This is a genomic window from Caballeronia sp. LZ001 (assembly GCF_031450875.1).
Classification (GTDB): domain Bacteria; phylum Pseudomonadota; class Gammaproteobacteria; order Burkholderiales; family Burkholderiaceae; genus Caballeronia.
Genome location: NZ_JARTVX010000002.1, coordinates 1 through 109,907, shown reverse-complemented (window position 1 = coordinate 109,907; position 109,907 = coordinate 1). Strand labels below are relative to the sequence as shown.

Below are 109,907 nucleotides of genomic sequence, written 5' to 3'. Positions count from 1 at the left end.
TTCTTCGTTCCGGAACAGAGCGAGAAATTCGAGCGCTATGTCGCCGAGGCGACGGCAGATCTCACGGATGGACCCCAAGGGGAAGTGGCACTCAGCTATTCCGGCGGCGCGTGGGAAGGACAGGTCGGACCGATCTCGGCACGGCCGCTGGCGGAACTGTCGGCGCCGCGATATACCGCGCTCGAAAGCGCGAAGGAACGGGGCGCCCAGATCTCCGCCAGCGACCTGATGGAAAAGGGCGATGCGATGTACTGGCCCGCGACAGTGACCGTGCTTCACGAAGGTCGCGCGGCGGGGCTCGCTGCGCTCGATAACCGGGAGTTCGCCGACGAGGCGAGTTTCATCGCGGCACTGCGCGAATGCACCGCGTCAAGACCGCCGCGAGCATTGCGTGTCGCGTCGCCGTTGCTTCGCGAGATCGCTCTCGCGTTTCGCGAGTGGGGCCGCGGCGGTGCCGCGCTTCACTGAGCAGGTGATCGCCACGCGAGGTGGTGGCATCAGTCCAGATCCTGTGTCCCATTAGGCAAAACTATTCACCAACTTCTCTCACCACAACAATGAAGAAAATCCTCCTTGCGGCTTCTGTCGCTCTGCTGCTCTCCGCCACTGCCCATGCCGAGTGCTCGATCACGTACTACACGGGCCCTTCGACGTGGGAAGCGCTTGAGAAGAACGGCGGGGTCGAATTCAGCAACTACAAGTCTGTCTGTGAAAAGCTGCGTCGCGCGAACGCTCGCGTCAATATCACTGGGGCAGCTACCGTCCTCAACAACATGTCGATCGGATGGGCGCAAGTTAGCGTTCTCGACATGAATACGTCCGTCGGAACGACGGAATATGCGTCGTACAGCACTACCGCCAATCCGTTCGCAAGCATTGACAAGGCAAACGAGCTGATGCTCTCGTCGGTTAACGCGGCGATGAATAGTTGGCGCGAGCTCGACAACGCTCTGGCGAAGCTCGAGGCTGAGCGCAATCGTGCGCGATTGACCTTCGCTCGGCAATAACACGCTTCCGTCATTGTCATCGCACATAGCCTGCGGCACGTGCTTCAGTGATACCGATAGGGGCGTCCCCGTCGTTCATGAAGGAGAAAAAGGAATTGAAGGCAAGCGGCGTGATATTGCTCGCGGTGATGGTGCTCGGCAGCCTGACGTTCGTCGTTCACACTGAGGCACTGTCCTTCAACGTCCAGATCGCATGGGCCTCCGTGATGATTGCGGGAGGCCTGATCGCCGGGGCTCTCATGTACTTTCAGGCCGATTAATCAGAGCGGAAAAACCGATGAAAAACATCTCAATCGCGGCATGTACTTTTGTGCTGCTTATCATGACGTGCTGGTTGATGACGTTCCGTTTCGGTCTGCGCTTTGGCACGCAGGATGCGAATCTGAGTTACGTCGCATTTCTGCTGATTGGCGGCTCTGTGGTGGCTTCGTGCGCAAGCGTCCTTTCTCGCCTCTTTCATGTCCGCCGAAGCGTTCGCGACTAGGCCAACGTTATGACCGAAAAACGTCTCTCATCGATCGCCGTCCCCAGCGCCAGCATTCACGCGGCGCTGTTGACGTTTCTGCTGTCCTATCCATCGGTTGCGCTGATGCGATTCCTTCAGCACTTCGACCCCCAACGCGCGAGTGTTGCTGACGCCGGTCCATGGTGGGCGACGTGGCTTCTGCTGCCCGTCGCACTCGGCCTCGGCGGAGCTATCTGGGCGGCACTCGCGTGCCTCGCGTATAACGCGATTGCGAAAGTGCTCGGCGGCGTTCGTTACCGTGCATAGGGAGCGGTTGTCATGTTGAGCCGCCAGCACTACAAGCGTCTGCGGTTTTACTGGCAGGGACGCGCGAGCGGCGGCGCGGGGATGACGGACGGAATCGACCTCGATCTGGCCGCACTAGGGTTCGTAGAACGGTTCGAGCGTCTCGGCTCTGGCGTCTGTTTCCGGATCACGCAGGCGGGGGAGCAGGAGCTGGCCGCCGAGAAGGCACGAGAGGTCGAGCGACGCCGCCCGCATCATGCGCTCGCCGATCGCGTCGCCCAGTGGCTTCAGGATCAAGGCCGTGTCACCTGGACGAATATCGAGCTCCTCGTTGATCGCGACGCCGGCGGCAGACAGGCGATTCGTCCGGACGTGTTCTCGATGGCGGCGACCTACGACGCGAAGCGGATCAACCCGTGCGTGCATGAAGTGAAGGTAAGTCGCGCGGACTTTTTTGCAGATGTCGCGGTGGCGGAAAAGCGGGCGGGATATGCAAAGATCGCAGAGGTCGTGTATTACGCCGCTCCGGCGGGAATGATCGCCGCAGCAGAAGTGCCGGACGGGTTCGGTTTGCTCATCGAGACCGAGACCGGCACGTTTGAGATCGCAAAACGGCCGAAGAAGCGCCCGGTCGCCCTCACCACTCATCACTTCATGAATCTCATCCTCAAGCCGGGCGTCTTTACACCGGCTTGGTAGAGGCAAGACTATCCTCACGTGGATATTTGAGGAATGGATACGACAACACGAAAAGAGGTGGTTCGTAAGCCCGCAAGGCGCATGGTGGCCGAAGTCACCGGCGCATTTGTGTTGTTGATCATGCTGTTGCTCGGAGCGCACTGGATCGCACAATCGGTGCTACCGGCAGTCGGACAATAACTGATCGGAAAACAGGAGTTTCCAATTTATGAAGATTTCAGAATGCATCACCGAAACATTGGCCAGCCTCGAAGCAATGAGCCGTGTCGGCTCAAAGGCGATTGATCTATGTTCAGGCGTGCTGTATGAACCGCACTCGGAGTTTCCGGACGGGGAATGCTTGGCGGCAGAATTGCCCGGCGGCAAAATTGTTGCGGTGGAGACGCACAAGTTGCTTGACCATTTGCTGCTACGGCACGCCAATGCCCAAGCGACTCGCGAAGGTGGTAGCGCTCGGAGCGTGTACACGGATATTCGCGACCATTTCGTACGAAAGACTGGCTTCGAATTCTGATCGGAAAACAAGAAACGACAAATGGAAGCAATCTTGCGCCGCACGCAGAAGGTCCGCGATTATGGTTTCTGGATTCTTGGGCTTGGGGCACTGATCTTGCGCCTTACCGGATACAGCACGTCCGCGACGGTGCTTTTTGTCGGCGCTATTGCGCCTGCACTTCCTGATGGCTTCCGGTTCGGAAGTCGCAAGCGTCTTGGATAACGGATACCGAATGAAATTTGATGCAGATGTAGAGCGCGGCATCGAACTGCTCGCGCTCTGTCAGAAACTGCAAAGCGAGAAGGACGGCGTGGAGCGTCCCGATCCGTTTGCGATCGAAAAGTCGAAGGCGCTCGACCAGTTCGCGATGGACGTGAACACAGCGATCACGAACATGGCGGCTTTGCGCAAACTGCTTCCACAGATGCTCAGTCTGGCAGAACTCGGGCGGAAGCTGGCGAACGAAGGCAAAATCACGGTGGACCACGGTGAGGACTATTCGTCGGCCGCGCTGCGTTTTGTCCGGGGCGAGCATGGCTTAGCCTGATCAGGCGGGCCTCGACAACAGTCTTCTCGAAGAAGGAAAACATGAAGCGCCTTTCGATGGTTCTTATCGTTCCTGTGTTGCTAAGCGCGTGTGGTGAGCATGCGCAGCCGGGTTCGTCGCTGGCAGCGCGATATGCGGCTGCTGAGTTTGTGGGAAAGGCCTACAACGTCGATCCGGTACGCGTCAAAGACGAACCGGTCATTGTGGGTGAAACGGCAAACGTAACCACAGAGTTCGACGGCGGCACGTGCAAGCTCGTACTGGTGAAGCAAGTGGACGCGGACCAGTACGGTTGGCTCGCAAAGAAAATCGCGTGTAACAAGACCGCGTAGCGAGCGTAGGCGGGTCGGATATTTGCCCTTGGCGTTGCTGACAACACCTCGTTCCATTTCATTTGTCACCTCGGCAATTCTTATAGTATTATGCGTACGTGTTTAACCACGTGACGGTGCTGAAGCTTTCGTCGGCAAATCGCACGAAGTAGAGGTAACGATTTATGGGACAAGCGAAGCAACGAGGGACGCGCGAGCAGCGGGTCGCGGCGGCAATTCCCAAGGTCGCACGACCGAGCGCTGACCAACGCCGCGCGCAGCAGGTGAAGGCGGTCGCAGGTGCCGTTGATGTTGTGATGCGTCCGCTGCTACGCGCACTTAACCGCTGAGGCAGCACCGTTAAATCGCCTTCGGTCTTGTGAGGCGTTATTGCTACGTGTTTAGTATCGAATTGTGTTTGAGAAAGTTCTCCAAATGTGCCGCCGTTAGTATGGATCGACAGGTGTTACGAGTTGGACGTTTCGACAAGAACGAAGGAAATCGCGGGCATGAATACCATCGAGATTGACGGTCGGCAGTTGCTGATAGACGTGGTCTACCACGACTCTGGCGAAGAACCCGAGTCCGCATGCGTGAACCGGATGGTCAGTACGCGCGTGGGGGATGTGACCTATCAGCGCCCCGGCGACGACTGGCGTGCTGCCGTCGATTGGGCCGTGCGGCAGATTACGCGGAACGCCTCTGTATTTCAGGTCGATTCGGTGCCGCCGTTCGTGAAATGGCAAGGACGTAGCAGCAGTGGAGTCGTCGAAACACAACCGGCGTCCGCGAAGCGCCAGATCATCACCGTCGTTGTCTCGTCGTACGCGGAAGCGTTCGAGATTGACTGGTCCATGATCGTCAGCCCGTTGACGAAGGCTCGCGCGATGGGATTCGACATCAGCAAGCTGACGGCGCCCCCGGGCAGCAGCGTAACAGTGATCGACCCTGCGCCGCTGGCCGACGCGACCCGAAAAGCAATCGGCGGCGTCGCAAGCTCTGCTGGTGTGCCGGGTGCGCGTCTCGACCACACGGAGGATTGAATGCGCGTTGTCCTTCTTTCCGCGGGGTGGTATCTCAACGCCACAGTCAGCATGAATGGCACTTTCTATGTGGCGGACTCGCTCGCACCCCGTCAGGAATTTGATCCGGGCTGTCACTTCTATGGCCCTGCGGCATGGGGTGGAAAGGTTGGCCCAAGCTACGGCCGCGAGCTAATCGCCCTCCGGCCACTGCACTGGGACGAGTGGTTCTCGAGCGCAGAAGACGCACTCTATAGCGGCGCCGCGTATGCCGAACCGCTACGCGTGTGGCCGGCACGAATCACCGTTACGTCAGCGGGGCGGGACAAGGGTCTGGGTCCGCTCGACGGGCTGACGATTCAGAGCGAGAGCGAACTGGTGTCGCAGGTGAATTTCTTCGCGGCACGACACGCTACCCAACAGCCCCAACTCTACACGGCAGCCGGCCGGCTCCAGAGTGTGGCGGCGCGGTTTCCCGGGCAGCTCGGAGTCGAAACCGCGCTGGCGCACTAAGCATGGCACATTTCCGCCGTCACTAACGGTGGCACATTTCACGCACACTCAACCAGGAGAAACAACTATGGGTTCCATCCGCGTCGTGGCCGCTGGCCTGACCATCGCGTCGCTGCTTATGGCGATCGCATTCAAGCAGATCTTTCGCGCACTGCACCAGTCCGACATCTTCTCGTTCGCACAAACACTGAAGCTGCTGAGCCCCAACATGGCAGATCTGCTGGGTGTCAAGTACATCATCGCGGCGATCGTCGTGCTCGCATTCGTGGGCATGGGCCTTTGGATCGCGAGCGTAATCGACGGCCTGCTGTATGCCATTCACGGATCGATCGCGTACGGCGTTGGTTACGTGAAGGGAAAGATCACGAAGCGCGACTCGGTGGTGGCGCACTAACGACGGCACATTTCGGCCGGCAGTTGTGTGCGACGAACGGAGATCCCGTCTCAAATCACAGCGATGTTTGGAGTTTGCGACCTGGGGCGGGTGATTGCCGCACATCGGATCAGGGTGCGGTAAAGCGGGCGTCACTAAACGTGGCACATTTCGCGGCTGGATCGCCGCTTTACTAACCATGGCACATTTCGCAATTTTGACAAGTCGGGAAGCAAAATCGATGCGCCAGACCGTACATAAAGATGAGGAGCCGTTCGACGGTTTCGCGATAGCGCTCAATGCGAGCGTTGCATGGGCGATGTACCGGATTGAGCTGATCGCGGGGCATAGCCGTGGCGCCGCGGCGGACGAATGGGCGGAGAAGGCTCTGAACTACGCGGAAGAACACGGCCAACGCGGCTATCCGGACACGCCGATTTCCTGTCAGATCCGCAGCGTGCCGGAGCTCGCCGCAGTCTGGCGCATCGGCCGCGCGAAGGGACAGGCTCTCTACAGGCGGCACCCTGCGTGAAATGGAGACCGCAACGCATGCGCAACTGGCATGGCAATCGATCAGAAGAGAGGTAACACATGAATATTAAAGCGCGGCTGCGTGGCTGGCTCTCCGAGCGCGAAACCTTGCCAAACGGAGTGAGGTCGCGATATACGCGCGGCCAGACGATCGTGGGACAGATGCTTTGCCTCGTGGCGTTAGCGCTGCTGATGAGCGTGGCAGCACTGGTCTTCGTCGTTCTCCCGAGTCTTCTCGGTAATTCTGGGCACACCTCGATTGGCGGGGTTGCCGCGCACGGTGTCAAGCTGGCGATTCTCAGCCTACTTTGATCGCCCGAGGCTACTCAGGCCTCCCTCCGCCGAGATGACAGGAAGCGGTTGTTCGTGTGATGCACAGCTCGGGGAATGGGCATGAAGATAAATATTTGGAACCGGATGATAGGACTGCTCCTGCTTGCATTCAGTGCAGGGGTCTGGGCATGGATGCTGGGATGGCTCGCGAGACCGTTCCCTCCCCGCAGTCTCGATGACGCCCCAATGTTGGCTGCGTGGTTGGCGCCAGGCTTGATGGCCTTCCCGACATTGGTCTCAATCATCGCTTGCCTGGTTGGGCTGCTATATGTCGCGGGTGTCCTCCCGGGCCGGACTGACCAGCAATAGGCATCAGCGCAGTCGCGGATGATGAAAACGGAAGAGAAAAAAGGATCAATGCATGAGCACGACTGAGGGCTGGCCGCACGAGCGGAACGCACATCGATTTTCCAAACGCCATTTCTTGTGGCTGTTTCCCCTCGCACTGCTGGCGACGGACTACTACGCGGACTGCTGGAAACGCGACGTAACGAACATCGAAGCGCCGGTCAAACTGCCACCGCGCGCACAGGGTGAAGTCCTCGTCACCTGGCCGGTGCTTGTGGGGCAGTTTGATCGGAGCAAGCCGGAGTGCACCCCTCTGCGTGAGCGTGCTGAGACGGTAGCTTCGTCGTGGCAGGGTTTGGTGCCTCTGCCAGTGAACATCTGGGACGACCAGCTTCTGAAATTCAAGCTCAAAGCGCGGCAGGCCGGGTGTCTCGTGCTCGACAAGGGCGAAACTTATTGATGGCGGCGCTTGCTGGCGGCGACTACCGGTCCGCCTGCAGGGCCACTTCTGACACAGACAAAAGGAAGAACAGTGAACCCTTCTCAGATCCAGATATTCGGGCTGGCACAACGGTTTGCCCTCAATCTCCGCATCAACGCGCCCGTGGTGCTCTTCAAGGAGCGGCACCACGGCCTCAAATACCAGTCGATCACTAACCGCATCATCGTCGGCGGGGACTTCTACTCCCGCTCGCAGGAGGCTCGCGAAGTCGCCGTTGCACAAGCCATCGGTCTCGCTGCACAGCGAGAGGACTTCTTTCGATTTATGCGGCCGTTCTGGGCGGGATCGCTATGGAGCGTCGCATTGATCGTCGCGGGCTTCGTCGCTGGCAAATTCTTCGATTCGTGGACCGTCCAACTTACGATGCAGGTAGTTGGCGTTGGGATGTTCGTCGTGGCGCAGCGACGCCTGAAGAAGGGCTATCCGAAGTTTCAGGTCAAGCGCGCTACTTACGCCGACAAGGTGGCAGCACAGATCTGCGGGCCGACTGCCGTGCTATCCGCCATCGAGAGCACACAGGCCAAACCCATGTCCGATCTCGACGCGACACGCATTGAAAAACTACGGGATTTTGCAACCGTAGCTTGACCACCCGGCTCTTGCCTGACCCACTCCGAACAATGTGGTTTGTCGTTAGTAGAAACTGCATGTATTATTGCGACGTGTAGAGAATCATGATTCGATTGTGCGAAAAGGGGAAGAGCATGTTCTTCGACCTGAGCGACCGGGAGATCACGATCTTGGGGTGTCTCTCGATTTTGCTGACGTGTGTCGGCGGTCTGGGGCTGTGTGGCGTCGTGATCGGGCACGGCGTTCAGGTTGCGGGATTAGACACGTCCGGTGTCGTCTCGGAAAAGGCCGGTGCGGTGGGGGCGTTCATGGGTCTCGCACTCGCACTAGCGATCGGCGCATGCGCATTCATGGAAGGCCGGAAATCCGAGCGGCGTGACGCCTCAGACGCGGCCTGATCGGTCGTGAATCTATCGGGTTGAATTTGACAAGTTCAAAGGAAAATACGCAATGAACCTGAACGCGGCCCAGGCACTCGTCGATCGATTTGCGGACGAGCAGGGCATTCGGTCACCCGTCGTGGCGCTCAGCAAGCGAGCAGATAGCTGCTTCTATGACTTCATCGGCAACCGGATCAGAGTCGGAAAAGACACGCTGAACCTCGATCAGAGCGTCGTCGAGGTCCTGCTGGCATATGAAACGGCTTTGACGGCGGATCGGCGAGGCCTGGTCAGGATCTTCTTGCCGTACGTCTGGATGCTTTCTCTCGTTTTTATCCTGCTGGTTGTCGGGATCGTGGCATGGATCGGGTCCAGTTTCCCGCTGTCCGTCACGTGTTTCGTGATGGGTGCGCTGACGGGTGTCTATGCCACCAGGAAAATGGACACGTCCATCGACGCGGAAGTGTTCGTCCTTGAAAAGCAGGCCGACGCGGTTGCGGCCAAGTTGTGCGGAGCACAGCATGCGTTGGCAGCCCTCGAGGAGTACTGCGCGAACCGGCCGCACATCAGGAACCACACGAAGCGGATCAGCTACCTGCGCCAACTGGCGGCCGGCGCGTGAGACGATGAACGAGTGCCCGAACGATCGCGTTGCGACTGACGCGCCGCGCAGACCACTCAGCCCGGCGCCGGAGGCCTTGGTGCTCGCGCAGGAAATACTCGGCTCGCGATTCGAGGCCGATCACAAGCACATCAACGCATTCCTCGCAGCGTTGCGCGCGAACGGACTGCCGATTGAGCTCGCCTGCTTTGGGCCCCGGGCGGTGGATGCGAAGCCTGTCGTGCTCGAGGTGGCAGATCGAAATCTCCGCGCAGCGGCGGAGCCTCGGATCAGACGGCGCATCGAGTCCATCAATCGAAAGATAGGCGGTTCTGTGGCGGCTACCGTCAACCAGTTCGATTCGGCCCGTCTCGGAGGCTCTGGCGCCGCCGGTCGACAGCGAGACCGGGCACGAGCCTCTGAAGTGCGCAACATCCTCAGGTCTCAGGCGGATCGACTACAGGCCGAGCTCGACAGGCGAGCCAACGAGGCTGCCCAGACGCTTCATCATACCGACGGTGCAAATCTGCGTGAGGAACCACGCCATGAGTGACAACGGAATCGACACGACTCGTGATGCGGGCGTTACTGGCGGCGCGTCCCGGTTTCGCGACCAGCTTGAACGTGTGCTGGCGGACCTTGACGAAATGACTTCAGCGTCGCTCTCTTGCGCGTTGGTCGCGCTTGCACGTCAGGCGGATCACGAGGCAGCGGCCGAGGCGTTTTCGCAATGCGATGGCCGTCATGCATCAGGCGTTGAAGCGGATGCGTCGGCGGCGGCGCTCGCCGTACCCAGCAAGGAAGCCCTGGCGAAGTCCTTCATCGCGGGGATGCTCAAACTCGGTCACACGATCGAAGAAGACAAGGTGCAGATCTTCCGCTCGCGCAAAGACAGCGGCAATGCACTTCATCAACTGATTGAAGCGGTGACGAGCTCGATCGCGGACAGCGTCGCGGCCTCGTCGCACGAGGCGCCAGCCGCTCCCCCTCCGGTGGGCTGGCGCTGGCGCTCGGCGCGTAGCGAGCACTGGACCTACGTAGACGGGCAGCCCAGTGCAGAACGAGTCGCGTGGCTTCGACGCTTCGGTCACTCGTTCGAGCACCTGTTCACGGCCGCGCCTCGTTTGACCGTCGATATCCCGGACAGCGAAGCGCTTCTGGAGATGGCGCGTGCGACGGGCTTGCGTCAACTGATGATGGGCGTGCGCGCGACAGAAGCGCGGGATGTGCTGTCCGCCTTCGTGCAGCGCGTTTCCACCTTCGAAAGCATCTCGCTCGCTGCCTAGATCATGGCCTATCAAATTGAGTGCCGATCGTGCGGCGAGAACGGCAGCTTCCCGCAGAAGCGGGGGATGCGGCTCGCAAGCTATACCTGCCGCTGCGGCGGCGAGCTTCGCCGCATCGGATGGCAGGAGATGTATCGGCGGCGTGCACAGTCGGCCGCCGCGAGGCGACAGGAAGCAACCGAAGGGAGTCGTCCATGAGCGGGTTTATCGCGCCTCGACCGGTCAAGCCGAGCGCAATCTTACGGTGGTGCAGGCAGGCGGCTGGACTCATGGGCCGAGGCTTTGCCGCGTGGCTCACGCTCATGGTGGTCTTCTGCCTCGCTATATACGTCCTGCGGGCGTCCGCGTTTTTGAGCCAGGTCGTTTCAGGCATTGCCTTCCTGTCAGGTATCGGGGTCGCTGCGCTTGTGGATGACTCCAAGCCCAAGTCTATTTCCGATGTCTTCGATGTCGCGCGAGTCCAGTTGCCAATCACCTTCCGGTACGCGGTGTGCATTGCTGCCGCTGCGGCCGTCGGCGGCGTGCTGCTTGTCGTGTTCGCGGGGCATCCGGATCTGTGGATACGGCAGTTCTACAGCCCGAGAATTCTTAGCGTGACGCTGGATGCCGATGGGTTGATCGCCCTCAATCAAATATTCGCTACTGCGGTGATCGGGCTGTGGGTATTCCACCTTGGCTGCCTGTTGCCGTTGGTCGCGTCGCCATTCCAATACCACCTGTATTCGGCATTCGGGATGCGTTGGATGGCAGCGTACTACCGCGGTAACGGTGGCATGCCTGCGTTCAATGTCATGACGATGCTGATCTACAACACGGGCACGATGCTCCTGATTCTCGTGGTGTGGGTGTTAGCCCCTGTTGTTGCGCCAGTTCTGTTCGCGTTTCTCTCTGCACTCTCCTATGTGGCATTCCGGGACATCTATCTCGGGATAAGCGAGAACCGGAAGATCGCGGGAGCGGTTTGGCGTAACAGCGTCGGAATCAAACCGGCTGGCTAGTGACGAAACGAGGACCAAGATGAAGATCAAGACCGGCGCGGACGGCAATGTCGCTTTGTCCGCGCCACAGCAATGCTGGATTCCGGGGCGCAGCGGTAACCCGGCAACCTTGCAGACGGCCGTTTTTGCGGGCCACGTTGTCATGGCTATCACGGACGACGACGGTGGATTTGACCTGCACTACCTGGGCTTCGAGACAGGCGGTTTCGCAACGATGGATGCCGCCAAAAAAGCCGCTCCAGAGTTCGTGCGCGGCGTGCTTGCCCACATGTCGAAACTGATCGTGGACTAAGCAACGAAGGCATGCGATCCCTCAGCGCGATGGACCGCCACGCGTCTGCACGTAAGGAAGGCGCAACGGCGCCGCAGCAAGTCATAAGAGCAGCACCGTACAGGAAGATGGCCATGGCCAAGGACGATTTCATACGAATCAAGTACTCACGCGAGGTCGACGGTCGCAAGAAGCGCACGTCGGTGTCCGTCGACCCAGACCTGTTCCAGATTTTCGCGAAGATCCGGGGCAGTGTGCCGGCGGCGCGGACGGTGCTGCGTCAATGGGCGGCCGAGATCGACGGCGATCGTCAGTGGAGCGAAGGACTCGGGAGCGACGGGGGGATCGGATCGTCCCGTCTCGTTCAGCGTCGCATGTTCGCGGAGATCAATGAGTTCGTGGACAAAGGCATGATCGTTGTTCGGCAGGAAGAAGTAGAGCGGCATCCGAACGCGCCCCGCCCGGATGTCAGGGCTTCAAAAAAGCGCACGCGCGATAAGCGCACTTTCGCGATGGCGTAGGGGCCAGTCCTTCGGGAATAAGACATGTCACATTTTTAGGAAGGTTCAAAATGAAGCCAGATTTCTTTCTGCTAGTAGGCCTGGGAAAGGTGGCGGTAGCGATTGCTGCGCTCACTGTTGCTTATATCGTGGTTTTCGTGTGCGCGAAGCCACTCGTTGGCAAGCGCGAGGCGCACCTAGCCGGACGACTCAGCGGTGGTCTTGCGGCTCTCTCGACGATGTGCCTTTTGTTCGTGGTCTTCCCATGACGGGAATTTGAGAAGCAATCACGCTTCGTCCCGGAGCGAACCTATGATTCAGATATCCGTCCCCTCGCCCGAGGATCGGCTCACCGTCGCGATGTACCTCGCGGCTCGTGACTGGCTTCTGGCCAACGATCCCGACGCGGCCCGAATACTGACGTGGTCTCGTCGCGAAGTAGCTCCTCCCCGGACACCTGAAGACATGGCAAGGGAGATCGTCTGGATCATTCTGTGTGCCGGACGCTCTGCGCAGGCCGCTCGCACGATCGAGGCGAAGGTGTGGAGAGCGATGGAATCTGGTGAACCAGTGGTGTCGGCGTTTGGGTACCGCGCAAAGGCTGCTGCGATCGAACGAGCGTGGTTCGATCGCGACAGGGACTTCGTCGCGCTCCAAGGCGTAGTCGCGACCGGTGATCCGGAGGCGCTTATCGCGTGGTGCAAGACGCTACCGTTTGTAGGGGATGACACGAAGTATCAGTTAGCGAAGAATTTTGGCGCCGACGTGTGCAAGCCCGATATCTGGCTGTGTCGACTCGCTGGCATTCCAGATAAACCGCGGTATCCGATCAAGATGCGATTTCCGGCGTGCATGGATCTATGTCGCATGCTTGCTCGGGCAACGAATGACAGAGCCGCAGCGGTCGACAGTCTGCTTTGGCTGGCCTGCAACAAGGGTGTGCTTGTCACAGATGCGCAAGCGAGCCCGATCACTCTAAACAACAACCCGCCTCGGATGAGGTCTATCTACGAAAGCTCAGCGGACGGAACCAAAGACGCGACGAGTAGGCAGTCGCAACTGGCGCTAGATCTCTGATTGCCGAACGACACCGCAGATGAAAGCTACTCGACAATTAAAAAGCCGGAGGATCAACGCCTGCGTCGCTTCTGTTTCCGTCGCGATGTTACTTGGCGTTGCAATCGCTTTGCCGAGCGATTGTGACATCGGTCGCAGCTATCTCTGTAGCCACAGAGCGGCTGTGGTCCTTATTCTCCTGGTCTGCGTTTTTGTATCCTGCTCCCTACTGATTGTCCGACGACAGAGCGAGATCCAAAGGCCGAACTGCGATTGGAAGACGGCGGTGTATAACCCGAAAGAATTCAGAAGGCGCCCGAACGATCGCTAGAGTTGCACAAGAGGAGAGCGGGGACGCGAGCACCGGCGTCGCGGAGCAGATATCGAGACGGGCGCTCAAGATTGATGCGATCGTGGTACTTCAGACTTGGCTTTCGTCGAGCCAGCTCGCGGCGACCTTTGCTGCTGCTGTGCGCGCAGCGGCGGACACGTCGCCGTTTACGATTTTCTCAACGAGTGGTTCGTTACCCATGCCTCCGTCGGCGACAATCTGATCGTCGGTCGGACGCGAAAACGAGATCCCAGTCGCGATCAATAGTCGAAGGCAGTCGTCGCTGTTGCCAACCACATCGACAGTTTCAGGTCCCACACCTTGGGGCAGACAGCCCGCTTCGTCTGCAAATGCGGCGAGAACGGCCCGACGATTCAGTTCTTTTTTATCCATATCCGTTTGATTTGAGCGTTGTCTCAACGATGAAAAACCGAGGGCGGCCGGGCTGGCCAGCCGACTCTCTTTTAACGGCAGGGCCGAATCGAAACTTGAGGGAGGACGCGTTCCGGCTACTCCTGCGGCGCACTCGGGGTCGTGGCGGGGCAAATGAAGGAACTGTTTAAGCAGCCCTCCACAGCCAAATTCCCGCCATCGTCTTGATTTGCTGCCTGCGCAAGCTATAACGATGACTGCGAAGCCCTCAACCCCAGCAACGTGTCTAAGAATACCTGGAGGCAACATGGAGCTTTCTCTCATCGACAGCGCGGTAGAAGGAATCAAGTTTTTCTCACCGCCGCCAGTGGGCTTCGACGCACTGGCCGCCACCGACGACCAACTCCGGAAGTATGGTTTCCCGAGGCGGCCGAACCCTTCTGTTGCCACCAAACGCACGATCGCACGGTGGCAACGTGCAGTTTGCGCCACGCGGGTGGTGCCGGACCTTGTGCTGACCGAATATGTCCACGGTCCCATCCAGAAAAGGCCGCAGCGCGCTGGGCTGCCGCCTACGTCAAACAACTGGTCGGGCTACGTCGCACACGACACGACTAATGCGTTTCAGGACGCTCGCATTACGACGGATTTCGAAATTCCGAAGCCTCTGAATTTGATAAACCCCGGGCCAAATCACCTGTCCATCTGGGTCGGGTTCGACGGCGACGGATCACCCGATGTCCTGCAAGCGGGAGTTCACGTCATCACCAGCGGGAAATTGCAAGGCCAATCCACGCAGTCCTACCTCTGGATCGAGTGGTTTCCTCAGTACGAAGTGCGAGTTGGGGGGCTACCAGCGAATCCGGGCGACTGGGTTGAAATTCAGATAGAGCACTATCCAGCTGTAGGAGGTTTTCCGCCCAGGGGAGGAGCAAGTCTCGCGAACATCTCCACGGGTCAGTCAGTTGGCCTCGCTATCACCCCTCCGGCGGGAACGGCGTTGGTGGGGAACTGCGCAGAATGGATCGTGGAACGACCGGGGGTGAACAACGTGCTCAGTAGTCTTCCGGATTTCGTCACAACGATTATGATGACCTGTGACGCGACAGGACCCGGGATATATTCTCCGGGCAAGGTGCCGGCTACCGCAACGATCGTCGATTATGCGATGACGGATGCCGGCGGCACAATCATCATGCAAGCCAACCTTGCTCCACCCCATCTGAAAGCGAACGCTCCCACCGAGTACGGATACACCAACGTCACCTTTCTCGGTGGCACCACAACGGGCAATCCATAAGGAAAAAGAGCGCTTCCCCCTGTTCGCGCCGTTCGAAAATGGCGAGGGAGCGCTCCGCACCGCAAAAAGTCACAACCATTTGCCACTCGATCTCGAATGACGCGCAGACATGATACATACCCGTTATGTATGTGGATCGTACCATCGATTCATCGAATGCTCGCTTCGGGTACTGTGCGAAACTGATGCGCAGGCTCCCTTTTGTTGGAGAGACGATGATGAATCAAAGGGAAGCTTTTGAAAATTGGCACAAGGGAATGTACGGACCGGTGCGATCGCGTCGCGACGGCAATTACCTCGAGCCTGAACAAGGCCGCTGGTTGGCTTGGAGTACTTCCCGCAGTGTGCTTGTGGAAGAAGTGGAGCGCGTAGTGACGCCAGCGATGACTGAGGCAATCAGCAGGTTCGAATTGCTCGGGAGGCAAAGGGACCGCGTGGACATAGATCTGGGGGCCGGCGCAAAGGGTCTTCGTGTTGCGCTCGCCTTCGTCTATGATGCGACCCGACCATCTGAGGACGTTTGATGCCATTCAAGGACTACAACGTAGCCGCGGAAGAAAGCGTGCGCGATGCGTTCAATTCCCCGACGACAGAACTGCGATTTTTTGAGAAGGTTGTCGATCTGTTCCCGAGGACGATCCTCGCCGGTGAGGCGGACGGGCCGGTGGAAGCGCTTATGCTGTGCCTGAATTCGTTCCAACTCTTGCTTGCTGGTGGACGGATTGCATTGACGGGACATGCGAGCGCTATGTTCCCCGTCGTGCGCACAGCCCTCGAATCTGCCTGCTATGCGTTCATGATTCTCGAGAAGCCCGAGCTCGCGGTTGTGTGGAGAGCGCGCCACGAATCCAGATCCAAGATGGACAAGTGCCGCAATACCTTCGCAAACGCCATTAAGGTTGTTTCTCGCGAATGCTCCTGGACTCCGGAGGGAAAGCAGCGGTTGGTCGACACCTATCAAGGCATGATCGACTATGGCGGCCATCCGAATCCCCACTCGATTTTCCATGCAGTAACGATTGATGACGGTGGCGACCATTGGCTTGCCAACCTGAATTCGGTGTACGAGCCTGATTCGGGCATGGCGAGGTGGGTGACGCTCGCGTGCGCGGAAGCGGCGCTATGTGTTGCTGCTGTGCTGGCGGAATGTCATCGAAAGAATGACACAGCGACTTGGAGCGTAATACATGAGCGGATGGACGAGCTGTCAGCACTGAAGACGGCGATGCAAGCCGAAGCTGGTCAGGACAATAACCAACATGATGCAATGAACTAACCTCTACAGCAGCTCAATGAACTATAGCGAAGAACACGAAAGACTGCTCCGAAGTATGGGCCGCCATCCGGACCAAATCGATGCTGGCGCCGCGCTGTGGGCAAACGCGAAAAAGTTGATCCGAAAGCCGCTTTCCAAGTGGCCGCAATTTGAGCCGGTGTGGGACTGCAACGAGGCGAACTTTTACTTCGCGCTCGACGGAGAGTCGCCAGAAGCATTTGCTAGCGACTACCCCCAAGGCGTTCGCTGCTGCGACGTGGACCTGTCCGAACTGGACGCACGTTTATGCGCGGGCAGTCGCCGCTCGGCAGGGGAAGTTTGGGGGTTCGCTGATTCGAAGGTGGCAGAAGCGATTTGTTTCTGGGCGGAAGGTGGCAAGATGACCCCACCGATGATCCTCCTCGTCACCGTCGGAGGAGAGGCTCAGTTGCACGTAAAGGGTGGCAACAACCGATTGGCTATCGTTCGCGCCAAGGGGATCGCGCGAGTCAAGGTTCTGATCCTTCGCGATGAACTCACAGCGGTGAAAGGCATGCTGCCGTCATTGATCGAGTGCACGACCCAGATGGTACAAGATGCCGGAGCGAAAACGTAATGGCGGCATTCGAATCGCCGTCCCTAGTGCGGCTACACGGCGTCGAGCGTTCCGATCGCGTTTCGACCTACGCGGAGGTTGCGGCCTTGGTCAACCGCTGTAGAGAGGCATTGACCGCGGCTAACGTGCACATAAAGCCCAACAGCGCGTTGGGAGCGCTCTTCTCTAAAGCGGATAAGTTGAATCGTTTCTGGATCGCCCAAACAGATCAGGAGGACATTCGTACTTTGATCGAAGCTGATGAGGCCGCTCGGATTGCCGAATCTGTGCTGTCAGCGGTGAACGATCCGGCGGCATCTCAGGCAATCCGGCGCATCACCAAGAGCGATATGCACCTGTCGACCCGGCAGCCATCGCAAGGGAAAGACGCTCTCTGGGAACTGTCGTTGAGGAGGTTCCTGCAATTGCGGAACGTGCCGACACGCTTCAAAGATCCGCCCGACCTTGAGATTATGTTTTCGAAATTCGGTGATTATGGTATCGCGTGCAAGAAGGTCTATTCCCAAGAGTCCGTCGGGAAGCAACTGGCTAAGGGGTTGAAGCAGATCGAGCCATACCGCGGCTCTGGGATGGTGGCCTTCAACCTCGACGACTTGACGCCGGGGGAAAGCATTTTGGCTGCGGCCACGAAAAGCGAAGCTTCCGCGCGCCTCGCGTCTATAAATGTGGCGTTCATTGAAAAACACCGATTGCGTTTTCAGACGGCAATCAAACAGGGCAAGTGTGACGGAATCTGGGTTTCGTCGACCGTCCATGCCGACATTGCAGGCGTGTCCCCGCGTTTTAATCGCATAACGGAGAACACATTATGGACAATCAACGAGGCTCGGTTGGGAACGCATATGCGCATTGCGGAGATTCGTCAGCTAATCGACGGAGGTGGGCGCGCTGATGCGTTGACAGGCTGAATGCTGGTCGGAAAACGATCACGGAGGGATTGCGTCGCTACCGAGAATCTGCATCAACGATCTTGCATTGCGCTGCCCCTGGTCCTCGAAATTATTGTTGAATACCACTTGAGCCCGTTCGACCTTGCGCGCGATCAAGATGATCTGTGATGCGAGTTCACCCAATTCCTGATCGGTGTAGTCGTAATTGAACCGAGCGGACGCAGACGTAGCACCCTTGATGTTCCACGTCTCGTGATTCCGGCCGTGTAAGCGCACCAGCGCCAGTTTGCTGTTGGTGACCTCCCAGACGGCCGGGATGGAATTGGACGTTGTGTTGGGCTCGTCGACGATCACATTCACCAGGCGCCGCGCACGCTCGAATGCCAGCGTGGCCTCACATGACTTTTCAGAGAACCACGACGCGTGACGGAACTCGGTGGCGACAACATAGTCCGCCATCACGTCCGCACAGTGCTCTACGTGAGCGCGGCCGTCGGCGTTATTGACCACCCACGGAGCAAATTGAAAGTGCACCGCGCCCAACTTGCCGGCGGCGCGAAGAGGTTCGATGGCGTCGGTGAATCGCTTCCAAAGTTCTCGAAGGATCTCGCCCGGCGTGTCTTTGTAGTAGAGGTTCTTTTTGTCGCTTGGAGGAAGTGCCGCCTGGATGTCTTTTGGCAGTTTGCTGCGATCCGTCTGGTGGCCGGTAAAGAGACGAAACGCCTTCAAATTGAACGTGAAGTGAGGCGGCGTGCGCTCGGCCCATAAGGCTGAGTTGGAAGCGCTCGGCATCGCGTAGTAGCTTGAATCGACCTCGACCATGGGGAACTGTGTTGCGTAGTGGCGGAGCCGTGCTTCCGCGCTCGTGCACCCCGGGGGATAGAACCGTTTGCATGCGATCAGCGTTGGATCAGTCCAGGAGGCGGTCCCGACTTCGATCTTCATCAGTTTTCCCCTATCACGATTGCTTCAATGGATACACATAACGGGCCGGTGTCTCGCGGCCGCGGTCGTTATGAAGTCCCTCACTTCGATCCAGTCTTGGTTGTCCATGAAGGGCAATGGGCCGGAGACTAGACGGCAATACTGGCGAAATAGTTCAACATCCACAGGTGCTTCGTTGTCTAGCGCTGTCATTGCCGTCGGATCGATTCGAGTCTGATGCCAGCCGTCTTCGTCGAAGTCTCGCCGAATTTCCGCCCATCGGCTCGCGAGACGGATAACAAGTGATGCGCATCGGCCGTTGTTCAACGATATCGTTCGATCAGTGTCCACAAACAGTTTGCAGATGGTGGTCATTGAGATCTCAGTGAAAGTTGCGACTCGTTGTGGCCAAACTACCGAGCAGGTGCGTCAGGTCCACCAGCCGGTTGGCGACTAGATGCTTCACATCTCCCTCTTTCTGCCACACCCCATATACGCCGAGCAGCGCCGCGCCTAACGCTTCCTTTCTGAACTTCTCAACCAGAGACGGCCAGACTATCACGTTGATCTGACCGGTCTCGTCTTCCAGTGTGACGAAGAGGACGCCGTTGGCTGTACCTGGGCGCTGCCGGACGGTCACGATGCCGCACGCCTTGGCAAGACGCCCGTCAGGATATGCCGATAGAGTGGAGGCAGGATAGATCCTCTGCTTGTTCAATCGCTCGCGCAGCAGTGCGAGCGGATGGCGATTGAGCGTGAGCCCAGTTGAACGGTAGTCGCTGACGATCTCCTGCGCCTCCGACGGTGCGGACAGTTCCGGGAGTTCCTCTTCACGATCCGTTGCACGCAACAGGTCTTTATCTGGAACGGCTGCGACTGCCTGCCATAGTGCCTCGCGGCGGTTTCCTGCCAAGCCGGCAAGGGCGTTCGAATCGGCGAGAACCTGCAAGTCATGACGATCGAGCCGGGCACGGTTTGCCAGATCATGCACGTTCGCAAACTGACGCACCGATCGTGCAGCTTCAATGCGTGCTGCTGATTCTTCCCGCATCCCTCGAACAAGCGACATGCCGAGTCGCACAGGTGCCATCGAGCCTTCGCCCTCCAACGCTGAGTCCCAGTTGCTGATCGTCACATCGATGGGCAATACCCGGACCTTGTGCCGTTTGGCATCCTGCACAAGCTGAGAGGGTGAATAAAATCCCATCGGCTGGCTGTTTAGCATCGCGCACAAGAATGCCGCGGGCTCGTGGCATTTAAGCCAGCAACTCGCATAAACAAGCAGAGCGAAGCTGGCGGAATGGCTTTCGGGAAATCCGTACTCCCCAAAGCCTTGGATCTGGGCGAATATCGATTCGGCAAAATCGCGATCGTAGCCGCGCTGGAGCATCCCTTGTACGATGCGGTCATAGTACTGTTCCAGACCGCCCTTGCGCCGCCACGCGGCCATCGCTCGCCGTAATTGATCTGCTTCGCCGGCTGAGAAGCCGGCGGCAAGCATCGCGACCTGCATTACCTGCTCTTGAAAGATGGGAACGCCGAGCGTCCGGGCAAGTGCCGTTTCCATCTCAGGACTGGGAAACGACACGGGCTCAAGTCCCTGGCGTCGACGCAGATACGGATGGACCATCCCACCTTGAACCGGGCCTGGTCGCACAATCGCGACCTCAATGACCAGGTCGTAAAACGTTCTCGGTTTAAGTCGTGGGAGCATGCTCATCTGTGCCCGCGACTCGATCTGGAATACCCCTACGGTGTCGGCGCGACAGATCATGTCGTAGGTCTCAGAGTCTTCGGGTGGGATGTCCTGTAGCTCAAACGGTTCGCCACGCTGCTGACCGACGAGGTCAAGAGTGCGACGGATTGCGGACAGCATTCCGAGCGCAAGCACATCAATTTTCAGAAGCCCAAGCGCCTCGAGGTCGTCCTTGTCCCATTGGATTACGCTGCGATCGACCATCGCCGCATTTTCGATAGGCACCAGTCGTGATAACTTGCCCCGCGCGATAACGAAGCCGCCTGTGTGTTGCGACAGATGTCGAGGAAAATTTAGAAGCTGTGAGGCGAGAGCGGCCCATTGCTGAATAACGGGTGCGTCGGCGTCGAGGCCAGATTCAGTGAATCTTTTCAAAAGGTCTGCGCTTGAGTCGAACCACTGATGCGCTTTCGCCACCTTGTCAACGATAACAGGATCGACACCCAAGGCCTTGCCAGAGTCGCGCAGTGCGCTCTTAGGCCTATAGGTTGTCACAGCGGCAGCAAGTGCTGCGCGTACACGTGTGTATTTTCGATAGATGTACTGAATGACCTCCTCTCTGCGCTGGTGCTCGAAGTCAACGTCGATATCGGGCGGCTCACCGCGTTCCTTAGAGATAAATCGTTCGAACAGCATTGAGCTGCGGGCGGGATCGACTTCCGTGACGCCGAGGCAAAAGCAAACCGCTGAATTGGCGGCCGACCCGCGGCCTTGACATAGGATGCCCTGACTGCGTGCATACCTGACAAGGTCGTACACAGTAAGAAAATAAGGCTCATATTTCAGATCGGCGATCAGCGCGAGCTCGTGTTCGATCTGCTGCTGCACCTTGTGCGGTATGCCTTCAGGGAAACGCCTGTGAGCGCCTATGTAAGTCTCTTGCCGCAAGTATGCGGTGGGTGTGGTGCCCGGCGGTACAAGTTCATCGGGATACTCGTAACGCAGTTCGTCGAGTGAAAATGCGCAGCGGTTGGCAACGTTGAGCGTCTCAGAGAGCGCCTTCTCTGGGTATAGGTTGGATAGGCGCAATCGTGCTCGCAGATGCTGTTCCGCGTTTTGCGCAAGCTGAAAACCGCATTCCGCGATAGAGCGGTTCAGGCGCACTGCCGTGAGTGTGTCTTGCAGCGGCTTGCGGGACCGCACATGCATCGTTACGGCGCCCGTGGCGACTGTCGGCACGCCGTGCTTTTCTGCGACGTATTCGACTGTCCCGCGATGAATGTCGTCCATTGCGCGTGCATGAAGAGTAAGCGCTACCCAGCAGCGATCCGGAAACGTGTCCGCGATCCATCCGACTTGCGAGTCAAGTCGCTGCTCCTTCGCCGGATATTCGGGCGACAGGACTGCAAGGCAGTCAGGAAGACCTTTGAGGTGATGGTAAGGCGCGTCTGGATGCGAGAGATCATGCGGCGTTAGGACGTAGGTTCCTTTGGATGTGCGAGTCCTGGCAAGCGTGATCAGCTCCGAGAGATTGCCGTATCCCTCGCGGTTTTGGGCCAGCAACGTCAACGCGAGCGCAGGCGAACCATCGGCATTGGTCAACTGGAAATACGCGCCGACAATGAGGCGGATGTTGGCCTTTTTAGCAGCGACGTGCGCACGCACGATGCCGGCGAGCGAGCATTCATCTGTTATCGCGATCGCCAGGTAGCCAAGTCGCTCCGCGCGCTCAATCAGCTCCTCAGCGTGCGATGCACCACGCAGGAATGTGAAATTGGAGAAGCATTGCAGCTCGGCATACCCGGGCAGCATTGACGAGTAGATGTCCATCGCATCACCCGAAAAGGCCGTGCAGGAACCACCGAGGATCTTCTTCTTCGCGGCTGCCCACGCGCTCCCGGTATATCCAGTAGCACGTTTGATCGTCAGCCTCGGCAACAAAGTAGTCGCGGGTTACCAGTTCGCCATCCCACCATCCACCTTCAACGCGTTCGCCTGGGGATACCGTGCGCAACGGGCTACCGTAAAACGGGCGATGCTGTCGCGTCATTAACTGGATGGGCTTTTCAAGCAACCACGCGGGTCGAGGCTGCTCGCCCGGGAGATCGCAACCCTTGGCATCGCTCGTTACAGGTACCCAGTTCGCGATTACCTCTGGTCGATGGTCGGCGATGGGCGCTGGACGAAGAACGTTCTCCGGACCAAGTCGAGCAACTAGCAGCTCCATCAGGCGGGCGTGGTCTTCCTTGTTGCCGCCGGGGTCAGGAAAGAGGGAATCCGATGGCGGCTCCGCGAGCGCAACATCATCGACCTCGAGCCGGACAGCGATAACGGCGGCATCAAGCGCAGTGCGGCCAAGGCGCTCTTTCAGGAGTCGCGTCAAATGCTCTTCGTGCCACGTGGGCTCGGCCAAAGCTACGGTAATTTGCGTCGGCGGGACGGCTGAGCGACCACGTTCGTGTTCCAGCAAAACGGAAAAACGTTTCAGGGCGAGTTGTTTGCTCGCGAGCCATCCTGTGAGTTGCACAATGAGTCGTCGCGCGCTGAAGAGAACAGCTTCAGCGTGTTCGACACGATCCGGCAATTCAATGCGCGCGTTGAATGTCGGCGGGGTTTCAACCCAGTGGAAAAGCTCTGGTGCTTCGCCGACCATTCTGTCGAGCCGGTCCAGCAGGGCGGTTCCGCATCGCTTTTTCAAGCCTGCCCGGGGAAGGCGGCGCAGATCGGCGACGGTCTCACAACCAAGACCAGTGAACCAATCAGAGTAGCGTCGCGTGTCTGGTATCAACAAGGCTGGCAAAGCCGGTAGTTGCCGCATCAGCGAGCGTACAGAGAGTCGTTGCCCGCCGCGGAACCTGGCCATCAGCCATGCAGCCTCGCCGGTCGGCGCGACTCCGATTTGGACAGTGAAGCCGAATGCGGCTAGGGATGCGCGCATCGCACGCCTGATCGCGCGTATGCCTCCGAACAAGCGCAGACTCGCCGAGATGTCGACGAGTATGGTTTCTTCTTCCGCGATGGTCACCAGCGGGCTGAACTGCATGAGAGCCGTAGCTACGTCCACGAGAGTCTGCTGTTCGCGGATCTCGTCGCGATCGCAGATGCGGGCGTTGGGTACAAGCGTGAGAACGCCGCCTTTGCGCATGCCCGTGCGAACTCCCGCGTCGATCGCGCGCTTGTCGCATTCCACCACCCGCTCGCGATCCAAAACGACGAGACCGTGGTCCGAATCAAGAGACCACTTCGGCTGGAAGACTTCGAGACTGAGGTGCGGCAGATACGCGCCGATCCAGACTTGCATGGCGATTCAAAAGGATGGGCGAGTGTGAAAGTTGGACGATCAACGGCTCGTCGCGCGCTGGGCCACGGCGTTTGACGAAGTCGAGCGCCACGCTGTCGCGCCGCGGTCTCACCGCGAGCCGAAGAGGGGCGGGCGATGTGTCGCTGGCAGTGGCCAACGGCCGAACCATGAAGAAGAGCGTCTCGCTGGTCTGTGCAGCAAGATGGAGGCGTCTCAGGGAATCCTGGCGCACGTGCGATTGCCAGAAAATCAACGCGCCGAAGGTGCCAGCACGCAAGATCTGCTCCGCGGCCCAGAGGGCATCGGCAGTCTTCTGTGCGCGGATCACGTTGAACGTCGAGTGCGGCAGTTCCCAGTAGGCGGCAGCCTCGGGATGGAACGTGTGCGGGGGCAGTAGCAATGCAATCGGCCGGTGCGCACATTGGCGCAATGCCGGCAGCAGAAGACGGAGTTCGCCCACGCCGGGCTGCTGCACCAGCAGATCGGTCAGGGCGCCCCTTGGCCAACCGCCTCCCGGCAGCTCGGCGGCAAGCTCTGGAAACCCGCACGGCATGACATTCGCCCGGCCAGCCGCTAGTTGCGAGCCGAGCCAGAGCGAAGGATGGATTGTCTCCGGTGCCGGAAGTCCCACGGAAGGTCGCCTATCGAGTACTGTATGAATGTACAGTATATGTCACTCTTGTCTCGCTTGCACAACTCGTAAAAATGGGGTGCGATCAAGTCAGGGCGGCTGTAGTCGTATGATGGCTCTTTGTTCTCGTTGGAAGAAGATGACGGCAGACGACAATTTCGGGACGCGGGGATTTCTGTCGGCGGAGGTCGAACATCATCGCAAGGAAGTCCGACAGCAATTCCCGTCGCAATTCGCGGAGTGCGATGGCTGGTCGGATGAAGCGGTCAGGCAACTCCACGAAGCAACCTTCTCCGATGGTTCGCCGGCAAAGCTGTTTGCGGCAGCTTATTGGATGAAATGCGTCCGGGCTTGCCAGGGAGCAATCATCCTCGCGGAGCGTGGACTCATCCCCGATTCCATGACCCAAACTCGAACTGCCGCGGAAGCGCTTTTTCACGCTGTCGCCCTTGTCGTTGAGCCGAGCGTCGTAGAAAAGTTGATCGCGGAGGATATGCGGCAAAAGCGGAAGCAGGTGCAGGGCATGACGAGAGAGCAGACGGTCAATAGCACGCTATCGGAAGGCGACAGAACGGCATTGCTCGCCCTGCTTGATGCCGAGCACAAGAAGGGCGAGTTTTCCGCGTTCGATGCCGCCCACATAGCAGGGCTCGATTATCTATATCAGACGATGTATCGCGGACTGTCGCTAGCGGCTGCGCACAGCACGCTAACGGCGCTTGATCATGAATTTGTCCGAAGACCTAGTGGCGAGGTCGATCTCGACTTCGGACCGTCTACGGACAATCTGGAATTCGCGCTGGGCATGGTATCGGCATGCCTGAAGATCGGGATAGAGAAGATGTCGGCGGCTATGTCCGACACGGGGGAGGGTCATGGCGTGTAAATGCCGTGCCGAATCAGGTATTCCTTAATGTCTGTGTGCGCCTGTCTCAGAAGGATCGAATCCAGAGGGTAAGTATTAGCGAGCACTCGGCCACGACTGCCAACACTGTCAAAAAACGAGGGGAGATCGGCAGCATGTGCAAAATGCGCGGCCATGGCAAAGCTATGAATCGTGTACTGGTCGCCCATCGCCTCGATCGTTATGGAGGCAGACTCTCCACTGCTCAGAAATAGTTCAACCGAGGTGAACATTTTGCCGACGTGCTGGAGTTCGATCCTCAGGACGGTCTCGAGAAACTGGTGTACGTTCATGTGCTGGCGAATTGGGGACTTGCAGGCTTGGGCAAGGATTATCGCGCGTTATCGAAAGCGTTGGGTCTAAGGAAGTTCGTGCGTTCGCTTATCGAAAGGGAGCGATGCAAGTGCCAGTTGGGATGAAGAATGTTTCGACCAGACGAAGGCGGCCATCAATGCAGAAGATGCCGGATGCGATTGCCCCGCAACTCGCAACGCTTGCCAAAGCCCCCCCGACTGTTGGCGAATGGTCTTACGAGATTAAGTTCGACGGCTACAGGCTGATGTGCAGGCTTGAGCGCGGACAAGCCCGGCTCATTACGCGTGGAGGCCACGATTGGGCCAGCAAGATGCCTGCGTTGGCTCGCGAGATCGAGACGCTACCGAGCGAGACAGTATGGCTCGATGGAGAAGTCGTGGTCTTGAACGACAGCGGATTGCCAGACTTCAACGCGCTTCAAAACGCCTTCGATCGCCGGAGCACATCGGATTTGACCTACTTCGCTTTCGATCTGCTCTTTATAAACGGACAGGATATGCGCGAGTCGCCGCTTCGTGAAAGGCGAGAGGCCCTCATCTCCCTGCTGGCAGATTTTCCAAGCGAAAGGATTCGTACCAGTGAATCTTTCACTGACGATCCACATTCATTGCTGGCGTCCGCATGCCGGATGCGTCTTGAAGGCATCATGGGCAAGCGCCTGGATGCTCCATATCGTTCTGGTCGCTCCACTGATTGGATCAAACTGAAATGCTTCCTGAGGCAAGAGTTCGTCGTTGGTGGCTTCACCAGACCCTCCGGTGCGCGATCAGGAATTCGGTCACTTATGATTGGCGTCCACGAGCGTGATGGGTCGCTTCGATACGCGGGTACGGTCAAGGCGGAATTGCGGACCGCACAACGGGCAGAGCTTGAACAGCGGGTCGTGGCATTCGCTACTACGGAGCCGCCGTTCTACAACCCACCGTCGCACAAGCGAGGCACGGAATTCGTGTGGCTGACGCCCGAGATTGTGGTTGAGGCGTCGTTTCTCGAATGGACACCTGGTGGAGAAGCGAGGCACGCCACATTCAAAGGCCTCCGTTACGACAAGGCGGCCTCGTCCATCACTCAAGAGGCGGCGGTTGACGTTGGCACTGTGAGCGGCCAGACGGGCGAGGGGGCGCCGCTAGGACGAGCACAAACTGGTAGCGCTCCGGTTGTTGTTGGCGTCAAGATTTCCAATCCCGATCGGGTAATCGACAAACAATCGGGAATCCGAAAGATTGAACTGGTACGCTACTACGACGAGATTTCCGAGTTTGCGCTTCCGTACCTCATGGATCGGCCGGTTTCTCTCGTGCGCGCACCCGAGGGGATACAGGGGGAGTTGTTCTTCCAAAAGCACGAGGAGCGATCCGCGATACCAGGCATCACGCGGTTGCCTTCAGACTTCTTTCCGGGACATCAACCCTTGTTGGTAATTGACACCAGAGAAGCGCTCGTTGCCGTCGCGCAGATGAACGCGGTGGAATTGCACAGTTGGAACGCGAGTCAGCCCGACTTGGAACACCCCGATAGATTCGTGCTGGACCTAGATCCAGACCCCTCGCTTCCCTGGCAAATGATGACGGATGCGGCGACCCTCGCGAAGGTTTTGCTTGACGAGATTGGGCTGAAAAGCTTCATCAAGACTAGCGGAGGGAAGGGCTATCACATCGTCGTGCCGGTCACCCGCAGGCAAGACTGGGAAGACATCAAAACCTTCTCTCAATCGATTGCGCGTTACATGGCGCGGCTCATGCCGGAGCGATTCTCGGCGGTGCTCGGTCCGAAAAATCGCGTCGGGAAAATATTCATTGACTACCTCCGGAACAGCAAAGGCGCGAGCACTGCCGCAATATATTCTGCTCGTGCAAGGCCTGGTATGGGCGTCTCGATGCCAATCGCCTGGGAGGAGTTAAACGACGTGGCATCAGCCGATCAATGGACAATTGCGAATGCGGTGCAACGTATGCGGTCGTTGGGCGCTGATCCTTGGGCCGGATATCACAGAACGCGGCAGGGCCTGACGGCTGCAATGCGCCGCGCTGTCGACATGAAGTAAGTCGGCGGTGGAGCAGCGATTCATTATTAGCTTTTTTTGGTCGACCTGTGCTTGCTCAATTCGGTACTAACTGCTCTACGCGCTGCCGCCCGCTCTCGGGCGAATCGCGAGTGCCTGTTCCAGTGGAAGACAGTGCCGCGCTGCGTGTTGACAACCGGCTCCTGTACGGTCTTCGTCTGAAGAAATTCGACTGCGGACTGGACATTGTCAATGGTGGCGACTTGTTCTGCCAAGTCAGCACGGACGTTGCCGCAGACAACTAGTATCCCCTTGCCACAAAAATGGCGCCGTAAGCTTTCTAATCCCAATTTGAGTGTGAAAGCGAACGTCGCATAGGCCTCAGGTGGCTCGAGTAGGTCTTCTTCCGCAGTCACCATGTCGACGGTAGACTCGTCGTCAGCCATATCAGTCCACAGGTTAGTCATCTCAAGGCATTCTGTGTCGAGTAGAGCGGGGGCGCGATCAAAACCGTTGCTCACCTTCGTAACAGAACGCTCAAGCGGATCTATCAGATAGGAAACAAACATTGCCGCCTCTCGAGTACACGTTAGGTCGTGCTTCATCGATTGTAGGTTCGCAAGTCGTGTTCCGCATGCACCGGATGCTCGCCACGCGCCGGTGCGTCACTTCTGCAAATTGCGATAACGGTTGAAGTGCCGGATTGCTTTTGTTGCCTCACCCAGTTCTTCGTGTATCCGAGCGGCGTTAAAATGCGCGTCGGCGAAGTTCGGCGAGCGGCGGATGCATTCCTGATACGAATCCAATGCGTCCCGAAGTTGCCCAGAGTCCTCGAGCGCCACCCCGATATTGAAGTGCAGTGTTGCGTCGTCGGGCTGATATCTTAATGCGGCCTTATACACCGTGATGGCGTCATTGAATCGCTCCGTTTCTACGAGAATGCACCCAAGATTCAAAGACGCGTTGATGTAGTCGGGCGCCAGAAGTAGTGCTTCCCTGTACATCGTTTCTGCGGCTTCAGGATTTTCTCCCTCGAGATCCCGCGCCTCATAGAAGAGATCCTCAGCCGACGATCGCGTCTTTTCCAAGCGCGGACGTTCCAGTGACGCGACGTTCCCGCATGCTGGCTTTGGTTCGAAATCCAGCAGCAACTGGCCAGACTCTGCGTCCCATTGCCGACTGGTGTCGTCGCGCACGGCGACGCGATCGCCGACGGCAGCGATCCGGACGCTAGTCAGCGAGCCGTCTCGAGACCAGCTTTTTTGGAGGTGATCAAGTGCGCGGACGATTTTCATCGGCGAGACGCCTGCGACGCGCAAAGCATGCGCGGTCCGCAGAATCACGACATCTCGGAAGCTAAACCGGCGTTCGCGGCGTTCGCCAGCGCTCGGCGTTACGAAACCGGCAGCAATGAGCCGTTCGACGACGCTTCGCGAGACGCTAAGCATTCGTTGGACTTCCCGCAGGCTGTAGCCGGCGTCGCGCATGCTCACTTCTTCGTGCCAGTCTTCCGGGCCGGTGCTGGCTGCTCATCGGCTGGCGCCCGGCGCACTGCACGACGTTGAGTTGCAGCAGGCGGTTCGCCGGCAACTTGTCCCGTCTTCGCAGTTTTCCCTACGGCGGCGCGTGGCGCGGTTCGTCCGTCGGCTGGGGGCTTTTTCTTCAGGCTGGCACGTAGGGCCTCGACCAGATCGATGACCTGTGCGCTCGCCTGTTCGACTGAAGGGGCAGCGGTGATTTTGTTGCCTGCTATCTTTTTATCGATCTCGGCGAGAATCCGCTCTTTTTCCTCGTCCTTGTACGCAGAAGCATCGTAACTGTCGACCCGGTACTGATCGATTAGCTGCTCGGCAAGCTGGAGCTCAGCCTGTTGCACGTCGCCCAGTCGGATGCCGATTTCTGCCTGCGATCGCACTTCGTCAGCATAGAGCAGAGTTTGCAGGATGATGCCGTCTTGCCCGGCCCGGATCTGGACCATGTGCTGTTTTCCTTTCCATACCCACTTCGCAATCGCACATGTATCGCTATCCTTCATTGCCTGATAGAGCAACTGATAGGGCTTGTCTCCGCGTTTGTCGGGGCCAAGGAAGTAGGCTTTGTCGAGGTAGATCGGGTCTACAGCACCAGTCGGCACGAACGACACGATGTCGATGGTATGGCTAGCACTGACCTCAAGTGCTTCCAGTTCGGACTTGTCAAAGAGGACATATCGCTCCTTCTCGAATTCATACCCTTTGACCATGTCGGCTCGCTCGACCACCTTCGCGTCATGCGGGCAGACGTACTGTTGCTTCAGTCTTGTGCCACATTCTTTATGCATGAGATTGAACCCGATGCCGGACTTCGACTCGGTGGCTGTGAAGACTTTGATCGGCACTGAAACAAGTCCGAAGGAAAGTGTCATAGAAGCGATCGATCGGGCAGCCATGTTGCTACTCCTCAGAAGTCCGCTTGGGAACTGTACTCCAACGTCTCGACGCATGCGCCAGCTTCGGCGATTAAGCAGGAAAGATGCCCGTCCGACCGCGCAGGAAATGGGGCACGTTGCGAAGGTGAGGAGGATTTATGAAGACGAATTCCATATTCGAGGACGAAGGGCGTGATGGCCAGCTCGCTAGGGCGCTAAATGCAGCACTGCACGCCCTAGCCGTTCACGATCGAATGCGGGCCATTAGCGAAGGCGAGGAGATTCATCTGGACTTCCGCGGAGAGATCGAAGTGATTCGGGCCGCCCTTGAGCTTTTAGGCGTGACCCGAGAAGAGGTGTTGCCGTTCCCCGGCCCGCCTCCCGAGCCCGACTGATCCACACTTTGATAATATTGGCCCGGGATAGCACCGTTAAGCCTCCGGCTATCTAGACAACTGTTTACCTTAGAAATTGTAAGGCGCTCCTTGCACCGCCTCACGAATTATGTGTTGAAGAAATAAAGTCTGACCTCTGGGTGCGTGCGAATGACAAAGCCTGACGACCTGACGCCTTCACAACAGTGGGCGCTACGCGATTGCGCGAATTACCCTCCGGGCAAATATGTCTGGAAGCGCGTGACAATGCGCAAACTCAGCGCGCTCGGTCTGACTCTCGAGCTGGACGGCGGCGCCTATGCTCTAACCATGGCAGGCGAACAGCTCGTCGAGGAGTTGCGCGGGGCACGACGGCAACGATAGGGCACCGGGAAGCGGACCATGAGATTGAAGACTCAAAGGCTGCGGCTGATGGCCGAGATGGAAGAAGCGGTGCGACGAGGCGAGGTGCTGGTGCGGCCGACATGCGGACCTGTCTACGATGTCACTCTGACGAAGAGCGGCGCCGTCCAATGGAGTGTCGAAGGCAAGCGATGCAGCCGTGAGGATGCGTACCGCTTCCTTGTTCGTTGCGATCACGAATGGATGGGCATGCCAATGACAGGGGCTTCGCCCGGGCCAACGGCCGATGCTAGTGGCGACCGGGCAGGAGAGGGAAATTGATGTGATGACCCCAGCTGGGGTGTGTGGCCGACTGCGACGGGTCCATAAAAGGTGGTTACATCGCCGTGACTTTCTTCACCTTGGCGTGGTGGAAAGGAACCGGCACCAGCGCGTTGTAGATCCACGGTTGCCCGGGAGCGAGTTGAAACGCTTCGGCTAGCGTATTCCCGACAAGCCGATCATTTTCATCCAGCAGATCAAACTGGATGACAGCAACCGGTATCACCTTATCCGAAGTGTTCACCGCGGTGCCAGTGAGCGAACCATACGGCGACTGGCTCGGAACAGCATGCAGATCATCGGAGAGTGCGATTGGATTGTCAGCAGCGAAAGCGGACGCGGACAAGAGAGCGGTCAATGCTGCAACGGTGGCAAAAAGGCGACGCATGGTAGACCCCATAAGTTATTCGTCAGACGATTCTAGCAACGAAACAGAAAAGCCCTTCACAATCGAGTGAAGGGCCTTGATCCGACCGCAGGACGTGTTACGAGCACGAAAGAACTGCGACACCGTTCACGGTCCCCGTGGTCGGCGCCTGAATGCCGTACGAGAGCATCAGATACGGTTTGGCCGGGTCAGCGCCAACGAAGTAGTTCACGATCGTCGATTTGCTGAGGCGGCTCATCACGCCAGCATTCGTGAACACGCCCGTCGTTCCAAACGTGACATGCGAGTCGGAGCCGATCGAGTAAGTGAGCGTCAGATCCATCGTCTGGCCAGTCGGGCTACCCGAAGCGTCCTGGGTGATTTTTGCTGTCGCCGCTTCGAGCGTGCCGATGTCAGTGTTGCCATTGGCAGAAGTGGGCCTGGTGGCAGCGACCAGCGAGCAGTTGAGCGTAGCGTTCGCAGCCATCGTGACCTGGAGTGGACTGCCGACTGCATAGGTACGACCCTGCTTGGCGTTGTACGTCCCGCCCAGCGTGTCGCTGCCATTGGTCCAGCGGCCGATGGCGAACTGGCCGTTGCCCGCCACGTCTGCGATCGTTGCCGACGAGCTCAGCGTCGCAACGGTGGTTCCGTTGCTGATCTCGCTGTAAGCGCCCGGCTTCTCTTCCTTCAGGCCGCTCGCAGCGATTGCTGCGCCCATGAAGTAGCTGCCGCTGGCGATCGAACCGTCCGAGGTCCAGCTCGGCGCCGACAGGATGACGCGAACCTTGCCATCGACCGCGGTGACCGACTGCGCGGAGCCTTGAACCGTGATACCTGCGGGCGGTGTGGCCGCAGGCGTGGAAGCTGCCGCGGCCGTTGCCGCGTTGCTGGAGCCACCACCGCCACAGGCGGACAGGGCAACGGAACCCAACACCAACACGGCTGCAAAAATTGCGTGCTTACGATACGAATTGACCTTCATCTACCCCTCGCTGGTTGTTCGTTTATTTCAGTTTGATACGGCGATCGAATCGTAACACGTGGTAATACATGGGAAGTATCTTAATTGTGTTTTCGCAACGCGCAAAGCGCTTAGATTTGACAAATGCAAACTGATAGATTGTGCATACGTGTTATATTGCGTAGCGCGGCGGTGTGTTTCCGGAGGGGTGCATATGCGTATTGGGAATAACGGAGTTACCGTCCCGACTGACAGTGCGGTGACGAGTTCTCTGGACGTGCTTCTCGAGTCAGTGTTCTGGCCGAAATCTCTATCGATCGGCGCCGCGTATTCGCGAGTCCACGACGATTGCGATGGCCAGCGAGGTGCGGAGCACGAGTTGACGGTCGTCATCGGCCGGGACGGCGATCTGCATGTTCTACAATGTGGCGAGATTTCGCTGCGTTTTAGGGAGCCTTTCGGAGGCGGCGCGAGTCCACGCGTGCGTAATGCACTGCTTGTGCTTGCGGAGGCGATACGCCGGGATAATGCCGCCGACGCCTCGCACACACGGTCCGGATAGCTCAACAGGGTGCGCGCATCCTTTGACCCTCTCTTTTTTCACTCGCACATGCAAAACAAGTCCTTCTTCTCCTCATGGACCTACATCGTCCTGGCGCTCGTCGTGTATTACGGCGTCTTTCGGATCGTCTTTTCGTTTCAAAGTATCGACCCGGCGACGGTAGTGCTTCAGGGCGAGCTATGCGCCGTGGCTCAAGAGAAACCGGATGCGCAAGGTTATTGCACCGCGACTGGCCGCCTGACATCTTCTCTGACCGGTGATCGCTTTTTCTCCCCGAGAGACCAACTGGGCGTACAAATCCCGTTGGGCAAGGAACTGGGCTTCTCCTATCAGCGGGGCGCTGAGCATTTTCCCGGAGGCAGTTTGGGGATGTTGATCGCTCTGATCCTGCCTTGGGTGCTGCTCTTCGCGCCGACAGGGGTGGCTTTAGTGAGGCAGGCGAGCAGTCTGATCGACCGCTACCATCGGCTATTTGGCAAGCGCTGACCGAATCACCTCCACCTCGTCACAGATTCATTGAGTCGATGAGGTGGTTGAATTAACGTCGTCAGAGCGGATAAAATTATAGGTACGTGTTAAGTATCGAAATGGATCATGTAAAATCCTTCCCCGTGAGACATGATGAGAGAAACGATTGCAACCGATGATGTTCTGGACAGCCTTCGTGCCGAACTGATGATGCTTCGCGAGGCACTTGGCGTTGCAGCAGAGCCCGCTTCCACGCTGAAGGAACGCACGCTCGTGGCAGCGAGGGATGCGCGCGAAACTTTGGGGCGACTCGTGCTAGGCGATCTCCGTGCTACGGTCGCCGCAGCATATCGGGTGCAGGGTGACACGGTGGCGCCGGCTGGCTTTGTGAGCGTTCAGGATGGGCTCCCACCCTATGACCAGGCGCTTCGGGTTCTCGCTTTCACACAAGGCGTCGACTTCGCAGGGGAACAGTTCTTCGACATCAAAGCGGACGATCTCTACCCGTCAGAAGATCCGGACAGTGTCGCAGCAGCCCGAACGGAAGTGGCGCAGCACGTCACACATTGGCGGCTCCACAGCTATCCGGCTTCGACCGTAGCCGATGGTGTCTGCGAAGCCCCTATCGTCATGGCTACCCGTCTTGCTCTCGAGCGAGCAGCTGAGCTTTGCGACTCCAAAGCGGCGGAATTTCGTGCTCGCGACTTCCATGGCGACTACCTGGGCGCGATCGCGTGCCGCAATGCTCTCCAGAGGGTGATCGCGGAGATGCCGCACGTCCCCGAGGTCCCTCAGGCCGAAGCAGATCCATCGGTTCTCACCGACGAGGAGAGGATGGATGTCCTCCAGTCGATCATCAAGTACCAGCCGGGATTTACGGCAGACGTTACCGTGCACGAGCAGTTCGAGACGGCGCTGATCGATTGCAAGGGCGACCTGCGGCGTGCCGCTGATCGTATCGCAGGCATGGAGGGCCAAAACCATGGCTGAGAAGTACACAGTGCGCCTGCAACGACGGAACAGTCAGGCCAAAGCTACGTTCGAACACCTGGTTCAGCGAGACGATGCGAGCGCGATTGTCTACGCGAAACACTGGCTGGCGGACCCGCATGGGTGGGACACGGTCGAGGTGTTCAATGAGACCTCTGGCCGGATGATTGCGACTCTCACCGATGTCGGCGCCGCAGCAGAGGGCGCCTCGAGCGTGACCAGAATCGGCGAGTGGAGCGTCAGTCGGTATGGTGGCGGCTGGTGTATTGCTGAGCCGGACGGACGGGTGCACATAGCTCACGACAGCCCATCAAGCGATGAGACCGAACGCACGTTGGCGCGGCTGTGTACGCTCATCGCTGGCGACGCCGCAACGTCTGATGCCGACCCGTACAGCGATATGAGGCTGTGCCTGATCATCAAGGAGGCACGCCGGGCGGGCAGTTACAAGGAAGCGTTCGCCCGGGTGAGGCGCGACATCATTCCCAAACTGGTGGATCGGCCCGTCGATGCGGAGAAAGGGGAGCATTGAGCGTGCTTTATAGTCGATTCTCTCGCCGAGAGAACGGACGCGACGACCGCAACGCGGACTTTCGCGCGTCCACTGATGCGGACCGCATGTTTGCCACGGCCGAGGAGCTGCTCTCCCGGCTCGCTTTCGCGGCCGGAGTGCTGATCGCGTTGAGCGTGGTCGTTGTGGCCGCGCGTCATTGGCTGGCGCTTGACCCAGCGATGCGCGCCCGCGAACTGGTCGAGTTGGCGCCGGTCGTTGCTGTTGTGATGCTGCTCGCATTTGGGGCCTATCGTGTGTTGCGCAAATCCGACAATCCATCCTGAAAGCGGACGGAATTGCGCGTCGGCTTGCACCAGCCGTCGAAATGGATATGCTGGCGGGAAAGTCGTTGTTAATCACCTAGTTAGGGGGGAAGTTATGTTGATCTTCACGCGTCGTCGCCAGATCCCGTGGGAAGTAGCAGTGCTTGAGGCGATCTTTATCGTTGGCGCCGTCAGCGTCCTGTTTGCCTCAGGACTCGCGGTGACACGTTTCTGGCAAGCTGACCTCTGGTCAGGTGCCTGGGTTCTCAATGCGGTCATGATTGTGTTCGCCCCGATCATGGCGGCCTGGATCTACTTCGGCGGTGTCGACCGCGACCGTTTTGTGCCTTCGCTGATTCTTGGCTCATGGGCCGTCGGTGTCTCGCTTGCGATCGTCGTTCACTATGCCGCGATGGCTTTCTATGCATGGCAAGACGCACATCCTTACCTGTTTTCTTGAGCACTGACCGGGCCGCGCCGATGCAAGTCGCATCTTTTCTAATTGAAATACAGATAAAGTACGCGCACGTGTTATACTGAACTCCTCTCAGGTTCTGGCGCGGCCCTCGGAATACCGCCAGGACATTTATGCCGACACATTCTCGTGTGTCGGCTTTTTTTTGCCTTTTTTCCTGCTCCCTGTATCGCATTACTACGGGCATAGAGAACAACGGCGTCGTGCCGTTACCATCCACAACCTTCGCGGGCACTTCCGAGCCCGCAAGGGCCCGAGTCCGCGAGGCTTCGATCAAGGAGCAGAAAATGCAGCATACGCAACAGCAAATCGTTCTCCCGTTGTTAAACGCAATGGACGACAACGGTGGTCGATCGCGTACGGCTGACTTGTACGATGCCGTCGCAACCAAGTGCGGAATCTCCGAGGAGGCCCGGGAAGCAACCGTCCGTGTAGGTCGCCAGAATGTGAACGTCTACAAACGCTCAGTTCGGTGGGCACAGCAGCGCGCCCGACTTCAAAACCTGATTACGCCCATTGGAACCGGGGAATGGGAACTCACTGGGAAAGGGAAGGATGCACTTCGTCGAGCGGCGCCCGGCATTGTGATCACCATCTTTTGCACTGACATGGGCACTGCGCTTTTTGGGAATTCGGAGGAAGCGATAGGGTATCTGGACGATGGCTCCATCCAGTCGATCATCTGTTCCCCTCCATACCCACTTCTTCGTGAGAAGCAATACGGCAACAAGCACGTCAACGAGTATCTGGATTGGTTGCTTCGTATAGCGGAGCAGTGGCCGAAAAAGCTGACTGCGGATGGGTCGGTGGTGATCAACCTGGGTGACGTATGGACCGCAGGTGAGCCGTACATGTCGCTGTATCAGGAGCGTCTTCTGATCCGCCTCGAAGACGAGCTTGGCTGGAAGCTTTGCCAGCGGTACGCCTGGCACAATCCGGCAAAGATGCCAGCACCAGCGGAATGGGTCACGATTCGACGCGTGCGCGTAAAGCCATCGCTAGAACAGATCTACTGGCTTGCGCCCAACGGGGAACCGTACGCGGACAACCGGAACGTGCTGGTGCCATACAGCGAGGCCATGCGATCGCGAATTGCGGCCGGTGGGGAAACGGGTGGTACACGTCCGAGTGGTCATCATTTGGCCGCAGGAGCATTTGATGTCGACAATGGCGGTGCGATACCTACCTCGCTCCTGGTCGCGTCGAACACTTCCTCAAATAGTGACTACATCCGCAAGTGTCGTGAGCAGGGGCTCCCGGTTCACCCGGCGCGGTTCCCAGCCGATCTGCCGAGGCATTTTGTGGCACTCACTACGAGGGAGGGAGATACGGTTCTTGATCCCTTTGGTGGCTCACTGGAAACGGGCGCCGTTGCAGAAGAGATGGGACGACACTGGATCGGCATTGATTGCACTCTGGAGTACCTCTATGGCGGCGCCAATCGCTTCCCGAACGCGCGTATGACCCGAAGCAGCATCGACAGCTATCGGCCGGCAGGGGACTTGTTCTCCGCCTGAACGCTGTCTTTAACTACGGACGGACGCAGCGATGCATCTCGTCGACAGGCCCACGTTTCTTCTCGAAACGTTGGGCCTTTTTTTCGGCACGCTGTCTCGGATACACTCGCATCTTCATCTACTTTGGCTTTCTCAATCATGCGTCGTGTTGCTGTTCGTCGCTCGCCCATCCACGGCAAGGGCGTTTTTGCCTTGCGCCAGATAACCGCGGGCGAGCGGATTCTGGAATACAAGGGGATCGTTACAACGTGGAAATCAGCGATTCGCCGGCACGAACGTGAGGGCGTGGAAGGGCATACATTCCTGTTCGGTCTGTCGGACGGGCGCGTGATCGATGGCGGACAGGAGGGCAACAGTGCACGTTGGGTCAATCACGCATGCGCAGCTAACTGCGAGGCGATCGAGGAGTCGGGGCGCGTCTACTTTCATGCGACGAAGGATTTGGAGCCGGGAATGGAGTTGCTGATTGACTATGCGCTCGAACTCGACGTGCCGGTGACTGACGAGATCGCGCGAGGCTATATCTGCCGCTGTGGCTCTCTGAGTTGCCGAGGCACGATGCTTGGCATTTAGTTTGTGAAGTTTTTTTGCGGGCCACGATCCCCGTGGCTAGCGTGTGTTCGGGCGCCTGTGTGGCGCCCTTTTTTTACGCTCCCCATTGCTCGCTCTACGATCCAATACGTATTCCTACATGTTATGCTTCGAACGGTAATGTGAGCCGTTATCACGGCGTGAATTTGGCAACGCTATTGTGAGGTCACGCATGCCGCGCAGAAAGAGAGTGGTCAGCCCTGGCAAGAACAAGCTTGCGCACTACAAGGACAGAGTGGTTCGGGTGCTCGGTGAAGCGCGTCACGAACGTTCGATGATTGAATGGGTGGACGAAGAGGGGCGTACGCACAAAAGCGCGGTGAAGTGGGCAAACCTTCGTCCGCTATCCGGCCAACTCTTTTGAGCAATCAAGAAGTGTCACAGAACAAGAAGAGGTGCTTTGAGATGAGTGAGAAGTCGTTCGACTTGACGCGGTTTGGCGAGCAGATCGTCGCAGCGTCGAATCTGCCTGCGACGCGAAATGGGATGACGGTCAGTCTCGAAGGTATGTTGCGCAATGCTGCGATCGCTCTTCGAGCAATGGCCGAAGCTCCCGACGGTGCCACAGAAGAACAACTCGAAGAGCACGAAGAGCGGTGCTTCAACATTCAACCTCAAGCCCACGCCTTCGCGCTTGAAGAGTTGCTCGGCCACCTAGGACAGTTGAGAGCGGCCGTCGAGTCTGGCGATACGAAGGCTGTCCGGGATTTCCTGGACATATATGCTTCTGCGTAGTCTTTAATGGTTGCGAAACTGCTGGTGGTAGTCTCGTAGCGCCTTGGAAATGAATGGGTCGGCTTCCGTGGGGTCGATACCCTGCATGATTCCATTGGCTGTGATGGTGAGGTTTTGCAGCAAAGTCTCAGCGTCCTCTTCTTCCAGATCAAGTTCGAACATCCTGTCCGCAGCCCGCTTTATCGCCTCGACGAGAACCGCTTCGACCGCCTCGTTATCGATTTTGACCATCAGCGATCCCGCTTCTTTGCGCTGGATCTGTGGCTTCGGAATAAGACAACAGACCCAGGTCAACGTCAGCGTGGGATGCAATAGCGCTATCCACCACGGCACCTTTGTAGTCAGATCGCGGATGAACGCCCGCACCTCGTCGATCTGGTAGAGCTCGCGAGGGTCGGCATCGTAACCGCCGATTCCCACGAGCAGCTTGCCGGCGTTGGCCGACAGGTGGGTTCCACCTTCACCAATCATTGTGAACTTTGCTGCCAATCGGTCGGCGGCGCCCGAGAGAACGATCTCGTTCGGCACGTCACAGACGAGCAGCCGCCCCTGAATGGGGTCTTGGATCAGCATCAACTGGATTGCGTCATCGATCATCGAGTGTTCCTCATTCCGGCGTCCCGCCGGCGTCAATCTCGTCGAATTTCTGGCGCAGCAGCGCCTCCTGTTCAGCAAACCGTTCGGCGCTTTTCTTCTTCAGCTTCTCGAGGTTCTGGATCTTCCACTTGATCGCGGGGAGCTCGTTCAAATGTCCATACGGCATCAGTTCCCAGTTCGGCTCCAATCTGACAAGTGACAGAAGGAACTCGCGATGTTTAGCGGTCAGTGCAGCGGGTAGCTCGCGATGAAGCTGATCCTGTGTTGCCTCCAGCGTCTTCACGTCAACCGCTTCGATGGTCAGGCCGACAAATTCCTTTTCGTGCGCGTCCGCCATCGGGTGCTTCGGAGCGAACAGGACTTCGTGAATAGGTCTGTTATGGCCTGCGAGGTAGCAGACGAACGCATCGAGAATATCGCTGCGCAGTCCAAGCGACGGCGCGGAATACATATGGAGCACGTCGTACAGATCGCGCGGGTGCTGCCGGTCGAGTGCTGCAACCAGCTTGCTGCCGTAAAGCTCTGCTTCGTGCAGGGTTGGCACGGTAATGCTGGTGTTGAACATCTCTTCTGCCGCCTTCACAAGCGGACGGCTTACGGGTTCGAGCAAGGTGCCCCTGAACACGTAGTTCACCTCGACCTTGACAGACGTTTGTCCGGAGATGACGGTCAGTTTCACCTCGTCGCCTTTTGCCTTGCCGGAGGCGGTTGCTGCGGAGACAGCGTGCCCCTCCGCTTCGATCTGCGCACGGGCGCGGTCCAGTTCGTTGCTGATCGCAGCGATTGCATCGTCGCGGGCCAGTTGTCGGTCAACCATAACCACGTCGATATCGACCGAGAGTCGAGGCATGGCCTGCACGAAAAGATTCAACGCCGTCCCGCCCTTCATGGCAAACAGGGGCGTATCGAAGATGATGGGTGCGATGCCCAGCATCAGCCGGACGGTATCAAGGTAAATGTCGTTCATTGCGGTTTCAGTGTCAGTCGTTTTCCATCTTTGGTTTTATGCGTCCACCGCTTCCCGTGACCGAGACGATCGACGTGCTTCTGAAGATCCTGCGCCCACGAAAATCCTGCCTCGGCACCGAGGTCTCGGACAAGCCTGACGACTTTGACCCTTGTGCAGTGGCTCAAGAACTTGTCGAGCACTTGCGGCCGGATATTTCGCAGGCCGACCATGAGGTTTCTGGCCTCTTCCAGGGTTTGACCTTTCCCGACATCGCTGGCGAGCTCAAGTAGTGCTCGCTCCGGGATCGACACCAGCACGGCCGGGTCGCCCGATGGCAGTGGTTTCAGACCTTCGCCGTAGAGAAAGTCGTCGTCGTACAAGGTGGTGGTCTGGTATGAGTAGAGCAGGTGTTCGCCTACCCAATCGGGGAAGGCATAAGGCTTCTGTCCCCACAGAACAACGCGCTCCCGGAACGCAATGTTATGGCGCACGCCTTGCCACGAGAGAGCGGTCTTCCCTGCGACGTGCATTCCTGGCACCCGCCGGCTTAGGAACGCGATGGTGCCGTCTCGGCTGGGGACATCACCTGTCATGAGATATGCACCCCTTGAGAGGTGCTGAAGCCAGCCCGATTTGACGAGGTCGTGCGCGAGCGCCGCGCTGATGCCCATGTCCCGTAGCATTTCGGAATCCAGTGGGCGCCCGCGTTGGGTCTCTTGCAACAGTCGCTGGATGCTCGTTCGGTTGCTCATTTTCGACGCATAGTTTATTCGTAGAAATTTCCTGTCAAACTTGATTATCTACCAATATTTTATGCGTGTGCAAGCACTGGATTTGGTACGACCCTACTATTGATTTAGGGCTAATGCATAGTTTGCTTGCAATAAATCAAGTATAGGACCTATTTGTATCGATGAGAATACGCATTTTGGCCTTTGGTATCGGGGCGGCATGCTCGTTTCATCGGCGCTCGGCGGCGGGGGGGATGCCGACACTATGAAACGCCAGCATGGGCTTGCTAAAAAACGACTTGCATGTCTAAACAATCTATACGTATTATGTGTACGTGTTATGTATCGTTACCGAGATGGGGACACGCAAACGCGGACGTGTCGATCACAAGGAGGCCCTGTCCGCCGGAAGACTCGGGGTTTCACACACAACGCAAACGGGGAAAGCAATGATGAAGGTGAAGACCATCGGCAAGCTGACACTGGCAACGGGCGCAGCCATGCTGGTTTCCAGCGCACCGGCGCACGCGCAGTTCATGGGTGTGTTTCAGGCAGCAATGTCGGTCGTCAATCAGGCGACGGGCAAGCTGGGCAGCAAGATCATGGGCGCCGACAAGCCTAGTGACCTGGAAGCCGAACGCGCGAAGTTTTTCAACGCGGTCGAAACGCAGACCACCGGGATGGACAAGGCATCGAAGGCTGCATTTCAGGCGCAGTTGAATAACCAGTGGGGGTCGATGGAAAACGCGCTTCTGATGCGCAACGCGCAACTCCAGCACGAGAAATCGGCGCCGCTCATTGATCTGAAGAAGGTTGCCCAGGACGCGATGGGTGGCATGGCTGTCCAGATGAACATCAGCTCGATCACCGGCGGCGCGGGCGGCATCGGCGATCTCATGCAAGGCGCGGCAATGAACGGAATCGTCTCGGGCGTAAATGGCCAGCCGCAGGGCGCAAACCAATATGCGCGTCCCGTCTATCACAACGGCACGATGGCTGATGCTGTCACGGGCGGCCTGACGAATGGCGCGGGAACGGCCGTTTCGGGTGCTGTGTCGGGCGCGGTGAAGTCCGCTGTCGACAACGTCGGTGGCGTTTTCGGCAACAGCACTTCGGGCGACTACGAGATCACCGAGGGCAACGACCCGGCAGTTTTCTTCGGCAAGGCGCCGGCCGAGCTCAGCGCGAAGGATCTCTATCGCGAAAACGGCAATCTGGGGTGGAAGCGCCTCGACGGATCGGTGGCAGGCGCGGAAGCATATGCACCCATCGCGGGCGATGAGGTCGCAAAGGCTGCCGTTTTCAACTTCGATCCTGCGACCGGGCAGCTCAAAGCGGCGTTCCGTGTTCTGAAGGCGACACAGGTCGACTTCAAAAAGGTGGTCGACGCGGTTTCGAAGAAATATCAGGCTCAGCCCCGATTCGCAAGCCAGGGCTCGGTCCTGCGCGCGGTGTGGGAGAACGGCATGTTCGTCGCCGCTGACTCGACGAAGGTTTCAGCAGGCTGGTCGAGTCTCGTGAACTCTACCTACCAGAAGGCGACGCCAGCCGTAGCCATGAACTGATCGCGACGCGAAGTCCGGCACGAGTCGATCGAGATTGGCCGGACTACACCGGGCTTATCTCAAAAATCGCCGCAAGATGAATGGCGAAAGACACCCACACATTGGAGGCACGGTGAGCATCGAGCGCCCTATAAACGACGTTTTAACCGAATTGAATGCCGTACGCCCGACGGTGGACCAGTACCTTCAGGCGCATGGCATGCCTGCGCACTATGCTGACATGCTCGCTTTCGCCTCGACGATCCATCGGGAAGCGGCGCCGGCAGTCAAGTCGGACACAAGGCTCAATGCAGATACTGTGACGCGCCTGAAGCTGCTTTGCCGGCTGCTCGAACTGGAGACGGCATTTCCTGAAGATGTCTACAGCGATCCCGAAGCGCTATTCGCAATTTTCGGCCGTATGCGTTCGAAGATCGAAGCCTTACCCCTCGCATCCCACGCAGCGCTCGTCACTTCGGGCTCAGCCAGCCGTATGGTGAGTGTTTTCGGTGCCTTGGTGCCCGAGTGCAACGGTTCGCACGACGCTGGTGAGATTGCAGCAGGCGCGACTGAATGTACTGGCTGCACCGGGGAATCCGAGACCGCGCAGGAAGCGGCGGAGGGCATCAGAGGGCAGGGCCTCGCTCGATCTGGCCGACGTGCTGTACCCAACGAAGTACGAGCCGCTGTCGAGCGAATGTGCAAGCCGCTGGATGAATCAGTACTGAGTGGAGCGACAGCGAAAGCCGATGGCTATTGTATGGCGCTGATCCGCGAATACGTCCTTGGCGGAGACTGTGGCGCCTCAGAAGAAATGACCCAGCCTGCGGCCGACGGTGCGGGCGCTCGCGACTTCGTAGCGAAGCACGCAGGCACGCTGGTGCGCCTTCTGGGCATCGAAGAATGGCACGACATCCAAGAGCGAGATCTGAAGGTCGAGGTTGCGCTTAATCGCATGTTCCGCGGCGCACCGATCGAAAGCGATCCCAAGTACGTGATCCGTATGGCCGCAATCAGCTCGGCGGCCTGCGGCTACTGGACAACGTCCGATTCGATCAGGCCGGAGCACGATTCGCTCACGCTTCAGGACGTGGCGTCGCTTTACAGGAAATACACACGCCAGTTGGGTATAGGTAAGGATCTACGAAGCGAAATCGAGTCGCTGAAGCAAGCTGCGCCACGACATGCGCCGGGCCAGCATCTTACCGACGAGCAACGTCAAGCCGTCCAGGTAGCGATCCGGATGATGACGGACGTTGGCTCTGCCGCCAAAACTGTTGCTGACCTGAACTCACTTCTGAGCGAATCAGAGAGTGGAAAATGACCAAATACTCGATCCCTATCCTCCTGACTACGTTTGGCATGGCTTTTACGGCAGGCGCAGCCGCACAATCGAACTGCGCTATACAAGACCCCATTTCGGGAAAATGCCTTGCGACGGGCGGAGCGGTGGCAGGTGCCGTCCAGAATCATCCGGCGGCGCGGGTCACGAGCAGCGGTCGGAACGTCGGCGACTTGCCAATAACCGGTCCGTATGGGCAGGTGAGTGCTCCATCGGGCCAGCCCGGATCACTTGGTGGCGTCTCCGAGAGAAGTGCGTACTACGAATGCGCGGTGTATGACAACGAACGGCAGCGCTGTACGGTAAAGGCCTCGTCTGCCGAAGAGCGTGAGCGGGCTCTCCAGGCTGGCATAGAAGCAGGGCTTAACGGAGCGCGAGTTATGCACGAGGTACAAGTGCGTGCTGGCCTAATTCAACCGAGTGCAGCGGCTACAATGCCCTCCGACCTCGCGGACGGACTGCCATCTGCGCGTCCGTCGCCGGTCGCCATACAGGGGAGCGCAGAGATGTCATGCATTCCAGCATCTGTGAAGCGCAAAGCCAAAACCCTTGGTCGTTCGCTAACGGCGGGGGAAATCAAGAATATCGTCGAGTCTTGTCAAAAATGAAAAAAATACTCCTTCTGGCTACCATGCAAGCGTTCATGCTGTTCTGCCCGGTCGCTCACGGGGAAGAAAGCATATTTTGTCCGAAAGACCTGCCTGACGGCCTGCGAAAGCAGAGTTGCGATTGGTACGACAAGCGCAAAGCCGAGAAAGAGTTGGGCGAAAAGATTCTGGAGCGCTCCAACGCGGAGTTCAAGTCGGATCTCGCAAAGACGGGCGCCAAGATATTTGTCGGCGCAGTCACTGCCGCCGCTGCTTCTCAGGTGATACAGGCCAGCACGGGAGGCGATTTAAACATGAGCGAAGACTGTGTTAGTCCGGCGATGATGGTTGTCGACGATCTCATGGGCAAGAGGCCTGAGACGGACAATCTGATCAACGTAGCATTCACAGGTATTGTTGCGTTCCTGGCGGCGCGGCAGGCGGAAGCCTTCGCGGCCTGTAATGGGTACACGGGCCTTTACAACGCCAAGCTAAGACTCAACACCGACACGCCCGAAGAGCTTAAGGAGCTTCGAATGGAGATGATCGGCGCGTGCTTTAAAACCGAGAAAGACCTTCGGAAGGTCCAGCGTTTCACGGATTTTGCAACCACACTGGTTGCCAAGAACATTGCTGCGTGCGCTTCGAACTGAATTTGCGACGCCGCGGCCGGCTACTAGTCGAAGTATAGAAAGAACGGCACGACAACAGGCCACTTACCCTTGGTAGGTGGCCTTTTTTTTGTGCGCCGAGCATGCGCAACAGCTTGGGGGTGCAAGTCCCCTGTCCAGCCTGATGGGGCGAAGGACTAGTGAAACGCAAGGGCGTCGTCGTGAGGCGGGGTCTGAAGGAAGCGTGTAGCAAAGCCATGACCTGACGAACAGAAACCAGATATGAGGCCTACCCGGGCGGACGAGCGAGCAAATGATCGCGAAGTCCACAACCATCAAAGCACGGGGTGGTAGATCTGGCAGGTGTGTGGTGAAGGCGGTTGAGCTTACCTCGGGAGGCCTGTGCGGTGTCCTGGAATCAGGACTGGACGCTCCGCAAGGGGCGTTGATCGCCGTGCAGGAGTCAGCAGCGGGCATAGTAGGGCGGCGACGCCCGAAGGCCCAAACGGAAAGGAGCGGCGAGTAAGCCGGAGAACTCGACATGGGAGCGCAGCAGAAAACGCAACGCGTCCTCGACAGCGGAGGCAAGGGTGAAGCCCTGAAGGCTGCTGATCGAGGGGCTGAACCTATGTCGGCGAACCCCGAGTCTGAAAGCCCGTCGGCTAGTGACCGACTGATGGAAGAAGTCTGTGAAAGGGAGAACCTGAAGCAGGCGTTGAAGCGTGTGAAAGCGAACAAGGGTGCACCGGGCGTGGACGGCATGACGGTTCAGGCGTTGCCGGCGTACCTGCGCGAGCACTGGCCGTCGATCCGGGTCGCGCTGCTGAGCGGCACGTACAGGCCGCAACCTGTCAGACGGGTCGAGATACCCAAGCCGGACGGAGGTGGCATGCGCAAACTCGGCATTCCCTCTGCGCTTGATCGATTCGTCCAGCAGGCGGTGTTGCAGGTGCTGCAAAAGCGGTGGGACCCGACGTTCTCGGATTCCAGCTATGGCTTCCGTCCGGGACGCTCGGCGCATCAGGCCGTGGCAAAGGCGCAAAGCTACATCCAGTCGGGGTATCGATGGGTTGTAGATCTGGACCTCGAGAAATTCTTCGATCGCGTGAGCCACGATATCCTGATGAGCCGGGTAGCAAAGCGTGTCGGCGACAGGCGAGTCCTGAAGCTGATCCGTTCCTTCCTGGCGGCGGGTGTGCTGGAAAACGGGCTGGTTGGCGCAACGGACGAAGGTACGCCCCAAGGCGGTCCCCTGTCGCCGTTGTTATCCAATCTGTTGCTCGACGATCTCGACCGCGAGCTTGAGCGACGCGGACTGCGATTCGTGCGGTACGCCGACGACAGTAACGTCTACGTACGCAGTGCACGCGCGGGCCAGCGGGTGATGGCGGGCCTGAAGGCCTTCCTTACCGGCAAGCTGAAGCTGAAGGTCAATGAGGCGAAGAGCGCGGTCGCACGGCCACATACGCGCAAGTTCCTTGGATTCACGTTCGCTATGCAGGCACACGCTAAACGGCGTATAGCGCCTAAGGCGTTGGCCCGCTTTAAGGAACGCATCCGGGAACTGACCAAACGCTCGTGTGGGATCAGTGTCGACCAGATGATCGGCTCGCTGAAACGATATCTGACGGGCTGGCGCGGCTACTTTGGCTTCTGTGAAACGCCTCGCGTACTGCACCAACTGGATGAATGGATTCGCCGTCGCCTTCGCTGCTTTCTCTGGAAGCAGTGGAAACGCGGTCGCACCCGATTCCGGGAACTGACGGCGCGTGGGGTGAGCCGCAACCTTGCTGCCTCGACAGCCGGGTCGTCACACAGTGCATGGCGTTTGAGTTGCAGCCCGGCACTGAGCAAGGCGTTGTCTAATCGTTACTTCCGTTCGCTGGGTCTTCCGTCGGTGGGTCCCTCGCCGATCAACTGATCCGAACCGCCGTGTACGGACCCGTACGCACGGTGGTGTGGGAGGGGTCGGGCCGTGAGGCCTGCCCCTATCCCGATCACGAATCTCGCAACGTAGGCGTTACAAAATATGCAAACTGCTTGTATGCCTAAGAATCTATCAGTATTATCGCTACACGGTATGTATTAGGGCGATACAAAATGTTTGCGTTTGGCCTGACCCGTGCCGCGTGCCTCTACCAAACCCGGAGCTATCTGACCGATAAGCCGGTTTATTTGGGTCGCCTGCATGCGGCAGGGCCGATTTTCCGACCAAGGGTGCATCTGGGAAATGGCGGGGCAGCGTGACGCGCCCCAACATTTCTGAGGCATTCAGCATGGCAAACCCGGCTCTGGCAACTACCGCGACCGATTCCCAACAAAGCAAGTCCGATCTCTCCGCGACAGCACCGAAGGGTGAGACTGTAGTTAATTTCGTCAAGTCGGAATCGCACCTTTCCGTAGTTTCCGCCAAAGCCGAGTCGAGTTGCTTCCGTGCGCCGGCAAGGATGTGCACGCAGGCTGGGCCAGAGGGTATCCGCTTTGATTTCAATGACGGTTGTCGCGTTTCTGTGCCGTCCGGAGAGTGGCGTGTGGTGGTTCGCGATTCCGAAGCAAACGTAACGCTGTTTGAAATGCCCATCTCGACTCCAGATGGGCAAACCGGTGGAGCAAGTAGCACCAAGAAGTACTTCGTGCCGTTTCAAGTTGAGGTTTGGAAGGAAAACAAAAAGGTTTTTGAGCACCATATGGATCTCAAAGGCAAGGAAGTGCTGATCGAGCTGCCCGTCGGCACGCTTGGAGACACGATGGGGTGGTTTCCTTACGCTGCGAAGTTTGAAAAGCAGCACGGCTGCAAGCTCACCGTCTCGATGGCGAAGCCGCTTATTCACCTCTTCGAGAAGATGTACCCGACGATCCGCTTGTGCACGCCGGAAGAGGTGAACGTCGACAGCTACTACGCAACCTATCGTATCGGTCTCTTCTTCAGCGACTCCGATAACAGGCACCAGCCCTCCGATTTCCGCCTCGTTGGCCTACATCGCACCGCGGGCTACATCCTTGGTGTCGATCCAACGGAGGAGCGCCCATTGCTGCACATCCCTGATGAGACGCGTCCGATTTCAGAGAAGTATGTCGTCATTGCTACGCAAGCGTCGACGCAATGCAAGTATTGGAACAGCGTGACAGGTTGGCGCGATGTGATTCAGTTTTTGAAGTCGGAAGGCTACCGGGTCATTTGCATCGATCAGAAGCCGGCGCATGGTTCGGGCGTTATATGGAACCACATTCCGCATGGTTGCGAAGACCAGACCGGCGATCGGCCACTTTCGGAGCGCGCACGCTGGATCAGGCACGCTGAATTTTTCATCGGGCTATCGAGTGGTCTGTCCTGGCTGGCGTGGGCGACGGGTGTTCCTGTCGTAATGATCAGTGGTTTCACACATCCCACGAATGAATTCTTCACGCCCTATAGGGTGATCAATTACCACACGTGCAACTCATGCTGGAACGACCCAAAGGAACTGTTCGATCACAGCGATTTCATGTGGTGTCCGCGCAAGGCAGGTACACCGCAGCAGTTCGAGTGCACCCGGCTGATCACGCCGGAGCAGGTGAAGAGAGTCATCAGGACCATTCCTTCCTTCGCTGACCGGGCGAAGGAAGTCGAAATCTCGCAGTAACGCATGTGGCCGCGCGGCGCGACCAAAAAACGGCTTCGGCAGCTTTCTTGTTGCGCCTCAAGAGCGATCAGGTTGATACGCGTGGCCATTTGGCTTTAGCAGTGCATACGGAGCGGGCTGGCACACGCCCCGTCCCAAATCCATCTCTCCCTCTTGGAGTATCTCAATGAAGCGTTTGACCTATCGACGCAAGTATTGCGTTCATCGGTTCGGCCTGCGCAAAGCGAGCGTGCCTCGGCTGGTCAGGCTGCTGATGTCGGCGGTCCTGTTAAAGACGGCCATCGCCGTCGACCCAGCTATGGCAGCAACTACCACGCTCACAAATGGGGCCATCTCGAATGTGGTCATCATGCCAGGAGATCAATATAACGTCTCAGGCACCGGAGAGTTGGACAACGTAACCGTCCAAAGCGGCACGGTTGTCAACGGCGGTATCGCAAACAGCGGCGGTAACTTGCTGGTTGGCAATGGTGGGAAAGTGAGCGGGGGTGTAGTCAGCAAAGGGGGCGGGCTCGCCATGTCGGACCCGACTGTCGGATTTTCTGGCGCCAGGGTAACAGATCTCGTTGTCCATGCTGGTGCGCGGCTGAACATCGGCGGCGCCAAAAGCTCTACGAGCGGCAATATCCTGTCGGGCATCTACGTTGCCTCAGACGGTACGTCTCACTCTTTCTCGATGGGCAGTGGTCACGTCAGTGGTCTCGTTATCGAGAACGGCGGCACTCTCACGATGAATGGCTGGGACAATGCTGTCGCAGAAAACCTGATCATTGGTGGCGGAATTCTGCACACGAGTAGCGGTCTCATCGGTGGCGGCGGAACGGAATATGTGAACGGCGCAAACCTTGGGAGCCAAGGTGCGAACGTTGACCTCAACGCGACAATTCTCGAGAAGGGTGTGCAGGTCCTCGCCTATGGCGGGTCGGCCATTAGCGCTAACGTGAGCTCGGGTGGCAGTCAGGTGGTTAGCTACGGTGGCGTTGCCCTCAGCTCAACCGTGAATAATGGCGGGAGCCAGACGATTTCGTCGGGTGGCGTTGCCAGTGGTACTTTGATCAATAGCGGCGGCTCGCAATTGGTCATGGGTGGCGGCAAGACCTTTGGTGCGCAGCTCGCATCCGGCGGTACGCAGCGCGTGTGGGCGGGCGGAAGTGCAATCAACACCATTGTATACGCGGGAGGTATTCAGATCCTCTCGGCTGGCGCGATCGTCAGCGGCAACTCTTCTTCGACCGCAACGGGTCCCGGCGCTGGGGGTACCGTGATCAGCAGCGGTGGTGTGCAGATTGTGTCCTCTGGCGCGTCAACGACAGGAACCATAGTCAATGGTGGTGGTACCGAGCTTGTGTCGGGCGGATCTGCAACGAGCACAACGATCAAAAGCGGTGGTGTTGAAACTGTCGCCGGAGGTGGCGTTGCCGCGGGCGCGATCATTAGCGATGGTGGCTTGCAGGCCGTGTCGTCGGGGGGCATAGCTATCGGCACAGTGGTCTCCAGCGGAGGCACAGAAAACGTCTTATCAGGCGGCGTTGCAAGTGCAACGACGGTGAGCGGCGGCGGGACGCAGAATGTCTCGTCAGGGGGCAAGTCGGTTAATGCAGTAGTTAGCAGCGGGGGTACTCAGACAATTCTCGATGGTGGTCAAGCCAGCGGAACGAGCGTTGCGGGCGGCGGTGCCCAGAACGTTGGTTCGGGTGGTACAGCAATTTCGACAGTTGTGTCGACGGGCGGTACCCAGAATATCGCGTCGGGAGGTACCGCTACTTCTTCGGTGGTGCAGGGTGGCGGCACGCAGAATGTTGCCTCCGGTGGCACGGCAAGTTCGACGGTGGTGTCCAGCGGCGGCACGCAAAACGTCTCCTCCGGTGCTTTGGTGTCCGACTCACAGATCCTCTCTGGCGGCACGCAGAATGTTCTATCCGGAGGTGAAACTACTGGTGCTACTGTCTCGGCCGGCGGTCAACAGACGGTTACATCCGGCGTAGCTATCGGTACTTCGGTGGGCTCGGGCGGATCGCAAGTTGTGAACAGTAGTGGAGTCGCCGAAGAAACGACAATTGGCTCGGGCGGTAGTCAAACGGTCGGCCCTGGCGGTCTAGCGACTAGTGCTTCCGTGCAATCTGGAGGCTCGCAAATCGTTTCAGGCGGTGTCGTCTCGGGAACGGTTGTGAGCAGCGGCGGTCAGCTAGGAGTGATCGCCTCGGGCAGTTCTGTTGATACTATCGTCCTCGGCGGCGGCAAGGAGACCATCTCGGGGGGCGGGCAAGCGATCAGCTCGACAGTGTCTGCGGGCGGCGTTCAGTGGATCGGTAGTGCAGGCTTGGCCACGGGCACGGTGCTCAATGGTGGAACGGAGGTCGTGGGTCCCCAGGGCGCCACGACCGGTACTCATGTCAACGGCGGTGGCAATCAAACCGTGTCCGGGGGGACCGCTTATCAAACCACCGTGAATGCAGGCGGAGCCCAGGACGTTTCCGCTGGCGGAACGACCATCGGCACCGTTGTCGAAGCAGGCGGCGTGCAGAACGTATCAAATGGCGGCATCACTGTGGGCTCCGTGGTCGACAATCTCGGCACGCAGAATGTGATGTCAGGTGCTGCGGCCACGAACACAACTGTATCGAGCGGCGGTACACAAAATGTGAACGGCGGCACGGCCGTTGGCGGTGCCATTCTCAGCGGTGGCGAGCAGATCGTGGTCTCCGGTGGCTTTGGCTCCGGTGTGTTTATCGATGCCGGCGGCTCGCAAATCGTTGGCGCTGGTGGATTGGTCAGCACCACTACCGTCAATGGAGGCGCGGTACAGACCGTAGCATCAGGAGGCACAGCAGACGGAACATACATTAAGTCGGGCGGCGTTCAGGATGTTGCGTCCGGCGGTGCTGCGCATGGCGTGGTGGTCTCCGGTGGCGGCGTGCTTGATGTCTCCGACGGTGGGACTGCGACAGGAATCACGCAAAGCGCAGGCGCCACAATCGCCGCCTCGACCGACTCCAACCTCACTGGGATGTATGTGTCTGGCAGTTCGACAAGCTACTTCTCAGTTGGTGGCGGCAACGCCAGCGGCGTTGTGCTTGAGAATGGCGGTGTATTTACCGTTCACACTGGCGGCGGCGCGATTGCTACAACTATCAACTCAAGTGGTGCGCTAAATGTGCAAGGCGGCGGTGTTGCCACCGGCGTAGTCGTCAACAGCAACGGCGCACTTACGGTGGCCGACGGCGGGACTGCGACAAACATCGTTCAGCATGCTGGCGGCGTTCTTCATTTGACCACTAACGAAGAGATAAGCGGTGCATACGTGTCAGGCGGAGTCTCGGCGCCGTTCTCTATCCATGACCACTTGGCGAACAGCGTAGTGCTTGAAAATGGGGGAACGCTGGCAGTGCTTGCGAGCGGCACTGCCATCAGCTCAATCGTGAACAGTGGTGGCGTGGAGAACGTGTATGCCTCGGGCGTAACAAGCAACACTACCGTAAATTATTCCGGGCTACAGGTTGTTCACTCCGGCGGTCAAACAGTTGACACGACGGTAAATAGCGGCGGAACGCAACTTGTTCAGCACGGTGGCGTTGCCTCAAACACGATCGTGAACAGTGGCGGCGCGCAGATCTTGCAAGATGGAGTGGTAGCTTCCCGGACCATGGTCAGCTCGGGGGGCACCCAGAGCGTCAACTCGGGTGGCATAGCTGCGAATACCATCGTTGCTAGCGGCGGTGTTCAGAACGTCTATTCGGGCGGGGCGGCACTGGACACGAACCTGAACGCCGGCGCCACACAAAACATTGCGTCCGGCGGCGTAACTTCGAACACAACCGTTGGCAGCGGCGGCGTAGAAGCGGTTTACGGTGGAGGAGCGTCATATAACGCCATCATCAAGGCTGGCGGCTTGCAGTACGTCGACGGCGATGTCGAAGGCTACTCATACAACGCTGTGGTGGAGTCTGGCGGCACGCAGCAGGTTGCATTCGGGGGCGAAGCCGATAACGCTCTTGTGCGTGCTGGTGGTCTCCAGACAGTCGACGCCACAGGCATTGCCGTGTCCGCTTCGATTGCGGGTACGCAGATCGTTCATCTTGGCGGCGAGGCAAGGGAGACGGTAGTCCTCCCGGGTGGCGTTCAATCCATTGAAGTTGGCGGGTTGGGCACGAGCACGACGGCCACTTCCGGTACGGTTATCGTTGATGGTGTGCTGAACAAGCTTACGGCCAAGGCCTCACAGATTGCCGGTATTGGAACGATCGGGTCGGACCTTGAGGTCACTCAGGGAAGTACCCTGCACGCCGACATGCCTGCCGCTGGTCTTCACGTGAACGGGAATCTGTCGTTTGCGTCAGGTTCGACGTATCAGGTTGCTGTCACACCGCAACAAGCAGGCGTGACGAACGTGAACGGCAACGTTACGGTAGCCGAAGGCTCAACGCTTCGGATCGTCGCGTCGCCTGGTGCGTATTCGCCAGCAACGCAATACGCGCTTGTGAAATACACGGGGACTGAAACCGGTCAGTTCAACGTGATCGAGACGAACCTTGCCTATCTGACGCCGACTGTCAGCTATAACGTCGGCGAGATCTCCCTTTCTCTGAAGGAGAACTCAGGCTTCACAGGTCAAGGTTTCGTGCTTCCCGGAGCTGCCAATAATGCTAATGGCGTCGCGGTTGCACTGAACAGCATTTATGCAGCCGGCGGTAATGCGCTGACGGCCGCGCTCATCACTGCATCGCGCGATCAGGCCGAGAGCATCATGACTTCGCTGAGTGGCGATGAGCTGGGCGTCACCACGCAAGTCGCAATGAATCGCACCAGCCAGATGCAGGAACTCATCGCGCAACGCATGACGACCAACGGCATCGACCGCGGCAACGGTCTGTGGGCAGCGGCGGCAGGTCAGCACGATTCCGTCTCGAGCGACCCGGCCACGGGTGCGAGCGGCTGGCAGGACACTTCGGCAATCGTCGCAGTGGGCTACGATCGCAGCGTCGGTGCGACAACGAAGGCTGGCGTCGCAGTCTCGTTTGGCACCGATGACGTTAGCTTCAATTCGCGCGATGCGGATAGCCGCATCAACGGTGTCCAGGCCGTCCTGTACGGCGCGTGGATGCCCAGCACCACAGCGGCCTACGTTATGGGCGAGGTAGGCTTTGGATACTGGAATACCAATGAGCATCGTAAGGTCGCCATCGGTGATTCCACATTGAAGGCCAACGGTTCGTTCACGACGCTTGCTGAAACCGCATACCTCGAAGGCGGGCTCGACCTCAAAACCAGCGTGGGTGCTGTGAAGCCGTACGCAGGCCTGCGGATCGGTCACTATGGTCAGGACAGCGTTAGCGAAGGGGGCGATACGATCGCGTTGAACGTTGGCAGCACGTCGTACAACGCTGTGTCGAGTGTCCTTGGGGTACGCTTCCAGAGCGTGCCGCGCAATGTCTTCGGCAAGGCCGTGCAGTTTGAGGCAGACCTGTCGTGGGATCACCGTCTCAACGGTGGTGATCACGCCGTGACAGCGTCGTTCATCGGTGCGCCCGGCGCTAGCTGGCAGGCGTTCTCCACCTCGACCGAGCGTGACTCGGGCCGTCTGTCACTGGGCGGAACGTTGCAAGCGACAAAGAGTGCATCCGTTTTCGGTCGTGTCGTCGGCCAGATTGGCGGTCATACCGCGGACTACGGGGTGCAAGCGGGCGCAGAGTGGAAGTGGTAACGATCGCCAGCGACCTAGCGTAACGCCATAGAAAAGCCCGGCCTTCGAAAGGTCGGGCTTTTTTTTCTTCTCCCGCCGCGACGACAGCCTATGGCCGAGCGAAAGAAAATTCACGCGTTTGCGGGGGGTAGCACACGCCTACGACCGCACATCCTTGATAGGTGACTTTGATCTTCAGCGCCCCCTTAAAGGAGCTCGCCACGGGCACAACCACATACGCGCCGTGCCGATAGATCACCTGGCGGCCGAAGAACTGGTCTGTCTTCACTTCACCATCCGGAAATGCCGGCTGCCCGATCTGGTCTTTCAGGGAAGCGACAACGGATATTCGATCGCGATATAGGTAGTATCCCTCCGCTGCCTGGAGGATCAGCGACACGTGGTCCCCATTGAGGCTCGCTCTTGCTGAGAACGCCTTTTCGGGGCTCAGGAGCTGATTGGCCTGGGGTGGTGGTCCGAGACCCTCCAGCGCGCTTGCGAGCGCCTTGTCGGCCAAGGCAGCCTGTGCGACCGGGCAGGCACATAAAGGAAATGCGACGGCAACAGCAGTCACGGTGATGCGGAGAGCGTCAGTGAGGGAGGTCATGCCCATAGCGGTTTTGTAACTGTATGATCGGCAACGGAAACGGTTTAGAATACCAATATTGTATAGTGACGTGTTATGTATCGAATTGGTAAATTTCGATGCGTCTGCAAATGCCAACTCAGCCCGGACCAATGAAATGGGAATTGACTTCAAACTGATCGCAGTGTGCTTTGTCGTTGCAACGGTGATGGCGTACATCCTGCTTGGAAAGCTTCAGTCGAGTGCGAAATATTCGCCGAAGCACTACCAGACCATACCGTTGCTCACAGAAAACGAGCAGGGCCTGTTCTGGCGGTTGCAAGAGGCCGTTGGTCGTGAACTCTTGGTCGCTCCCCAAGTGGTGTTTGGCGCGTTTTTGAAGGTTAAGGGTACGGCGCTGGTGGACAAGACCAAGGCGAGAAACGCCGTCGCACATAACCGGGGCGACTTTCTGGTGTGCAACAAGAATTTCGAAGTCGTTGCTCTCGTCGAACTCGATGACTCCACCCACGATAAGAAAGAGCAGAAGGCGTTGGACAAACGACGGGACGAATTGATGAAGGCGGTAGGAGTGAAGGCGATCCGTTACCGAAACTTGCCCGAGATCTCGAAAATTCGTTCTGACTTGGGGCTGTAAGGCGTCGCTGGATTTGAACGAGGGGAAACGGACATGGCGATTGATGCTCACTCGCAACGCAGCACCAGAATTCTGATCAACCTGGCCGCCGGCATGGATGAGCTCGGAAAGCCGATCGCCGATGGCACGTTCAAATTGACATCAAATATCAGGCTGGCCGCCTCGGCCGGGGCGGCGGCCCTTAGCCAGCTACAGGGTATCCATGCTTCCGGAGAGACGACGAATGCGAGGCACGAAGCATCGGATACGTCCGTGCCGCGTGAAGTCAATCTGCTCACGCCTGGTGATTGGCTCGATCGACTGAAGACCGCGAAGGGTTTCCATGCGGATATTGCGCTGGCTGAATATCTCGGGATCTCCAAAAGCCTTTTCTCCCAGTGGCGTACCGGCAAAGTTGCGCTGACGGTTGAGGAAAGCTGGCGGCTTGCACTTGAGCTTGGGGTAAGCCCTCTACAGGTTATCGCTAGCGTTCAGTATCATGCGGCCGAGGGCGAAAAGCGGACGGCCTGGCGTCACCTCGCTGCCTCGATTGCCGACGCCAAAGGTGCTAGCGTGATCGAGCAGACCGACCGACCAATGCGGCCGGCGGCGCCCACCCCGGAAAAGCCGTCTGCTGGCCCGGCAGAATCCAGCGCGGGTTCGGAGAAGCAACCGGGACTCGAGTCAAAGGGCACCAAGTGGCCCTCCGAGGAGGATGAACGACTCGTGCGAGAGTACCAGGCTCTCACCCCAATCCCGGAAATCGCGCTTTTGCATCGGCGCTCGATCGCTGCGATCTTGTATAGACTGTACAAAAACCACAAACTGATTCCGAATGACGTGATGCAGGCGCTTTGCGAGCGCTATAAGGTCAAGTTCAATTCGATCGTGCCCGACGCCCAGAGCGACGGCGCTACGGAGCAACGCGGAGGAGAGCGTTTGTTTCTGTAGCTGGAACTGTCATATCGTGAAAAACAGCGTATTCTGCGCGGGAGCTGTTTCGCGGGTAAGCGGGTTCCAGTCGCGAATGGGTGTTGCCAGCGCGGACACGGCGACGCCACGCTTGTGCATCTCGTCGACGACTATTCATTTCTGACTTAGAGGTCTTTCGGGTAGCGCCAGCATAACGACATCATTCCTCGAAAGGTGCAAATATGGCTGACACCGTTTTCCCAAAAGTGCGGACCGTCGCACAGGCTCTGAACCTACCGGACCTCCAGAAGGAGGTCGCTTTCAAACTGAAACTGTCACCATGGCCTGACGTTCGCGAACAGATGTTAGTCGCTTCTCGACGCTTGCGGAGCATCCTGACATTTGACGATATCGTCCCGGAAGATTTTATCTCGGAACAATACGGCCACCAGCATGACTGGGCCACTCTGAGCCAGGCGATTGACGAGCTCGAGGCGCTTGATGTTTGGCGCGTGTTAAGGCGTGACGTTACGCCAGACTTTCACAAGCGAATGGCAAAGACAGAAGACCATCCCGCCGTTAAGGCGATTCTTCCATCGTATTACTTAGGGCTTTCCAGAAAATGCGGTCGTTGGCTAACCGAAACGGCGCCGCTGAAGTCATTCAGATTCGCGGATAGCGAGCAGCTACTTCTAATGCACAAAACTTGGTATAGGATTTCGACCTCTGAAATCAGAATCAAGTTTGATCTTCGAGATATTTGGCGAGCGGTGTTCGATCTGCCCTATGTTGTTCTGGCGGACGTTCGAAGGTGGGGCGAGGAAGATAAAAATAAGGAGCCAACGACCTACCTTTTGAAGGATGAGGAATTTGTCCGGAGACTTGGTGAAGTGAGTCGACGCTTACTGGCTTCGGGGGCGTTTCGTCCACTGCACGATAACCGGAGGGTTGCGCGTTGGATGAGTATCGCTGAACTCGAATCGCGGCTGTGGGATGTGGGTCCGGACCCACTCTCAGGTGATCCCGTCTCGGTAGCCATGATCCTTCAGTTATGCAAATCTACTTCGACTAGGGTAAGAGTAAGCTTGTCCTACGATGAGCGATTTACCCAACCGTTTCTCAGGGCTACCGGCGTCGTTTGTGAGATGCCGCTAGTGAAAGGCCTCGCTCGTGCGGGATGGCCTCTACAAGACATCGAGCCAATCGGTGCCGAGACTAAGCAGGAGGTTGAAAACGATACCTGGCCACTTGCGTCTGAGCATCCTTGGTTTTGCCTTTCTCAGCCTGATTTCTTCGTCCCTGCCGACTACTGACTCACAGGACGACTGTCTTCTATCAGACGGTCACTACCCGGATTCGCACACAGGCGCCAAGGGAGCGGGGTCCGCTTCTGTCCTCCTGGAAGATGAGAAAACAAAAGGCCCGCTCGTCATGAGACGGCGGGCTGGTGCTGCGGGTTAAATTTCTATCGGATTGCGTCGAAACGGTTCTTCATCTCTGCCGCTTCGACCTTCGCCTCTGCGCAGGTTCTCGACAGCAGGTAGTTGATGCTGCGTTCGCCCCCGTCGAAGCCGAGGGACACAAATGCTCGCGCCATATAGTCGTATGCGATCCCCTTGAATTCCGGCAGCAGTTCGGACGTGTCCCAGTTCCTCACGGTCATCTTTCCCTGTTCCATCGAGAAAGCGGGAGCGTCGCCACGCCAGTCCGCCGGCGGTGTTGCGCTCATTCCCAAATGCGCTCGCATGGCAGTGCCGACCGGGCTGCTGCTTCGGCTTGAGCGAAAGATGGCGAGATCTGCTGGTGACTGTGCAGGTTTCGCGTTCAGGCTTGTCACGATTTTTCTCCTGTTGAGTTGAGTTAGGCCTTGCGGGGAGTGATGCGCAACAGGCCTGTCTACATCCCTTGCACGGTAAGGCGATTTTCAACAGCCGCTTGTCAAAATATATAGATCTAGTATTATTGGGACGTGTTAAGAATCTAAAAAGGAAATGCAATGCTCAGGTATCTCTTGGGGGTTGTGGTGACCGCGACGCTATGTAGTTTGTCGGCCTGCGGTGAGGTCCACGACGGGCAGGCGGCGATGCGTGCCGCGAATGATGCGACGCTCACCGACTTCCAAAAATATGTCGCGCTGAGCGGTGTCAGCGAGCAGATGGGGTGTGATGGGCTGACGATCTTTTCTGGCCGAGATCGCGATTGTCTGGATCTGAAGGGGCGGGTCGCGGCGCAGGCGACCAACCATCTTGGCATGGCGGTGGCCGCGGGCGACGTGAAAGCAGCCCGCGAACTGTTGGGTGACTCGTACATCCAGCGGGCAACGATGGAGAGGTTCTCCGCCGCAATCCTCTCGCGGGCCGATGGCTTGCAGGGCGCAAAGTCCGAAGAGGCCAAAATCTATCTGCGGCTCGCCGGCGCGATTCTCAGGGACGGCATCGGAGTACCGCGTAACTATGACCGTGCGGTCACGTTTTATCGCGCATCTTGGGTCGCTGGAGAGTCCGACGCCGCTGGCCTTGTTGCCGGAACGTACGAGCAGGCGCGAGACGTGAAAAATGCCTACCTTTGGGCATTGCGATGCGGAAACGCATGTGCAGGGGGGCCTTGGATAACGGCGACGACGCTGGAGCGGCAGCTCGATGCGGCGTCAATCAAGCTGATCCAGAGCAAGGCCGCGGACGGTTCCGTGATGTCGCTCTGACGGGTAGCCACGACATGATCCAGGCATACCAGATTCTCTCCCGGATCGAGGCTGGGGAAACGGTTGAAATCCCTGCCATCAGGTTGGAGGAGTTTTTCGCCCAAGCGGCCCGGTTGCCAGGGCCGATTGCATTGGGAATTGTGATCGATCAAGGGCTGGCAACAGTACAGCGCGGTAGCAACAGCGTCGCAGTGAAATGAACGGAAGGCGCGATGCACTGCTTTGCGAAATTGGGGAAGCAGGCAAATAATATTGGTACCCATCAAAGTTCGATGGGTATCCTTATTAATAACCTTGCGTGTGTTAGTGGCAACGACGTGGCGCATCCATTTTCGCGCTGCGATTTCGTGCGCTTTTGCGTAGATTCATTCCCGTTTTCGCACTACCCCGTGGTAAATTTCATTGCTGATATGGCTGGGCGATGGTCTAATATTCACATGCCGGGCGACAAAGCCCGAACGGCATTCTGACGCTCCTGAGTTGAAAAAACGGCCGCGAGGCCGACCTTGCACCAAGAAGCCCACCATATGGTGGGCTTTTTGGTTTTTGCCGTTCTGTGATCTATAACGATATCTCAAGCGCGTGAAATACGAGGTGCGTCATGGACATGATCGAGTCGCTACTTCATTGCGACGGACACTTGAATTTCGACAATCTCCCCGCGCATACAGAGGTCGAATTGACGTACGCGCTGCGACTCATCGACGAGGAAATCGCACATCGCCCGCACGCGATCGGGCGCCGGCGCCGTCGGCTGCAAAACGACAACTTCGACTGGTCATATCTTCACTTGTGCGTCGTTGGCCAGCTTCGGGAATTTCGCGAACAGATAGACGTTGAATTGAAGCGTCGCCATTGGGCGGAGGACATTCGACATCTCCGCGCAGTCAAGGCAGTGAGACGCCTGCACAAGCGGGAACAGCAACAGGCCGCCAGAGGCGGCACGCGGTCTGCCGCGCGATCCTGAAGCTGGCGCCCTCAAAGCTAATGGTAGTGGTGAAGCCACGGACGGAAGTCGCACTTCTCACCGATGGCCCTGCTTACTGCCTGTTGTGACGCATTTCCCTCCTGCAAGGCAACCTTGAGGAGAGATCCATGCAAACCTTCCTTCACTGGCAAGACGCCGCTGTCCAGGCGGCCATCATCGGGGCTGTAGGTAGCATCCTAACCAGTTCAATTGCAGCCATCTGCGCGGCCATCATCGGGAAGCAGATCTCCGGCCGCAAGAAGCTTCAGGACAAGCTCCTCGTCGCGCAGGACGACATCGAGTTTCTGCTGAAAGTCGAGCAGAAGCATTGCGAGATGCACGAGAGTCGCGGCGGAACGTCGAACAAGCTCAACGTTCGAAAGGCAGTCAAAGAAATGGGGCACGAGTGGAGCGGCAAGTTCACTCCGGGTCGTGTAGCCTATAACGATGGGCCGGGCCGCCGATACAGCAAGGGCTGAGTAGGTCGCACACTGGTGCAAACGTAGATGCAGGGGTTGTGACGTTGCCGCGTCGCAGCCCCTTTTTCACTTTCTCGGGCCTGTCCACCACGTGATCGCGGCTGAGCTCTATTCCGCTACATAGTGCAAGGGACGCATAATCTGGTTTCTGGTCGCGGTAAGGGTGCCGCGGGCTCACGGAAAGGAATGAAATGGACGAAAGAAGCCCAGTGGACGTGAAAAGAACGATGACCCTTGAGGAACTGGGCGCGCTCACTGATCTGAACATGCTGAAAGTAATGTCGACTGACGAGCTTTGGGGCTTTGGTTCTGAGCGTGGTCACCGCGTCGCCCAAAAAGTCACCGCGCCGGAAGTGGGCACGGAACATTGGACGAGAGAGCACAGACGCCTTGTGGTGAATACCCGGAAAAATGCGATCCTGATTATGGAATCCCACGCGTTGCACATTGAGCACGGTGAGAGGGAATGCCCGGAATTCATGCTGATCGCGACGATGATCGACAGCCGCCCCGATCGCGAGCAAGCATGGGAATCATTCGAAAACGGCGTGGAGATTGGAATCGGAAGTTACATTCGAAACGTAATTTGTGCTGGCTACTACCTGCCGGGCGAGCTTGACCAGACCGATCCGGAATATTTAGTACCCGCGTTTCGCGGCGGCTTACGTGCCGCTGGCGCTCATTTCCTCGCACCTGGCTAATTCTCACCGAGGAGTGAACGAAATGAGCGAACTGAACGGAAGCGCAATGATTGTGCAAGAGCCGCCCGCGTGGATGCTGGAGAGGTTGGGGCAGGTGAGGAAACTTGCTGTCTCATCGGCACCCATTGAGGCCACCGACGTGAAGGCAGTCTGGGACCGGGTGCACATGGACGGCGCCGCCGCACTTGCAGGCGGAGGGGTGGTCCGGGCGGTCGTGCTCGGCCCAGATCCGGAAACCTATGAAGGCGTCGCGATGGTCTTCATTGAAGGCGGTGTGCCCGAGCGAGTTCTCGTCCGCGGGGAGTCGATCCAAGGCGTGCATTTCGAACGGGCGCTCTACGTTGCGCTGACGCAGTACAGGTCGATTGTCGGGCAGCCTGGGGGGACTCTTGCCCCGACGGCTGACATGCGCAGAGTCAGTCCGGAGGTGCAGACCGTACAAGTCGATAGGTCTGAGGAACGCGATGAAGCGGTGATCCCTGTGGACCTCAGCACGCTCGACAATCGCAACCCGATCGACGCTCAGATCATCACTGCGCTGAATGGCGGAGTTGTCCTGGGCGAGGCCGACGTGCGTATCATTCGCGACGAGTTTGCACGCGCAGCGGAGTTTGAGCGGCGAGCCACACGCGCGTCGTCTCTGGGCGCTGATCCGATGAACAAGGGCCACTCTTTTCCCTTGGGTGTCGGGTTCACGCGGATGACGAAGCGGGCGTCCCAGAGCCTCGACGCGTCCGTTCGTAGGGCGGGACAAGCGGTGAAGCTCTACCAGCGCGCTGAACGGGCACGAAACTTCGCACTGGCTTTGCTAGCTGGTAAAGGAACCCGAGCCGATGCGATCCGGCGGAGGCAGATGCGATCGACGACTCAAGAACTGCTCATCAGGGAACTGCTGGGTTGGGTCAAGGGAAAATCGATCATGCAGCTTGGCGTGACGCGCGTGAACCGAGACCGGGATGGCTATCCGGTTTCATTTACGATCGAAGGTCAAGGTATCGTGAAGGGCGTTTCGGACAAGGTCGATGTCGTTCGGGAATTCTTTGCCGGCAACAAGCTGGCGTTTCGATCTCTCGTCGACAGAATCCGACTTTCAACCGCGCAGTGCACCGTCCGTGTAGGCGTCGTAGACCCATCTGCTTAACCAAACCAACGCCGTGTCTCGCATCTCGCGACACGGCGTTTTTTTTTGTGGTCCTGTGTGGGACATCACCGTTGCATCCAGTCAAAACCCCTATCGTCAAAGGAGATCGTAATGGGAAACTGCGAAGCGCAAGGAACGTTGCTCATGACAGATGCAGTGTCGCGGTTAAACAGTGCTGCGCAGGCCATGCTGGACGCCTTCGGGGGAAACGTTCCGGACTGGTTGCGTACCGAATATTCGGCGCTGGAAACATCGCTGCTGGAAATGCGAACGGTGTCTCAGGTATCAGAGCAAGCCGCCAGCGACGCAAAGTTCCACGTCTGCGAAATTCTCGGAGAGTTGATCGACTATTCAACTGGTCGATCTGGCCTCCAGGATTTTTACCCTGGCGAAGTCGAGACTGCAACGGGCAAGCTTTCACTCGATCGAAGCGATCGTGAAGTGTCTCTTCACGTGCGTGACGGTCGCCCGTACTGCTGCATCCGACAAAACGATAACTGGTCTCGATACCAGGTCACCGAAGAGGGTGTTGCCGTCTTGACGCGTGAATCGGTCGAACTGGTCGTTGCTGACGCTGACGGGAATGGCCGGAAGACGGTGCCCGCCGCGCGTTGACCTGAATCTTGGCACATACGGCCCGCCTGTCCACAGGGACGGCGGGCTTTTTTGTGCCCGACGCCCCAACAGCACCCCCTGCCTTGCTGTCGCCTGTATCGCATATCGAGGGGCAAGGAGTTTTCCCAACCCCAAGGAGAAGCGCATGGTTAATCTGAAAAATGTGAAGGTCGTGAGGAGCATCGGTGGCGTTGAGCTCGCTGCAACCGTCGATCCGTGTTCGTGGATGTACCCCGGCTACGGTTTGCAGATCAGCGTGATGATGGATGGCGGAGGAAAGGCGCATCTCCACCAGAAGTCGCTAGCTTTTGTGCAGGCTACCGAGAGCGATGTGAAGACGTTGCTCGAGGGCGTTCGCATCGTGCCATGCAAACAGTGCAGCAAGCCCGCGTTCGATCCGACGAGCGTGTCAACCAATCGCGAAGGAGAATGCGAATCCTGCTTCATGGCGAAGCTCAACGCGGAGTTTGCCGCTTCTCAGGAGAAGGAGAGGAAAAAGCTGGCGAAGCTTGATGCCAAGTACAAACGCCAAGGCTTTACGCATCGCGTGGACGCGTGGATTCATCCGTCCGGCGGCGGTGATGATCGGCAGGTGAGTTACTACATGACCGATCCCACCGATGAGCAGATCAAAAAGGAGCTGAAAAAGTCCGGCAGTTGCGTCCTGGATGACTACAAGGTCATTCCACTGTAGCGCCTCAAGAGCTATCCGCGCCCCTACTACCTGCGCAAGGTTGTAGGGGCTTTTTCTCGCTTGTCAGGTGAAGCAGGACGCGGCCATTGAGTGATGGTCATCTGCACGTGGGTCACCTGTTTGTAGACGCGTGTGTTGCATTTCGCTGGGCAGGGAATTTTCCATTCAACTCACAGGAGCCGAAGAATGAATGTGCAATCTTGCAGCACCGCTCAGCAAAACGAGATGATCGAGCCCTCTCGGGTGCTTTTCCCGATCAATCGAACGCTGGACTACCGCGTCAGCCAACGCTACCTCGTAGCCGCGGAGGATTTCGACAAAGCCGAAGCCAGGTTGCACGAGTATCTCGACCTGGATGGGTCCATGACCGCGGCGGCCGCGTTGGGTGTGGTGCAGGTATTTGACCGGATGGAGCAGATCGACGATTCGCACGAGATCTCCCACGGGGATGCACCCATCCGGGTGAGTGGTGAGCCAGTGTTGGACCAATCGATGAAAGATCTGCTGGTCACCGCCAAATCTGCGGAGATGCTATCTCTGCTGCGCAAGATCGCCGAACGGCCGCAGATGTTCCATCATTGCGTCGCCGATCTCGGAAATGAAGTGAAAGCGTTTGTAGATGCTGTCGACGCGTCGTTCGACGAAAGCGAGCGCTTGCTGCTCGCGGTCAAAGCAAAAGCCCACGCAGAGGATGTTGACATCGACGCCTAACGCTACCCGCCCCAGTGCCACTTCGGCCTGGGGTTTTCTTTTGAGCGGGCTGGCTCAGGATTCGAGGGTGGCGCGATCAAAAGCGAACTGAACCCTGTAGGTGATGAGCGCCAGGTCGCGGACCGCTTCGGCCGCATAGCGAACCGGTTCAGGGAACTCGCTCGCAATGAGCATCCCGCGGGGAGGTTTCCCGTCGGTTCGCGCGTAGTAGCCTAGGTAGCGTGCAATCTGCCCGATCGCCGCGTCTTTTGCCTCGCCGACCTTCAGCTCGATCACCACCCGCCGGCCGCTCGCATCCTCGGCAAGTATGTCGATGCGCCCGACCTCTGTCACTTCCTGTCGGCCGACGAACCGGAGCCCTTTCTCCAGCGACTCGAGGTTTCGAATGAGGTGCTCTTCCACGTCACGTTCAAGGCTGATCGATGTTTCGATCAACTGCTCGATCTCTTCGTCATCGATCTCATTTCCGCCGGCGCCGGGCGCCCACACGTTCGGGCCATGGATCGCCTCGTCGTATATCTGAAACCTGCCGTCGTCTGTCTTGTAGAGAAATTTCTCGGCCGACGGATGGTGGCGGTAGGCCTTTGGTTGATTGACCGCGCATCCGTACAGGTGGGCAGTGAGCGTCCCCGGTGTCCAACGACCAGGGTGCTGCGCGTTGATATGGGTTTTGATATCCGCCGACGTGACGCCAGTAGGTGACGTTTGAACGTATTGCCGGATCGCTTGAGCCATTGTCGTCATATGGACTTCTTTCTCCGCTTGGTATTGGTATTGCGTCGTTGCAAGAAGGCAAGCCTGTACGGGTGAGACCAGGGACATGGGCAAATACAGAGTGCTGTTCCGCATACCGAGGTGCATGTTCAATTCACCCAGGAGAAGCATTGATGAAACTGATTATCCAACGTCAGGAGTCGACAGCAGTTGCCGAGATGATAGCCAAGAAGGTTCGAATCTACGACAACGGCGGGCAGACAGCCGATCGCTACACCGCAGTTTATATGTTCGAGCCCGAGCGCAACGGCCTGTTCGGCGCACGCGGTATGGATGCTAATCCATATCACCCGCTGGGAATCGGTATGTGCTGTACAGCCGCCCCCGGTCGTCATCTCGGCCGTCGGGTCGGACTCAGCGACATGCCAGAAGCCTGTCAGCGTCTCATACGTAACGACGTGCAGAGCTTTCTACAGGCCACAGCCTGAAATGTCGACGTTTGTGAGGACCAGACCAGAATCTTTCTAGGGGCGATACCGATGAAGTACGAAGTGATGCTGAGTGGGTTCAATGGTGCAACTGACGAGACTGACGATCGCATCCTGTGGATCAGCAGCGAAATGTCGCAGGAGCAACTCGAACTGTGGTTGCGTGGGAAAAACCTGTTGCTGGCGGATAGAAGCGGAGTCGTGTGGGCTTGTGGACCGCTGCCCGAGTCGTTTCCCACCGAGTTTGACCTCCCACGCGATGCCGCGTCCTTCGAGCAACTGATCCGGGAACGTGTGGGCGTCGAGACGATGACGGAGCGCGAGTTTCGAGCGCTCCTGGAAGAGGTCAAGCGTCGCGAGTTGTCGGTTTCCCAGGGCCAAGGCTCGGCGGAGAACGACGCCCGCCTCCTCGTGCTCCGTGATCTGCTGAGAAGAGCACCTTGGAGTATTCACGTGGAGAGCGGGCGATCCGTTCCGGCAGTCACCGGACTCGGTGGCTGGGTCAGAACGGATACAGAGCGTGCAGTTCAGTACGACGCTGACGGACGAAAGCTTGCCGTTCGGTTCGGCCCTGAGATTTGTACGTTTGCGGAGCTCGCAGAGCGCCTCCATCGGGCTGAAAAGGGCGACGACGTGCCGATACTCATGTCCGCGTTCGGCTGCGATTACGACGGCGCCTGCGATCTTGTTTTTGGAGACCAGCATACCGTCGCCCTCGATGCACTGGATCGAGCAGCAAATGGCTGTACGTGATCGCTAAAAACCTAGCCGCCGCCTAACTTCGATTGCCCTCGTTCTCTCTGAGATCGAGGGCTTTTCTTTTTGCTCGCTCGCTCAACTTGCTTTTCTCTGTGCGTCATCTCCCTCCGCAAGGTTTCAACCTCTGATCAACTCAGGAGAAAGATATGACACACGAAATGATGGGATTGCCCGTCAATCAGGCAAATGCTGTACTGGACGACGATTTGATGGTTCGGGTCGGTATTCCTCACAAAGGCGGTCGGCTAGCGTTTCACGCCTTCAATCAGAACTATCCTGCCATGGTATCGGCATCGGCGTTCTGGAATGCTAGCAAGAGTTGTTTTCAATTTCCGAATGCGACAGATATATCGGAGCTGGACTTCGCGTTGGACTCGGCAGGCTTCACCGCCATGTTGGCGTGGAAGACCAAAGGCACCCAGCCTGGCCTCGGGGGAATTTACCCTTGGTCGATCGAAGACTACGTGTCGTTTGCGGCGACGTGCGGTTCGCGTTGGTTCAGCCAGCCTGATTGCTGTGTTGAAGAGGCGATCGCTACAGATCGCAAAGAGGTCGACTTCCGCATCAACGCAACAGCGACCTTCCTTGAGGCTACGTTGCGCGTCTTGTACACATTGCAAGATCAGGCGTCCGCTACTTGCTCAGCAAGGGTGATCGCCAACATGTTCAAGCCGTGTGTTCCGGTTCTCCAAGGGCGCTCGAAGTCAGACTATCTCAGGAGTCTCGATCTGATGCTTAACGTATGGGAGAGATGGACTCCTTGGCTGGCTATGCCGACGCTGATCGGTATCGGTTCCGTTTGTCGGCGGGATCTGCATCATAAGACAGAGGGCTTGTATGCAGTGCTGTCTGCGTTGGAAGGAAATCTGCCCCCTGGTTCTCGCGTTCATCTCTTCGGAGTAAAGGGCGCCTGCCTCAACGAGATCAGAATGCTCGACTACGTGGCTAGCGTTGATAGCATGAGTTGGGACTATGGTTCTCGAGTAAAAGCCTTCCGGGCCGGTGTCTCGAATACGATAGCTCACCGATCGTCGGAAATGACTCGATGGATGTCAAAAGCCGAGAAGCAAGCAAAGCCAGCCGTTGGCGATCAGTATCGCTTGAGCCTTTTCTGATCAACGTAACTGCCGTGGGACCCATCGTAGCTAGCGCGCGATGGGTCTTTTTTTGTTATGCGCTGTCGAATGCCGCGGTTCGTGACGAGTTTTCGACGAGACGCTTCGCGGCCGAGAGCAGTTCACGCGCGGTTACCTCATGGGCTCCCGCTTTGAGAGCGGCTTCTCTCTGTTCGGTGGTGATGTCGTAGTGAGGATGGCGGGCGCCGCGATGCAACCAGCATCGATTGACGCCGATCTGGTGAGCGAAGTCGTGCAACTCCCCGAGCGTATCCGCGGTCATGTGGTAGCGAAGCTTTCCTTTGTACATGATCGCTGCATCGTCGACGTATGCTGTCATTGGTTCCGGCTAAAGGCTAGAGATCCTTGATATCGTTCGGCCCGATGACCTGAATGTTGGGATTTCGATAGAGCAAGATGAGGTTATTAAGGTCCACCTGATCGATGGCGCCCGCCTTGTGCTCGACATATCGTTGCAAGTCGTTGTGCGGCCGGTAGAAAAACAGCCCCTTCGTTTTCATGGTCACGTCCTCCAGCGACGAAACATCCGTCGCTAAAGCGGCAAGATAGTCAGGGCACCAGTTGACGTTCGTGTGGCCGCCGTCAAGCGCGTCGAGTTCCGCGGCTTTGCGGCGAAGCTGATAGGTAGAAAAATCGAGGATGAGCCGGTGGGCGCTCTCTGCTGGTCCTATCTCCAGCCATGCGTGGAATGGTAGTGCCTCGGGTTGCGGTGCCATCCCCTGCAATGGCGCATGCACGATCACGTCCCCATGACCGTCGCCAACGCGCCAGGCGGCAAACCCGATTACGAGGCGCGACTCCACGCCATGTTGCTTCAGCAACTCCCGGCACAGGTCGGCATGCAGATAGCAGTCTGCACCGACATGGCTGCTGGCGGCCTCTGCCAGTTTGCGTATTGCGCTCGAGACGCGAGCGAGGTCAACTGCGCTGTCGATTTGCTTCACCATCCGAAGTTCGACTTCGCGGAGTGTCGCTTCCTGCGTGCTTCGCCCATAAGATTCGCTCCTTAACACGTACGCATAATACAAATGGAGCCGATGACGCGCAAGAGGGTGCTCAGGTCGGTCGCGTCCGATGGAGGCGATTACGCCTCATATCTCGCGGCAACAAACGACGAAAGTCCGCGTCCCGAACGGCTTCATTGGTGTGCGGCGCTTTCGTTTTGCTAATACAAACAGTATTATCGGGACGTGTTAGAACATTGACCGCTAGGATGAACCATGAATGATCTTCAGGCGTCGAAACGGCGCATTGCCGACGAAGACGAGATCGGCTTGGCACGTCAGAAACTGCTTGCCGTCATGGAAGAAAAATTCCAAGACCGTACGTTCTCCGGCTATATCACTTCGGAGCTCGCTGGCGACTTTGCGTTCGAGATCGCGCGTGTCGTGACCCGATTGGAACAGGCGGATCTGCCGACACTTTTGCTAGCGAGGCAACTTCGGGAGGAGCGCGACGCGTGGACCAGAGCGCTTGAAAATCCGTCGGCTGGTGCCTTCGTTGTCGGTTTCGGTAAGGAGCGGGTTGCTGGCATATCGGCCGTTCTTGAGGTCGTCGAGCGGGCAGCGGCGTCACCGCTGGATAGCATCCTCGCTCGGTATTCGTTTCTCTCGCGCAAGGAAGTCATCGCATTTAATCGTTTCTGCGATTGCGCTGAGGATGGCGAAGGGTATGACGTTCCGGTCACAGTGATGCAGCGGCTCTCGGAAGTTGGGCTGGTCAAAAAGGTCCGCGGGAGTGTCTACGAAGCGACAGGATTCGGCGGCGTGGTGCGCGACGCTTATACAGATAGCCTTGACGTGGTCCGCATGGCGGTGGCCGATTCGCGGTCTGCCGACACGCCATCGCAGTGTGCGGCATGATGAGTCTTTGTGCCAACTTTGGCGATTCACCTGCGCGACTTCGCCGCATGAAGCCTAGGCAGAAGAAGAAGTCGGACAGGAGCGCCCTATCACGCGAGGAGGCGATCATCGCTGCTGGATATGCGCGCTGTGATTTCAGCGCAAGCTGTCGGTCTGATTGTGATGTTTGCCGGAATGCAACGATAGGCGCTCGACTGTTCGTGGCTATCTCACGGGGCGAGGTTACAGAGACCGATCACTACGCATGCCCCAGTTGCGCCTTGGTCAAGGCCAGTGAGATCGAGATGGAGCGCGCCTGGTGGGAGACAGCTTTGCCGTGCCCTGCTTGTGGCGGCATCAACGCGGCGCCGATCGCTTTCGAGCTTCAAAGTCCAACCTGCGAGCACTGTGCGCCTTATGGGCTAGTGAGCCCAGAGGTCGCGGCGAAGCTGGCTGGCTTGTCGATGGGGACCGCTCATGGCTGAACTGATACTTACCGCGGAAGAACGAGCAGCCGCAACGTGGTTCGAATTGCCCGACGAAATCGTGGGGATGCTCACCAAGTACAGTGCGACGAAAATGTTGGAGGTGTGCTCCCAGCGAGACAAAGTCTGGCAGTTCTCAATGTATCTGATGATGATCCAGTACGCGGTCAGTTGCGGTATTGAGTCCGTGGAACATACGGTCGCGGATTTAACGCTCGGTGACGAGGCGCTCGGAAGTTGGCGGGTGAGGATTGAGCGCGTGCCCGGGGGCTGCGAATGACTGAAAGGAGAAATCCGACTGAAGCGGCCGTGCGACGTGGTGCGCAGGCCGCGCGTGATGGCCAGTCCGAATCTGATTGTCCATATCGCGACAAGCGCGTGCATTCGAGCCATCGTCTGTCGTGGTCGAGATCATGGATCAATGCGTGGCTGCGCGGGTTCCGTGAGGAGAAACAGAAGATGCAGCGAGATCCACCGGCTGACCGCGCCTCCGGGCCAGGCAATGAGTTTCACAATGGATGTTGAGCATTTCCGTGTATCAGGCCATCGCAAGCGGCCTTTACACAAGGAGATCGACATCATGACTCTGTCACAAGCCCAGCATCGCGCAATCAACTGCATGGACCGCACGACTGTCGTTGGCATTCTCGAAAACTACTGTTTTCAGTGCTACGAACATGAGACCACCTCTGAACTCCGCGACGCGCTGCGTAGCAATCTCGAAGACCGCACGATCGATACCTGCGTTCTCGATATTTGAGTAACCAGCCGAATTATTCGGCGATGCCCCTGTTCTGTTCACGGACAGGGGTTTTGCTTTTTTGGGCCGGGAGGAATGTAAGCGGCTGCCGACCCCATGATCGCTGGTGTCCATCCGATGAAGTGGCAAGTGACCTTGACCGCGTGAATAGCCGGAACAGCTTCCCCCTGTTCGGTGCTGTCACGACTGTTTCGCGGCAATTTAGCGTCGGTGTCGTTGCGAGCCATTTGACGGGCCGTGAGGTGATGGGCGGACCCGATGCGTAACACGGAAAAATAATACGGATAGATTTAAAAAGACGACAACGAGTGTAGAATCCAACCGAATTACAGCTACGTGTTAGAGACGCCGGGCGCAGGCTGGCCCGCACGCATGTTTGGAATCGGGGACAGAATGTTATATCTCGCCATCTTCAGCGGGCTCGTCAATCTAGCGGCCCAATCGGTGTTCATGCGCGTGGTCAGCGCGGCGAACGGCGATTACTACCTTACGTACTTTCTGACAACATTGTCGTTCATCGTCTTTTCGTCGGTGGGCAACCTACTTGGATATCGCCTGCGAAAGTGGCTACCTGCCATCGAGCTCGGGGCGGGAGCTTATGCCCTGGCTATCTTCGGGCTGATTCGAGGCGGCATGCTTGCTTCATTCGGGTTGCCAACCGTGGTGGTCGTACTGGTCCTCATGCCGCCCGCGTTTGCTCTTGGGACCCACATCCCGCTTTATGCGCATTTCGTTCGCCAGCGCATTGGTCTCACGTACGGGCTATATCACCTGGGGGCGGCTCTTGGGGTGCTTGCGATCGAATGGTTCGTGCTTCCGTACGTACCATTGTCGGCCGCGTTGGGCATCTTGGGGGTATCGCAAGTTGGGCTTGGGCTGGTCGTTGGGAGCGTCTTCTACGTGCAGAAGTTCGCGCAGGGAATTGAGACCATGGTACCCGCGGTAGCTTGGCACACCTGGGCGAGACGCAACCAGCACGCCCTGATAGCCGTTTTCCTCGCGAGTCTGGCGAGTTACCTGGCGATTGGCTGGGGACTCAAGAACCTGGAGAATCTGCTCCTTCCGACGCGAATGCACAACGGCGTCTACAACGGCGTCGTGCTGTTGATGCTGGCAGCGGGTGGCTTGGGGTCGCTCCTGATGTCCCGAATGCCGCTCGCCGTCCTCGCGCCAGTCGCAGGGATCGGAGGCCTCGCCGGAATGGCTTTCTACAGCGCGTTGCCGGACCTGTTGCGGAACGCCACCTTTCTCGCGATCGAAGTCAGCGTTTTCACGCTGGCATTGCTCTTCTCGATTCCAGTTCTTCTTTCTGCGGTGGTTTTCAACCGGGTCGCAGATGGAATGTCCGGTGAGCGTGATATGAATACCGGTCGGCTCATGTTTGTGGCAGCGGTCGGAAATCTCGCCGGCGGGTTCGCCGTGATCCTTGCAGGTCCCGTCATCCTGACAGTGTGGCCTGCGCTTGTGGCAGGCTCGCTGCTGGCCTTCGTCCTCATCGCGTGGAGCGGCTTCAGGGATAGCGCCGTCGTCGCACTGGGAAGCTTCGTCCTTGCTGCGATTTCTCTCGGCGGAATGACGAAACTCACCTTTGATCCCGTCCAGACAGTATTCAGCCTTCGGTCGCCGCAGCTCCGTTTCGAAGGTAGCGAGTTCACCAGCAATCTTGGTAGCACCGCGGGATACGTGTACGGACGCCAGATAGGTGGTCCCGCGGATTCCTTGTCGGACCTGATGGTCTACTTCGTCGACGGCCACGATTCTCATAACATTCTGTCTGATATGGAGACAGCAGTCGGCCTGCTCCCCTCGCAATTTATCTCGAGACCGTTCAAGAAGAGCATGGTGATCGGTGTCGGATCGGGCCAGACTTCGTATGGCGTGAGTACGATTTCGGAGCGCACCGATATTGTCGAGATATCCCCGGCTGTGATCGAAGCCCTGCCGATGTTCAGCGCCTACAACCACGAGGTGTGGAAGCATGCCGGCACAGAGATCCACAAAGACGATGGCCTGAACTTCGCGCGGCACTGCTCAGCAGGGACCTACGATTACATCTTCAATACTTCGACGTATCCGATGATGTTCAACGCGTACAAGCTATATACGAACGAGTTCGTTGCTGCCGCGAAGCGCTGCCTGCGGCCCGATGGGATACTCCAGGTCTATTTCGACGACAACGCTGGAAATACTGTTGAGCAGGTGAGAGCGATACTCGCCCCGCTGGCGAAGCACTTCAAATACATCGGCATCACGCCCAATCCGTATCCAAACGTGTTCGCGTCTGATCATCCGCTGGTGCAGAAGAACGTCATCGATTTGACCGCGATCGTCCGCAGCGACAGAGACCGGCAGATCCTTCGAAAGATGCCAGAGGTACTCCAGGCAATAGGGTGCAGCGGATGGTACGCGCCGGAGCCGTTGATGCCAACGCGATCGACGCCGCTGTCGACGCTTGATGAACCCTTTATCGAGCGAACGTCGATGTTCCAGAGGCTAAACATCCTGACGCATCAAAGCCATCCGCAGCAGTCGGAAGTCTACAGGCTCATGCAGTCTCACAATCCGCGCTATACGTCAGCAGCATGCCAAGGTCCACAAGATCAAACGCACGCCGGAGGAGGGTTGGAAGCTGCGCTACACGTGCGCGTTCATACTCCAAACGATGTCTACGAGGCTGCGGCCGAGGAGCCTGCGCAACGCGTCAACCTGATTCAGGATGTCCGGGTCACGGCTGAAGGGGTGAAGGTAGTCGATGAGCAGCCACGGGCCCTGTCCGCTGCCGCCCAGACGGTCGATCAGTTGTCGCGCCACGACTCGAGTTCGATTGAGGTCCACTCGGGCTCGAGTGATCAGGCCGGATCGAGCGTGCGGTAGGCCCGAAAGACCGGCACTTGCACACCTGTGTCCAGCATTACCGTAATGCATGATCAACTTTCCAACGGAGATGCGGATGAGCAAGCTAACGGTAAATTCTGACCTGACCTATACGAAAGATGATGTGGAGCGTATCCCCCGGTTCGGCGATGTGACGGACGGCGGCGTGGTGTTTGACTACTGTCTGGTGACCGCAAACGGTGCGCGATTTACGCTGATTCGCGAACCCCAACATAGCGACGGCGATATCGAAGAGGCTGCACGACACTTGCGGTATCACCGCGATGCCGTTGGCAAGATCCACATTGCTCGCCAGGAATAGGCGGCAACCAGGCCCCCCATGAGAGCCCATGATTATCGTAATCGTAACGAGCGAACGAGACCCCAAGACGGGGCGCCTGCGTCGGGTGGTATCGCACGGCGTAGATTCGCAGACGGATCGGCTGGTTGTCCTGCCATGCGACCCGCCCGAAGCAATCGGCGCGGTGTGGAACGCCGACATCGGTGAATACGTCATTCTCTGAACGAAGTCCGGCCCTCCGCTTTTCGAGAGGGCCTTTTTCTTTTGCAGCAATGCGGACTGCAATGAGAACGAACGCTTGCATTTGCCAAAGTGGAGCGAGATCGTAGCTGTCGATGTGGAGCATCACGATGAGCCAGTTCAATCTCAAAAGGAGAAAACAGATGTCGCTCATCCTGGAACAGCATCTTCCGATCGCAGCTCGGTGTGCACTTGAGACATTCGCAGCATCAGGCGAACGATCCAAAGGGCGCCTATTTGAGCTACTCGATCATTACTTTCGCGCAACGGGACTCAGTGGCGACGAAAACCGCAAGGTTTACGAGGACTCGGTTGTGCAGATTGCGGTGAAGCGATTCTCGCTCGGCGCAAGCGAAGGCTTTTGATTGGGTCATCAACAACATCAAAGGAGGTCGACAAGTGCAGAAAGTGATCACAGCGGAGTTCTCGAAGGCAAGCATCTCTGCGCCTGTGCGAACACATTGCCGTTTGGATGGTGGTCAGGCATTTACCCGTGAGGTACGGGTGGTATTGATCCGTGCTGTCGCAAGCGCGGGCGTCACCGGGTGGTATGGGATCGTCGCTGATAGCAAAGACCGAGTGGGCGCTTCCGTGACAAACGCAGCGGCAGATTTCATCCTTGCAGGTTGCCGCCTGCTGGCCGTGCCGCTGCTTCCGAACGAGGTTGCCTGGTTTCAGCGAGATTCGATAGGTCGGATTGACCGGATGGTTTATGGTTCGCGCGGCGTTGAGTTCTCGCAGTTAGATCGGGACGAGGTTCATCCCAGCACAGTCGAGGCGCTCATCTTGACGTTGCGGGAAGCCGGAATCGATACGGAAGAGGAAGACGTACGTAATGCGCTGAACTGGGCGCTTCTCTAATCAAAGTAGTCAGCAATGCCCGCTTACGTCGACGACGACGCAAGCGGGCTTTTTTTGTGCCCATGAAGTATGCGCGGATGTTGCCCATATCGGGGAGCGAGGTCGAAACCTGAATCCCTCAGGCCTTCGTTTTCCCATCCAATTCTCTCTGGAGCAACTCATGCAATCGAATCAATCCCTGCGCCTCATGATCGCAATCGCGGTATCGGTCGTGCTTTCTGCTTGTGGTGGTGGCGGCGGTGGTGACAAGAAGCCGGAGGGCGGCCCTATCATCAGCACCCCGGCTGCCTCCGACACGCCTGCTGCCAGCGCACCAGCAGCTACGCCGCCGGCGGCTTCCGATCCTGCGGGCACGCCCCCCGGCAACACTCCCGGGCTGAAGGTGACCGGTAGTGCGTCGCTGGTAGGGGCGCAGAACGTCGCCGTGGTGTTCGCAGGCAACGCGCTGAAGAGCAGTGGGCTCGGCGGAAACTTCCTGTCCACTTTGTCGGCATTGTACTCAAATCAAGGCGTGACGCCGGAGGGTGCCTTTACGGCTCTCGCGGCTAACAACGGCGCGATGACTGTGAAGCTCTCCGACATCGGTCAGATCGATGATGTTGCGGGTAACGGGCAATACGCGATCGGTCGCTGGTCCGCTGGTCAGTTCACCGTGACCACACCGAGTACGAACAACACGCAGACGATCGGCGCTAATCAAGGCTTCCCGTATGCAGTGGGCATTCCGCTCGACCTGTACTCGGGTCCGAGCTCTGGCGTGCTGTCGTGTTCTTACGACGCGTCAACGAAGCCGACAGCCTTCAACGGTTCCGTCGTTCCGGGTGTTGTGAATTCCGCGTTGAGCTCGGCCACGATCAACCTGAGCAACAAGTTGATCAGTCTGAACCTCAACCTGGACATCGGCGGGGATCACGGCGTTACCGTCACGAAAAACTCGATGATTCCGGACATGATCACATCTGCCAGCGGTTCGACGGTTGTGGCAAACACTGTTGGCGCGGATGTCACGAAGCCCTATCTGGTGGTCTCGTACGGCACATCGACGCCGAGCAGTGGCGACGTGGGCGGTATCGTTGTGTTCCATTGCCAGTAACGTAGTCAGCCAGCCGCCTCCGGGATTCCCGTGGGCGGCTTTTTCTTTGCCACCGTCGAAGGTGCTGCTCGCTGTAGAGACTTTCGCTGGTCTGCTTATGACCTGAACGGAAAAAAGCCCTCCGAACGCTCAGACGCGCACGGAGGGCTGTGGTTACATTCGCAACAGACGGACCGAATACGCGCCAGCGATCTTTCGTTCCATGTCTGCGACGAGCATCGCGATCGTCTTTTCAATCTCGGCCGAAGGCATGTCGATCGGAAGAATCGCATGGGTGGCCGCTAGAACGTTTTCCCCCGCACTAGTGAAGTCGCCGCTTCTGATCCACCAACGATTGCATTCCTGGTCGAAGCTCAACCAGATGCTGGCTTTTTTCGGCGCGACGACGGTTGCGAAGGTCTTGCTGAAGGCATCCACAATTCGATCTTTGTGCCAACCAAATCGCGCGAGGCATTCAACGATGACATCTTTCATGATTTGCTCCTGGTGTTGGTGATTGCCATGCGCATGGTTATGCCCCACACGCGCATGGAACAAAGCCACGTCTTCATCTGGAGGAAAGAAGAAGAGTATGTTGGCCACCATTGAGGTTCTGGGCACGGATAGAATGGCTGGCGATACGACTTCAGGTGTTCATATGGCAGAGATCCTTGGTATCGACGCGAGCCGGCGGCCGATAATGTTCACTCGATACGAGACTGAAAATCTCGATCTGTTGCAGGGTGCAGTCGACGGCGACATTTCCGTGCGAAAGCTTGGTGACGGGCGTTTCCTCGTTCTGAATGAAGATGGCGAGCTTCGCCAGTTACCGTTGAACGCGCTTGCAACTGCATTGCTCGGCGAGTCCGTCTTCGGGACCGTTGTGCTCCTGACGGGAGAAGAGGCGGACAAGTATCTTTGATACACATGGCCCGGGGCCATGTGCCTGGGGCGCCCGGCCTCCGCTTTGATCAGATTAGGGACGGAGCACGCCTGTCAACCTGAACGGCCAGGTGGCGAACGCGCTGTAAGACAAAAGAGAACGGCAAGAAAGCCATATTGAACGCTGATGAGCATTTCCTCCTGCACTGTCAATGAACCAGAGGGAGCCGCCGCCCTGCGGCATCCTCGCTTCACAGGAGAAAAAACGATGCTCGATCGGCTCATCCGCCGAATTCGCCTCATCCTACAAAACGCGCCCGTTTCGTTGCGCCCGATTTGGGACGTAACTCGGCAGGCTTTTTTGCATCCGACGATCAAGCAGCTCGAGTACTACGGCCGGATAGCCCAAACTCTTTCATCGGCATCCTTTATCGGTTTCGTAACAGTAATAGTTACCGATAAACGGTCCGCGTGGACGTTCGTGGAGGCACTCATGCTGCTGGTAGTCGCTGTGCTACTATTGGTTTTAGGTGCAATCTTGAGCAAGGGAGAGTGAAATGGCTCTGACTCTGACTATTGGATTCCTCGGCATCCTGCTCGTCGGCGGGGGAGTCTGGATCGTCTCCAACCATCTTGCGGACGAAAAAGCGAAGCACGCGGACAAGCGTCACGCATAAGTTCGGAACTTCGTCGTACAGGCCCAAGGGATCATGTTCCTTGGGCTTTTTTCTTTTCGGTGCGGTACCCCGGGGTATTTTCGCTTGCAGTGAATTCACCTGCTGAGTTGTAATAGCTCCAACAAGGCGTACGCCTGTTTCAGAATCTCCTCCTGAGTTGGGATGCGACCGGAAGGTCGAACTTGCAGCCGAAGGCCCGCCCGAATGTGCGGGCCTTTTGCTTTCCGGAGCCAAACAAGGGATTGCGATACTTATCGGATACAGATACGTGTAAAGTATCGAAAAGGAAATAAGGGAGCGCTCGCATGAATCTTTCCAATCTTGCTGCTTCAGTTGCGGCCAAGTATCCAGGGATGTCGATCGAGGATATCCGTCCCACCGCAACGCGTGGCCTATGGGTAGTCGAAACGCCGTGCGGGGGAGCAGAGCACGGGTGCAAAAACACGGTTCACAACCTCTGTCCCGAGAACACGTCGTGCCTGCGTCAAGTCACGTTCCTTGACGATGTGCACGATGATGCGCCGGCCGCGCGTCGCTTTGCGTCTTGGCGCGAACATCGGCGATTGCTGGACATGAATCCGCCGCGGATTTTCCGCGCCAAGCTGAAGTCAAGAAGGGAAATGGAACGAGCCATTCCGCGCAACGCGTTGGGCTGGTGGCACGACGTGTGCCCCGGCAAGACGCTCTATCTGCGCGACGCGACGGAGCGAGATCTGGCTCGATGTATCCGGAACCCCGGAACCTCAATTGAGCCTACTGACTACTGGTGTGAGCTGCCAGAAGATGGATCTCTGGTGAACAAGCTGGCAATCAAGAGTCTCGTCGAGGTTTCCCTTGAAACAGTCCTTTGAGATAACTCGAGGCTTGTGCCTGAACCGAGTCCTCGCTCGCATTGCCTACGCGCACGATCAGGCCTTGTACGCGCTGGCCTGCGACGCAGAGGCGAGCATCCATTACGGCCTGAATGAGCATGCGTCAATGATCTGGCAGATCCGTTTGTACGTGTGTGGGGCCTTAAAGGGGCTCATGACAAGGACGATTCCTGACCACATTTTCAACGCGCGAGTTCGCCGTCTGTCGGCAGCGTGCTCGACGAAACCCACCTTGCACGATGGAGATATTCATGAAGAAAATTGCGGTAGTCCTGTCGGTGTTCTGTGTTCTCGCAATGTCGGCGAACAGTGCGAACGCGGCGGGTTGCTTTAAAGGCGCGATGGCTGGAGCGCTCGTCGGGCATTGGGCGGGTCATCACGCTGTCGCCGGTGCGATCGCCGGGTGCGCTGTTGGCCATCACCTTGCGAAGTCTCAAGAACGGGAGCGGGCGTCACGTCAACGGCACACCCGCTGGGAACAGGCGAATTGATGGGTTTCTGAGATAGGAAAAGCTGCGTTTGTTTCCATTGTCCTCTTTGCGTAGTATTATGCGTACGTGTTAGGAATCATTGTCGGACATTACTGCAATGACACTTCTGAACAGGGTTGCTGTCCCGAACTGGGTCGAGGAGGGTGCCTTTTTCTCCGACGCCGAGCATCGAATCTGGTTGCGCCGCAAACTGGGCATGTTTGGAGTGCCTGTGGCCTTCATTCTGCATAATCCGAGTACGGCATCGTTCGTTGAGAACGATCCCACGGTGCGGCGGGGTATCGGATTTGCGGCTAGCCTTGGTGCGAGTGACCTGATTTTCGTGAACGCCGCGACTGGCGTGGCGACGAACGCGGACCAGCTCGCTGATATGGACGATCCGATTGGGCCAATGGCCGATGAAGCGCTGCGGGTGGCTGCCGAGTTTTGCCTCTCACGTGGCGGCATGTTGATCGCAGCCTGGGGCGCACCGAAAGGCAAAGTTCGAACCAGGCGGCTGATGGACGCCCGGTTTCAGGAGATAGCAAGGATGGGACTCCCGCTGCACGTCCTGCGGCTCACTTCAAGCGGGTATCCGGAGCACCCGTTGTACCTTCCGGCTTCGCTTCGACCGGTCCCGTGGACATACCATCCAGCATAAATGAACGAGAATCTATGAAAATCGCCAGTAGACTCAAAGATCAGAGCACGTATCCCGAGACGTTTGTTGTACTCGACACCACCACGCCAATCGGCAAGTTCTCGGTCAGCCTCGGTGTCGGCGGGATCGAGGGCAAAAATCTGTTCCTCACCGAGGTTGGTCAGTGTGCATATGGTCGTCTCACCGAGACGAGTGCATCAAAGCTCGCCAAGATTCGCCTCGTGGAGGTTGTCACAGGCTTCAAGGCGAAGAAGCTTGTACCTGACACGTTCATGCGCGCAACGGACGGAGATTCAATCTTCTTCGTGTGCAAAGATAGCGCCATCTACGACAGCGTCTATTCGTTGCTTGCAGTGGCTACCGACATCGCTGTTCCGGCGTGAAGGTGCGCGTATGCTATCCAACCACATCAAGCGATACGTCAGAACGTGTCACACGTTCAACGGTGGCGACGCGGTCGACCGCTCCGTCGTTCTGGAGGATATCCTTCCCCGGCTCCTCCAGGTCCGCGCAGATCTGGTCCGGTCGGCCCGTGCTGAAGGCCGCAACACGAACCCGGAAATTGGCACCCGCAAGCGGACCCTCGAGACGCTCGCAACACTTCGGGCTGCGATTCGGACGGCAACGCGGACGCTTTCCGCACGATCGGGCGAGCTCGGTGCAGACGCTAACGAGAGACTGGTTCATCCTGTCCGGTAGCATTGAGGGAGCTGCAAAGCAACCGGATGAGAGAATGGAATCTTGCGCCAGTAAAAGTGAAGAACATGAGATGACAGAGAGGGATCTACCGGTCAACGCCCACGAGATCTGTGTCTCAGCGAGAGGCGACATAGTGTGGGTCAATTCCGCGGACGGTAGCTGTATCGGCCGGTTCAGCAAGCGGTTTGGAATTGACGTTCACCGGACCCTTACCGACCAGATGAACGGTGCTGACCAGTGTCTGTACTGCACGCACGGCGCCGCTGGAGCGGATGCATGGGAGCAGTTCCGCTCGGCGATGAAATGTCATCACGGAATCGATGTCCCTACGGATACGCTTTCGTTCCCGTAAATCCTCACCTTACCCCTCAAGCACGTTCGCGTTGCGCTGCGCCTGACACGCAGAAGAACTGGCTGCGGAAGCTTAATCCGGCTTGGAGCACCGCAATGCGACTCTCGATCAGATGCCCCCGTGCTGACTCAACCGCGCACCATAACTTGTCGGTTTCCCGGAATCTCGCTCCTGTAAATTCTCACCAATCGCATGTCTTCGCGAGTGCTTACGCGGCCACTTTCATAACACGTAGACGTACGTCAATAGTATGGAAAAGTTTGCCGACTAGTTTTATACTGCGTCCGTAAATTCAATCCGATCATTTTCTCGACAGGAGAAGAAGGTGGGCGAGGCTAACATACGCAGGATGGAAGTCGAGCGGGTTTTGACTCAGGTCTCAGGCCGTCAGATGAGTGCGCGCGAGGCAGCGAACAAGATAGTCGGTATTGTGATTCCGCTTCTCGACAGCATTCCCGCAGGCGATCCCCAGAAAGCAAGAGCGAGTGCATGGATCGAAAGAGTGCTGGCGGCTGAGCCGACGATCTCTGTCTCCGCGCTCAGCGAGCGATGCATCGGACTCGGAGACCTGTCGGGGCCCATCAACGGTGAGATTGGCAACTTTGCCGGGCGATTGCGATTGCTCGCAACCCTCGATCCACGTTTGGATGCTATTGAAGTATAGCTACGTGTTATGTATTATTGGTGCTGTCACCCTTGACTGAGGATTTCGATGTCACCGCTCATCATCGCGCGTATCGCGCTCGTCATCTTTGCTTTCATTTTTCTTATCGGGATCAAGCGTCGTCGCCGCCTTTTCACGGTGAAAACAGCAGACCCGACCCGTCTGGCCCCCTTGGTCCACACCTTCCTGGGGGAAGAGCTGCGGGAGAATCGGCTCCAGCTCGTGCTTTCTGGTTTTTTTGGCGCGTTAGCGCTCACTTACATCGTCTATACGCTCTACGTGCCGGCGGCGGTTTCGTAAGACGAATGTTTCCTTCAGGTGTGTCTCCTTGGTGCCCCGCAAGCATGCGGGGCATTTTTTTTAATGTCGTTGGAGGGTTTTTGGATGTGCGGCGGGCGCGGATGTTGGAAGTGCGCTGATGCGGATGGCGCGGGGATTCTAAAACTCTTGTGTGCATTGTTGCTAGGAGCCGCGTTCTACTGCGGGCTAGGTTGGTATCGAACGTTCAGTGCACTCGAGTCGACGTTACCAACGAACGAGGCCGGGACCTGCGGTCAACGACAACAACCGCACGGAAAGCCAGATCAAAGGTCGCCGCTTCGCGGAGCACGACTGGCAACATGATTAAGTTTGATCGATACAACCAGTATCGAAACGAAACTTTCTGAATAATCCACTTGATGGCAAAACTGAACGTATGTAGTATTGCGAAATGCCGCGTATGTGTACGTGTTACGAATCGAAAACGAGGAGAAATCTTTGAAGCCGCTTTTTGACGATGAAAAGCAGAGTGCTCCCCAGATGCCGGTTGTCCAGCCGGTGCCGTCGCCGGCCGGGGTGGGCCTCGTAGCGGCTCGTGCAGGCAACGTCGGCGTTCCGCGCAGGTTGATGAGTGACGACGAGATCGACGCTATCGGAACGGAGCATGGTGCCGCAGCGGCGTCCATGTCGCGAACGTACCTCTCAACCGTTCGTGCGGCCGACGGCGGCGCGTTTGGCGAGAAGCTGAACGAACTGATCGCAATCGCGAAAGGCCTTGACCCGAAGGCGATGCATAAGGGATCGCTGCTTGGCCGTGTCGGCAGTCTGTTGAAGTCGACGAAAGAGCGCCTGCTTGCTCAGTATGACGACGTGAACCAGCGTATCGACACACTCGTCGCGCAACTCGAAGTGACAGCGAAAAAGCAGAAGGACGGCATTAGCACACTGGAGCAGATGTACAACTCCAACTATGCCACCTATCAGGGCCTGGAAGAGGGTAAGCGACGGTGCGAGAGCGCACTGGCCGACTATCGCGCGGCGCTTGAGGCGGAAGGACAAGCTAAAGACGCGTTCGCGGCCCAGCGGTTGATGGATATGCAGCGTCGCATCGATGCGCTGAAGGTGAAAGTCGATGACCTCGACCGCGCAATGCTCTTGACCAAGCAACTCGCACCGCAAATCCGTACCGAACAGGATCGAAAGCGGACGCTGGGGAGCAAGTTCGCCACCGTGAAGACAATCCTGATTCCCGCGTGGACGAATGCCTTCTCGCTGTACCTCGAACAGTTGGATACGAAGGTGGCGACTGACCTCGTCAATGCGACCTATGACGCAACCGATGCAGCGCTTCGAGCGCAAGCGGATCTCGGCAGGCAGAACGCGCAGGAGGTCGCAAGGCTCAGTCAGCGGCCTGTTGTTGCGACTGAGACATTTGAATACGCCCAGCAGCAGCTATTTGGGGCGCTCGACGACATCAACCAGATCGTCGAAGAAGGGGAGCGCCAGCGCGAGCAGGACGCGTCCCGCCTGCGTCAGCTTGAGCAGGATCTGGTTTCCCGCTTTTCTCCGAAAAACAGATAAGGACAACACGCATGATTACTCTCGAAAAAAGAGCCGCAAAGGTCTCCATCGTCCTCGAAAAGCGCCAACTGGCGAAGCCGCCGGTCGTGCGCGTCGGGGCAGCGCTCGACATTTCCGGTTCGGCAAAAGCCCTCTACAAGTCGGGGATCGTTCAGGAGACGCACGATCGCATGCTGGGTATCGCGCTGAAGTTCGACGACAACGGTGAAGTCGATACCTGGACGTTCACGGAAGGCTTCACCCGTTTGCCGACGGCGACGCCTGAGAATTACGGCTCGTACATCACCGAACACGTCCTCAACGCAGACATCGCGAAGTGGGGCGGCACGAAGTACGCGCCGGTGATGTCCGACATCGTCAATTTTTTCTTCGGCAGTCCCGAGCCGAAGCCAACGGCAGAAAAGCGCAGCTTCCTCAGCCGCCTGTTTGGCGGACCCTCGGAAGAGCCCGCTGCTATCCCGGCGGCGCCGGCGAACACGATGCCTGCATGGGTGCTCTTCGTCACCGATGGCCAAAACCCGGGCGCCGATCGTGAGCATGTGCGCCGGCTGCTCGAAGGCTCGAAGAAATTCCCGATTTACTGGTCGATGGTCGGCGTGGGTGATCCGAGCGAGTTTGGCTTCCTGCAAGAGCTCGCAGACGATCTGCCGAACGTCGGGTTCCTGCATTTGCCGTCGCTGGATGTGTCGGACGAGGTGATCTACGAGCAACTGATCACTCCGGAGTTCTGCAACTGGGTCCGCGGCAAATAAACGGGCATCCCAGCCCACACTTTTAGAGGAACAACTCGCATGTTGAAAGAATTCAAGATCCCACTGGCGTTGACGCTGGTTGCCCTGGTCGCTGCTTACCTGATGGGCGGCGTGAAAGACATGATCATCGTCGGCGTGCTATCAGTGCTCGAGATCTCGCTGTCGCTGGACAACGCCGTCGTCAATGCGTCGGTCCTGAAGCATTGGTCGAAGAAGTGGCAAGACCGCTTCATGGTCTTCGGCCTGCCCATCGCAGTATTCGGCATGCGTCTCGTGTTCCCTCTGCTGATCGTCGCAATCATCGGGCATATCGGCTTCTGGGAAGCGGCGTCTCTTGCGCTGAAAGATCCTGCCCAGTACGCCTCGATCCTGACTTCGGCGCACCATGAGGTTTCCGCATTCGGTGGCGCTTTCCTCCTGATGGTGTTCTTCAAGTTCATGTTCGACTCCGGCAAGGAGGAGCACTGGATCGGTTTTGTCGAGCAGGCGATGGCACGTCTCGGCCGCATCACCGCTGTCGAGGTTGCCTTGACTCTCGGAATCGTCGTGTTGGCGTCGTTCCACGTGCCGGCACAGGAACAAATCGCCTTTTTGCTGGCAGGTGTGTTCGGCGTGATCAGCTTCGTCGTCGCTCATGGCATCGGTGATCTCATGGGCGGAGAAGACACCGGTACGCGGGTTGTGCGTGAAGGTGTCGCTGGCTTCCTCTATCTGGAAGTTCTCGATTCGTCGTTCAGCTTTGATGGAGTGATTGGCGCGTTCGCATTGTCTGACAATGTCTTTCTGATCGCGATCGGCCTCGGCGTCGGTGCCGCCTACATCCGTGAAATGACGCTTGTCCTGCTGAAGAAGGGTACGCTCGCGAGCTACAAGTATCTCGAATGCGGCGCGTTCTGGGCCATCGGGGCACTGGCGACGATCATGTTCCTGAACGTCAAGTTTGAAGTCCCGGAAGTGGTGACCGGTCTGATTGGTGCGGTGACGATCGGTCTGGCTGTTTGGACCTCGATCATCTCGCAAAAGAAGGAAGCTACACAGACGCTGGTGGCAGGCAACCAGTAATTCATTTTTGTACTTCGTCCGATATGCGTACGTGTTGTGTATCGGACTAACACTCAACTATTTCCGTTTGTGGATCTGAAAGGAGCAAAAGCATGATCAATCTGTCGAAGGGCGGTCGCATCAATCTGTCGAAGGAAGCGCCGGGCACGAAGAAGTTCCGCATCGGCCTCGGGTGGGACGCGAACGCGACGGACACGGGAACCGATTTCGATCTGGATGTCTCGGTGTTCCTGTGCAAGTACGACCCGCAGAGCAACCCGAAGCTGGTCGACGACAAGCATTTCATTTTCTACAACTCGGAGATTCGCACGGAAGACCGCGTGGCTACCTTCTTCCAGCCTGGCGCCGAATTTCCGAAGAAGGGCATGCCCGCGTCGCCGTGCCTGGGCGTCGTTCACAGTGGCGACAATCGGACCGGCAGCGGCGCGGGCGATGACGAAGTCATCTTTATCGACGAGTCGAAGCTCGCAGCGAACATCGAAGAGATTTCGGTGATCGTGACGATCGATTGCGCGGCCGAGCGCAAGCAGAACTTCGGTCAGGTCCGGAACAGCTATATCCAGATCTCCGATGAGGCCTCCGGCCAGATCATCGCGAAGTATCCCCTCGAGGAGGATTTCTCGATGGAGACTGCGGTTCAGGTCGGCAGCTTCTATCGGCGCGATGGTCAGTTCATGTTCAAGGCAGTCGGCACGGGTTACAACCGTGGGCTGGGCGACTTCGTGAAGGCATACGGCGGTAACCTGTAACGATCTGATGCAGATGGGGCGGCGCGGGTTGTTGGCGTCGTCCCGTCGATGCGAGAAATCGATGTCGCGACAGTATCGTGAGCCCAAGGCTCTGCGCTTTGACGATCACTGGCCAGAACCCAGAGCCTTGCAGTTTGACGATCAACCCCGGAAGACTTTACCCGTGTCGGAACCCAAGAAACTCGACTTCGGCCAGTCGGCTCCTGTCGAAGCCGGAGCGAAAGCGGAGACGGCCACACCTAGACCGATCCAGTTCGGCGAGCAGCACGCCGAGGCAAGAAGCCAGAGCGCTGTCCCGGGCAGGCTCGCATTCGGCCAGCCGGAAGAACTTCGGCCGGTTCAATCCCCAGCGCACGCTGGCAAACCAAAGGTGCTGTTTGGTGACACCGAGCATCCGCTTCTTGAGCGGTGTTTTGAGGTTGCCCGAGCGCGCTTTCCTGACCTATACCCAGCGCATCAGGTTCGAATCGAACGGGCTATCCGGCAACTGCTGCCGCCGACCTTGGCGACAATCCTGACCATTGCGGAACTGCCATTACAGGCTTCGGGCGAAGTGGTCGAGACCGTCGCGAGAGTCACAAGGGAGTTCAACGAACTTGACGCTGCGTCCCTGATGTCGAAGCTTCTGGAGACGGTAACGCGCAAGGATGGACTTATGGATCGCTTGCTTCACGGCAAGCCAGAGGAGGTTGATTACCGATCAGCCTTGATGACCGTAAAGCACGCGTTGAATTCGTTCCCGAACCGGACTCTGGAATTGCTGGCAAAGGTTGACCGCGCGAAAGTCGGCTTGGTGGTATCGCTCGCCGCGCTCAGTGCCGTCGGAGACGTGATCCAACTGCCAGAAGAACCCGCAGTTGAGACCGCGTTGCGAGATCGTCGAGACATTGTTAGGCAGGCGTTTCAACAGATCGAGTTGCTGCCAAGTCAGCTCCAACGTATCGATGAGAAGGTCGTAGGCCTGTTGTCTCGAGCCGACCATCTCATGAACGTGACGCTGCCGGCGGCGATCGCCGTGCGTTCACAGACAGGTTGAATGTGCGGATGGTTGGCGTCGCACTTCCCTCAAATGCAGACTCAGGAGCTTCGGTATGAAATTCAGCGTTCGAGATCTTGTTCTTCGAGCATTTTTTATTGGCAGACCAGCGGCGCCTCTTTCCGGTGCGCCAATGTCTTCGCAAGAAGGACGTTTCCCCCCATTCTTCCCGGACACGAGTGCAACCCGGCAGGGCATCGTGCTGGTCCGAATCGCCACGTGGCTGATGGCTGCGTACGCTCCTCTGAACCATGCGAAAGGACTTCAACCTCTAGCGCATTTGACCCGGGCGGGATGGATTGCATGCGCAGGTATTGGTCTCGTCTTCATGGGCATCGGTTTCTATCGCGCCAGCGCAGCACGGGTTCGTGCGGTCATTAACCGAAGAGCAGAGGTTGTATCGGAGTAAGGGGTAGCTGCGCCGCGCACCAAGTACGAAATCTCGGCAATGCGTAGTGACGCGTGAAACCAGTCACGACGAAGCAAGATAATAAAACGGATTTTCGTTGGAACTATGAGCGAACAGACCAACATCGAGTGGTGTGACAGCACCTTCAATCCCTGGACTGGCTGTACCAAGGTATCCCCTGGCTGTGACAACTGCTATGCCGAGGGATGGGCAAAGCGCAGTGGCATCGTCCAGTGGGGCGCCCAGGCAGAGCGCCGTCGTACCAGCCCCGCGAACTGGAAGAAGCCGATGCATTGGGAGCGTGAGCACGAGGCGTTCTTCATCTTGCATGGCCGCCGTCGGCGTGTGTTCTGTGCTTCACTGGCCGACGTGTTCGACAACCGGGTGCCGGCATCGTGGCGAGCCGATCTGTTCCAGCTCATCGAGCGCACGCCGCACCTTGACTGGTTGCTGGTCACAAAACGAATCGGCAACGTCGAGTCGATGATGCTGGAGGTTGCGCGCCATCATCAGATCCACAACCTCGAAACGCAGATGCTGCCCTCGAACGTCTGGCTTGGCATCACCGTCGTCAACCAGCAGGAGGCCGACCGGGACATCCCCAAGCTGCTCGATACGCGGGCGAGCGTGCGCTTTCTGAGTATGGAGCCGCTGCTAGGGCCGGTAGACCTGACAAGCCTTGAACCAAAGATATTCGCTGCCAAGGCCAATGCGTTGACCGGACGGTGGAAATGGGAAGGCGGCCCCACAAGGACTGAGACGGGGCGTCTTGACTGGGTCATCGTCGGCGGCGAAAGCGGCCATGGGGCGCGGCCGATGCATCCCGATTGGGCACGAGATATTCGCGACCAGTGCGCTGCTGCTGGCGTGCCGTTCTTGTTCAAGCAATGGGGTGAGTGGGGACATTACGTCAACGAGGAGCACTACACGCATTGCGGCGAAGAACGGCGCGCTCATGCTTGGGTGGACTCGCTAACGGGCGCACATGGCAAATGTTGGGTGGTGGACGACGACGGAACTTGGTCGAACCACACCGGTGAACCACCGCAAGGCAACGAGGATGGTTCGGTCGCATCCACGGTCGCCGTCATGGGATGGCACGGCAAGAAAGCCGCAGGCCGGCAACTCGACGGCCGAACGTGGGACGGCTTTCCACACGAACAATCTCACTAGCCATGAACCAAATTCCACACATAAATCCGGATAGCCGTAATTTCATCGGGGCATTAAAACGGATGACAGGTTATGGGCGGTTGACCGCGGCTATGACGGCAGCGTATGGGTTGTTGACCCGGATCGCAACAGGCGCCTTTCGGGTTTCTGGCAATTCGGCAAGTGCCCTTCCGCGCGTGCAAGCCGACGGATTATTCAGCGAGGAGCGTGGGCTTCATGTTCCACCGAGGCTTCACGTGAGCGGACCGATTGAAGTGGTCTTCCATCAGCTTCCCGACTCTCAGCTTCGCGTGTCGGTCGAGGAAGCGCCGTTGCTGCGACGCGTGATTACGCGCGTCGATGGCGACCTGTTGATTATTGATCTCGAGCCTGAGCGTGCTTCCAAGAGATCGCGCCCGCTTGGAGGTGGTCAGAACCCGCCCCGCGATTTCACCGGAGCGTCGAGGCAGTCGGGTCGCGTCATCGTGGGGATCGCGGCCCCGCGGCTCCGCGATGTCAGCGTCACAGGAGCGGCTGTCGTTGACCTCTCCAGCATAGCAGCCGATGAACTGCTGCTTCGTGCAACGGGCGCGGGACGGATCAACGGCCGCGGCGAATGCGGCCTTCTTACCGCGGAGGCCTCTGGAAGTGCCGTTGTGAAATGCACCGCCCTGTGGTCTAAGGGGGTGACCGTAGATGTCTCTGGCGCGGGGATTCTTCGTGTGCACGCGGAATCTTACGTACGGGGCAGGGTAAGCGGCAGTGGAGTGCTCGCGGTGTCAGGTCAACCACGTGATCGGAGCGTTAAACGCTCTGGCAGTGGGCTGGTTCAATACAAGTAGACGCGCGGAGAGGAATAAGACGTGTTTTGCTTCGAAGACGGGACTACGAGCGTCCGTCCACCGCAATGGCCCCGCGATCGTATGGAGTCTGGCTTCTTCACGCAGATCGATACCGCGCATGCGGGTGAGACGTTTGTGCTGCCTGGAAGAGAATCAATCATCGTCTCGCATCAGATTTCGGCGAACTACATGGCGCCCGATCTGCACACCGAGGCGATGGGATTCCGCGCAACGGCCTTTCGTCGCGACGATCCATTGCCCGTGGCCTATGTGGAGTTCGACGTGATCCGGGCTAAAAGTGGCTGTAATGTTGACGACGAGACGTTCGTCAACGCCTGTGACACTATCAATGGAACGCTGAGCGCGTTGGCCAACGCGGTGCTTGAGTCGTCAATCCATGGCATCCGTACGGTCTTCGCGCGTGGCCCATTGCTCCATCTGTCGCGGCTGGAGGTAAGGGGTGATTGCGCTGGCAACGGTGTCGGGGCTCTCCTGGGCCTTACGGCTTTGCAGTGGTTGCAGCGAGAGACAAAAGCCGTGCTCCTGTTGCTACAACCATTTCCCTTGCAGTTTGAGAGTTGTGCGCCTTCGCACGACTCACCAGATCGGGCTAAGTTCGAGGCATCGTACGCAGAGGCTGAATCGAGACTCACGAAGTTTTACGAGCAGACGTTCGGAGTTCAGCGTGCGAGGCCGGGTGAGGCTTACCTGATGGCCGCACTTGGCGGGTTCGAACTCGCTGTTGATGATTATGGGTGGTCCTTGTGCCATCCTGAAGAGGAGGGTATCGATGGGAAATGACTGTATGCTGGCCGGGCCGCGCCCGCGCTCCAAGATCCATTCGGCGTTGCGGACCGCATTTAACGCATTCGCGGTGGCCGCATTGCTCGCGTGCATTGGCGTAGCACTGCGAGACCTCGTTCATAGCCAGATCTGGTACCAACGTTTCTGGTACGTGGCCGAGATGATGGTCGTGATCGGTTTAACGCGCATCGCTTTCGCACTTTTTGGCGCGGTCTGCCGAGGACTAAGGCGTCGCAGAGAAAATCGGATCTCAGGGAAGGGTGAACGATGAGTCTATTCCTGTACGGTGCCGCGTTCACTGTGCTGGGGCCGGTACTTGTATCTTTCGGCCGCCGGCGAGGGGAAACCGATGAGGAGAATAGTCGCCTGCTCTCGATGGGCTATTCGCTAGGTATCTGGGGTCCATTCCTTCTGCTGTCTTACCTGCTGACCATTCCCCGTGCGTTGCTTGTTGCTTTCGCACTGAGCGGCACCCTATGGATTCTCGATCGGGTGGTTGTTGCGCGTCGAGGTCATCGATTCACGTCGGGCGCCGCGCGATACGGCAGCGATGCTTTCCTGCTCGTTTGCATCATTTGCTTTCTGCGCTTTTTTATCGTCGAACCGTTCGTTGTGCCGTCGTCGTCGATGCGGCCGACACTCGTAGTGAGCGACTTCATCATCGCGGACCGTTTCGCATACGGTCTTAGATTGCCCGTCACGAACAAGGTGATCGTTGCATGGGGCCGCCCTGAGCGCGGCGATGTGATTGTGTTCCAGTACCCGCGCGATCGCTCGAAGACGTTTGTGAAACGTGTCATCGGATTGCCTGGCGATGTCATTGAAATCACCGGACGTTCCATGACAGTAAACGATAAACCAGTGGACGTTAAGCCCGGTGGGCCCGAGTCATATGAGAGCGAAGACGGCGAACACGTTTCGGTAAGCCGGTTTTCCGAACGCGTTGGACGACACAAGCATGATGGCTTTTACCAATCGGAAAAGGAGTGGATCGACCGTGACCTCTTGAGCTCGTACTCAGCCACCGACGGATGCCACCTTGCAGGCGAGACATTGCGTTGCATGGTGGGCGCAGGTCGCTACTTCGTCATGGGCGACAATCGAGACAATAGCCTCGACAGCCGTTACTGGGGGTACGTTCCAGACGATCACATACTTGGTCGTGTGGATGCCATTGCTATCAATTTCAGCGATCTATCCCGAATCGCGCTTGGCTTACGATCGAAGCTTGATCATTGACGGTACGCGTACGCGTTATGTATTATTTAGATCCCACGCGTATTACAGACTTTTGAGGCGATGGTTCAGGTCCGGTGGCTCAACACCACGGGCATCTCATCAACAACAATCGAGGTGAATCTATGAGCACGATGCAAGTCCTGCGCGCGAAAGGCGCGAACAAACCCGTCAGCCACAAGGTCAAGATTCCGGCCGAACTCGGTCGCCGTATCGCTGATCTCGACAAGCGTGTGCAGGCGGCTGGTCTGGAGGTTGACTGGGACGGTCCCCTGATCAATACGCTGACGGGTCTCGCCGACGCCGTCGAACGTGATTTGTCCGGTGCAGCATCGACCGGTGAGCCGGGAAGCGAATCGGCAGGCGCAGGAGGCGCCGCGGCGGCAAACGCCTCGGCAGCCCTGGTCGCCTGATCCGAAGGCCTTCGTGCGTGAAGCCCCGCAATTTGCGGGGCTTTGCCTTTTTGGCGGATAAATTTTTGAACATGCGAGGGGCAAGCGATGACAGGCGCAGCGGCAAGTTCTGAGGCGTTGGTGGTGATCACGCTGGACGAGGACGAGTGCGGGCCGAGAGCCACCGTGCACGGAGTAAGGTTCGAGCGATCGATGGCGCTCGAGCTGGCTCGGCAAGTCGCCTCAGATCAAAAGGCAGCGATTGAAGCAGAACTAAAGCGCGGACAGGACTCGCCATCCGAACCATTGACCATCGTCGAGACGGATAGCGGATTTGTACTGTTGGCCACCGGCAGCTACCCATACGCCCGGATCGAGGTTCGGACGGCGCCCTGTGCCCCCTTCTCCACGGCGACATGTGAATCCGCGGAACTCTGCCTCGTCGCCGCATAGTCAGCCGTTCAGGTTGAGTCCCACGCTTATTTTTGGCCGTGCGCCATACCCTTTTGCCAGGCTTCGCAAGGGTCTGTGCTTTTTCTCATCTGACAGGAGTGATGTAATGCCGACAAAGGAAGAAGGGAAGCAGTGGCTGCGGACGGTCATAGCCAAACACCTGCCGACGGGTGTATCGCACTACAACGGTTTCGTGTATGCCGGTGGGCTCGTGACGAACGCGTTTGGGGGAGAGTGTGATCCTCAGCCGCAGGAGGGCAAGGTTGTCGACGAGTCAGCCGAATGGCTGCTCGTGAAGGTAGCCACGTCGTCAATGTTCGCCATCGGCAAGGGGCTGCTGGAACACGTCCCGGAGGTGGGGGCAGTCGTGCGCATCACCCCGTATGCCCGTCGTCGTTTCGATGGCACCCGACTCGACGTGCCAGCAAAGAAAGATGCGATCGCTGGAACGGTGACAAACGTGTTTGTCATCTGCGAGGCGCGTTCCGAGTTGCCAGTTGACAAGGGTTCCATTAGATGTCCCTTTCTCCGGGATCTGGTGGAGCAGGTGGAAGAGCGCGTCGCACCCGATGGAATCCGTACGATCGCTCAGGTCCTGATCGATGCCGGCGCTGTCAATCTGCCAGTGGGAATGCGAGATCCATCGGAGGAAGATGAAATTCTGGCTCCGCCGACCTTGCAGTTCCGCATCAACAACACCCGCTTCAAGGGCTTCCTCAACATCGTGCTCGATCGGGCGACTGACAGCTTTACCGTCCAGCTCGCTGAACACGATACATGGTCCGTCGTGAAGGAAGAGCGGCACGTCTATTTCAGTTCGCTTGCGGCTGTGATCGTGGGTCTCGTCGACGATGGCAAATGGCGCTTCGCCAAGGTCGATGTGCTGAAATCCGCGCCCCGTCGGACAAAAGCCGCAGCTTAACCGCCCCATCAAGCCCCGGTCGCCATGCGCCCGGGGCTTTTTAATATCCGAAGCGATACACAACGGGTAGAAATAATACTAAAATTGCGACATTGAAAATCAGGAGAATCCGATGAAGCACATCCGCTCTCACTGGCGCACATACAGGCTGGCGGCGATCGCATTGGTCGCGGTCACGCTTCTCTTCTACGCGGTCCTCCTCCCGGTGCTTGGGGTTGCACTGCACTTGTTCTCGATTGCAAAGATCGCAGTGATCCTGTTGATCACTGGCGCGTTGCTGCGTTTCCTGATTCATGCCGTCGACGACGTTGAGCGCAAGCATGGCTCAGTGTCCGGTCAATAGGCGTCATGTTCGGCCTCGACGAGCAGATCGACGCTGAATTCCCTCGTCACGCTCATCTGCACGGTGAAGTAGGCCGGAACTCGGGAACTCTGCCAGCATCAGCCATCGACTGGATTGCAGCAATGGACGGCCTCCGTGCCGCGAACGCATGGACCGACGCAGACTTGGGGAGGGCGATCGGGCTAGGGCCGTCCATGATCAACCAGTGTCGCAGTGGCCGCCGGCCACTCCCGCCCGCGGCACGTATTCGGCTCCTGTCACGTCTCGGCTTTCGGATCACTCGGGCGAGACTGCTGAGTGTCGTGCCGGACGAGATTCGGGATGCCGTTCTCGAGGGGGACTCCCAATCTTCGTTTGTTCAGGCCACGTTGGTCGATCAATTCTTTGACCAGATAGATGAGCCGTCCGACGGGGCATTCCAGGCAGGGCCATTTCTGAAAGGCCTGGCCGATTTTCGCCACGAGAGCATCCACGCATTGGGAAGCACGATCGGGCTGTCACCGGCAGACCTAAAAAGGGTTTGCTCCGGCCAAGCGCGCCTTCCGTTCCGATCGAAGGCAGCAATCATCGAGCAGTTCAGCGGGTTCGAGCTCGGGGCGGTTATTCTGAGCTTGCCAGGTGAGCCGTAATTTCTGCGCATCTGCATCGAACGTGCTTCGCGCAGTAGTGTGCCCCCTCATCCATCGGCTACTTCTCTGCTTAAGCCCCGAAACCGCTGTACTAAGCCTCGATGCCGTCAAAGGATCGGGGTTTTTCCATTCGGTTTCTTGACCAAATTGCTAGACATGTGATTCATAACGCGTAACAATACGAATTGTGAATCAATGAGGCTATTCGCAATGAAAATGTACGGAGCGGTCGTCCACTCGCATCGAGATCGAGGAGCCGGAGTGTGACGATAAAACTCCGCGAACACGCGGCGGCAGCCGTTCTATCGGTGGTGACTGCGGGCGTTGTGCCGCATGCCCTTGCCGAAGCCAATACCTACGGCATATTCGATGGCTCGAAGTACAAGCCAGAGCAACTGGCACTCGCGGCGCGCTCACCGATCATGATGGAGGCGCCACGCTTCGAAAAGAACGCCTACTACGTGCCCAGATCGCCGGACGGTCACTACTACGTGTCGGGAGCGTTGAACAATTTCCCGGTCGTATTTCTCGTGGACACGGGAGCCACCTATACCACGATCCCGCTCCAGCTCGCGCAGAATTCGGGACTGCGGGCGGGCCGGCAGGTTGGCACTTCCACGGCCAATGGGGAGTCTGCTGCATGGGTTAGTGAATCGAACGTCATGACTGTCGGGCCGTTCACGGCAAAAAACTCGACGGTTGCCGTAAGCAAGGCTTTGCAGTTTCCGCTGCTTGGCGCTGACATTCTCAACAGGTTTCGGGTCGTGTACGCCAACGGGTACATGATCCTTCAGATCCCGGGATAAAACATGACAAATCTCCACTGGACCCTCGGCGATGTCCGTGACTATGCAGACCGGGCGCATCGCTCGGTCAATCAGAGACGGAAATTCACAGGAGAGCCGTATCTCGTTCATCCGCTGGCAGTGACAGGGCTGGTCGCCACGGTCGAAGGCCACACCAAGGAGATGTTGGCCGCGGCCATCCTTCACGATGTGCCTGACGACGTGGGGAGCCGTCGACGCGATGGCCCACACAGGTACGATATCGATGAGATTCGCTCACTCTTCGGCCCCATTGTCGCGCGATATGTGATGCAACTGTCAAACGTCTCGACGCCGCACGATGGTGATCGGGCGGCCCGCATGGCGCTCGAGCGAGCCCACACGGCCCAAGCCGATCCTGAAGTGAAGACGATCAAGCTCGCTGATGTGATCAGCAACACGATCAGCGTCGTGGTGGTCGATCGGGAATTCGCGCACACGTATCTACCCGAGAAGAAGCTGCTGCTGGAAGAACTGCGCGAGGGTGACCCTGGCCTGCTCCGGATGGCCAGCGACATTGTCGAAAGAGGACTTGCCGAACTGGCGGGCCACGGTAACTAGAACAAGGATCTCACAGTGAAAAAAGTCATCCCCACGGCGTTGGCCATGCTTTTCCTGCTCGGTGTCGCCCCTGTAGCGCACGCGGTGGACATGGTGCTGACTTCGACCGACCCGATTGTGGACAAGGCGAAGTTCTCGGAAGTGGTAAATCGCTTCCTTCCCGACAAGGTCAAGGCGCTTGGCCCGGAATACCGGTTGTACGGCACGCTGGAAACGGCATCATACCGCGACGGAGAGAGCTTCTACTTTTACAGCATCATGCTTCATCGCAAGGTCGTGGAGACTGGTACGGGCAAGATCTACTGGGCGATCACGGGTGGCATCCGTGCACATGGCATCACCGCAGGGGGAGAAGAACTGGTCAAGCACGTGAGAGAAGACATGGTTCTCGGGACCAATTCCTTCAAGACCGACCAATAAATTGCGCATTTTGTTCTGATTCGACGTTACGTGTACGCGTTATGTATCTCGTAGCGGATTGCACCAATAGGGTTTGTTGTGAAAGCTCCAGAAACATATCGATTCCTCGTTGTTGATGACTTCCCGACCATGCGGAGGATTGTGCGAACGCTGCTTAAAGAGGTCGGATATTCCAACTTCGACGAGGCCGAAAACGGCGTTGCTGCGATGACCATGCTCCAGACGCGGAACTTTGATTTCGTGGTCACGGACTGGAACATGCCACGTATGGATGGGCTCGAGCTTTTGCAGGCCATTCGCAGCTCGGCGGAACTGCGGCATTTGCCTGTGCTGATGGTCACGGCCGAGGCAAAGAAAGAGAACATTCTGGCCGCCGCTCGCGCGGGTGCAAGCGGCTACATCGTCAAACCCTTCACTGCGGCAACGCTGGCCGAGAAAATCGCCAAGATCATCGAACGCACAGCGGGAGCCGCCATCCTCCAAAACAACGAAGAAGGTGCTCTCGCACATGGATAAGCCGCATCCGACAGCCACGGCTATCTGTAGGCGCTGTCTCGACTCTCGCGCTCGCTCGACGCAGTCGCGGGCTGGCGATCACGAAACGCAGACTGACCTTGCAAAGAGGGGATGATGATGGTGAATCTGGCAACAGCAAACACGGGTGGGCCTACTCGCGGAGTCTCACGCGGCGCCCGCAACGTGACAACTCACACGGGGGCCCGGCGGCGCACGGACTCGGCAATGCAGGGAATCTCGCGCGACGAGCGACCAGGACGCCCAGCGGACGCTGGTTGGCGCGTTCGTCTCTACAAGGGCGGCATCTATGTGGCCAACCGCCACTTCCGCGATGCGGCCTACGGCAGCCGCGATGGTTCGCTGTACGCTGCGCAACGGTTTCGTGATGACAAGGCGAGGGAGTTCGGCATCCGTCGCCGCGAAGGCCAGAGCAGTTTCCTGTCGAAGATCCGTGTGGACGCTGGCTTATCTCAGGGCACCCTTGCGAGCTGGCTACATGTCTCAACCCCGTTGATCGCTCGCTGGGAGAAGCAGGGAGCTCCCGTGGCCGCAATAAGGCTTGTCACCGCGCTGATTGCCGGCCGGGTGACGCCTTCTGCCGAGATGCCGACGCCCGATCTCAACAGGGTGCGGAGTTTGTTGGGACTGAGGCAGGACGAAATGGCCGACAAGTTTGGCCGTGGATACAACGCCTATGGTGAATGGGAACGCGGCAAGCGTCGGATTCCGGGTTGGGTGAACGTCTATATCGACAGTATCACTAAGGGCTGGGACGAAAAAGGTGCTAATCTTCCGGCGGAAGAATCGAACCCACCGCCCATTCCCGACTCGTGACATCATCGTCGCCCAACGCATTCACCGAATGGGAGGAGTCCCCAGCGCTGTCTGAGGCCCTCCCAATTCGTTTTTCTGACGGATCTCAGGCGCCATCCATCCGAATTTCGTGCGCCGGCTGTGGGCGGAAGTCCGGACCGCAACAACAGCGCGGCCATGTCAAGAGCGTCTATAGCGATGTTTTCCAGGTGACCGGACTTCTCGCGTGCGGCCGATGCCGAGGCCTGACCCGCTTCCACTACCGGGTACGCTGTACCGACGGCATGCTCAGCCTCGAATGGAACCGCGGTGGCAAGTGGCAGCGTACGGACTTCGAAATGCGCCCGTGGCAGCGTGTGTGGTTCAGATGGCGCTCCCTGCTTGCGAGGAAGAGACCCTCCAGCTGAGCCGTGGGCGAAAAAAAAGACCCGGCACAGAGTGCACGGGTCGTGGGTTGGTTTAGGCAGCAAGCGATTCCTGGCCAGAACTATCGGCCGAGGCGACCTTTTCAGCCAACTGATGCTCTTCGTTCTCCGCCGCTTTCAATGCATCGAAAATGGCATCGATCGTCGTACGTGTTTCCGGCGCGAGTTGTGCATACGCCGGATCGGTTTTGACCGATGCAATGGCGGTGCGCATCTGCGGTGCTGCGCGCGTAATGGCCTTTTTCACGAGAGCGCCGGGAACGTGCTTCGCGGAAACACTCTTGCTTCCCTTTGCTCTCGCGCGCAAGAGCGCTTGTTCGACGATATCGACGGCCTTGTTACCGTATTGCTTCATGGTATCGATCGCGAACGTAGCGGTGATCGTACGCTTGCGGACGTACTCCCGGATGGCAAACGGTCCATCGATCAACATCAGGAGATCCTGCACGTAGCCGGCGTCGAGTACGAGCTTCTTCGCGATGTCGGAAGGCTTCTCGATGTACACCGACATCAGCTTTGCGAGCTTGGCCAGTTCATACGGTTGCAGCTTGTCGCTATCGTTGTCGCGGTGCAAATCGGCGAGCATCTCCTCTTCCGAGGTGTTGGTGCTCACGACCGCGTAAACCACCTTGAAGGTTGCGCCCCGCGCGATTGCGCGTTTTGCAGCCTCAAGTCGACGGTGACCGCTTTTCAGACGGATGACATCCTTCCCGTCTTCCCTGACGACGATTACCGACAGGGGCGTATCGCGTTTAAAGCCGACGGTCGGGTCCAGCATCGACCGCGTAAGGCTTTCGACTTTCGCCTCATAGTCTTCGTCAATTTCTCTGATGTTGTAGCGACGAATGACCTCAATGCAGTCGGGCGGGATAGACCAGAGGTCTGCCGACGACGCGCCAGCTACTTTCATCGCGCTTTTCAGGTTACCCTTGACGACGGGGTCCATGAATTGCAACTCGAGGTTTTGCGGTGCGGCCTCATTTGCGTTTTGTTCCATCTCGATTCTCCTTGGTTGGGATTAACGTGCTCCTGGAGATGGTCGACATCTGGCAATAAAAACGGCCTACCTCCGCAAAAAGCGCGCGGGTGGTAGGCCGGGTGGGGTTCGTTGGGCGAACAAGGATCAGATAACGAATTCCTGCTGCACAACGTCGAGCGGGGACTGTCCGAGCTTCGTCAGCTTTTCATCCATGAGTGTCTTCACCCTCTGGCGCAATGCCATAATCACCTGCCCTGCGGGCGAGTATTCGTCGAAGATCGTCTGCGGATACCTGTCGTGTTGTTCATGAAACGATCGATTGGCGATGTCCAGGTGGGCTTTTGAGGCCAGCGCGTCTTTCGGCACCACGACAGTAACCTCCAGCAGATGCTGCTCCTGCCCGCGAAGATCCTGACTGTGGTTCACGTCTGCCAGCCCGAACACGATGACTTCGACCTTCTCCTCGCCGTTGACCTTGATGACGCCTGGTAGAAGGATCTCAAACCGGTCGGAAAGGATGTCCTGGTCGCCAAGATCGCGTTCGCGCTCGCGATTTTCACGCTGCGCCAATGCCTTTGCCTCCGGGAGTTGCCTGAGGGAAAAGTAGCGCTCGCGATGGCAGTGGATGCGAAAGTCGTGATGCACCTTCACGTACACGCCATAGGTCGATTCGTCATCGACGTAATAGCGAGGCTCGTCGACCGGCTCCCACTTCTCGCCATCGATCACGATAAAGGTCGCTGCCCAATCCGCGAACTGCTTCCGACATTCGGCCGCCGTGTTGTAGGGATGATTGCGAGAAGCGTGTGCGCCTGAGGCCGTGGCGTCGATGACAGCCGCGGGAGCCGGGCCATGCGGAGTGCCGAAGTTGAATTCCACCTGCATTCGGGTCCAGAGTCGTTCCTCGAACCACCGATACTCGGCTGTATCGAGCACGGTCTTGCCGTCGTAGTCGTATCTCCGGTGAACGAGAGCAACCGGCGCTTCGTCCTTTGTCACATACCGGATGTCCACGTCGACCACGCCATCGTGAAAACGCATGTCACGCGGCTTGCGGCATTTCGGAGGGGTGACAGATTCGGTATAGCTAAAAAGAATCTTCGTTTGGGTGATGTTCATGCGAGCTCCTTGAGTAGGGTTGAACCAGACTCGAGGAAATGACGAACAGAGGCGGTGATTGACTGCTAATATATAGATACGTGTTATGAATCTCTTTTACGGGGTGATCTTTGGGCGAAGCGTGGCGAGCCGTTCGATACTTCGAGCAAAACAACAAGGGACGCGACTTTGTCGTGGGCGACATTCACGGCGCCTATGATCTCGTGCTGCTCGCGATGCGAGAGGCCCGGTTCGATCCATCGCGAGACAGGCTATTCAGCGTGGGCGATCTTGTAAACCGAGGGGAGGGCTCGTACCGCGTGCGGAAGTTTTTGGACCAGCCCTGGGTGCACGCTTGTCGTGGCAACCACGAGGATATGCTCATCAAGGCTTATGCAGACGGGGAACCGTCGCAGGGGACGCTTGAATGGCTTGCCCGACAGATCGGCATGCATTGGTGGTTCGGCGTTGGCCGGGCAGAGCGCAACGCGATTCTGGACGCCATCCGGAAGTTGCCCCTTGCGATGCAACTGGAGACTAATCGAGGCACTGTCGGCTTTCTGCACGCGGACGTGAGGTCGGGCATGAGCTGGCCTGATGTGCTGACGCGTCTCGAAAATGGCGACGATCAGGTAACCAAGACTGCTCTTTGGGGACGCGATCGCCTCGATAACGACGACGCTTCAGGGGTAAGCGGCATCGGTCGCCTCTTTGTAGGTCACACGCCGCAATGGGGTGGCGTTCGCCGGCTTGGAAATGTTTTTGGCATGGACACCGGCGCGGTTTTCGCCTCGCTGAAGCCTGAAAAGGACGCACGTCTTTCGATGTTCAACGTTGTGGCCGATACCGATCTCCTGGCGGAGCGCCGTGAACGTCGTCTCATTGACGTGCGCGATAATCAATCGTTCGATCTTCCTGCTTTCAATGATCTGTAGAGCTGACGGCCCGGGATGAAAAATGCCCGAGCCTTGGTGCCTAGTTCAGTGCCCACGTAGTTGTCTCGTGGGTGATGCGCGTCGTGTCCCAATGGACTCCTCGCCCATTCGGGTACGCCTCGATCTCTAAGCCATCGTTAACAAGCGCTCTCCACTCGTCCTCTGATCCGATCGTAAGCCGGGGGTCGGCCGCAACGATCAGTGAGCCGGTCACCGCCGCGAATCGTCCGCCCGTCTCGTCGAGCGGGTCGTGAACGTTTTCGAGACTCAGGTGCTCAATCGCCCCATTTCCGATCGCGAGTCCAGAGCGAAGCACCTCCGCATCGGGAAGCCTGACGCCGACGAAGAACCGGTTCGCGAGGTCTGATGCTTGCACGGCAGCTCCTGCGATTGGAAACCGCTTGACGAAAGTTACACGTCGGGAAGGCCAGCTATCCGGCGGCGGTGCGTCTCCCGTCTGGGAAGACCAGATTCGGTGGCATGTAAGGATCTTGTTGCGCGGATAGTCACGAGCGTTATCGGGGCTGTGCCAGTGCCTGTCGGTGGCGTGAGAGCGGATTTTGACGACCTCGCGATCGCAACGGAAAGCGACGAGCTCAAGTGTCGAGCTGGCGTCGATCGCGTATTCGCGGCAAATTCGTTTGCCGGCTTCCCGGGCATCCTGTAGCACGGCCTCGTTCGGCCAACAGTATGTCGGCCCTTCTTTCAGGCAACTGCCACCATGCCAGAACGAGAACTGCACCTCGATCTCTCGGAACCAGCCGATCTCCTGCGTGGTGTGCTCCAGAAACTCGATCTTTTCGATGCGGTCGGGATTTTTCGTCATCAGCGCGCTCCTTGTAACAGTAGCGGATTCTATCTGAATCGGTTTGATACTGAAACAGATACGTATAAAATGAGCGAGTCCGATGTTACATTGGAATCCAGATGAACGTTAAAGGCGGTTTTGAGATTCTTCGCTCCGCGGTCGACAGCGTCACGGCAGACCTCGGGGGCAGCCAGGCCATGCGTCTTGTCGTGGCGAGAAGCGCACACGACCTGCTGCGAACTTGCACCGAAGCAAGTTTTAGCCTGGAGGATCGTCGTGAGATGCTCCAGAGCTACTACCTGTTCGCTACGCACGAAGCATTCGAGCGGGCAAGCACGGAACTCAGGCGGATTTTCTCTCTGGAAGGTCTGTCGCCCGTGATCGCATCGTCCGGGCCCTATCAAGGCGGCAAGCTTGTTCTGCGAGACTGCGCTTTGCGTTTTGAGACCGGATCGGGAGGGTTCGCGCTCGCATTAGCCCACCAGGAACGCCACTCTGAAAAGTGGCGCGTGTTTCTGACCACGGGTGGCGAGGCGATCGCCGACAGGTACGGCAAGAAGCCATCCGTCGGCACCTCATATGCGAAATCCTTGGACGGGGTCCTGAAGTCATTTCGTCGGCTAGCCGGAGAAGTCTTCAAGACAGAGGTTTCGCCGTCTCCAGCGGCAGATTAAAGCATCAGGAACGAAATGGAAAATATTGTCGGCGCAATCCCGGTTTCGATCGAACTGCGGGCAAACGCGAGTCTGGAGTCTGGCAAACGGAACTTTGCCGTCCTGCTCCAGCGGTCCCCGTGGTTAAAAACCCTCGAGAAGGAGGCCCTTGCATTGGCGAAGGAGAACGCCAGTGCGCGATCGAAATACCGCAGGCTGGTCCGCCTCGTAGATCGCGTTTCCGACGCGATAGCGCCGTCTGCCGCCTGCGCGAGGGGCTGTTCGCATTGTTGCCATCGATCGGTGGGCGTCTCAGCTCACGAAGCCGAACTGATCAGCGAATTCACGGGCAGACCGATCAGAAAAATGGAGCGCACCGCCGTGCCGATGACCGTCGCGGAAGATGCCCCGCGTGAGCCGTGCCCGTTTCTGCGAGACAATGCGTGTTCTATCTATGAGCACAGGCCTGTGGCATGTCGCATCAACTTCAATATCAGCGATGATGCGTTCTTCTGCGATCCGTCCACAGCGCCGGAAGGCTCCCAGCCCCCGCAAATGCGACTGGATGCTCTCCTGATGGCCTATGCGATGGTGTTCCTGAAGCAACCACTCGCCGATATCCGAAGCTTCTTCAGCCCTCTCGACAGCACAACGTGACCATGCCAGGTGACCTGCATCAGCAACTCGTCAGACTAGGGGCGATCTGGATCAGGCGACAGGGGTTTGGTGTCGTTGCCACGGAGATTTCGGTCACGGGCTGTCGTGAGCAACCGGACGTAATCGCATTCCGGCAACAGTGCTCCGTCCTCATCGAGGCGAAGGCGAGCCGCACGGACTTTCTGGCCGACTCGCGCAAACCGGAGCGTAACCACGAGCGGACTGGACTCGGGGTGTACAGGTTCTACATCTGCCCACCAAACGTCATCGCGATAGCAGATCTCCCGGCTGGCTGGGGTCTGCTCCACGTGGACGGAAAAAAGGTTACCGAGGTCGTTCGGCCGTTGGGGAATGCGTGGCCAGCCTTCGGCCGAGCGTTGCCACAGTTCCCGGCATGGAGCCCGTTTCAGCATCAACCGAACCTCGAAGCCGAGCGGGCTGTTCTCTTTTCGATCGCGCGGCGACTGTCTACGTCCGCGCCGGCAAATCGCCACTGCTGCGCGGAATAGACGAGGCTGCATAAAAAAAGCCGGGCATTCCCTGGCTTTCTGTGAAGCTGATCTTGACGTGCGTATGCTATACGAGCAAGGTCACCACCATCACTGCCACCATGCCTGCGCAGAGCAAATACTGGCGTCCCCGCGGCGTGATCCTGATGCCCAGCTTCTGGATCAGAAAGTGCTCGATAATGGTCCAGCCATCGAGCGGTGGAAGGGGGATCATGTTCGTGACCACCAGAAGCAGGGAGCCCTTTGCAAGCAGGCCCACCAGCCAGATGGGATGAATGTAGTTGACCAACAGAAAGCCGATTCCAGTCACAAGCGACATCACAGGGCCCGCCGCCGCAATGATTGCCCGTTGATACGAGTCAGCTCGCTCGTAATGCTTGCTTGCCACATATCCCCATAGTGGGATCAAGCCAATCTCGAATTTCAGGCCACCGATCTGAAGGTCAAAGAGCCGGACGGAGCCAATGACAACCTTGTCGGGCCGGATATTGAGCCGCTTCATGGCAAGCAAGTGTCCGTACTCGTGGATCGCCAGCAGTACGACGATGAGATTCCACAGAATGTACGCCCCGAGGAACAGCAGAAAAACGGTGTGCAGCATGAGTTATAAGGTTCGTAGTCCCTGTACGAGCCATTCTCTTGGATAAGTCAATCCGATTCAAGTGAAATTATGCATACGTGAGTCGTATCGCACAGATGGATTGCACAATCCATTTCCGATTGAATCCGCCTGTGACCCATCTCCCTTCACCAGGTCTTCGCAAGACCTTTTTTCCACGGGAGATCAAGCATGCGATTCAAATCCGTCATGATGTTTTTCGACAAGCTGTATAGCAAGTCCGACTGGCTCAACCTCTCTCTTGCGGGACGTGTGACCGGAAGCTATGAAGACTGGCGCACTGCAAAGATGCATGAGTGCGCACCGGGCGAGGGGGAAACCTTTTCGATCTGCTACGAGGAGCGCGACGGTGGACTCGGCTTCCGCGTGCGTAAGGCGGGGGACTTCATCGCGGAGGAATGGCGAAGCGGTGCGTTGCACGCTACGTTCGCGGCTGGGGACTTTCACGGCACGTTGCTTTGGATCGCCGACAGTCTGCCGGGCCACAACCAGTGGCGTACGGACGTAATGCTGGAGAAATTGATCGGCACGGCATGGCACCACGGCATTACTGCGGGTAGTGACGCGCGTGCGAATGATCTGGAGCAGCACCTTCGGACGATGTGGTCACTTCTCTCGCGTGAACAGAAGGAGGACTTTCTGACATCGCGACGGGTCGCCGAAACATTCCTCGGGGCAAAAGGAGCCGTGGCGCTCGCTACGGACGACGGTAGTCTTACGGGAAGCGGTCTCGAACCCGGAGAGTGGTACGTCAGCAAACGCGGAACGTTTGTTCGGCCTGTATCCGTCAGTGATCGCCTCGTGACGACCCTCGGGATCTTCGAGGATAGTGTCATGACCATCGAGCTCGGACGCTTCAACGACGAATTTTGTCGAGCAGCGGAGGTTGCACGATGATCCTTGCTGCCTACGTTGTCGAAACGTCGTCCATCGGCTTCGCTCCCTGCTGGTGGCCTGCTACCTCAATGAGAAACGCGATCGCACTCGCGAAGTCACTCTCCGAGCAGTTTCGCGATGACAAGCGCTACCCGAACTCTTTCTGGGTGATCGGATCGCAAGACAAGCCCGCGTGCAAGTTCTTCCGCGGTGAACGCTACGAGGCAAACGAGCCCATCTAACTAACCTTCCTACCACGCCGGCACTGTACGTTGCCGGCGTTTTTTATTGCCCTCGGTAATGAGGCACCACCGGACATCGAAGACACCGACCTCTCAGCACTCGAGGCACGACTTTTTGCGGGCTTTCTCTTTTGCTGTGCCGACTTGACCAATATAATCTGATCGGTACCCCTTCTCTCGCATACGGTGTGTTTCATGGCCGCTCACGATCGCCTCACAGAGCATCACTTCGGTCTCTCCAACGACGACTCGTTGCCTGTTGGCGAGCGCTATCGCCAGCTCGCGGCGTACCACGTCGCCACCGGCAATTTTCGGAGCGCCATCCAAGCTATGTGCGCGTCGACGGCGAGTGCGGTGGACTACATCCCTCTCGATGCGCTAGCGAGCACGCTGCGCGCGGAGCCCATGCCGCAATGGCTCAGGAATTCAGGGGAAGCCGCGAACTACCCCCGGAGCGAGTCTGATGTCTGGGCAGATGTTGAAGGACTCGCCGAACAGCACGCCGACATCAGCCGGATGGCAATTTCACCGCGCGTAACGTCAATACATGGAGCGATCGCATACATCCTCTCTGGACGGTATGGATTTGCAGTGCAGTGTCTGAAATCGGCGGAGATGCACTCGAGCGGAGATGAACTCTCGCTGGATGATCTGGCAGCGGGAAGCGTTACCGTTGACGCCGATCCTGCGTGGCTGGACTGCTGGTCAGATCGAGAGTAGCTGCGGCCCATCATGAATGCTTCGGCTTTCCGTCTTCGCGCAGAAAAAAACCCCGCAGCGCATGGCGCAAGCGGGGTTGGGAGTTACTTGGTACGCGCAGCCAACTTCGCTTTGCGTCGCTCAGCCCGTTGGGCTTCTTTGATGACAATCTCCAGCACATCTGCACTATAGCCGTCGTAGATGCCGCGCTTAGCAGCAATCCCCACGTAGGGAAGTATGTGACTGTATTCAACGCGCTCCACACCTCGAGACAGAAACAGTCGAGATTTATCCAGAACTTCGAACCGGTCAGGAACGATGTTTGTCACCTTGCCGTCGGGAAGAAGCCCCAGGCGGTACGGCTTGTGGCAGCGCAACTCTGTGTTCGTCGTGCAATAGCAGACCAGGACTCGACGCCCAAGGTCCTGCAACACGAACATCCAGCGAGCGCTTTCTTCTACCTGGCCTCTACGTGTTGGCTGCTCGTGGGGGAAACGTCCCCTCACAAGGTCGCCAAAAGCGTACACCGGGTAATGGTGCAACGGGTCACGTTCACGGAACATGGCTTATCTCCCGCTCATCTCATTGAGCAAAAGACATTTCAAGGGAACGCCGTCAAAGTGAGATCCGTACTGATCAGGCACGGCAATGACGACGGCTTGGCCGTAGGCTTCGCAGCGTAGAGATGCGTGACAGGAGCGCGTAACGATCGACATCGTGCTGGTCGCAGCAGATATGAACGACGACGACCAGCCGAGAGACAAAAAGGCCACCCGAAATCGCCGGGTGGCCTATAGTTTTTTGCTGATGCATCACAGCCCGCGGGGCGGGCGTTTGCAGTGAGCGAGGATCAGAATCCCATCGTGAAAGACACCGAGGCGATGTCACGCGCAACGCTTGTGCCGCTTGCGAAACGATGGCCGTAGCCGATGTTCACGCGCGAAGCCTTGGCGGGGCCGGCGAATTGCACGCCGACAGCGACTTCGTTCCAGTGCTCCGTCGTGTCCTGATTGATCGAGAACGAACCGAGGCCGAGAACGTCGCCCGATACCGGATCGTTGTTCTTGTTCAGGCGCTGGACATGCTTCAGGCCCGCCGAGACGATAGCCTTGCCAGCGATGTTCAGATGTCCGTTCACACCGACGGTGCCATACACGTTGTCTTCATCGCGGCCGTTGAAGCGAACCGGAAACTGGCCCGTGGTTTCGGTGTAGCCATCGATCTTGGTGCGAAGGTAATCGACGCCGACGTATGGCATCACGGCAATGTTCTTCACGACAAAAACGTAGCCAGCTTGCGTCGACACAGCGCGTTGCCCGATCGCCGTTTCGCCCTGCGAGTTATCGAGACCCGAGCCGGTCAAATATGAACGGTTGACCGTCGCGTCACCCTGTTGATACGCAATCGCGGCGCGGGCGAAAACGCCTTGGCGCAGACGATTGCCGTACTCGACGAATGCGCCAAAGGTATCGGCGCGGCTGCGAACCGTATCGTTACCGACTTCGATCTTGTAGGACGGACCCTGATAGCCGAAGCCAGCGACCCAGTTCGGGCTGAAGCGGTACGCGATGCTAAAGTCGCCCTGCCAGTTCGAACCGCTCACCTCGCCAGCGTTGTGGCTGTAAAGGGCACCCGTGGACACGCAGATGCCGCGCAAGTCGAACGTATCGCAATGCATGCCGCCTTGCAGGAAGCCTTGCACTACAGACTGCATCGCCTGGCCGTAGAGGCTCGCGTTGTGCAGCGAGTCGCCGAGGTCGAAGAGACCGATAACGCCTGCCTGTGCGGCGTCGTGCGAACCGGCACCCGAACCGCCGGCAGCCGTTGTGCCGCCGCTCGACGTGCCACCCGCGGTGGAACCCGTGTTGCCGCCCGTCGTGCCGCCCGTGGTGCCGCCCGTGGTGCCGCTGCTGCCACCCGAGGTGCCGCCGCTCGGGGGCGTCGTCGGTGTAGTCGGCGGAGCACTCGGGATGACGGGCTGCGCGATTGCGCCGTACGTGCGCGCAACGAACGGTTGAGCGCGGCCGTTCAGGGTGCCCACGCCAAAAACGGTGTTGCCGTCGCCCGACACGCCATACGCGTGATCGAGCGAGTTGCCGGGCAGCAGGGTATAGGTCGCGTCGTTATCGTGCAGCCAGTCGATCAGCGCCTGCATACCTTTCTCGTACGTCCAGCGGAAGCCTGTCGTTGCGCCGCCCGTATCTGCGTCGCCGACGACCACCGCGCCGTTCGCGGAAATTCCGAAGGCCTTGGAGAACGTGCCGCCACTCAGATAGCCGAGGCCTTGCATGCCCGTCACATCGCGATACAGGAATGCCTGCGAGCCGCTGCTGCTGTCGCCGTATCCGGCGATCGCCGCGCCATCGGAGCTCACCGCCGTTGCGACCGAATTGTTGCCGCCGCTCAGATGACCGAGGCTTTGTGCGCCGGCCGTTCCGATCCAGCGTACGGCGTCTGTGTTGCCCGTCAGCCCATCGAGCGCGCTGCCCACCGCAACATTGCCGTCGGCTGACACCGCATTTGCGCTGCTGGTCGTGCCACCGTTGAGATTGCCCAGAGCGCGGACCGTGCCAGCGCCGACGTTCCATGCGACGGCGTTTATCGCCCCGGCCGCCGCGCCATCCGCGGAATCGCCGACGATCACCTGGCCGTCAGCCGAGACGCCCTTCGCGATGGAATAGTTCCCGCCGTTCAGGTCCGTCAGTCGGACCATGCCGTTCGTGCTGTCCCATCGATATGCGGAGGTGTCCGTGCTCACGCCGTCGTTTGCGGAGCCCACGATCACGCTTGCATCCGCGTTCGCCGCGTTCGCCGTCGAGTTTGCCCCGCCATTGAGCGAGCCGAGATATTGCTTGCCACCGAGCAGGGTCCAACGGTAGGCGGCCGTGATCCCGGTAGTCGTGTTCTTTTGCGTACCCACGAGCGTGTCGCCATCCGACGAACCGCCCATCTGGGAATCGTAGTCCATCGTTGTGCCGCCCAACGAGGGCGCATAAACGTCGACGCCCGCAGCATTGACGCTCATGGCGTGCAGGGCGAGGTACATGGCAGCACCGAAAACGGTCATTCGGGGCGCGAAGTTGGGTTGGTTGCGACGATGCATCAGTTCTTCCTCGGGAATCAGTTCGTTGTCGGTGTGATACATAACACGTGGCAATAATACATACAGTTTGTTTTGACATCAACCCACGATTACTACGTGGTAGTTGTGTATTGCTGGTCCGTGATACGCATTCCGGGAGGCACGGTCATCGCAAAAGGCCGCCTTTCCCTCAACCTCCCAGGAGATATCCATGCTTCAGATCCCCAACGTTCTCATCAAGTCCCCGTCGAAAAGCTCCCTCCATAGGTCTGGGAAGGCCTTCCTGCGTTCTCTGGCCACGGCACTCAACCTGAAAGTCGGCGAGTTTGACCTCCGATCAAATCAGGGCGGAGATGCAGTCATGGGCGAGGTCACGCTGCATGCCGATTTCATCTATGTGCAGATCGGCAGCGCGGGCCTCCGCGCAGGGGGCGTACCCCGCATCCTGTATCGCACCTGCAACGGGCGACGGGATTACTGCGGGGATCAGAACCGCTACGTCTATCTCGACGCGCTGGTGGAGCAGAGCGGTCAGGCCGCGTTCCTGAAAACACTCGGCCGTCTGGTTTCGGAAAAGCGTCGCGATGCGATCGTCGACGGCGCCGCAAAGACCGCTATCTCGCAGCCTCTGGCACTCGCAATCTGAGGTGGCTGATGAACGCCCAGAACATCAAAAGCCTGCGCGATGCGTTGAGCGACGCGGTTGCGAAGTTCCATCTCGCCCAACGACGGTTGCGTCTGCACAATCACGCCTGGAAGGTGCTTTCTGCCCCGCTGGGCGAAATCATCGACCGGATGTGGACGGCGGAGCGCCTTGTGCCCCATCCTGATTGGGTGCCAAAGGATGTACGTGATCAGGGCGAGGCGGCTCTGAAGCTGTGCGCCGACGCGAATCTTCGCAAGGAGGAACTGACGCTGGCTTGCTTTCAGGCGCTTCAGACGGTGTTTCTGGCCTTGGGTGCCTACTATGGCGCCCTGATGGCCCGCGACACTGCCGGCAGCCTCCTGACGCGCTTCACGCGTCATCTGTCGGCCGCATTCCGCGAGCGAGAACTGTGCATCGATCATCGGCGGCTGAACGCGTCTGATCCGCTCGCCTTCGAGTCCTTTGATTCGATGAACACGTGGGCTAAAGCACTTGGCTATCGATCCCCACGAGCGCTGTTCGCAGACCTGGCGCTCGAGATCGACATGCGCCGCGGGGCTCGCGCTTTTTGCGCCACTGAGGCGGTGCGACTCGGCTTTTGCGCTTCGTAAACGTTTTACCCAGCCGCCCCTCGCAAGGGGCGGCTTTTTATTCGCGCCTAAAAAGCATCACCGAAGGCAAGTTAATAACCCTTCGGAGGTGTATGTGGGCAGTATCGTTTCCAACCATTCGACAAAAGCAGTCAAGTCAATTGCTCGTGAACTGGATGATGGCTATCGTCATCGTCCCGGCGAGATGATGCGGT

The 109,907-nt window shown here is 58.0% G+C and carries 129 protein-coding genes (1 of these 129 running past the window's edge); 103 read left to right on the top strand and 26 right to left on the bottom strand.

Going from position 1 to position 109,907, the window contains the following annotated elements:
• The 23 genes from P9292_RS02960 to P9292_RS02850 all read left to right on the top strand — a co-directional run.
• On the top strand, nt 1-468 hold the 3' portion of the coding sequence (locus P9292_RS02960; protein ID WP_244797385.1) for a hypothetical protein. The gene continues 102 nt to the left of window position 1, outside the view; the window shows 468 of its 570 coding nt (coding positions 103-570); its start codon lies beyond the left edge, outside the window; the stop codon is at nt 466-468.
• Nucleotides 469-557: 89 nt separating this feature from the next.
• Nucleotides 558-1,007: a hypothetical protein gene (locus tag P9292_RS02955; RefSeq protein ID WP_244797386.1), complete on the top strand. Its 450-nt coding sequence runs from the start codon at nt 558-560 to the stop codon at nt 1,005-1,007.
• 77 nt (nt 1,008-1,084) lie between these two features.
• Nucleotides 1,085-1,267: a hypothetical protein gene (locus tag P9292_RS02950; protein ID WP_244797387.1), complete on the top strand. Its 183-nt coding sequence runs from the start codon at nt 1,085-1,087 to the stop codon at nt 1,265-1,267.
• A 233-nt stretch (nt 1,268-1,500) separates the two neighbouring features.
• Nucleotides 1,501-1,779, top strand: a complete 279-nt coding sequence (locus P9292_RS02945; protein ID WP_244797388.1) for a hypothetical protein — start codon at nt 1,501-1,503, stop codon at nt 1,777-1,779.
• An 81-nt stretch (nt 1,780-1,860) separates the two neighbouring features.
• Nucleotides 1,861-2,457: a hypothetical protein gene (locus tag P9292_RS02940; protein ID WP_309957996.1), complete on the top strand. Its 597-nt coding sequence runs from the start codon at nt 1,861-1,863 to the stop codon at nt 2,455-2,457.
• 208 nt (nt 2,458-2,665) lie between these two features.
• Nucleotides 2,666-2,971: a hypothetical protein gene (locus P9292_RS02935; RefSeq protein WP_244797390.1), complete on the top strand. Its 306-nt coding sequence runs from the start codon at nt 2,666-2,668 to the stop codon at nt 2,969-2,971.
• Between the two features lie 148 nt (nt 2,972-3,119).
• Nucleotides 3,120-3,500 (top strand): hypothetical protein, encoded by a 381-nt coding sequence (locus P9292_RS02930; protein WP_309957993.1) that lies wholly within the window; start codon nt 3,120-3,122, stop codon nt 3,498-3,500.
• Nucleotides 3,501-3,541: 41 nt separating this feature from the next.
• The gene (locus P9292_RS02925) at nt 3,542-3,832 is read left to right on the top strand and encodes a hypothetical protein (RefSeq protein ID WP_244797393.1); all 291 of its coding nucleotides are present in this window, start codon (nt 3,542-3,544) and stop codon (nt 3,830-3,832) included.
• A gap of 488 nt (nt 3,833-4,320) precedes the next feature.
• Nucleotides 4,321-4,854, top strand: coding sequence for a hypothetical protein (locus P9292_RS02920; RefSeq protein ID WP_244797394.1), 534 nt, complete (start codon nt 4,321-4,323; stop codon nt 4,852-4,854).
• Nucleotides 4,855-5,346, top strand: coding sequence for a hypothetical protein (locus tag P9292_RS02915; RefSeq protein ID WP_244797395.1), 492 nt, complete (start codon nt 4,855-4,857; stop codon nt 5,344-5,346).
• A 67-nt stretch (nt 5,347-5,413) separates the two neighbouring features.
• Entirely contained in the window at nt 5,414-5,740 is a 327-nt protein-coding gene (locus P9292_RS02910) for a hypothetical protein (RefSeq protein ID WP_244797396.1), read from the top strand.
• A gap of 94 nt (nt 5,741-5,834) precedes the next feature.
• Nucleotides 5,835-6,251: a hypothetical protein gene (locus tag P9292_RS02905; protein ID WP_309957989.1), complete on the top strand. Its 417-nt coding sequence runs from the start codon at nt 5,835-5,837 to the stop codon at nt 6,249-6,251.
• Between the two features lie 59 nt (nt 6,252-6,310).
• Nucleotides 6,311-6,562, top strand: a complete 252-nt coding sequence (locus P9292_RS02900) for a hypothetical protein (protein WP_244797398.1) — start codon at nt 6,311-6,313, stop codon at nt 6,560-6,562.
• A 382-nt stretch (nt 6,563-6,944) separates the two neighbouring features.
• Nucleotides 6,945-7,331, top strand: coding sequence for a hypothetical protein (locus P9292_RS02895; protein WP_244797399.1), 387 nt, complete (start codon nt 6,945-6,947; stop codon nt 7,329-7,331).
• 72 nt (nt 7,332-7,403) lie between these two features.
• Nucleotides 7,404-7,961 carry a hypothetical protein gene (locus P9292_RS02890; RefSeq protein WP_244797400.1) on the top strand — a complete coding sequence of 186 codons (558 nt, stop codon included), beginning with the start codon at nt 7,404-7,406 and terminating at the stop codon, nt 7,959-7,961.
• Between the two features lie 116 nt (nt 7,962-8,077).
• Complete coding sequence (locus P9292_RS02885; protein ID WP_244797401.1) at nt 8,078-8,341, top strand: hypothetical protein; 264 nt, start codon at nt 8,078-8,080, stop codon at nt 8,339-8,341.
• A 52-nt stretch (nt 8,342-8,393) separates the two neighbouring features.
• On the top strand, nt 8,394-8,945 hold the full coding sequence (locus tag P9292_RS02880) for a hypothetical protein (RefSeq protein WP_244797402.1): 552 nt from the start codon (nt 8,394-8,396) through the stop codon (nt 8,943-8,945).
• 79 nt (nt 8,946-9,024) lie between these two features.
• Nucleotides 9,025-9,477: a hypothetical protein gene (locus tag P9292_RS02875; RefSeq protein ID WP_244797403.1), complete on the top strand. Its 453-nt coding sequence runs from the start codon at nt 9,025-9,027 to the stop codon at nt 9,475-9,477.
• A complete protein-coding gene (locus P9292_RS02870) occupies nt 9,470-10,210 on the top strand; it encodes a hypothetical protein (protein WP_244797404.1) in 741 nt (246 codons plus the stop codon). Before P9292_RS02875 ends, P9292_RS02870 begins: the two co-directional genes overlap by 8 nt.
• Before the next feature lie 269 nt (nt 10,211-10,479).
• Nucleotides 10,480-11,208: a hypothetical protein gene (locus P9292_RS02865; RefSeq protein WP_309957985.1), complete on the top strand. Its 729-nt coding sequence runs from the start codon at nt 10,480-10,482 to the stop codon at nt 11,206-11,208.
• Between the two features lie 19 nt (nt 11,209-11,227).
• A complete protein-coding gene (locus P9292_RS02860) occupies nt 11,228-11,500 on the top strand; it encodes a hypothetical protein (RefSeq protein ID WP_244797406.1) in 273 nt (90 codons plus the stop codon).
• 113 nt (nt 11,501-11,613) lie between these two features.
• A complete protein-coding gene (locus P9292_RS02855; protein ID WP_244797407.1) occupies nt 11,614-12,000 on the top strand; it encodes a hypothetical protein in 387 nt (128 codons plus the stop codon).
• A gap of 291 nt (nt 12,001-12,291) precedes the next feature.
• Nucleotides 12,292-13,056: a hypothetical protein gene (locus P9292_RS02850; RefSeq protein ID WP_244797408.1), complete on the top strand. Its 765-nt coding sequence runs from the start codon at nt 12,292-12,294 to the stop codon at nt 13,054-13,056.
• Nucleotides 13,057-13,456: 400 nt separating this feature from the next.
• On the opposite strand, the gene P9292_RS02845 is transcribed toward P9292_RS02850, so the two are convergent.
• Nucleotides 13,457-13,759, bottom strand: coding sequence for a hypothetical protein (locus P9292_RS02845; RefSeq protein ID WP_244797409.1), 303 nt, complete (start codon nt 13,757-13,759; stop codon nt 13,457-13,459).
• A 286-nt stretch (nt 13,760-14,045) separates the two neighbouring features.
• Between P9292_RS02845 and P9292_RS02840 the strand changes: the two genes are divergently transcribed.
• The 5 genes from P9292_RS02840 to P9292_RS02820 all read left to right on the top strand — a co-directional run bounded on the left by P9292_RS02840 (nt 14,046) and on the right by P9292_RS02820 (nt 17,817).
• Nucleotides 14,046-15,038: a G1 family glutamic endopeptidase gene (locus tag P9292_RS02840; protein ID WP_244797410.1), complete on the top strand. Its 993-nt coding sequence runs from the start codon at nt 14,046-14,048 to the stop codon at nt 15,036-15,038.
• 215 nt (nt 15,039-15,253) lie between these two features.
• A complete protein-coding gene (locus tag P9292_RS02835; protein ID WP_309957982.1) occupies nt 15,254-15,562 on the top strand; it encodes a hypothetical protein in 309 nt (102 codons plus the stop codon).
• A complete protein-coding gene (locus tag P9292_RS02830; protein WP_244797411.1) occupies nt 15,562-16,314 on the top strand; it encodes a hypothetical protein in 753 nt (250 codons plus the stop codon). Before P9292_RS02835 ends, P9292_RS02830 begins: the two co-directional genes overlap by 1 nt.
• Before the next feature lie 16 nt (nt 16,315-16,330).
• A complete protein-coding gene (locus P9292_RS02825) occupies nt 16,331-16,909 on the top strand; it encodes a hypothetical protein (RefSeq protein ID WP_244797412.1) in 579 nt (192 codons plus the stop codon).
• Nucleotides 16,909-17,817 carry a hypothetical protein gene (locus P9292_RS02820; protein WP_244797413.1) on the top strand — a complete coding sequence of 303 codons (909 nt, stop codon included), beginning with the start codon at nt 16,909-16,911 and terminating at the stop codon, nt 17,815-17,817. Before P9292_RS02825 ends, P9292_RS02820 begins: the two co-directional genes overlap by 1 nt.
• An 18-nt stretch (nt 17,818-17,835) precedes the next feature.
• On the opposite strand, the gene P9292_RS02815 is transcribed toward P9292_RS02820, so the two are convergent.
• From P9292_RS02815 to imuA, 4 genes are all read right to left on the bottom strand, one after another.
• On the bottom strand, nt 17,836-18,744 hold the full coding sequence (locus tag P9292_RS02815) for a DUF72 domain-containing protein (RefSeq protein WP_244797414.1): 909 nt from the start codon (nt 18,742-18,744) through the stop codon (nt 17,836-17,838).
• Between the two features lie 361 nt (nt 18,745-19,105).
• Complete coding sequence (locus P9292_RS02810; protein WP_244797415.1) at nt 19,106-22,249, bottom strand: error-prone DNA polymerase; 3,144 nt, start codon at nt 22,247-22,249, stop codon at nt 19,106-19,108.
• Nucleotides 22,250-22,253: 4 nt separating this feature from the next.
• Nucleotides 22,254-23,720 (bottom strand): DNA polymerase Y family protein, encoded by a 1,467-nt coding sequence (locus P9292_RS02805; RefSeq protein ID WP_244797416.1) that lies wholly within the window; start codon nt 23,718-23,720, stop codon nt 22,254-22,256.
• Complete coding sequence (gene imuA / locus P9292_RS02800; RefSeq protein ID WP_244797417.1) at nt 23,650-24,351, bottom strand: translesion DNA synthesis-associated protein ImuA; 702 nt, start codon at nt 24,349-24,351, stop codon at nt 23,650-23,652. Before imuA ends, P9292_RS02805 begins: the two co-directional genes overlap by 71 nt.
• 109 nt (nt 24,352-24,460) lie before the next feature.
• On the opposite strand from imuA, the gene P9292_RS02795 reads away from it, so the two are divergent.
• Nucleotides 24,461-25,237 carry a DUF5677 domain-containing protein gene (locus P9292_RS02795; RefSeq protein ID WP_309957977.1) on the top strand — a complete coding sequence of 259 codons (777 nt, stop codon included), beginning with the start codon at nt 24,461-24,463 and terminating at the stop codon, nt 25,235-25,237.
• Here P9292_RS02795 and P9292_RS02790 read toward each other — a convergent pair.
• Nucleotides 25,225-25,548, bottom strand: coding sequence for a hypothetical protein (locus P9292_RS02790; RefSeq protein WP_244797419.1), 324 nt, complete (start codon nt 25,546-25,548; stop codon nt 25,225-25,227). The genes P9292_RS02795 and P9292_RS02790 overlap by 13 nt on opposite strands.
• Nucleotides 25,549-25,706: 158 nt before the next feature.
• Between P9292_RS02790 and ligD the strand changes: the two genes are divergently transcribed.
• The gene (ligD, locus tag P9292_RS02785; protein WP_244797420.1) at nt 25,707-27,614 is read left to right on the top strand and encodes a DNA ligase D; all 1,908 of its coding nucleotides are present in this window, start codon (nt 25,707-25,709) and stop codon (nt 27,612-27,614) included.
• A gap of 26 nt (nt 27,615-27,640) precedes the next feature.
• Here the strand turns inward: ligD and P9292_RS02780 are convergent, their stop codons facing one another.
• The 3 genes from P9292_RS02780 to P9292_RS02770 form a co-directional block, all read right to left on the bottom strand.
• A complete protein-coding gene (locus tag P9292_RS02780) occupies nt 27,641-28,141 on the bottom strand; it encodes a hypothetical protein (RefSeq protein WP_244797421.1) in 501 nt (166 codons plus the stop codon).
• 96 nt (nt 28,142-28,237) lie between these two features.
• A complete protein-coding gene (locus tag P9292_RS02775) occupies nt 28,238-29,059 on the bottom strand; it encodes a tetratricopeptide repeat protein (RefSeq protein ID WP_244797422.1) in 822 nt (273 codons plus the stop codon).
• Nucleotides 29,060-29,061: 2 nt separating this feature from the next.
• The gene (locus P9292_RS02770) at nt 29,062-30,000 is read right to left on the bottom strand and encodes a Ku protein (protein WP_244797423.1); all 939 of its coding nucleotides are present in this window, start codon (nt 29,998-30,000) and stop codon (nt 29,062-29,064) included.
• Between the two features lie 137 nt (nt 30,001-30,137).
• Here P9292_RS02770 and P9292_RS02765 point away from each other — a divergent pair, with 137 nt between their 5' ends.
• Nucleotides 30,138-30,374 carry a hypothetical protein gene (locus P9292_RS02765; RefSeq protein WP_244797424.1) on the top strand — a complete coding sequence of 79 codons (237 nt, stop codon included), beginning with the start codon at nt 30,138-30,140 and terminating at the stop codon, nt 30,372-30,374.
• A gap of 718 nt (nt 30,375-31,092) precedes the next feature.
• On the opposite strand, the gene P9292_RS02760 is transcribed toward P9292_RS02765, so the two are convergent.
• Both P9292_RS02760 and P9292_RS02755 read right to left on the bottom strand, forming a co-directional pair.
• On the bottom strand, nt 31,093-31,425 hold the full coding sequence (locus tag P9292_RS02760) for an FxLYD domain-containing protein (protein WP_244797425.1): 333 nt from the start codon (nt 31,423-31,425) through the stop codon (nt 31,093-31,095).
• A gap of 97 nt (nt 31,426-31,522) precedes the next feature.
• Nucleotides 31,523-32,389: a hypothetical protein gene (locus tag P9292_RS02755; RefSeq protein ID WP_244797426.1), complete on the bottom strand. Its 867-nt coding sequence runs from the start codon at nt 32,387-32,389 to the stop codon at nt 31,523-31,525.
• Nucleotides 32,390-32,978: 589 nt separating this feature from the next.
• Here P9292_RS02755 and P9292_RS02750 point away from each other — a divergent pair.
• From P9292_RS02750 to P9292_RS02715, 8 genes are all read left to right on the top strand, one after another.
• Nucleotides 32,979-33,416 carry a hypothetical protein gene (locus tag P9292_RS02750; protein WP_244797427.1) on the top strand — a complete coding sequence of 146 codons (438 nt, stop codon included), beginning with the start codon at nt 32,979-32,981 and terminating at the stop codon, nt 33,414-33,416.
• 132 nt (nt 33,417-33,548) lie between these two features.
• The gene (locus tag P9292_RS02745; protein ID WP_244797428.1) at nt 33,549-34,388 is read left to right on the top strand and encodes a hypothetical protein; all 840 of its coding nucleotides are present in this window, start codon (nt 33,549-33,551) and stop codon (nt 34,386-34,388) included.
• Complete coding sequence (locus P9292_RS02740; RefSeq protein WP_244797429.1) at nt 34,381-34,920, top strand: hypothetical protein; 540 nt, start codon at nt 34,381-34,383, stop codon at nt 34,918-34,920. Before P9292_RS02745 ends, P9292_RS02740 begins: the two co-directional genes overlap by 8 nt.
• Nucleotides 34,921-34,922: 2 nt before the next feature.
• A complete protein-coding gene (locus P9292_RS02735) occupies nt 34,923-35,225 on the top strand; it encodes a hypothetical protein (RefSeq protein WP_309958139.1) in 303 nt (100 codons plus the stop codon).
• Between the two features lie 94 nt (nt 35,226-35,319).
• On the top strand, nt 35,320-35,664 hold the full coding sequence (locus tag P9292_RS02730) for a hypothetical protein (protein ID WP_244797431.1): 345 nt from the start codon (nt 35,320-35,322) through the stop codon (nt 35,662-35,664).
• A gap of 302 nt (nt 35,665-35,966) precedes the next feature.
• Nucleotides 35,967-37,196 (top strand): site-specific DNA-methyltransferase, encoded by a 1,230-nt coding sequence (locus tag P9292_RS02725; protein ID WP_244797432.1) that lies wholly within the window; start codon nt 35,967-35,969, stop codon nt 37,194-37,196.
• 138 nt (nt 37,197-37,334) lie between these two features.
• Nucleotides 37,335-37,769 carry an SET domain-containing protein gene (locus P9292_RS02720; protein WP_244797433.1) on the top strand — a complete coding sequence of 145 codons (435 nt, stop codon included), beginning with the start codon at nt 37,335-37,337 and terminating at the stop codon, nt 37,767-37,769.
• Between the two features lie 423 nt (nt 37,770-38,192).
• Nucleotides 38,193-38,522, top strand: a complete 330-nt coding sequence (locus tag P9292_RS02715; protein WP_244797434.1) for a hypothetical protein — start codon at nt 38,193-38,195, stop codon at nt 38,520-38,522.
• A 3-nt stretch (nt 38,523-38,525) separates the two neighbouring features.
• On the opposite strand, the gene P9292_RS02710 is transcribed toward P9292_RS02715, so the two are convergent.
• The 3 genes from P9292_RS02710 to P9292_RS02700 are packed head-to-tail and all read right to left on the bottom strand — an operon-like array spanning nt 38,526 to nt 40,820.
• The gene (locus tag P9292_RS02710; RefSeq protein WP_244797435.1) at nt 38,526-39,119 is read right to left on the bottom strand and encodes a hypothetical protein; all 594 of its coding nucleotides are present in this window, start codon (nt 39,117-39,119) and stop codon (nt 38,526-38,528) included.
• A gap of 10 nt (nt 39,120-39,129) precedes the next feature.
• Complete coding sequence (locus P9292_RS02705) at nt 39,130-40,086, bottom strand: nucleotidyl transferase AbiEii/AbiGii toxin family protein (protein ID WP_244797436.1); 957 nt, start codon at nt 40,084-40,086, stop codon at nt 39,130-39,132.
• The gene (locus P9292_RS02700; RefSeq protein WP_244797437.1) at nt 40,083-40,820 is read right to left on the bottom strand and encodes a type IV toxin-antitoxin system AbiEi family antitoxin domain-containing protein; all 738 of its coding nucleotides are present in this window, start codon (nt 40,818-40,820) and stop codon (nt 40,083-40,085) included. Before P9292_RS02700 ends, P9292_RS02705 begins: the two co-directional genes overlap by 4 nt.
• Nucleotides 40,821-41,248: 428 nt before the next feature.
• Between P9292_RS02700 and P9292_RS02695 the strand changes: the two genes are divergently transcribed.
• The 6 genes from P9292_RS02695 to P9292_RS02670 all read left to right on the top strand — a co-directional run bounded on the left by P9292_RS02695 (nt 41,249) and on the right by P9292_RS02670 (nt 54,207).
• Entirely contained in the window at nt 41,249-42,364 is a 1,116-nt protein-coding gene (locus P9292_RS02695) for a hypothetical protein (RefSeq protein ID WP_309957966.1), read from the top strand.
• 112 nt (nt 42,365-42,476) lie between these two features.
• Nucleotides 42,477-43,667, top strand: coding sequence for a hypothetical protein (locus P9292_RS02690; protein WP_244797438.1), 1,191 nt, complete (start codon nt 42,477-42,479; stop codon nt 43,665-43,667).
• A gap of 529 nt (nt 43,668-44,196) precedes the next feature.
• Nucleotides 44,197-44,925, top strand: a complete 729-nt coding sequence (locus P9292_RS02685) for a hypothetical protein (RefSeq protein ID WP_244797439.1) — start codon at nt 44,197-44,199, stop codon at nt 44,923-44,925.
• A gap of 499 nt (nt 44,926-45,424) precedes the next feature.
• Nucleotides 45,425-46,804, top strand: coding sequence for a group II intron reverse transcriptase/maturase (gene ltrA, locus P9292_RS02680; RefSeq protein ID WP_244797440.1), 1,380 nt, complete (start codon nt 45,425-45,427; stop codon nt 46,802-46,804).
• Nucleotides 46,805-47,126: 322 nt separating this feature from the next.
• Nucleotides 47,127-48,506, top strand: coding sequence for an autotransporter strand-loop-strand O-heptosyltransferase (locus P9292_RS02675; protein WP_244797441.1), 1,380 nt, complete (start codon nt 47,127-47,129; stop codon nt 48,504-48,506).
• Nucleotides 48,507-48,672: 166 nt separating this feature from the next.
• Nucleotides 48,673-54,207 carry an AIDA repeat-containing protein gene (locus P9292_RS02670; RefSeq protein WP_309957961.1) on the top strand — a complete coding sequence of 1,845 codons (5,535 nt, stop codon included), beginning with the start codon at nt 48,673-48,675 and terminating at the stop codon, nt 54,205-54,207.
• Nucleotides 54,208-54,295: 88 nt separating this feature from the next.
• On the opposite strand, the gene P9292_RS02665 is transcribed toward P9292_RS02670, so the two are convergent.
• Complete coding sequence (locus tag P9292_RS02665; protein ID WP_244797443.1) at nt 54,296-54,793, bottom strand: protein-disulfide reductase DsbD domain-containing protein; 498 nt, start codon at nt 54,791-54,793, stop codon at nt 54,296-54,298.
• A 136-nt stretch (nt 54,794-54,929) separates the two neighbouring features.
• Here P9292_RS02665 and P9292_RS02660 point away from each other — a divergent pair, with 136 nt between their 5' ends.
• The 3 genes from P9292_RS02660 to P9292_RS02650 all read left to right on the top strand — a co-directional run bounded on the left by P9292_RS02660 (nt 54,930) and on the right by P9292_RS02650 (nt 57,613).
• Nucleotides 54,930-55,409 (top strand): DUF2726 domain-containing protein, encoded by a 480-nt coding sequence (locus tag P9292_RS02660; protein ID WP_244797444.1) that lies wholly within the window; start codon nt 54,930-54,932, stop codon nt 55,407-55,409.
• Between the two features lie 33 nt (nt 55,410-55,442).
• On the top strand, nt 55,443-56,339 hold the full coding sequence (locus P9292_RS02655; RefSeq protein WP_244797445.1) for a helix-turn-helix domain-containing protein: 897 nt from the start codon (nt 55,443-55,445) through the stop codon (nt 56,337-56,339).
• A 203-nt stretch (nt 56,340-56,542) separates the two neighbouring features.
• A complete protein-coding gene (locus P9292_RS02650; RefSeq protein ID WP_244797446.1) occupies nt 56,543-57,613 on the top strand; it encodes a hypothetical protein in 1,071 nt (356 codons plus the stop codon).
• A gap of 152 nt (nt 57,614-57,765) precedes the next feature.
• Here the strand turns inward: P9292_RS02650 and P9292_RS02645 are convergent, their stop codons facing one another.
• Entirely contained in the window at nt 57,766-58,137 is a 372-nt protein-coding gene (locus P9292_RS02645; protein ID WP_244797447.1) for a hypothetical protein, read from the bottom strand.
• A 159-nt stretch (nt 58,138-58,296) separates the two neighbouring features.
• Between P9292_RS02645 and P9292_RS02640 the strand changes: the two genes are divergently transcribed.
• The 8 genes from P9292_RS02640 (at nt 58,297) to P9292_RS02605 (ending at nt 64,309) form a co-directional block, all read left to right on the top strand.
• A complete protein-coding gene (locus P9292_RS02640) occupies nt 58,297-59,001 on the top strand; it encodes a hypothetical protein (protein ID WP_244797448.1) in 705 nt (234 codons plus the stop codon).
• A 14-nt stretch (nt 59,002-59,015) separates the two neighbouring features.
• Nucleotides 59,016-59,201 carry a hypothetical protein gene (locus P9292_RS02635; RefSeq protein ID WP_244797449.1) on the top strand — a complete coding sequence of 62 codons (186 nt, stop codon included), beginning with the start codon at nt 59,016-59,018 and terminating at the stop codon, nt 59,199-59,201.
• Between the two features lie 895 nt (nt 59,202-60,096).
• Nucleotides 60,097-60,447, top strand: coding sequence for a hypothetical protein (locus P9292_RS02630; protein WP_244797451.1), 351 nt, complete (start codon nt 60,097-60,099; stop codon nt 60,445-60,447).
• Between the two features lie 191 nt (nt 60,448-60,638).
• Nucleotides 60,639-61,148, top strand: a complete 510-nt coding sequence (locus tag P9292_RS02625) for a hypothetical protein (protein WP_244797452.1) — start codon at nt 60,639-60,641, stop codon at nt 61,146-61,148.
• A gap of 22 nt (nt 61,149-61,170) precedes the next feature.
• The gene (locus P9292_RS02620; RefSeq protein ID WP_244797453.1) at nt 61,171-62,289 is read left to right on the top strand and encodes a hypothetical protein; all 1,119 of its coding nucleotides are present in this window, start codon (nt 61,171-61,173) and stop codon (nt 62,287-62,289) included.
• 144 nt (nt 62,290-62,433) lie between these two features.
• Entirely contained in the window at nt 62,434-62,904 is a 471-nt protein-coding gene (locus tag P9292_RS02615; protein ID WP_309957957.1) for a hypothetical protein, read from the top strand.
• Entirely contained in the window at nt 62,855-63,598 is a 744-nt protein-coding gene (locus P9292_RS02610) for a hypothetical protein (protein ID WP_309957955.1), read from the top strand. The genes P9292_RS02615 and P9292_RS02610 overlap by 50 nt, the downstream gene beginning before the upstream one ends.
• A 186-nt stretch (nt 63,599-63,784) precedes the next feature.
• Complete coding sequence (locus tag P9292_RS02605; protein WP_244797456.1) at nt 63,785-64,309, top strand: hypothetical protein; 525 nt, start codon at nt 63,785-63,787, stop codon at nt 64,307-64,309.
• A 54-nt stretch (nt 64,310-64,363) separates the two neighbouring features.
• On the opposite strand, the gene P9292_RS02600 is transcribed toward P9292_RS02605, so the two are convergent.
• Complete coding sequence (locus P9292_RS02600) at nt 64,364-65,053, bottom strand: endonuclease NucS domain-containing protein (protein WP_244797457.1); 690 nt, start codon at nt 65,051-65,053, stop codon at nt 64,364-64,366.
• Between the two features lie 143 nt (nt 65,054-65,196).
• Here P9292_RS02600 and P9292_RS02595 point away from each other — a divergent pair, with 143 nt between their 5' ends.
• From P9292_RS02595 to P9292_RS02585, 3 genes are all read left to right on the top strand, one after another.
• A complete protein-coding gene (locus tag P9292_RS02595; protein WP_244797458.1) occupies nt 65,197-65,511 on the top strand; it encodes a hypothetical protein in 315 nt (104 codons plus the stop codon).
• Nucleotides 65,512-65,562: 51 nt separating this feature from the next.
• Nucleotides 65,563-66,264, top strand: a complete 702-nt coding sequence (locus P9292_RS02590; protein WP_244797459.1) for a hypothetical protein — start codon at nt 65,563-65,565, stop codon at nt 66,262-66,264.
• A gap of 152 nt (nt 66,265-66,416) precedes the next feature.
• On the top strand, nt 66,417-67,385 hold the full coding sequence (locus P9292_RS02585; protein WP_244797460.1) for a hypothetical protein: 969 nt from the start codon (nt 66,417-66,419) through the stop codon (nt 67,383-67,385).
• Nucleotides 67,386-67,440: 55 nt separating this feature from the next.
• On the opposite strand, the gene P9292_RS02580 is transcribed toward P9292_RS02585, so the two are convergent.
• Together P9292_RS02580 and P9292_RS02575 are read right to left on the bottom strand one after the other, a co-directional pair.
• A complete protein-coding gene (locus P9292_RS02580; protein WP_309957952.1) occupies nt 67,441-67,725 on the bottom strand; it encodes a DUF4031 domain-containing protein in 285 nt (94 codons plus the stop codon).
• Nucleotides 67,726-67,741: 16 nt separating this feature from the next.
• The gene (locus P9292_RS02575) at nt 67,742-68,353 is read right to left on the bottom strand and encodes a hypothetical protein (protein WP_309957950.1); all 612 of its coding nucleotides are present in this window, start codon (nt 68,351-68,353) and stop codon (nt 67,742-67,744) included.
• A 273-nt stretch (nt 68,354-68,626) separates the two neighbouring features.
• On the opposite strand from P9292_RS02575, the gene P9292_RS02570 reads away from it, so the two are divergent.
• The 10 genes from P9292_RS02570 (at nt 68,627) to P9292_RS02525 (ending at nt 75,861) form a co-directional block, all read left to right on the top strand.
• Nucleotides 68,627-69,268, top strand: a complete 642-nt coding sequence (locus tag P9292_RS02570; RefSeq protein ID WP_244797463.1) for a hypothetical protein — start codon at nt 68,627-68,629, stop codon at nt 69,266-69,268.
• Between the two features lie 456 nt (nt 69,269-69,724).
• Nucleotides 69,725-70,012 carry a hypothetical protein gene (locus P9292_RS02565; RefSeq protein WP_244797464.1) on the top strand — a complete coding sequence of 96 codons (288 nt, stop codon included), beginning with the start codon at nt 69,725-69,727 and terminating at the stop codon, nt 70,010-70,012.
• The gene (locus P9292_RS02560; RefSeq protein ID WP_309957947.1) at nt 70,009-70,257 is read left to right on the top strand and encodes an Rmf/CrpP family protein; all 249 of its coding nucleotides are present in this window, start codon (nt 70,009-70,011) and stop codon (nt 70,255-70,257) included. The genes P9292_RS02565 and P9292_RS02560 overlap by 4 nt, the downstream gene beginning before the upstream one ends.
• A 55-nt stretch (nt 70,258-70,312) precedes the next feature.
• Nucleotides 70,313-70,492, top strand: a complete 180-nt coding sequence (locus tag P9292_RS02555) for a hypothetical protein (RefSeq protein WP_244797465.1) — start codon at nt 70,313-70,315, stop codon at nt 70,490-70,492.
• Nucleotides 70,493-70,885: 393 nt separating this feature from the next.
• Nucleotides 70,886-73,366, top strand: a complete 2,481-nt coding sequence (locus P9292_RS02550; RefSeq protein WP_244797466.1) for a hypothetical protein — start codon at nt 70,886-70,888, stop codon at nt 73,364-73,366.
• A gap of 76 nt (nt 73,367-73,442) precedes the next feature.
• Complete coding sequence (locus tag P9292_RS02545) at nt 73,443-73,688, top strand: hypothetical protein (protein ID WP_244797467.1); 246 nt, start codon at nt 73,443-73,445, stop codon at nt 73,686-73,688.
• Between the two features lie 28 nt (nt 73,689-73,716).
• Complete coding sequence (locus P9292_RS02540; protein ID WP_244797468.1) at nt 73,717-73,890, top strand: hypothetical protein; 174 nt, start codon at nt 73,717-73,719, stop codon at nt 73,888-73,890.
• A 127-nt stretch (nt 73,891-74,017) separates the two neighbouring features.
• Nucleotides 74,018-74,272 (top strand): hypothetical protein, encoded by a 255-nt coding sequence (locus P9292_RS02535; RefSeq protein WP_011876319.1) that lies wholly within the window; start codon nt 74,018-74,020, stop codon nt 74,270-74,272.
• Nucleotides 74,273-74,306: 34 nt separating this feature from the next.
• Entirely contained in the window at nt 74,307-74,768 is a 462-nt protein-coding gene (locus P9292_RS02530) for a hypothetical protein (protein ID WP_244797469.1), read from the top strand.
• Nucleotides 74,769-74,928: 160 nt separating this feature from the next.
• Nucleotides 74,929-75,861 carry a hypothetical protein gene (locus P9292_RS02525; RefSeq protein WP_244797470.1) on the top strand — a complete coding sequence of 311 codons (933 nt, stop codon included), beginning with the start codon at nt 74,929-74,931 and terminating at the stop codon, nt 75,859-75,861.
• A gap of 153 nt (nt 75,862-76,014) precedes the next feature.
• On the opposite strand, the gene P9292_RS02520 is transcribed toward P9292_RS02525, so the two are convergent.
• Nucleotides 76,015-76,335: a hypothetical protein gene (locus P9292_RS02520; RefSeq protein WP_011876322.1), complete on the bottom strand. Its 321-nt coding sequence runs from the start codon at nt 76,333-76,335 to the stop codon at nt 76,015-76,017.
• Nucleotides 76,336-76,432: 97 nt separating this feature from the next.
• Between P9292_RS02520 and P9292_RS02515 the strand changes: the two genes are divergently transcribed.
• The 27 genes from P9292_RS02515 to P9292_RS02385 all read left to right on the top strand — a co-directional run bounded on the left by P9292_RS02515 (nt 76,433) and on the right by P9292_RS02385 (nt 96,895).
• Complete coding sequence (locus tag P9292_RS02515) at nt 76,433-76,762, top strand: DUF3846 domain-containing protein (protein ID WP_244797471.1); 330 nt, start codon at nt 76,433-76,435, stop codon at nt 76,760-76,762.
• A 147-nt stretch (nt 76,763-76,909) separates the two neighbouring features.
• Complete coding sequence (locus P9292_RS02510; RefSeq protein WP_011876324.1) at nt 76,910-77,278, top strand: hypothetical protein; 369 nt, start codon at nt 76,910-76,912, stop codon at nt 77,276-77,278.
• Between the two features lie 426 nt (nt 77,279-77,704).
• Nucleotides 77,705-78,250, top strand: a complete 546-nt coding sequence (locus tag P9292_RS02505) for a hypothetical protein (RefSeq protein ID WP_244797472.1) — start codon at nt 77,705-77,707, stop codon at nt 78,248-78,250.
• A 272-nt stretch (nt 78,251-78,522) separates the two neighbouring features.
• Entirely contained in the window at nt 78,523-78,762 is a 240-nt protein-coding gene (locus P9292_RS02500) for a hypothetical protein (protein WP_244797473.1), read from the top strand.
• 97 nt (nt 78,763-78,859) lie between these two features.
• Nucleotides 78,860-79,402: a DUF1643 domain-containing protein gene (locus P9292_RS02495; RefSeq protein ID WP_244797474.1), complete on the top strand. Its 543-nt coding sequence runs from the start codon at nt 78,860-78,862 to the stop codon at nt 79,400-79,402.
• Nucleotides 79,403-79,416: 14 nt separating this feature from the next.
• Nucleotides 79,417-79,785, top strand: coding sequence for a hypothetical protein (locus tag P9292_RS02490; protein ID WP_244797475.1), 369 nt, complete (start codon nt 79,417-79,419; stop codon nt 79,783-79,785).
• Between the two features lie 993 nt (nt 79,786-80,778).
• A complete protein-coding gene (locus tag P9292_RS02485; protein ID WP_011876330.1) occupies nt 80,779-81,117 on the top strand; it encodes a hypothetical protein in 339 nt (112 codons plus the stop codon).
• A 48-nt stretch (nt 81,118-81,165) separates the two neighbouring features.
• Nucleotides 81,166-81,417, top strand: a complete 252-nt coding sequence (locus P9292_RS02480; protein WP_011876331.1) for a hypothetical protein — start codon at nt 81,166-81,168, stop codon at nt 81,415-81,417.
• 501 nt (nt 81,418-81,918) lie between these two features.
• Nucleotides 81,919-82,959 carry a toxic anion resistance protein gene (locus P9292_RS02475; RefSeq protein WP_244797704.1) on the top strand — a complete coding sequence of 347 codons (1,041 nt, stop codon included), beginning with the start codon at nt 81,919-81,921 and terminating at the stop codon, nt 82,957-82,959.
• 11 nt (nt 82,960-82,970) lie between these two features.
• A complete protein-coding gene (locus tag P9292_RS02470; RefSeq protein WP_244797476.1) occupies nt 82,971-83,711 on the top strand; it encodes a VWA domain-containing protein in 741 nt (246 codons plus the stop codon).
• Nucleotides 83,712-83,750: 39 nt separating this feature from the next.
• The gene (locus tag P9292_RS02465; protein ID WP_244797477.1) at nt 83,751-84,773 is read left to right on the top strand and encodes a DUF475 domain-containing protein; all 1,023 of its coding nucleotides are present in this window, start codon (nt 83,751-83,753) and stop codon (nt 84,771-84,773) included.
• Between the two features lie 92 nt (nt 84,774-84,865).
• Nucleotides 84,866-85,522 (top strand): TerD family protein, encoded by a 657-nt coding sequence (locus P9292_RS02460; RefSeq protein WP_011876335.1) that lies wholly within the window; start codon nt 84,866-84,868, stop codon nt 85,520-85,522.
• A gap of 61 nt (nt 85,523-85,583) precedes the next feature.
• Nucleotides 85,584-86,558 carry a hypothetical protein gene (locus P9292_RS02455; RefSeq protein ID WP_244797478.1) on the top strand — a complete coding sequence of 325 codons (975 nt, stop codon included), beginning with the start codon at nt 85,584-85,586 and terminating at the stop codon, nt 86,556-86,558.
• 55 nt (nt 86,559-86,613) lie between these two features.
• On the top strand, nt 86,614-86,967 hold the full coding sequence (locus P9292_RS02450; protein WP_244797479.1) for a hypothetical protein: 354 nt from the start codon (nt 86,614-86,616) through the stop codon (nt 86,965-86,967).
• Nucleotides 86,968-87,072: 105 nt separating this feature from the next.
• Entirely contained in the window at nt 87,073-88,140 is a 1,068-nt protein-coding gene (locus P9292_RS02445; RefSeq protein WP_244797480.1) for a phage Gp37/Gp68 family protein, read from the top strand.
• Nucleotides 88,062-88,961 (top strand): GIN domain-containing protein, encoded by a 900-nt coding sequence (locus P9292_RS02440; RefSeq protein WP_309957940.1) that lies wholly within the window; start codon nt 88,062-88,064, stop codon nt 88,959-88,961. The genes P9292_RS02445 and P9292_RS02440 overlap by 79 nt, the downstream gene beginning before the upstream one ends.
• Nucleotides 88,962-89,042: 81 nt before the next feature.
• The gene (locus P9292_RS02435) at nt 89,043-89,762 is read left to right on the top strand and encodes a hypothetical protein (protein ID WP_244797481.1); all 720 of its coding nucleotides are present in this window, start codon (nt 89,043-89,045) and stop codon (nt 89,760-89,762) included.
• Between the two features lie 270 nt (nt 89,763-90,032).
• A complete protein-coding gene (gene lepB, locus P9292_RS02430; RefSeq protein ID WP_244797482.1) occupies nt 90,033-91,004 on the top strand; it encodes a signal peptidase I in 972 nt (323 codons plus the stop codon).
• A gap of 122 nt (nt 91,005-91,126) precedes the next feature.
• Complete coding sequence (locus P9292_RS02425; RefSeq protein ID WP_011876343.1) at nt 91,127-91,414, top strand: hypothetical protein; 288 nt, start codon at nt 91,127-91,129, stop codon at nt 91,412-91,414.
• Between the two features lie 538 nt (nt 91,415-91,952).
• Nucleotides 91,953-92,768 carry a hypothetical protein gene (locus tag P9292_RS02420; RefSeq protein ID WP_244797483.1) on the top strand — a complete coding sequence of 272 codons (816 nt, stop codon included), beginning with the start codon at nt 91,953-91,955 and terminating at the stop codon, nt 92,766-92,768.
• Nucleotides 92,769-92,880: 112 nt separating this feature from the next.
• Nucleotides 92,881-93,111 carry a hypothetical protein gene (locus P9292_RS02415; protein WP_011876346.1) on the top strand — a complete coding sequence of 77 codons (231 nt, stop codon included), beginning with the start codon at nt 92,881-92,883 and terminating at the stop codon, nt 93,109-93,111.
• 5 nt (nt 93,112-93,116) lie between these two features.
• A complete protein-coding gene (locus P9292_RS02410; protein WP_244797484.1) occupies nt 93,117-93,740 on the top strand; it encodes a hypothetical protein in 624 nt (207 codons plus the stop codon).
• A 263-nt stretch (nt 93,741-94,003) separates the two neighbouring features.
• Nucleotides 94,004-94,546 carry a TIGR02281 family clan AA aspartic protease gene (locus P9292_RS02405; RefSeq protein WP_244797485.1) on the top strand — a complete coding sequence of 181 codons (543 nt, stop codon included), beginning with the start codon at nt 94,004-94,006 and terminating at the stop codon, nt 94,544-94,546.
• A gap of 3 nt (nt 94,547-94,549) precedes the next feature.
• Nucleotides 94,550-95,125, top strand: coding sequence for an HD domain-containing protein (locus P9292_RS02400; protein WP_011876351.1), 576 nt, complete (start codon nt 94,550-94,552; stop codon nt 95,123-95,125).
• 15 nt (nt 95,126-95,140) lie between these two features.
• A complete protein-coding gene (locus tag P9292_RS02395; protein WP_244797486.1) occupies nt 95,141-95,545 on the top strand; it encodes a hypothetical protein in 405 nt (134 codons plus the stop codon).
• Nucleotides 95,546-95,623: 78 nt separating this feature from the next.
• A complete protein-coding gene (cheY, locus tag P9292_RS02390; protein ID WP_244797487.1) occupies nt 95,624-96,061 on the top strand; it encodes a chemotaxis response regulator CheY in 438 nt (145 codons plus the stop codon).
• Nucleotides 96,062-96,286: 225 nt separating this feature from the next.
• On the top strand, nt 96,287-96,895 hold the full coding sequence (locus tag P9292_RS02385; RefSeq protein WP_244797488.1) for a type II toxin-antitoxin system MqsA family antitoxin: 609 nt from the start codon (nt 96,287-96,289) through the stop codon (nt 96,893-96,895).
• A 438-nt stretch (nt 96,896-97,333) separates the two neighbouring features.
• Here the strand turns inward: P9292_RS02385 and P9292_RS02380 are convergent, their stop codons facing one another.
• Nucleotides 97,334-98,296, bottom strand: a complete 963-nt coding sequence (locus tag P9292_RS02380; protein ID WP_244797489.1) for a hypothetical protein — start codon at nt 98,294-98,296, stop codon at nt 97,334-97,336.
• 126 nt (nt 98,297-98,422) lie between these two features.
• Nucleotides 98,423-99,397, bottom strand: a complete 975-nt coding sequence (locus P9292_RS02375) for a hypothetical protein (RefSeq protein WP_244797490.1) — start codon at nt 99,395-99,397, stop codon at nt 98,423-98,425.
• Between the two features lie 110 nt (nt 99,398-99,507).
• On the opposite strand from P9292_RS02375, the gene P9292_RS02370 reads away from it, so the two are divergent.
• Nucleotides 99,508-100,311: a metallophosphoesterase gene (locus tag P9292_RS02370; RefSeq protein WP_309957931.1), complete on the top strand. Its 804-nt coding sequence runs from the start codon at nt 99,508-99,510 to the stop codon at nt 100,309-100,311.
• Nucleotides 100,312-100,351: 40 nt separating this feature from the next.
• Here P9292_RS02370 and P9292_RS02365 read toward each other — a convergent pair whose 3' ends face one another.
• Nucleotides 100,352-101,137 carry a hypothetical protein gene (locus P9292_RS02365; RefSeq protein ID WP_244797492.1) on the bottom strand — a complete coding sequence of 262 codons (786 nt, stop codon included), beginning with the start codon at nt 101,135-101,137 and terminating at the stop codon, nt 100,352-100,354.
• Between the two features lie 101 nt (nt 101,138-101,238).
• Here P9292_RS02365 and P9292_RS02360 point away from each other — a divergent pair, with 101 nt between their 5' ends.
• On the top strand, nt 101,239-101,793 hold the full coding sequence (locus P9292_RS02360) for a hypothetical protein (RefSeq protein WP_244797493.1): 555 nt from the start codon (nt 101,239-101,241) through the stop codon (nt 101,791-101,793).
• A 15-nt stretch (nt 101,794-101,808) separates the two neighbouring features.
• Nucleotides 101,809-102,429 (top strand): YkgJ family cysteine cluster protein, encoded by a 621-nt coding sequence (locus tag P9292_RS02355; protein ID WP_244797494.1) that lies wholly within the window; start codon nt 101,809-101,811, stop codon nt 102,427-102,429.
• Nucleotides 102,430-103,005: 576 nt separating this feature from the next.
• Here P9292_RS02355 and P9292_RS02350 read toward each other — a convergent pair.
• Nucleotides 103,006-103,539: a site-2 protease family protein gene (locus P9292_RS02350; protein ID WP_244797495.1), complete on the bottom strand. Its 534-nt coding sequence runs from the start codon at nt 103,537-103,539 to the stop codon at nt 103,006-103,008.
• 189 nt (nt 103,540-103,728) lie between these two features.
• Here P9292_RS02350 and P9292_RS02345 point away from each other — a divergent pair, with 189 nt between their 5' ends.
• Together P9292_RS02345 and P9292_RS02340 are read left to right on the top strand one after the other, a co-directional pair.
• Nucleotides 103,729-104,454 carry a hypothetical protein gene (locus tag P9292_RS02345; RefSeq protein WP_244797496.1) on the top strand — a complete coding sequence of 242 codons (726 nt, stop codon included), beginning with the start codon at nt 103,729-103,731 and terminating at the stop codon, nt 104,452-104,454.
• Nucleotides 104,455-104,870: 416 nt separating this feature from the next.
• On the top strand, nt 104,871-105,395 hold the full coding sequence (locus P9292_RS02340) for a hypothetical protein (RefSeq protein ID WP_244797498.1): 525 nt from the start codon (nt 104,871-104,873) through the stop codon (nt 105,393-105,395).
• A gap of 83 nt (nt 105,396-105,478) precedes the next feature.
• Here the strand turns inward: P9292_RS02340 and P9292_RS02335 are convergent, their stop codons facing one another.
• On the bottom strand, nt 105,479-105,937 hold the full coding sequence (locus tag P9292_RS02335) for a hypothetical protein (protein WP_244797499.1): 459 nt from the start codon (nt 105,935-105,937) through the stop codon (nt 105,479-105,481).
• Nucleotides 105,938-106,224: 287 nt separating this feature from the next.
• Nucleotides 106,225-108,519 carry an autotransporter domain-containing protein gene (locus P9292_RS02330; protein ID WP_244797500.1) on the bottom strand — a complete coding sequence of 765 codons (2,295 nt, stop codon included), beginning with the start codon at nt 108,517-108,519 and terminating at the stop codon, nt 106,225-106,227.
• A 148-nt stretch (nt 108,520-108,667) separates the two neighbouring features.
• On the opposite strand from P9292_RS02330, the gene P9292_RS02325 reads away from it, so the two are divergent.
• Both P9292_RS02325 and P9292_RS02320 read left to right on the top strand, forming a co-directional pair.
• Nucleotides 108,668-109,102 carry a hypothetical protein gene (locus P9292_RS02325; protein WP_244797501.1) on the top strand — a complete coding sequence of 145 codons (435 nt, stop codon included), beginning with the start codon at nt 108,668-108,670 and terminating at the stop codon, nt 109,100-109,102.
• A gap of 8 nt (nt 109,103-109,110) precedes the next feature.
• A complete protein-coding gene (locus P9292_RS02320; protein WP_244797502.1) occupies nt 109,111-109,713 on the top strand; it encodes a hypothetical protein in 603 nt (200 codons plus the stop codon).
• Nucleotides 109,714-109,907 lie beyond the last annotated feature (194 nt).

Excerpts from the sequence above, each read along its gene's own strand:
- P9292_RS02955 (WP_244797386.1), top strand. The coding sequence starts at position 558 with ATGAAGAAAATCCTCCTTGCGGCTTCTGTCGCTCTGCTGCTCTCCGCC.
- P9292_RS02950 (WP_244797387.1), top strand. The coding sequence starts at position 1,085 with ATGAAGGAGAAAAAGGAATTGAAGGCAAGCGGCGTGATATTGCTCGCG.
- P9292_RS02945 (WP_244797388.1), top strand. The coding sequence starts at position 1,501 with ATGACCGAAAAACGTCTCTCATCGATCGCCGTCCCCAGCGCCAGCATT.
- P9292_RS02940 (WP_309957996.1), top strand. The coding sequence starts at position 1,861 with ATGACGGACGGAATCGACCTCGATCTGGCCGCACTAGGGTTCGTAGAA.
- P9292_RS02935 (WP_244797390.1), top strand. The coding sequence starts at position 2,666 with ATGAAGATTTCAGAATGCATCACCGAAACATTGGCCAGCCTCGAAGCA.
- P9292_RS02925 (WP_244797393.1), top strand. The coding sequence starts at position 3,542 with ATGAAGCGCCTTTCGATGGTTCTTATCGTTCCTGTGTTGCTAAGCGCG.
- P9292_RS02920 (WP_244797394.1), top strand. The coding sequence starts at position 4,321 with ATGAATACCATCGAGATTGACGGTCGGCAGTTGCTGATAGACGTGGTC.
- P9292_RS02915 (WP_244797395.1), top strand. The coding sequence starts at position 4,855 with ATGCGCGTTGTCCTTCTTTCCGCGGGGTGGTATCTCAACGCCACAGTC.
- P9292_RS02910 (WP_244797396.1), top strand. The coding sequence starts at position 5,414 with ATGGGTTCCATCCGCGTCGTGGCCGCTGGCCTGACCATCGCGTCGCTG.
- P9292_RS02900 (WP_244797398.1), top strand. The coding sequence starts at position 6,311 with ATGAATATTAAAGCGCGGCTGCGTGGCTGGCTCTCCGAGCGCGAAACC.
- P9292_RS02895 (WP_244797399.1), top strand. The coding sequence starts at position 6,945 with ATGAGCACGACTGAGGGCTGGCCGCACGAGCGGAACGCACATCGATTT.
- P9292_RS02885 (WP_244797401.1), top strand. The coding sequence starts at position 8,078 with ATGTTCTTCGACCTGAGCGACCGGGAGATCACGATCTTGGGGTGTCTC.
- P9292_RS02880 (WP_244797402.1), top strand. The coding sequence starts at position 8,394 with ATGAACCTGAACGCGGCCCAGGCACTCGTCGATCGATTTGCGGACGAG.
- P9292_RS02870 (WP_244797404.1), top strand. The coding sequence starts at position 9,470 with ATGAGTGACAACGGAATCGACACGACTCGTGATGCGGGCGTTACTGGC.
- P9292_RS02865 (WP_309957985.1), top strand. The coding sequence starts at position 10,480 with ATGGGCCGAGGCTTTGCCGCGTGGCTCACGCTCATGGTGGTCTTCTGC.
- P9292_RS02860 (WP_244797406.1), top strand. The coding sequence starts at position 11,228 with ATGAAGATCAAGACCGGCGCGGACGGCAATGTCGCTTTGTCCGCGCCA.
- P9292_RS02855 (WP_244797407.1), top strand. The coding sequence starts at position 11,614 with ATGGCCAAGGACGATTTCATACGAATCAAGTACTCACGCGAGGTCGAC.
- P9292_RS02850 (WP_244797408.1), top strand. The coding sequence starts at position 12,292 with ATGATTCAGATATCCGTCCCCTCGCCCGAGGATCGGCTCACCGTCGCG.
- P9292_RS02845 (WP_244797409.1), bottom strand. The coding sequence starts at position 13,759 with ATGGATAAAAAAGAACTGAATCGTCGGGCCGTTCTCGCCGCATTTGCA.
- P9292_RS02840 (WP_244797410.1), top strand. The coding sequence starts at position 14,046 with ATGGAGCTTTCTCTCATCGACAGCGCGGTAGAAGGAATCAAGTTTTTC.
- P9292_RS02835 (WP_309957982.1), top strand. The coding sequence starts at position 15,254 with ATGATGAATCAAAGGGAAGCTTTTGAAAATTGGCACAAGGGAATGTAC.
- P9292_RS02830 (WP_244797411.1), top strand. The coding sequence starts at position 15,562 with ATGCCATTCAAGGACTACAACGTAGCCGCGGAAGAAAGCGTGCGCGAT.
- P9292_RS02825 (WP_244797412.1), top strand. The coding sequence starts at position 16,331 with ATGAACTATAGCGAAGAACACGAAAGACTGCTCCGAAGTATGGGCCGC.
- P9292_RS02820 (WP_244797413.1), top strand. The coding sequence starts at position 16,909 with ATGGCGGCATTCGAATCGCCGTCCCTAGTGCGGCTACACGGCGTCGAG.
- P9292_RS02815 (WP_244797414.1), bottom strand. The coding sequence starts at position 18,744 with ATGAAGATCGAAGTCGGGACCGCCTCCTGGACTGATCCAACGCTGATC.
- P9292_RS02810 (WP_244797415.1), bottom strand. The coding sequence starts at position 22,249 with ATGGACATCTACTCGTCAATGCTGCCCGGGTATGCCGAGCTGCAATGC.
- P9292_RS02805 (WP_244797416.1), bottom strand. The coding sequence starts at position 23,720 with ATGCAAGTCTGGATCGGCGCGTATCTGCCGCACCTCAGTCTCGAAGTC.
- P9292_RS02795 (WP_309957977.1), top strand. The coding sequence starts at position 24,461 with ATGATGGCTCTTTGTTCTCGTTGGAAGAAGATGACGGCAGACGACAAT.
- P9292_RS02790 (WP_244797419.1), bottom strand. The coding sequence starts at position 25,548 with ATGAACGTACACCAGTTTCTCGAGACCGTCCTGAGGATCGAACTCCAG.
- ligD (WP_244797420.1), top strand. The coding sequence starts at position 25,707 with ATGCAGAAGATGCCGGATGCGATTGCCCCGCAACTCGCAACGCTTGCC.
- P9292_RS02780 (WP_244797421.1), bottom strand. The coding sequence starts at position 28,141 with ATGTTTGTTTCCTATCTGATAGATCCGCTTGAGCGTTCTGTTACGAAG.
- P9292_RS02775 (WP_244797422.1), bottom strand. The coding sequence starts at position 29,059 with ATGCGCGACGCCGGCTACAGCCTGCGGGAAGTCCAACGAATGCTTAGC.
- P9292_RS02770 (WP_244797423.1), bottom strand. The coding sequence starts at position 30,000 with ATGGCTGCCCGATCGATCGCTTCTATGACACTTTCCTTCGGACTTGTT.
- P9292_RS02765 (WP_244797424.1), top strand. The coding sequence starts at position 30,138 with ATGAAGACGAATTCCATATTCGAGGACGAAGGGCGTGATGGCCAGCTC.
- P9292_RS02760 (WP_244797425.1), bottom strand. The coding sequence starts at position 31,425 with ATGCGTCGCCTTTTTGCCACCGTTGCAGCATTGACCGCTCTCTTGTCC.
- P9292_RS02755 (WP_244797426.1), bottom strand. The coding sequence starts at position 32,389 with ATGAAGGTCAATTCGTATCGTAAGCACGCAATTTTTGCAGCCGTGTTG.
- P9292_RS02750 (WP_244797427.1), top strand. The coding sequence starts at position 32,979 with ATGCAAAACAAGTCCTTCTTCTCCTCATGGACCTACATCGTCCTGGCG.
- P9292_RS02745 (WP_244797428.1), top strand. The coding sequence starts at position 33,549 with ATGATGAGAGAAACGATTGCAACCGATGATGTTCTGGACAGCCTTCGT.
- P9292_RS02740 (WP_244797429.1), top strand. The coding sequence starts at position 34,381 with ATGGCTGAGAAGTACACAGTGCGCCTGCAACGACGGAACAGTCAGGCC.
- P9292_RS02730 (WP_244797431.1), top strand. The coding sequence starts at position 35,320 with ATGTTGATCTTCACGCGTCGTCGCCAGATCCCGTGGGAAGTAGCAGTG.
- P9292_RS02725 (WP_244797432.1), top strand. The coding sequence starts at position 35,967 with ATGCAGCATACGCAACAGCAAATCGTTCTCCCGTTGTTAAACGCAATG.
- P9292_RS02720 (WP_244797433.1), top strand. The coding sequence starts at position 37,335 with ATGCGTCGTGTTGCTGTTCGTCGCTCGCCCATCCACGGCAAGGGCGTT.
- P9292_RS02715 (WP_244797434.1), top strand. The coding sequence starts at position 38,193 with ATGAGTGAGAAGTCGTTCGACTTGACGCGGTTTGGCGAGCAGATCGTC.
- P9292_RS02710 (WP_244797435.1), bottom strand. The coding sequence starts at position 39,119 with ATGATCGATGACGCAATCCAGTTGATGCTGATCCAAGACCCCATTCAG.
- P9292_RS02705 (WP_244797436.1), bottom strand. The coding sequence starts at position 40,086 with ATGAACGACATTTACCTTGATACCGTCCGGCTGATGCTGGGCATCGCA.
- P9292_RS02700 (WP_244797437.1), bottom strand. The coding sequence starts at position 40,820 with ATGAGCAACCGAACGAGCATCCAGCGACTGTTGCAAGAGACCCAACGC.
- P9292_RS02695 (WP_309957966.1), top strand. The coding sequence starts at position 41,249 with ATGATGAAGGTGAAGACCATCGGCAAGCTGACACTGGCAACGGGCGCA.
- P9292_RS02685 (WP_244797439.1), top strand. The coding sequence starts at position 44,197 with ATGCATTCCAGCATCTGTGAAGCGCAAAGCCAAAACCCTTGGTCGTTC.
- ltrA (WP_244797440.1), top strand. The coding sequence starts at position 45,425 with ATGGGAGCGCAGCAGAAAACGCAACGCGTCCTCGACAGCGGAGGCAAG.
- P9292_RS02670 (WP_309957961.1), top strand. The coding sequence starts at position 48,673 with ATGAAGCGTTTGACCTATCGACGCAAGTATTGCGTTCATCGGTTCGGC.
- P9292_RS02665 (WP_244797443.1), bottom strand. The coding sequence starts at position 54,793 with ATGACCTCCCTCACTGACGCTCTCCGCATCACCGTGACTGCTGTTGCC.
- P9292_RS02660 (WP_244797444.1), top strand. The coding sequence starts at position 54,930 with ATGGGAATTGACTTCAAACTGATCGCAGTGTGCTTTGTCGTTGCAACG.
- P9292_RS02655 (WP_244797445.1), top strand. The coding sequence starts at position 55,443 with ATGGCGATTGATGCTCACTCGCAACGCAGCACCAGAATTCTGATCAAC.
- P9292_RS02650 (WP_244797446.1), top strand. The coding sequence starts at position 56,543 with ATGGCTGACACCGTTTTCCCAAAAGTGCGGACCGTCGCACAGGCTCTG.
- P9292_RS02640 (WP_244797448.1), top strand. The coding sequence starts at position 58,297 with ATGCTCAGGTATCTCTTGGGGGTTGTGGTGACCGCGACGCTATGTAGT.
- P9292_RS02635 (WP_244797449.1), top strand. The coding sequence starts at position 59,016 with ATGATCCAGGCATACCAGATTCTCTCCCGGATCGAGGCTGGGGAAACG.
- P9292_RS02630 (WP_244797451.1), top strand. The coding sequence starts at position 60,097 with ATGCAAACCTTCCTTCACTGGCAAGACGCCGCTGTCCAGGCGGCCATC.
- P9292_RS02625 (WP_244797452.1), top strand. The coding sequence starts at position 60,639 with ATGGACGAAAGAAGCCCAGTGGACGTGAAAAGAACGATGACCCTTGAG.
- P9292_RS02620 (WP_244797453.1), top strand. The coding sequence starts at position 61,171 with ATGAGCGAACTGAACGGAAGCGCAATGATTGTGCAAGAGCCGCCCGCG.
- P9292_RS02615 (WP_309957957.1), top strand. The coding sequence starts at position 62,434 with ATGACAGATGCAGTGTCGCGGTTAAACAGTGCTGCGCAGGCCATGCTG.
- P9292_RS02605 (WP_244797456.1), top strand. The coding sequence starts at position 63,785 with ATGAATGTGCAATCTTGCAGCACCGCTCAGCAAAACGAGATGATCGAG.
- P9292_RS02600 (WP_244797457.1), bottom strand. The coding sequence starts at position 65,053 with ATGACGACAATGGCTCAAGCGATCCGGCAATACGTTCAAACGTCACCT.
- P9292_RS02595 (WP_244797458.1), top strand. The coding sequence starts at position 65,197 with ATGAAACTGATTATCCAACGTCAGGAGTCGACAGCAGTTGCCGAGATG.
- P9292_RS02590 (WP_244797459.1), top strand. The coding sequence starts at position 65,563 with ATGAAGTACGAAGTGATGCTGAGTGGGTTCAATGGTGCAACTGACGAG.
- P9292_RS02585 (WP_244797460.1), top strand. The coding sequence starts at position 66,417 with ATGACACACGAAATGATGGGATTGCCCGTCAATCAGGCAAATGCTGTA.
- P9292_RS02580 (WP_309957952.1), bottom strand. The coding sequence starts at position 67,725 with ATGACAGCATACGTCGACGATGCAGCGATCATGTACAAAGGAAAGCTT.
- P9292_RS02575 (WP_309957950.1), bottom strand. The coding sequence starts at position 68,353 with ATGGTGAAGCAAATCGACAGCGCAGTTGACCTCGCTCGCGTCTCGAGC.
- P9292_RS02570 (WP_244797463.1), top strand. The coding sequence starts at position 68,627 with ATGAATGATCTTCAGGCGTCGAAACGGCGCATTGCCGACGAAGACGAG.
- P9292_RS02565 (WP_244797464.1), top strand. The coding sequence starts at position 69,725 with ATGGCTGAACTGATACTTACCGCGGAAGAACGAGCAGCCGCAACGTGG.
- P9292_RS02560 (WP_309957947.1), top strand. The coding sequence starts at position 70,009 with ATGACTGAAAGGAGAAATCCGACTGAAGCGGCCGTGCGACGTGGTGCG.
- P9292_RS02555 (WP_244797465.1), top strand. The coding sequence starts at position 70,313 with ATGACTCTGTCACAAGCCCAGCATCGCGCAATCAACTGCATGGACCGC.
- P9292_RS02550 (WP_244797466.1), top strand. The coding sequence starts at position 70,886 with ATGTTATATCTCGCCATCTTCAGCGGGCTCGTCAATCTAGCGGCCCAA.
- P9292_RS02545 (WP_244797467.1), top strand. The coding sequence starts at position 73,443 with ATGAGCAAGCTAACGGTAAATTCTGACCTGACCTATACGAAAGATGAT.
- P9292_RS02540 (WP_244797468.1), top strand. The coding sequence starts at position 73,717 with ATGATTATCGTAATCGTAACGAGCGAACGAGACCCCAAGACGGGGCGC.
- P9292_RS02535 (WP_011876319.1), top strand. The coding sequence starts at position 74,018 with ATGAGCCAGTTCAATCTCAAAAGGAGAAAACAGATGTCGCTCATCCTG.
- P9292_RS02525 (WP_244797470.1), top strand. The coding sequence starts at position 74,929 with ATGCAATCGAATCAATCCCTGCGCCTCATGATCGCAATCGCGGTATCG.
- P9292_RS02520 (WP_011876322.1), bottom strand. The coding sequence starts at position 76,335 with ATGAAAGATGTCATCGTTGAATGCCTCGCGCGATTTGGTTGGCACAAA.
- P9292_RS02515 (WP_244797471.1), top strand. The coding sequence starts at position 76,433 with ATGTTGGCCACCATTGAGGTTCTGGGCACGGATAGAATGGCTGGCGAT.
- P9292_RS02510 (WP_011876324.1), top strand. The coding sequence starts at position 76,910 with ATGAGCATTTCCTCCTGCACTGTCAATGAACCAGAGGGAGCCGCCGCC.
- P9292_RS02505 (WP_244797472.1), top strand. The coding sequence starts at position 77,705 with ATGAATCTTTCCAATCTTGCTGCTTCAGTTGCGGCCAAGTATCCAGGG.
- P9292_RS02500 (WP_244797473.1), top strand. The coding sequence starts at position 78,523 with ATGAAGAAAATTGCGGTAGTCCTGTCGGTGTTCTGTGTTCTCGCAATG.
- P9292_RS02495 (WP_244797474.1), top strand. The coding sequence starts at position 78,860 with ATGACACTTCTGAACAGGGTTGCTGTCCCGAACTGGGTCGAGGAGGGT.
- P9292_RS02490 (WP_244797475.1), top strand. The coding sequence starts at position 79,417 with ATGAAAATCGCCAGTAGACTCAAAGATCAGAGCACGTATCCCGAGACG.
- P9292_RS02480 (WP_011876331.1), top strand. The coding sequence starts at position 81,166 with ATGTCACCGCTCATCATCGCGCGTATCGCGCTCGTCATCTTTGCTTTC.
- P9292_RS02475 (WP_244797704.1), top strand. The coding sequence starts at position 81,919 with ATGCCGGTTGTCCAGCCGGTGCCGTCGCCGGCCGGGGTGGGCCTCGTA.
- P9292_RS02470 (WP_244797476.1), top strand. The coding sequence starts at position 82,971 with ATGATTACTCTCGAAAAAAGAGCCGCAAAGGTCTCCATCGTCCTCGAA.
- P9292_RS02465 (WP_244797477.1), top strand. The coding sequence starts at position 83,751 with ATGTTGAAAGAATTCAAGATCCCACTGGCGTTGACGCTGGTTGCCCTG.
- P9292_RS02460 (WP_011876335.1), top strand. The coding sequence starts at position 84,866 with ATGATCAATCTGTCGAAGGGCGGTCGCATCAATCTGTCGAAGGAAGCG.
- P9292_RS02455 (WP_244797478.1), top strand. The coding sequence starts at position 85,584 with ATGTCGCGACAGTATCGTGAGCCCAAGGCTCTGCGCTTTGACGATCAC.
- P9292_RS02450 (WP_244797479.1), top strand. The coding sequence starts at position 86,614 with ATGAAATTCAGCGTTCGAGATCTTGTTCTTCGAGCATTTTTTATTGGC.
- P9292_RS02445 (WP_244797480.1), top strand. The coding sequence starts at position 87,073 with ATGAGCGAACAGACCAACATCGAGTGGTGTGACAGCACCTTCAATCCC.
- P9292_RS02440 (WP_309957940.1), top strand. The coding sequence starts at position 88,062 with ATGGCACGGCAAGAAAGCCGCAGGCCGGCAACTCGACGGCCGAACGTG.
- P9292_RS02435 (WP_244797481.1), top strand. The coding sequence starts at position 89,043 with ATGGAGTCTGGCTTCTTCACGCAGATCGATACCGCGCATGCGGGTGAG.
- lepB (WP_244797482.1), top strand. The coding sequence starts at position 90,033 with ATGAGTCTATTCCTGTACGGTGCCGCGTTCACTGTGCTGGGGCCGGTA.
- P9292_RS02425 (WP_011876343.1), top strand. The coding sequence starts at position 91,127 with ATGAGCACGATGCAAGTCCTGCGCGCGAAAGGCGCGAACAAACCCGTC.
- P9292_RS02420 (WP_244797483.1), top strand. The coding sequence starts at position 91,953 with ATGCCGACAAAGGAAGAAGGGAAGCAGTGGCTGCGGACGGTCATAGCC.
- P9292_RS02415 (WP_011876346.1), top strand. The coding sequence starts at position 92,881 with ATGAAGCACATCCGCTCTCACTGGCGCACATACAGGCTGGCGGCGATC.
- P9292_RS02410 (WP_244797484.1), top strand. The coding sequence starts at position 93,117 with ATGTTCGGCCTCGACGAGCAGATCGACGCTGAATTCCCTCGTCACGCT.
- P9292_RS02400 (WP_011876351.1), top strand. The coding sequence starts at position 94,550 with ATGACAAATCTCCACTGGACCCTCGGCGATGTCCGTGACTATGCAGAC.
- P9292_RS02385 (WP_244797488.1), top strand. The coding sequence starts at position 96,287 with ATGCAGGGAATCTCGCGCGACGAGCGACCAGGACGCCCAGCGGACGCT.
- P9292_RS02380 (WP_244797489.1), bottom strand. The coding sequence starts at position 98,296 with ATGGAACAAAACGCAAATGAGGCCGCACCGCAAAACCTCGAGTTGCAA.
- P9292_RS02375 (WP_244797490.1), bottom strand. The coding sequence starts at position 99,397 with ATGAACATCACCCAAACGAAGATTCTTTTTAGCTATACCGAATCTGTC.
- P9292_RS02365 (WP_244797492.1), bottom strand. The coding sequence starts at position 101,137 with ATGACGAAAAATCCCGACCGCATCGAAAAGATCGAGTTTCTGGAGCAC.
- P9292_RS02360 (WP_244797493.1), top strand. The coding sequence starts at position 101,239 with ATGAACGTTAAAGGCGGTTTTGAGATTCTTCGCTCCGCGGTCGACAGC.
- P9292_RS02355 (WP_244797494.1), top strand. The coding sequence starts at position 101,809 with ATGGAAAATATTGTCGGCGCAATCCCGGTTTCGATCGAACTGCGGGCA.
- P9292_RS02350 (WP_244797495.1), bottom strand. The coding sequence starts at position 103,539 with ATGCTGCACACCGTTTTTCTGCTGTTCCTCGGGGCGTACATTCTGTGG.
- P9292_RS02345 (WP_244797496.1), top strand. The coding sequence starts at position 103,729 with ATGCGATTCAAATCCGTCATGATGTTTTTCGACAAGCTGTATAGCAAG.
- P9292_RS02340 (WP_244797498.1), top strand. The coding sequence starts at position 104,871 with ATGGCCGCTCACGATCGCCTCACAGAGCATCACTTCGGTCTCTCCAAC.
- P9292_RS02335 (WP_244797499.1), bottom strand. The coding sequence starts at position 105,937 with ATGTTCCGTGAACGTGACCCGTTGCACCATTACCCGGTGTACGCTTTT.
- P9292_RS02330 (WP_244797500.1), bottom strand. The coding sequence starts at position 108,519 with ATGTATCACACCGACAACGAACTGATTCCCGAGGAAGAACTGATGCAT.
- P9292_RS02325 (WP_244797501.1), top strand. The coding sequence starts at position 108,668 with ATGCTTCAGATCCCCAACGTTCTCATCAAGTCCCCGTCGAAAAGCTCC.
- P9292_RS02320 (WP_244797502.1), top strand. The coding sequence starts at position 109,111 with ATGAACGCCCAGAACATCAAAAGCCTGCGCGATGCGTTGAGCGACGCG.